The organism is Geodermatophilus sp. SYSU D00879, assembly GCF_054050375.1.
Genome location: NZ_JBJGZF010000001.1, coordinates 1 through 112,502, shown reverse-complemented (window position 1 = coordinate 112,502; position 112,502 = coordinate 1). Strand labels below are relative to the sequence as shown.

The window sequence follows — 112,502 nt, the reverse complement described above, 5'->3', positions numbered from 1 at the left end:
GCACCTGGCGGATCGTGACGTCCCCGGCCTCGTCGAGCTCGGGCAGCGAGCCCGAGGTCCAGCACGAGGACTGCAGCACGTTGGTGACCACGTTGCGGTGCGGCAGCTCCACGCCCTTGCTCACCCCGGTCGTGCCGCCGGTGTAGGCCAGGTGCGCGAGGTCGGCGGCGGGGTCGAGCCCGGCGTCGAGGTGCCGGTCGGTGGGGTCGGCGCCCAGCAGGTCGGCCAGGTCGACGTCGGAGGCCTGCAGGCCCTCGAGCCGGGCGGCGAAGTCGAGGGTGTGCGCCTCCCCGGTGACGACGACGGTCTGCACCGGCGTGGCCTCGAGCGCGCCGCGCACGAACGGCAGCACCTGGTCCCAGGTGACCAGGACCTTGGCGCCGGCGTCGGTGAGCTGGGCGGCGAGGTCGGCGGCGGGCAGCAGCGGGTTGGTGGGGGAGAAGACGGCGCCGGCCATCACCACGCCGTAGTAGACGGCCGGGTACTGGCGGCAGTTCGGGATGTGCACCGCGACGACGTCGCCGCGGCCCACGCCGTGGTCGGCCAGCCAGTTGGCGACCGCGGCGGCCCGCGCGCCGAGCTCCTCGAAGGTCAGCTCGACGTCGTGGTCGACGAACGCCGTCCGCGTGCCCCAGCGGCGCACCGCCGCGCGCAGGATCGACCCGACCGGCACCGGCGGGTACTCCAGCGAGCGGGGCAGGCCCGGCGGCCAGCTGGCGGCGGGCTCCTGCGCGGCGTCAGTGGGCGCAGGGTGCGTGGCGGTCATGCGTGTCCTTCCGTCCGGAACAGGGCCTCGTCAGCGTGGTACAGCTCACATCCGCTGTCACGCAGCGGTGTGCACATCCACGGATGTGCACACCGCACAGGTGACGTGCTGGAGCGGCCCCCGCGCGGGGGCCCGCCGCGAGCGTGCGAGCGGCAGGGGGCGCGGGGGTCCTCCATCAGACGGCGGGGTCGGAGACCAGCGAGCCGGCGCGGTGCTCCTCCCGCAGCGCGGTCTTGAGCACCTTGCCGCTGGGGTTGCGCGGCAGCGCGGACACCACCGAGTACTCCCGCGGGTGCTTGTAGCGGGCCAGCCGCTCGCCGCACCAGGCCGACAGCTCTGCGGGGGTGGGCGGGTTCTCCGGGTCCCGCGGCGCGATCACCGCCAGCGGCGCCTCGCCCCAGCGCGGGTCGGGCACCCCGATCAGCGCGACCTCGGCGATGCCGGGGTGGGCGGCGAGCGCGTCCTCCACCTCGGCGCAGTACACGTTCTCGCCGCCGCTGATGATCATGTCCTTCTTGCGGTCGACGACGTAGAAGTAGCCGTCCTCGTCCTCGCGCACCAGGTCGCCGGAGTGGAACCAGCCGCCGGCGAACGCCTCCGCCGTCGCCTCCGGCTTGCCCCAGTACTCCTTCATCACCATCGGGCTGCGGTAGACGATCTCGCCGACCTCGCCGCGCGGCACGTCCTGCATGGCGTCGTCGACGACGCGGACCTCGACGTTGAGCATCGGCGTCCCGACCGAGCCGATCTTGCGGATCGAGTCCTCGCCGCGCAGCAGGCAGGTGACCGGGCTGCACTCGGTCTGGCCGAAGGCGGTGACCACCTCGGCCTGCGGGAACGTGTCGATCATCGACCGCAGCAGGGTGGTCGACGCCGGCGCCGCGCCCCAGGAGATCCGCTTGAGGCAGGACAGGTCGCGCTCGGCGATCCCCGGCACCGCCACCACGGCCGCCCACATCGCCGGCACGAGGAACAGGTTGGAGATCCGCTCCCGCTCGATGAGGTCGAGCACGGCCACCGGGTCGAAGCCGCCGGAGGCGAGGACGACGTGGGTGCCGCCGAGCAGCAGCGGCGGCAGCCCGCCGGCCAGCCCGGCGATGTGGAACAGCGGCGCCCCCGGCGCGCCGACCCGGTCGTCCGGGCCCACCCCGAGGGTGGCCACCTGGCTGAACACGTGCATGAGCAGGTTGTGGTGGGTGAGGACGGCGCCCTTGGGTCGGCCGGTGGTGCCGGAGGTGTACATGATGAACGCCGGCGCCGCCTCGTCGACCTCGACGTCGAGCGGCTCGGCCGACGCCGCCGCGAGCGCGTCCTCGTAGTCCTGGCCGATGGTCAGGACGGTGTGCACGCCGGGCGCCTGCTCGCGCGCCTTGGCCGCCACGCCGGCCAGCGCGGGATCGACCACGAGGGCGGCCGCCCCGCTGTCGGTGAGCACGTAGGCCACCTCGTCGGCGACCAGCCGGAAGTTGACCGGGACGACGATCGCGCCCAGCCGCACGCCGGCGAGGTAGGACTCCCAGACCTCGATCCCGTTGAGCCCCAGCACCGCCACCCGGTCGCCCGCGGTCACGCCCCGGTCGGCCAGCGCCCGCGCCAGCCGGGTGACCCGCTCGTCGAGCTCGGCGTACGTGCGGCCGGTGCCCGAGAAGCGCACGGCCACCGCGTCGGGGGTACGCCGGGCCCAGCGGGCGAGCTGGTCGGCGATCGTCATGCCGCGCCCCTGCAGCCAGGGGGTCGGGTCGTCCACGGGTTCCTCCTGCACCGCCGCCGGGTGTGACCTGCGTCATGCTGGCGGGGTGGCAGGGGGCGGTCAACCCTGACCGTCAGGAGGACGGCGTGAGCATCCGCGCGGCGAGCCCCTTCCAGAGGGTGAGGTGCGGGTCGGTGGCGGCGGGCCGCTCCTCGAAGGCGTACACGCAGGCCACCCCGCGCATGCTGGTGAACAGCAGCTCGCACACCTCGGCGTAGCGCGGCGCCGAGGCGATCCGCGGGCCCCAGATCCCGTCGGCCACCCGGCGGATCGCCGCCCGCAGCCGGCGCTCCTCGACCCGCAGCGCCGCCCGCAGCTGCGGGTCGGTGCGGGCGGCCACCCACAGCTCCATCGCCGCCCAGAACGGCGGCTCCTGGAACGTCGCCCACATGAGGTCGATCGCCCGGTCGATCCGCTCGGGCCCGGCCGGCTCGTCGGCCATGACCGCCGCCGCGCGCTCCTCCACCCCGGCCAGCAGCGTGCTCGACAGGTGGCCGGCGGCGGCGACCAGCAGTTCGGCGCGGGAGGGGAAGTGGTGCAGCAGCCGGCCGCGGGACACCCCGGCCCGGGCCTGCACGGCCAGGGTGGAGGCGCCGGCGTACCCGGACTCGACCAGGCACGCGACGGCGGCGTCGAGGATCAGCGCCCGGCTGTCGGCCGTGCGGGTCGACCGGCTGCGCGGGCCGTCGTCCGGGAGGGGTTCGGCGCTCACGCGCCGCAGGCTAGGGCCCCGGCGCGCCGCTGAACAGTCACCGTTGACCGTCGAGGGTGACCGCTGTCACGCTGCGGCCCGTACTGCTCGACGACGAGGAGGTACCGGGTGGACTTCGACGACACCCCCGAGGAGGCGTCCTACCGGGCGCACGTCCGCACCGTGCTCGACGAGCACGCGTCCGAGCTGCTGCACGTCTCGCCGGGGGAGCCGGTCGACGCGCGCTCCCGCGAGGCGGAGCTGCGGGCCACCCAGCGGGTGCTGGCCGAGGCGGGGCTGGTCGGCGTCACGTGGCCGCGGGAGTACGGCGGCCAGGGCGGCACGCTGGTGCAGCAGGCGATCGTGGTCCAGGAGCTGGCCCGCGCCCGCGTCCCCACGCTGATCAACCACATCGGCATCGGCATGTGCGGGCCCACGGTGATCGCGCACGGCAGCGACGACCAGCGCTCCCGCTACCTGGCCCGGCTGCTGCGCGCCGACGACGTCTGGTGCCAGCTGTTCAGCGAGCCCGGCTCCGGCTCGGACCTCGCGGCGCTGCGCACCTCCGCCGTCCGCGACGGCGAGGACTGGGTGGTGAACGGCCAGAAGGTCTGGACGACGCTCGCGCACGTCGCCGACTTCGGCATCCTGCTCACCCGCACCGACCCGGCCCGGCCCAAGCACGCCGGGCTGACGATGTTCGTCGTCGACATGCACGCGCCGGGCGTGACCGTCCGGCCGCTGCGCCAGATGAGCGGCGGCGCGGACTTCAACGAGGTCTTCTTCGACGACGTCCGCATCCCCGATGCCGAGCGGCTCGGCGAGCCCGGCGAGGGCTGGCGGGTCGCGCTGACCACGCTGATGAACGAGCGGGTCGCGATCGGCGGCGCCGGCAGCGACATCGGCCCGGCGCCGGAGTCGCTGGCCGCGCACGCGCGCGACCGGCTGCCCGCGCTCGACCCGGAGCGGCGGGCGCTGGCCCGGCAGGCGGTCGGGCGGGCGCTGGTCGCCTCGCTGGCCGCCCGGTACACCGGCTACCGCCGGTTCACCACGCTGTCGCAGGGCGGCGTGCCCGGCCCGGAGGCCAGCGCCGGCAAGCTCGGCGGCACCGCCGCGGCCCGGCTGGTGACCGACGCCGGCGTCCGCCTGCTCGGCGACGACGCCGTGTACGGCGCCACCGCCGACGGCGACGACACCTGGCAGCGCGCGCAGGCCTACGTGCCGGGCATCGCGATCGCCGGCGGCACCGACCAGGTGCTGCGCAACATCCTCGGCGAGCGGGTGCTCGGCCTGCCGCCGGAACCCCGCACCGACAAGACCGCGCCGTTCTCCGGAGGTGCCCGGTGAACTTCGACCTGTCCGACGACCAGCGCGCGGCCGCCGCCGGCGCGCGCGAGTTCTTCACCGGCTCGGTCACCCCGGCCGCCGCCCGCGCGGCGCTCGAGGGCGCCGGCGTCCCGGGCCCCGGGCGCAAGGCGCTGGCCGACATCGGCTTCCTCGGCATCACGGTGCCGGAGTCCGCGGGCGGCGCCGGCGGGAGCGTGCTCGACCTCGCCGTCGTCGCCGAGCAGGCCGGCGCGGTGCTGGCCGGGCCCTCGCTGGTCACCGCCGCGCGCGCCGCGGTGCTGCTGGGGTCCGCGCCCGACCTGGCCGCGCAGCTGGCCGACGGGTCCGCCGCGCTCGCCGTCCTCGACGGGCCGGTCACCGGCTCCGCGCCCTCGCTGGACGCCGCCGACGCCACGCTGTTCCTCGGCCTCGACGACGGCGCGCTCGTCGTCGGCGAGGGCGAGGTGACCCCGGGCCGGCCGATGGACGCCACCCGCGGGCTGGCCTCGGTGCGGATGACCTCCCGCCGGGTGCTCGCCGAGGACGCCGGGCAGCTGTGGGCGCGGGCCCGCCGGGTGGGCGCGGTGGTCCTGGCCGCCGAGGACCTCGGCGCGGCCGACCGCGCGGTGCAGATGGCCGTGGACTACGCCCGCCAGCGGGAGGCGTTCGGCCGGGTCATCGGCTCCTACCAGGCGGTCAAGCACATGCTGGTCGACGCGTGGGTGGGCGTGGACCAGCTGCGCTCGCTGGTGTGGTGGGCGGCGTGGGCGGCCGACTCCTCGCCGGCCGAGCTCCCGCTGGCCGCGGCCGCCGCCAAGGCCTACGCCGCCGAGGTCGCCGAGCGGGCCACCGAGACGGCGATCCAGGTCCACGGCGGCACCGGGTTCACCTGGGAGCACGACGCGCACCTGTACTGGCGCCGCGCCAAGGTGGACCGGCTGCTGCTCGGGGACGCCGCCGAGCACCTCGACACCGTCGCCCGGCTCGCCGAGGCCGGCGCCCTGGGATGACGTTCGAGCAGCTCCGGTACGACGTCGCCGACCGGGTCGCCACGATCACCCTGTCCCGGCCCGACCGGCTCAACGCCTTCACCCCGGTGATGGCCGCCGAGCTCGGCCGGGCCGCGGCGGCCGCGGACGCCGACGAGGCGGTGCGGGTCGTCGTCGTCACCGGGGAGGGGCGGGCGTTCTGCGCCGGCGCCGACCTCGGCGCGGGCTCGGGGACCTTCGCCGACCGCGACCGCGGCGAGGGCCCGCCGGCGCAGGGCACCGTCGACGGCGTCGCACGGGACTGGGGCGGCGTCGCGTCGCTGCCGTTCGCCGCGCTGCGCAAGCCGGTGATCGCCGCGGTCAACGGCCCGGCGGTCGGCATCGGCGCGACGATGGTCCTGCCGATGGACGTGCGGATCGCCGCGGAGTCCGCCCGCTTCGGCTTCGTCTTTGCCCGCCGCGGCATCACCCCGGAGGCGGCGTCGACGTGGTTCCTGCCGCGGGTGGTCGGCATCAGCCAGGCGGTGGAGTGGGTGGCCACCGGCCGGGTGTTCGGCGCCGCCGAGGCGCTGCGCGGCGGGCTGGTCAGCCGGGTGGTCCCCGATGCCGACCTGCTGCCCGCCGCGCTCGACCTGGCCCGGGAGATCGCCGACAACACCTCCGGGGTGGCGGTCGCCGCGGCCCGGCAGATGCTGTGGTCGATGCTCGGGGCGCCCTCGCCGTGGGACGCGCACCGGCTCGAGTCGCGGGCGCTGGCCGAGCTCGGCCGCGGTCCCGACGCCGCCGAGGGCGTGGCCGCCTTCCTCGCCAAGCGCGCGCCGGCGTTCGCCACGCCGCTGGGGGAGGGCCCGGTGGCCGGCGTCCCGCCCTGGCCCGCCCCGCCCGACGACGTCCGCCCCTGACGTGCACTTCCGCGGACGTGCCCGGGGCACATCCGCGGAAGTGCACGCTCAGACCGCGGCGATGGCGGCGACGGGGGCGGTGCGGGCCGCGCGGCGGGCGGGCAGCACCGAGGACAGCAGCCCGGCCAGCGTCGCGACGACGACGATGCCGCCGACCTGCAGCCACGGCACCGCGACCACGACCTCGCCGGCCATGCCCAGCACCGACGCGGTGCCGCTCACCCCGTAGACCCCGCCGAGGACGACGCCGAGCACCGCGGCCACCCCCGAGACCAGCACCGCCTCCCACGCGAGCAGCCCGCGCAGCTGGCCGCGGGTCAGCCCCATCGCGCGCAGCAGGCCGTTCTCCTGCCGCCGCTCCACCACCGACAGCGCCAGCGTGTTGCCCACCCCGATGAGCGCGATGACCACCGCGACGCCGAGCAGGTCGGTGACCACGAGCAGCAGCACGTCGAGCACCCGGTCCATCTGCAGGCGCAGGCTCACGACGCCCGTCACCTGCGCCTCGGGCACCGCCGTCCCGACCGTGTCGGTGACCGTGTCGACGACGGCGGACTGCGCGTCGGCGTCGGCGTCGTCCAGCCGCAGCCACAGCTGGCCGACCGCGGCGTCCGGGGCGAGGGCGGCGAGGTCGGCGCCGTCGAGCAGCAGCGGCGCGTCCCCGTCGACGACCTCCGCGCGCAGCGTGAGCGCGCGGCCGTCGAGGGCCAGCCGCACCGGGTCGCCCGTGCCGACCGACCAGGAGTCGGCCAGCCACTCCGGGACGAGCGCCTCGCCCGGCCGGGGCAGCCGCAGGTCGGCCGTCGACCGCAGCGCCGGGACGGCGGTCGCGGCGTCCACGCCGTAGGACCGCCACGGCTGCCCGTCGGGGCCGACGGGCTCGGCGGTGGTGAGCGCGGTGCCGGTCGCGACGCCGTCCAGCTCCCCGAGCCGGTCCAGCAGGGACGCCGGCAACTCCCCGGCGAGCCCCTCGACGACGACGTCGGCGGGGTAGGCGGCGGCCAGCCCGGCGGTCGCCGTCGCCCGGGTGGACGCGGTGCCCACCACCATCGCGGTGGTCAGCGTGACGCCGATGAGCAGCGCGGTCGCCGTCGCGGCCGTGCGGCGGGGGTTGCGCGTGGCGTTCCCGGCCGCCAGCCGGGCCGGCACCCCGCCGACGCGGGACACCAGGCGGCCCGCCGCGCGGACCACCGGCGGCACCGCGCGCTGGGCGAGCAGGACCACGCCCAGGAAGCTCACCACGCCGCCGGGCAGCGCGACGAACACCGTGGACACCGCCACGCCGAGCGCGAGCAGCCCCGCCCCGGGCACGAGCAGGAGCAGCCCGAGCACCAGGCGGAGCACGCCCGGACGGGAGCGCAGGGGTGCGGGGTCGAGCGGGCGCAGCGCGGCCAGCGGCGCCACCCGGGTCGCCGCGCGGGCCGGGGCGAGGGCGGCCAGCAGGGTGGTCAGCGTGCCGACGGCCAGCCCCGCGAGGACCGCGGTGAGCGGCACGGCCAGCCCGGACAGCGGCACGGGGGAGTCCGTGCCGTCGGCGAGCGCGGACACCGCGGCGGCCAGCCCGACACCGGCCCCCACGCCGACCGCCGAGGCGGCCAGCCCGGTGACCGCGGCCTCGACCAGCACGCCCCGGCGCACCTGCCGGGCGGTGGCGCCGACGCAGCGCAGCAGCGCCAGCTCGCGGGTGCGCTGGGCGAGCAGCACGGCGAAGGTGTTGGCGATGACCAGCCCCGCGACGACGACCGCCACGGTGCCGAACACCAGCAGCACGGCGGCCAGCGCGGTGGCGTTGCCGAGCATCGACGCCGCGCGGTCCTCGGCCTGCTCGGTGCCCGTGCGCACGGTCAGCGCCTGCCCGGCGAGCGCGTCGCGCACCGCGGCGGCCAGAGCGTCGGCGTCGGTCCCCGGGACGCCGGCGACCCGCAGCTCGACCGGGTCGGCCGCGCCCCACTCGCGCACCTGGTCCGGGGTGGCCCACGCGCGGCCGTGGAGGCCGGCCTCGGGGTCGCCGCCGAGGTCGACCACCCCGGTGACGGTCACGGGGGTGGAGGTCTGCGTGCCGTCCGGGGCGGTGCCGGTCACCTGGAGCACGTCGCCGACGTCCGCGCCGACGCGCTCGCTGACGGCGACCTCGCCGGGCCGGTCGGGCAGCGCGCCGTCGGCCAGCCGCTGCCAGCGCAGCGCGGGGTCGTCGGCGACCGCGCCGACGAGCAGGTACTGCGCGCCGGTGCGGCCGGGCGCGACCGCCTGCACCGAGGTCTCCCACTCCGGCGCCACGGCCCGGACGCCGTCCAGGGCGGTGAGCGCGGGGACGTCGTCCAGCAGCGAGCCGCCGTCGTCGGAGGTGACCACGGCGTCCGCGCCGAGGTAGCGGGCGCCGGCGGCGGTGAGCACGGTGCTGCGGGTGGTCTCGTTGAGCACGAGCGTGGCGACCACGAAGGCCACCGCGAGGACCACGGCCAGGCAGGACGCGACCAGCCGCGGCAGGTGCGCGCGCAGCCCCGCGAGGGTGGTGGACAGCACCGGTCAGCCCCCGAGCCCGCGGAGCGCCTCGAGCACGGACGCGGCGGTGGGCCGCTCGATCTCCCCGGCGGGGCGGCCGTCGGCGAGCAGCACGACGCGGTCGGCGTAGGAGGCCGCGGTCGGGTCGTGGGTGACCATGACGACGGTCTGACCGGTCTCGCGGACGCTGCTGCGCAGCAGGTCGAGCACCTCGGCGCCGGCCCGGGAGTCGAGGTTGCCGGTGGGCTCGTCGGCGAAGACGACGTCGGGCCGGGGGAGCAGCGCCCGGGCGATGGCCACCCGCTGCTGCTGGCCGCCGGACAGCTCCGACGGGCGGTGCCGCAGCCGCTCGCGCAGGCCCAGCCGGGCGACCACGGCGTCGAACCAGGCCGGGTCGGGACGGCGGCCGGCCAACTGCATCGGCAGCACGACGTTCTCCCGGGCGTCGAGCACCGGCAGCAGGTTGAAGGCCTGGAACACGAAGCCGATCCGGTCGCGGCGCAGCCGGGTCAGCTCGTCGTCGCGCAGGCGGGTCAGCTCGGTGTCGCCGAGGAAAACCTGCCCGGAGGTGGCGGTGTCCAGGCCGGCGAGGCAGTGCATGAGCGTCGACTTGCCCGAGCCGGACGGGCCCATGATCGCGGTGAACCCGCCGCGGGCGAAGGTGACGTCGACGCCGTCCAGCGCGACGACCCGAGCCTCACCGGAGCCGTACACCTTGGTCAGGCCGGTGGCGCGGACGGCGGCGGACGACACCGACGCCGGCGGCTCGCCGGGGACGGTCATGACGGGGACGGACACGGGGACCTCCGCGGATCGCTTCTGGGGACGACGGACACCCTCGTGGTCCGTGCCGTCGTCCCGCGTCGTCGTCAGCGGTGATCCCGCGTCCGCCGTCCCTGCCCCCGCGGGCGGACCCCCGCGTCACGCCCCGGTCGTACGTCCTCGGGGACGGGCCTCAGGCGTCGCGGAGGAGGTCGGCGGGGGAGACCAGCCCGGTGCGGTAGGCGAGGACGACGGCCTGCACGCGGTCGCGCGAGCCGGTCTTCGCCAGCACCCGCCCGACGTGCGTCTTCACCGTCGCCTCGCTGACGAACAGCCGCTGCGCGATCTCGGTGTTGGTGGCGCCGAGCGCCATCTGCACGAGCACCTCGCGCTCGCGCGGCGTGAGCTCGGTCAGCTCGGTCGCCGGCGCGGGGGCCGACCCGGCCCCGCGCAGCATCGGCGCCACGTGCTGCAGCAGCCGCCGGGTGGAGCTGGCCGCGATCACCGAGTCGCCGGCGTGCACCGTGCGGACGGCGGCCAGCATCTCCTCCGGCGGCGCGTCCTTGAGCAGGAAGCCGCTGGCCCCGGCGCCGATCGCGGCGACGACGTACTCGTCGAGGTCGAAGGTGGTCAGCACGACCACCCGCGGCGGGGCGGGCAGCGCGGTCACCTGCCGGGTCGCCTCGATGCCGTCGGTGCCGGGCATGCGGACGTCCATCAGCACGACGTCGGCCGCCGTGGCGCGCAGCAGGTCCACCGCCGCGGCGCCGTCGCCGGCCTCCCCGACGACGGTCAGGTCGGGCTGGGAGTCGATGACCATGCGGAACCCGGCGCGGACCATCTGCTGGTCGTCGACGAGCACCACCCGGATCACCGCGTGCCCCCGAGCGGCAGGACCGCGTGCACCCGCCAGCCGCCGCCGGCGCGAGGGCCGGCCTCCAGCCGCCCGCGGTGCAGCTGCGCCCGCTCGTGCATGCCGCGCAGCCCCTGCCCGTGCCCGTCGCCCTCGGCCAGGGCCGCCGCCGCGCCGCGGCCGTCGTCGAGCACCGACAGCTCGAGGGAGTCCGGGCGCCAGTGCAGCCGCACCCACGCCCGCCCGGTCGGCCCGGCGTGCTTGAGCACGTTGGTCAGCGACTCCTGCACGATCCGGTAGGCGGCCAGCTGCGGACCGGCCGCCATCGGCCGCGGCTCGCCCTCCACCAGCAGGTCGACGTCGAGCCCGCTGGCCCGGACGTCGTCGACGAGGACGGGGACCGCGGCGACGTCGGGCTGCGGCGCGTACTCCCCGGCCCGGTCCTCCCGCAGCACGCCGAGCAGGGCGCGCATGTCGGTGAGCGCCTGGCGGCCGGTGGCGGCGATCGCCTCCAGCGCGCCGGTGGCCGCCGCGGGGTCGGTGCGCCCGGCGTAGCGGCCGCCGTCGGCCTGGGCGATGACCACCGACAGCGAGTGCGCCACGACGTCGTGCATCTCGCGGGCGATGCGGGCCCGCTCGGCGGTGGCGGCCAGCCGCATCTCCTGGTCCCGCTCGATCTCCAGCAGGCGTGCCCGCTCGGCCAGGCCGGCGATCTCGCCCAGCCGGGAGCGGCGCAGCCGGCCCAGGGCCCAGGCCGCGACGACGGAGACGGCGATGGCACCGGCGGGGACGACCAGCGAGTCGAGGGACGCGGCCGGGGTCCACCGCAGCGCCGCGAGGAGGGCACCGACCAGGCCGAGGACCAGTCCGGCGCGGCTGGCCCAGCGCGGGGCGTAGGCGGCCAGGGCGTGCACCATGACCAGCGCGGCGACGTTGGCCGGCAGGAACACCTCCACGGTGGCCAGCTCGACCAGCCCGGCGACGGCCACCGCGGCGGCGGCCGGGACCGGGGCCCGGCGGCGCCAGGCCAGCGGCGCCAGCAGCAGCAGGCTGACGACGAACGCCGGGCCCTCGCCGGAGGAGCCGCTGAAGGTCACGAGGGGCACCAGGGCCAGCGCGGCCGTGAGGGCGACGTCGACGGCGAACGGCCGGGAGCGCAGCGCCGTCGTCAGGTGCTCGAGCAGGGGGCCGTCCATGTCGGGCCCGACCCTAGGCAGCCCGTCGCGCCCCGTCGTCCACCCGGGGGAGGACCCGCCCGTCGGACCACGGGAGGAGGCGGCTACTCCTCGTTCAGGTGCCGCAGCAGCGTCTCGCCGATGTCCCGCATCGCCGCGACCTGCTCGGGGGTGAGCTGGTCGAACAGGTGGGTGCGCACGCCCTCGACGTGGATCGGCGCGGCGCCCTCCAGGGCGGCGAAGCCCTCGTCGGTGAGGACGGCGAGCAGCCCGCGCCCGTCCTCGGCGCAGACCTGCCGGCGCACCCAGCCGCGCTCCTCGAGCCGGGACACCGCGTGCGAGAGCCGGCTGCGCGAGGACAGGCAGCGGTCGGCCAGCTCGCTCATCCGCATCTGCCGGCCGGGTGTCTCCGACAGCTGGACGAGGATCTCGTAGTAGGTGTGCGGGATGCCGGTGGCCCGCATGAGCTCTCGGTCGAGCCGGTCGTTGAGCAGCTGCGTGCTGTAGAGCCAGGCACGCCAGGCCTTCTGCTCCTCGGCGTCGAGCCAGCGCGGCTCCCCGGCGGGCAGCCCGGCGGCAGCCCCCGCTCCGGGTGACACCTGTGTCGTCATGTCCGTCAGGGTACTGGCGGAATAGTCAAGCGCTCAACTACGCTACGGACCGCGGAAGCTCAAACGCTCAACCACCGAGAGGTCCCTCCCATGACCAGCACCACCGCCGTCCAGATCCCCGGCTACGTCGCCGGCACCTGGGACATCGACGCGACCCACTCCACCGTCGGCTTCTCCGTCCGCCACATGATGGTGAGCAAGGTCCGCGGCTACTTCACGAAGTTCTCGGGCGAGATCGTCACCGCCGAGGACCCGGCCGCCTCCTCGGTCAACGCCACGATCGACATGGACTCGATCGACACCCGCCAGGAGCAGCGCGACGCGCACATCCGCTCCGCCGACTTCTTCGACGTCGGCAACCACACGGTCATGACCTTCCGCTCGACCGGCGTCGTCGCCGACGGCGAGGACTGGACCGTCCAGGGCGACCTGACCATCAAGGGCATCACCAAGCCGGTCACGCTGGCCCTCGAGCTCAACGGCTTCGGCCCCGACGCCTACGGCGGCTACCGCGCCGGCTTCAGCGCCAAGACCTCCATCTCCCGCAAGGCCTTCGGCGTCGACATCGACATGCCGATGGACGGCGGCGGCGTCGTCGTCGGCGACAAGATCGACGTCGAGCTCGAGATCGAGGCCGTGCTCCGCACCGCCTGATCCGCTCCCGAGGGCCCCGGACGCGCAGCTGCGCGTCCGGGGCCCTCGCGCGTCCGGGCTCACCTCCGCGCGTCCGGGCTCACCTCCGCGCGTCCGGGCTCACCGTCCACGGTCGGCCAGGACGCCGCACGATCAGCCCACCTGATCGTGCGGTGCCCCTCCGGGGACACTGGGGGTCATGACGACGTCCGCGCTCACCCGCGCCCGCACCCGGCTGTCCTCCGCCGTCCTCGTCGCCGTGGGGCTCGCGGCCGGCTTCGGCGTCGCGCAGGGCACCGGCGTCCGGGCGCTGGGCGGGGCGGTGTTCCTCGCCGGCGGGCTCGGCGCGGCCTGGCTGTGGGTGCAGCGCCGCGGCGTGGCGGTCGCCCTCGGGCTCGGCGCGCTCTACGTCGGCGCGTTCGTCCTGGCGCACGTGCTGGCCCTCGGCGCCGGGGTGCCGGCCTGGCTGGCGGTGAGTCTGGTCACGATCGCCGCCGCAGGGGTGACGTACGCGGTGGCAGACCGGCCGCAGGCGGAGGTCACCGCGCGCTGACCACCTAAGGTGGGAAGGTCGCCGGGCCGGCGGCCGTTGTCCGTGGTACCGCGAGCGCCGCCGCCGCGGGATCCCCCCTGACTCTCCCTGAGGTGCCCTTCCGCATGCCCACCCGCGACGACCTGCGCAACGTGGCGATCATCGCCCACGTCGACCACGGCAAAACCACCCTGGTCGACGCCCTCCTCCGCCAGGCCGGCGCGCTCGGCCGCGCCAAGGGCGAGGGGACCGACGCCGACACGACGCAGGACCGCGTCATGGACTCGATGGACCTCGAGCGCGAGCGCGGGATCACCATCCTGGCCAAGAACACCGCCATCCGGCTGGCCGACGAGAACGGCAACCCGGTGACGGTGAACATCGTCGACACCCCCGGCCACGCCGACTTCGGCGGCGAGGTCGAGCGCGGCCTGTCCATGGTCGACGGCGTCGTGCTGCTCGTGGACTCCTCCGAGGGCCCGCTGCCGCAGACCCGCTTCGTGCTCCGCAAGGCGCTCGGCAAGGGGATGCCGGTCATCCTCGTGGTCAACAAGACCGACCGGTCCGACGCGCGCATCGCCGAGGTCGTCGACGAGACCTACGAGCTGTTCATGGAGCTGCTCGAGGACAACGGCCTGGACACCGACGCCCTCGAGTTCCCGATCGTCTACTGCAACGGCAAGGAAGGGCGGGCGTCGCTCACCCGGCCCGCCGACGGCACCTCGCCGGACAGCCCCGACCTCGCGCCGCTGGTCAAGACGCTGCTGGAGACCATCCCGGCGCCGACCTACGACGCCGAGGAGCCGCTGCGCGCGCAGGTCACCAACCTCGACGCCTCGCCCTACCTCGGCCGGCTGGCGCTGCTGCGCATCCACTCCGGCACGATGAAGAACGGCCAGACCGTCGCCTGGTGCCGCACCGACGGCAGCGTCAAGAACGTCAAGATCACCGAGCTGCTGGTCACCGAGGGCCTCACCCGCACCCCGGCCGACAGCGCGGGCCCCGGCGACCTCGTCGCGATCGCCGGCATCGAGGACGTCATGATCGGCGACACCCTCGCCGACCCGAACGACCCGCGGCCGCTGCCGCCACTGACCGTCGACGAGCCGTCGATCTCGATCACCATCGGCATCAACACCTCGCCGATCTCGGGCAAGTCGGGCAAGAAGCTCACCGCCCGGCTGATCAAGAACCGCCTCGACCAGGAGCTGGTCGGCAACGTCTCGGTGCGCATGCTGCCCACCGAGCGCCCCGACACCTGGGAGATGCAGGGCCGCGGCGAGCTGGCGCTGGCCATCCTCGTCGAGCAGCTGCGCCGCGAGGAGTTCGAGCTCACCGTCGGCCGCCCGCAGGTGGTCACCAAGGAGATCGACGGCAAGCTGCACGAGCCGGTCGAGCGGGTCACCATCGACACCCCGGGCGAGTACGTCGGCACGCTGACCCAGGCGCTGGCCTCCCGCCGCGGGCGCATGGAGAACCTGGTGCACCACGACACCGGCTGGGCGCGGATGGAGTACGTCGTCCCCTCGCGCGGCCTCATCGGGTTCCGCACCGAGTTCCTCACCGAGACCCGCGGCACCGGCGTCCTCAACCACAACCTCGAGGGCTACGAGCCGTGGATGGGCGACATGCGCGCCCGCCCGACCGGCTCCCTGGTGGCCGACCGGCAGGGCGTGGCGACGTCGTACGCGATGTTCTCGCTGCAGGAGCGCGGCCAGATGATGGTCGCCCCGGGCACCGAGGTGTACGAGGGCATGATCGTCGGGGAGAACTCCCGGCCCGACGACATGGACGTCAACATCACCAAGGAGAAGAAGCTCACCAACATGCGGTCCTCGACCGCGGAGGAGCTCGAGCGCCTGGTGCCGCCGAAGGTCCTCAACCTCGAGCAGGCGCTGGAGTTCTGTGCCGAGGACGAGTGCGTCGAGGTGACGCCGGCCGCCGTCCGCGTGCGCAAGGTCATCCTCGACCAGAACGAGCGCGGCAAGGCGAAGAACCGCAAGCCCAAGGCCTGAGGCCGACAGCACAGGAGCCCCCGTCCGGTCCGCCGGGCGGGGGCTCCTGCGCATCTCCGCGGAAGCGCCCGCGGGCTGCCGTGACCGGATCGTGACCGGTGGTGATGACCGGCCGTCGGGGCGCGACAGGCCCGGCCGCGGCGCGCCGGGACCCCGCGGCGCGCCGACCTACCGTCGCCCGGTGGGCCCGGACGCGAGCCCGCAGCACGCTGAGCGGGAGGCGGGACTGCTGATGACGCCCACGGAGGCGACGGGGACCACGGGGGTGTTCCGCGGGGGCATCGACGTGCGCGTGAGCCTGCGGGCCGACGCCGGGTCGGGGGAGAACGCCTTCGACGGGGCCTGGTTCCCGCGCGGTCGTGACCTCGCCGTCGAGGTGCCCGAGCTGATCGCCGCGCTCGACCGCCGCGGGGTGCGGATCGAGCGCTTCACCTACGCGCTGGACTCGTGGCTGCCGGCGCCGCGCAAGGTCGTCGTCGACGGCCGGGTGGTGCGCACCGGCGGGTTCCGCAGCATGGACCCCGGCGTCGTGTGCCTGAGCTGGGCCGGCGGCAACCGGCGCGCGGACCTGCTGGTCGTCCCGCCGGAGACCGACGTCATCACCGGCGTGCGCGCGCTGCGGCTGTGCACCCGGCGGGGCCTGCCCCGGTCGCCGCAGATGGTGCTCGCCGCGGCCCGCTCCCAGCCGCTGCCGCAGGTGCCCGACCTCCCGGTGGTCACCCGCGCGGTCTAGGACGCTTCCGCCGTCCGCGAACCGGGTGGACGGCGGGGGAGCGGCTCCGCTGGGGTGGGCGCGTGCGACTCCTCGTCCTCGGCGGCACCCACTTCCTCGGCCGGCACGTGGCGACGGCGGCCCTCGACCGCGGCCACGACGTCGCCACGTTCAGCCGCGGCCTCACCGGCGCGCCGCCCGACGGCGTCCGCCCGCTGCACGGCGACCGCGACGACCCCGCCGCCCTCCCGCGCGCCCTGGACGGCTGGACGCCGGAGGTCGTCGTCGACACCTCCTGCCAGACCCGCCCGGCCGCCGACTCCGCCGCGGCCGCCCTGGCCGGCGTGCGCGCCTACGCGTTCGTCAGCAGCCTCAACGCCTACTCGACCTGGCCGCCGGGCCCGATCCGCGGCGAGGACGACCCCACCTGGGACACCCCCGACGACGACTACGGCCCGAACAAGGCGTACGCGGAGCGGGTGCTGGGCGCGGCGCTGCCGGGGCGGTTCCTCACCGCCCGCGCCGGTCTCATCCTCGGCCCGCACGACAACGTCCGCCGGCTGCCGTGGTGGCTGCAGCGGATCGCCCGCGGCGGCCGCGTGATCGTCCCCGACGCGCTGGAGCAGCCGATCGCGCTGGTCGACGTCCGCGACCTGGCCGGCTGGCTGGTCGAGATGGCCGCGCGCGGGCAGGACGGCCCGGTCAACGCCACCGGCCCGGCCGGGATGACGACCCTGGGCGGGCTGCTGGAGACGTGCCGGGAGGTCACCGGCAGCGACGCGGAGCTCGTCCCGGTGCCGGAGGAGGACCTGCTGGCCGCCGGCGTGGAGCCCTGGCTGCACCTGCCGTTCTGGCTGCCCCGGGAGACGGCGGCGACGGCGTGGGACGTCGACACGACTCGCGCGCGGTCGCTGGGGCTGCCCAGCCGGCCGGTCCGCGAGACCGTCGCCGACACCTGGGCCTGGCTGCGGCAGGACCCCGAGCGGCTGCCCACGCCGCACGGCCTGCCCGAGCCCGGCCTCCCCGGGGAGCTCGAGGCGCGGCTGCTGGGCGGCCGCTGAGACGCCGGGAGGCCCCGCCCGGCGGCTGCCGGACGGGGCCTCCCGAGAGGTCCTTGCTCAGTCGCGCGGGTCCGCGGGGCGGCCGGCGCGGAGGCTGCGCTCGAGGTCCGCGGCGTCCGCCGCGTCCGGCGCGTGCAGGTGCTCGTCCTCGGCCAGGCGGGCGGCCTCGGCGGCGAGGGCGTCGGCCGACTCCTGCACGCGGTCCTTGCGGTACTGGCGGAAGGAGTGGGCGACGGCGGCGGCCCAGACCAGGTAGATGACCGCGTAGACCGCGTAGCGGACCGGGTCGGAGGCGTCGATCCACTCGCTGCGCAGCAGCGTGCGGGTGTTGGTCAGGATGATCATGCCGCCGACCAGGGAGCCGAGCAGCCGCGGCGGCACGTGCCGGACCAGCCAGGCGGCGATCGGCGCGGCCACCAGGCCGCCGGCGAGCAGGCCCAGCGCCCACACGAAGTCGATGCCCTGCGACCCGAGCGCGAGGAGGAAGCCCAGGCTGGCGGCCAGCGCGACGAGGAACTCGGAGGTGTCGATCGAGCCGATGACCTTGCGCGGCTCCATGCGGCCGCTGGCCAGCAGCGCCGGGGTGCCGACCGGGCCCCAGCCGCCACCGCCGGTGGCGTCGACGAAGCCGGCCACCAGACCGAGCGGGGCGAGGAAGCGCTTGCGCACCGGCCGGCCGATGTTGCGACGGTCGATGCCCCGCAGGGTGAAGCGGACGAGCAGGTAGACGCCCAGGGACAGCAGGATGAGCGACATCACCGGGGCGGCGACCTCGGTGGAGAGGCTGGAGAGGACGTTCGCGCCGACGAAGGCGCCGACGGCACCGGGGACGCCGACCTTGGCGACCACCTTCCAGTCGACGTTGCCGAACTTCCAGTGGGCGACGCCCGACATCAGGCTGGTGCCGATCTCGGCGAAGTGCACGGTCGCCGAGGCGGCGGCGGGGTTGGTGCCGAAGGCGAGCAGCAGCGTCGTCGAGGTGACGCCGTAGGCCATGCCCAGGCTCCCGTCGACGAGCTGGGCGCCCAGCCCGGCGAGGGCGAGCACGATCAAGGTCTTCACGAGGGTGGGGCTCCTGTCCGGCTGGGAGACGGGCCGCGGGCGCGCGTCAGGGCGCGACTCGACGCGGGTCGTGCGAGGGGAGAGGCGCCCGGGAGGGCGCGGGCGTCAGCGGCCCGGACAGGTGGCCGTGCAGACGCGCAGCAGGTCGACGTGGATCCGCCCCACCAGGAGCACCGTCGTCGCCGCCACGAGGACTATGTCTACCAGATCGATCGGGATATGCCAGCGGGGGGTCGGCGAGTCGGGGGTCACCCCGCGAGCGCGTCGCGGGGTGACCCCCCGGTCAGGGGAGCGGCGGCGTCAGCCGACGACGAGGCCGGTGAGGAGGTACGCCAGCGCGGCCACCGCCCCGGCGGCCGGCAGGGTGACGACCCACGCGACGACGATGTTGCCGGCCACGCCCCAGCGGACCGCCGAGAGCCGCCGCGTCGACCCGACGCCCATGATCGAGGTCGTCGTGATGTGGGTCGTCGAGACCGGCACGGCGAACACGGTCGCCGTCGTCACCATGACGCCGGAGGCGACCGTCTGCGCGGCGAAGCCGCCGGCGGGGGTGAGCTGGATGATCCGCCGGCCCAGGGTGCGCATGATCCGGAACCCGCCGGCATAGGTGCCCGCGCTGATCGCGAGGGCCGCGGCGAGCACGACCCACAGCGGCACCTCGAAGTCGTCGATCTCGCCGGCGGTGAACAGCGCCAGCGTGATGATCCCCATCGTCTTCTGGGCGTCCTGCAGGCCGTGGCCGAGCGCCATGGTCGCGGAGCTGACGATCTGCGCGTAGCGGAACCCGCGGTTGGCGCGGGTGACGTTGGCCCGCCGGAAGGTCCACAGGATGGCGAGCATGAACAGGTAGCCGAGGCCGAAGCCGACCAGCGGCGACACGACCATGGGGATGACGACCTTGTCGACGACGCCCAGCCACTGGACGTCGTGGGCCGCGGCCAGCGCGGCGCCCACCAGGCCGCCGATCAGCGCGTGCGAGGACGACGAGGGCAGCCCGAAGTACCAGGTGATGAGGTTCCACGCGATCGCGCCGACCAGCGCGGCGAAGACGATCTCCAGTCCGCCGGTCCCGGTCGGCGCCTCGATGATCCCGGCGCCGACGGTCTTGGCGACCTCGGTGGACAGCAGGGCGCCGACCAGGTTCATCACCGCCGCCAGCGCCAGGGCCACCCGCGGCGTCAGCGCCTTGGTGGAGACGGCGACGGCGATGGCGTTGGCGGCGTCGTGGAACCCGTTGGTGTAGTCGAAGGCCAGCGCGACGACGACGATGACGACCAGCGCGACGAAGGTCGCGTCCATCGACGCTCAGGACTCCTTGACCGCGATGGACTCGACGACGTTGGCCACCTTCTCGAACGCGTCGGCGGCCTCCTCGAGCTGGTCGGCGACCTCCTTGAGCCGGAGGACCTCCAGCGCCTCGAACTCGCCGCTGTAGAGCCGGGAGAGCAGCCGCCGGTAGAGCTTGTCGGCCTCGTTCTCGATGCGGTTGACCTCGATCCAGTAGTCGGGGAGGGCCTTCATCGTCTGCAGCCGCGGCATCGCCTCGGCGGTGGTCTCCGCGGCGCGCTGCAGCAGCGCCGTCTGCTGGCCCATCTCGGCCGGCAGGGTGCCCAGCCCGGTGAGGATCACGAGGTCGGCGGCGGCCTCCACGAAGTCCATGACGTCGTCGAGGTGGCTGGCCAGGCTGTAGATGTCCTCGCGGTCGAACGGCGTCACGAAGCTGGAGTTCAGCTGCCGGAAGATCGCGTGGGTCGACTGGTCGCCGGTGTGCTCGAGGTCGCGCAGCCGGTCGGCGAGCTCGGGCCGGCGGGCGTGGTCGTGGATGAACTCGCCCAGGACGTCGGTGGCCGACACCAGGTTCTGCGCCGAGTCGCTGAACAGGGTGTAGAAGCTCTGGTCCTTGGGGGTCAGGCTGAAGGGCACGAAGGGACTCCGGATCGGCGGGGTTCGGGGAGGCGCCCGCCGCGGATGAGCGGTCGCACGGCCGTCGGGCAGCATAGGTACCCGTTCACGCGCGGTTCAGCGCAGGTTCACCCGCGGGCTGCGTCCGGCCCCTCCTGCGCGCCGTCGCCGAGCGCCTCGACCAGGTCGGCCCGGGCGCGGGCGACCCGCGAGCGGATGGTGCCCACCGGGCAGCCGGCCACCTCGGCGGCCTCGGCGTAGGAGAGCCCGAGCAGCTGGGTCAGCGCGAACGCCTCCCGGCGGTCGGGGTCCAGCCGGGCCAGCAGGTCGGTGACGGCGGCGCCCTCGCCCACCCGGTCGGCGTCCTCGCCGCGGCCGAGGGCCTCCAGGTCGGCGTCGTCGCGGACCAGGGTGAGCCGCCGGCGGCGCCGCGAGCGGACGGCGTCGGCGCAGACCCGCCGGGCGATCGCCAGCAGCCACGTCCGCAGCGAGGAGCGGCCCTCGAAGCGGTGCAGCGTGGCGAAGGCGCGGGCGTAGGTCTCCTGGGTCAAGTCGTCGGCGGAGTCCCGGTCGCCGAGCGCGGCGCACAGCCGCCAGACGTCGGACTGGGTGGACCGCACGAGGGTGGCCGCGGCGAGGGGGTCGCCGTCGACGGCGGCCGCCGCGACCCGCGCGAGCTCGTCCACGTGTTCCCTCCGTCACAACCGGGCCTGTCCCGGGAACCGGACGGGCCCTCCGTGACGACTACGACGACATGCAGTGTGCCCCCTTCCGCGAGGCGGTCTCCGCGCGACTCGACGGCGAGCCGCTCGGCGTGCCCGCCGCCGACCTGGACCGCCACCTCGCCGCGTGCCCGGCGTGCGCCGGGTGGGCCGACGCCGCGGAGGCGGTGACCCGCCGGGCGCGGCTGGCCCCCGCCCCGCCGGTGCCCGACCTCACCGCCGCCGTCCTCGGCGCGCTGCCGCGGCAGCTGCCCGGCACCGCGGCGGCCGCGCGCGCCCGGCTGGTGCGGTCGGCGCTGCGGCTGGCGCTGCTCGCCGTGGGCGTGGCGCAGGCCGGCCTGGCGTGGCCGGCGCTGTCCGCCGGCACCGCGGCGATGAGCGCGCCCGTGCACGTGGCGCACGAGACCGGCGCGTGGAACCTCGCCGCCGCGGCCGCCTTCCTCGCCGTCGCCGCCGCGCCCCGGCTGGCCGCGGGGGCGCTGCCGTTCCTCGCCACCTTCGCCGTCCTGCTGACCGTCACCACGGTGCGCGACCTGCAGGCCGGGCACGTGCACGCCGACCGCGCCGCCGCGCACCTGCTGCTGCTCGCCGGCGTCGTGCTGATCGCCGTCGTCGCCTGGCGGCAGCGGCGGGCGGCCGCGCCCGCGGCGGCCCGGCGGGTGGTCGCGTGAGCACCGCCGTCGGAGCCCGCCGGTCGCCGCGGCCGGCCCTGCTGCTGCTCGTGCTGCTCGCCGGCTGGCTGGGCCTCGGCGTGGCCACCGCCGGCCCCGCCGCCGCGCACGCCGAACTGGTCTCCACCGACCCGGGGGAGGGCGCCCGCCTGGACGCGGTGCCCGGCCAGGTCACCCTGCGCTTCACCGAGGGCGTGTCCCTCGGCGCCGGCTACGCCCGCGTCCTCGGCGACGACGGCGCGCGCGTGGACACCGGCGCCGCCTCGGTGCAGGACGACACGGTCAGCATCCCGCTGCGCGGCGACCTGCCCGACGCCAGCTACGTCGTCACCTACCGGGTGGTCTCCGCCGACTCGCACCCGGTCAGCGGGGCCTACGCCTTCGTCGTCGGCGACGGCGAGCTCGCCGACGCCGGGGCGGTCGCCGCCGACCCCGCCACCGACCCGTTCGTCGCCGCCGCGCTGCCGGCCGCGCGCGCCCTCGGGTTCGCCGGCGAGGCCGTGGGCCTGGGCGTGCCCGCCTTCCTGCTGCTGTGCTGGCCGGCCGGCTGGGCCTCGCGGCGGATGCGGCGGCTGACCACGGCCGGGTTGGGGACGGTCGCCGGGGCCGCGGTGCTCACCTTCCTGCTGCAGGGCCCGTACACGGGCGGGGTGGGGCTCGGGTCGCTGCTCGACCCGGCGCTGCTGTCCACCACCGGCTCCTCCGCCTACGGTCTGACCACGCTCGGCCGCGGCGCCCTCGCGCTGCTGCTCGCCGCGCTGCTGGTGCCGCTGTGGCGCCGGGGGACCGCGCCGCAGCCGCCGGAGACGGCGGGGTCGGCCGTCCTCGGCGCCGGCGTCGTCCTCACCACCGCGGCGGTCGGGCACCCGGTGGCCGGCAGCGTCCCGGTGTTCGCCACCGCCGTCACCGCGGTGCACGTCGCGGCCATGGCGCTGTGGCTGGGCGGGCTGGCCGCGCTGCTGGCCGGGCTGCTGCGGCCCGGCGTCGAGGCGGGCGAGCTGGCCGCGGCGCTGCCGCGCTGGTCGCGGATCGCCTCCGGGTCGGTGGCCGCGCTGGTGGTCACCGGCGTCGTCCAGTCGGTGCGCGAGGTCGGCTCGCCGGCCGCGCTGGTCTCCACCACCTACGGCTGGATCCTGCTGGCCAAGCTCGCGCTGGTCCTGCTGCTGCTGGCCGCCGCCGGCGTCTCACGGGTGTGGGTGCAGCAGCACCTCGGCCTCACCCGGCCGCGGCCGGGCGGGCGCCGCCGGGTGACCGCGCACGCCCTCGCCGCCCCGGGCCTCGGCGCCGAGGAGCCGGCGGTCACCGAGGCCGCCCGGGCCCGCGCCGAGGCGCAGGCCCGCGGCGCCGTCGAGGACGTCGCGCCGCTGCGCCGCTCGATCCTGGTCGAGGCCGCCGTCGCCGCCGCCGTGCTGGTGCTGTCCGCGCTGCTGGTGGGCACCTTGCCGGCCCGCGCGACGGCCGCCCAGCCGGTCGACGTCACCCTGCCGCTGCAGTCGTCGGCGGGGGAGTCCGGCAGCGTCCAGCTGTCGATCGACCCGGCCCGCCCCGGCGCCAACACGCTGCACCTCTACCTGTTCGACGACGACGGCCGGCTGGCCCAGCCGGCCGACCTGCGCGTGACGCTCACCGAGCCCGAGCAGGAGATCGGCCCGCTCGACGTCGACCTCGAGCCCGCCGGCCCCGGCCACTGGGTGGCCGACGGGATGTCGATCCCGGGCGCCGGCACCTGGACCGTCGCCGTCAGCGTCCGGCTCGACGAATTCACCGCCACCACCGCCAGCACCGACTTCCCGGTGCGCTGAGAACCCCTCCGCGGGACGACAGAAGGAGAACCGTGTCCCTCATCCTGCGACCGCTGGCCCGTGCCGGCGTCGTCCTCGCCGCCGTGCTGACCGCCCTGGTCGCGTCCGTCGTGGTCGCGGCCGGCGCGTCGGCGCACGTGTCGGTCTCGTCGGCCGACGCCGCCGCCGGCGGCTACGGGAAGCTGACCTTCCGGGTGCCCAACGAGAGCGACACCGCGAGCACGGTCTCGGTGCGCATCTCGATCCCGGAGGACCAGGCGCTGGCCTCGCTGCGGACCCTGCCGGTGCCGGGGTGGACGGTCGTCACGACCGCCGCCGAGCTCTCCTCGCCGGCGGACGACCACGGGACGGAGATCACCAGCTACGTCTCGGTGGTCGAGTTCCGCGCCGACGCCGGCGGCGGGATCGCGCCCGGCCAGTTCCAGGAGTTCTCGCTGTCCGGCGGCCCGTTCCCGGACGCCGACACGCTGTCGTTCCCCACGGTGCAGACCTACAGCGACGGCACCGAGTCGGCGTGGATCGAGCCCACCGTCGAGGGCCAGGAGGAGCCGGAGAACCCGGCGCCGACCCTGACGCTGGCCGCCGCCTCCGGGGACGCTCCCGCCACCGACACCGCGGCCGCCGCCGACGGGCACGCCCACGACGGCGAGGTGAGCAACCAGCCGGCCGGGCTGGCGCTGTTCGTCGCCATCCTGGCGCTGGCCGTCGGCGTCGCGGGCGTCGTCCTCGGGTACCGCGCGGGCCGACGTACCGTGTCCTCGTGACCGCTCCCGGACGCGGCCGGAGCGCCGCGCTGCTCCTCGCCGCCGGCCTGGCGCTGTCCGCCTGCGGCTCCGACGACGGGGACGAGGCGGCGGCCGCCGAGGGCCACGACCACGCGGGCGGCCCGGTCGCCACGGTGGAGGGGCCCGACGACACCTACGCCGGGCTCGACCTGCCCGACCCCTACCAGCGGCCCTCGTTCACCCTGACCGACCAGACCGGCGCGTCCTACGACTTCGCGTCCGTCACGGCGGGGCGCCCGACGCTGCTGTTCTTCGGCTACACGGACTGCCCGGACATCTGCCCGACGACGATGGCCGACGTCGCCCTCGCGCTGCGCGACACCGACCCGGCGCTGGCCGAGCAGGTGCAGGTGGTGTTCGTGACCACCGACCCGGCCACCGACACCCCGCCGGTGCTCGGGGAGTACCTGGACCGGTTCGACGCCGACCTGCCCACGCAGTTCGTCGGGCTGACCGGCGACCAGGACGCGATCGACCAGGCCCAGCTGTCGGCCGGCGTGCCGCTGGCCGAGGAGGACGGCCGGCTGCACAGCTCGCTGCTGCTGCTCTACGGCGCCGACGACCAGGCGCACGTCGCCTTCGACGCCGGCAACACCGCGCGGGACATCGCCGGCGACCTGGCCGCGGTCGCCGACGCCGCGTGAGCGGCGCCGTGCAGCGGGCCCGGGCCGCCGGCGCACGGCTCCTGGTCGTCCTGCTCGGCGTGCTGGCGACCCTCGCCCTGGCCGGGCCGGCGCAGGCCCACGTCGGCGGCGAGGCCGCCGGCAGCGACTTCGCCGGCCGGGTCACCTCGGTGCAGCCGGCAGTGCCCGGGGTGAGCGTGCGCGTGCTGGACTTCGGGGACTCCCTGGAGCTGGTGAACTCCACCGGCACCGAGGTGACCGTGCCGGGCTACTCCGACGAGCCCTACCTGCGGATCGGCCCGGACGGCGTCTGGCGCAACGCGCACAGCCCGGCCACCTACATCAACCTCGACCGCTTCGGCCGGGTCACCCTGCCCGCGGACGCCGACCCGCGGGCCGAGCCGGAGTGGGTGCGCGTCTCCACCGAGCCGCAGTACACCTGGCACGACCACCGCACGCACTGGATGACCGAGGGGCAGCTGCCGCCGGCGGTCGCGGCCGACCCCGACCGCGCCCAGACGGTGTTCGCCTGGACCGTCCCCGTGCGGCACGGCGACACCGCGGTGACCGTGCGCGGCGTCCTCACCTGGAGCCCGCCGCCGTCGACGGCGCTCACCTGGGGGCTGCACCTCGCGCTGGCCGCCGCCGTCGCGGCCGCCGGCCTGCTGGCCCGGTCGCCGCGGCCGCTGGGCTGGGCGCTGGCCGCGGGCGGCGCCGCCGCGCTGTGGCACGCGGCGAGCACGCCCGAGCCGCCGGTCACGGTGTCCTCGCACGCGGCGGCGGTGGTGTCCGCGCTGCTGCCCGCGGTCACCGCGGCGCTGGTGGCGGTGCTCGGCTGGGTCGCCGCCCGCCGCGGGCGGGGCGTCATGGCCGGGTTGTTCGCGGTCGTGCTCGGCTGGCTGCTGCTGGTGCAGGGCCTGCCCGACGTCGACGTGCTGTGGAGCGCGCACGTGGCCAGCGGCGGCCCGGAGCCGCTCGCCCGGGTGGCGGTCGCCGTCCTCGTCGCGGGCGGGACGGGGCTCGTCGTCGGCGGGCTGGCCGCCGCCCGGCGCTTCCGCGACCCGGAGCGGTCCCGCCCGCAGGACCCCGCCCCGGAGCCCCAGCCGGTCGCCTGACCGGCCGGGGCCGCGGGGCCGTTCCGGCTAGGCGGTGCCGTCCGGGACCGGGTGCAGGTGCGGGCGGGCGCCGGAGAGCATCTCGTTGGCCCGGTCCAGGTCGGCCTCGAAGTCGACCTCGACGGCGGCCCACCGCGAGATGTCCACCGGACGGAAGCGCACGCCGGCCTCGACGATCGCCGTCTCCATGCCGCGCTCGAAGTAGTCCTGGTCACCGCACGCGTCGAGGTGCTCGACCAGCACGGCCTTGTCGGCGGAGGAGACGTAGTTGATGCCCACGGCCTCGCCCAGGCCGCCCGTGACCGTCTTGGACAGCTCGGCGATGTAGCCGTCGCCGTCGAGGGTGTACTTGACCTCCTCGTCGGCGACGGTGGAGGTGTCGACGCACACGAAGCTCTCGTCGGCCTCCAGCGCGGGCACCACGGCCTCCAGCACGGCGGCGTCGAAGACGACGTCGCCGTTGAGCCACAGCACGCCGCCCTCGCGGGTGGTCCGCAGGCCGCGCAGCAGGCTCTTGGAGGTGTTGGTCCGCGCGAAGTGCGGGTTGTAGGCGAAGCGGAGGTCGGGCGCGGCCTGCATGAGCAGCTCGCACTGGAACCCGACGACGGCGGTGACGTCGACGGCGGGGCCGAAGACCTGCGCGAGCGTGTCCAGCTGGCGGTGCAGGATGCTGCGGCCGTCCACCAGCGGCGTCAGCGGCTTGGGCAGCGGGCGCCCCAGCCGGGTGCCCATCCCGGCGGCCAGGATGACCACCTGTGGCGGGACGGGCTGCGTGCGGGCGGCCGGCCGGGCTGCTCCGGTCCTGCGGCCGGGTACCCGGGTCTGCACGAGGTCAGCGATGCGCACTGTCGTCCCCTCCTCGGGTCGGGTCAGCCGCGCCGGCGGGGCCGCCGGGCGGGAAGAACAGGTCGAGGACGCGCCCGGTGGCGTTGCCGTCCTCCAGGGCGGTGTAGGTCTCGCGGAAGGACCGGTAGCGGTCGGCGTGCTCCGCGGTGACGGCGTCCAGGTCGGCCAGCGCGTCGACCAGCTCCCCGCTGGTCGTCACGATCGGCCCGGGCGCGACCTCCTCGAGGTCCACGTAGAACCCGCGCAGGCGGTCGCGGTACTCGTCGAGGTCGTAGGGGAACAGCAGGATCGGCTTCCCGGTGACCGCGAAGTCGAACATCGTCGACGAGTAGTCGGTGACCAGCACGTCGGCGGCCAGGTACAGGTCGCGGATGTCCGGGTACGACGAGACGTCCTGCACCGGCATCCCGTCGATCGACTCGAGCCGGTCGGAGACCATGTTGTGCAGCCGCAGCAGCAGCACGTGGTCCTTGCCGAGCCGGTCGGTGAAGTCGGCGAGGTCGACCGGGAAGTGGAAGTCGCGCTCCCCGGTGCCCTCGAAGACCAGGTCGTCGCGCCAGGTGGGGGTGTAGAGGACGACCCGGGCGTCGTCGTCGATGCCGAGCCCGGCCCGCACCCGCGCGCGCACCGCGTCCCGCTCGGGGCTGGAGAGCAGGTCGTTGCGGGGGTAGCCGGTCTCGTGCACCGGCCCGCGGAAGCCGAAGGCCTGGCGGAACCGGCCGGTGCTGTAGGGGTTGGGGGAGAGCATCGCGTCCCAGCGGGCGATGTCGTGCTCCAGGTAGGCCAGCCGGCCCTCCGGCGCCCAGAGGACGTCGTTGTGGATCCGCTTGAGCGGGGTGCCGTGCCAGGTCTGCAGGTAGAAGGCGCCCGGGCGCTTCTCCCAGTCCAACGGCACGTGGTCGTTGGACACGACGACGTCGGCGGCCTCGAGCGCGGCGACGCTCTCGGGGCTGCCGAACGGGACGGTCTCGACGTCGGCCGGGAAGGCGGACTCGGCGACCGGCGCGGTCAGCCACGTGTGCGTGACGTCGTCGCCGCGGGCCACCAGCGCCTCGTAGACGGCGCGCGGGCTGTCGGAGAACAGGCCGCGGAAGCTGGTGTAGACGATCCTCATCGACCACCTCCGGTCAGGACGGGCAGCAGCAGGTCGGCGAGCTCCTGCCAGGACGAGACGACGGCGAGCACGCCGGCCTCCCACAGCGCGGCCTCGCGCTCGGCGCGCTCGGCGGGCTGGACGAACAGCAGGTTGCCCACCGTGGGACAACCCGCGCGGACCGCGGAGAGTGCCCCGGGGACGGAGTCCTCCACGGCGAGGCCCTGCTCCGGGGCGATCCCCAGGTGCTCGCAGGCGTACAGGTAGACCGCCGGGTCGGGCTTGCTCGTGGGCACCGGCAGCGAGTCCTCGGCGCTGAACCGGGCCGCCGGCGGGATGAGCCCGTCCAGGTCGGTGGCGGTGAAGCAGGCGGCCAGCCGGGCCAGCGCGCTGGAGCTGACCGCGGCCAGCCGCAGGTGCGGGGCGAGCGCGGTGAGGGCGGCGCTGGTCGGCGCGTGCGGGCGCAGGTGCTCGCCGAGGTGGGCGGTGACCGCGCGCTTCTCCTCGGCGACCCACGGCTCGACGTCGACCTCGGGGCGGCCGGCCTCGGCGGCCAGCCGGCGCGACGTCGTCCGGAAGTTCATCCCGGTGGTGGCCAGGCGCAGCTCCTCCGGGGTGAACCGGCGTGCGTCGCCGAGCTCGGCGAGGAAGCGGTTGGTGACCTCGGCGGAGGCGACGAAGGCCGGCTCCTCGGAGGGGAACAGGTTGCCGTCGGCGTCGCACAGCAGCGCGGTCAGGCCCGCGACGACGTCGCGGGGGAGGACCGCGGCCGCCCCGCCGGTGCGGGGCGCGCTCACCGGGCGCTCGCGGCGGTGGCGGCGGCGACGGTCTCGCGGACGCCGTCGCACCGGAGCCGGCGCACGGCGCCGGCCAGCTCGTCGGCGAACCCGGGGACCGAGCCGAGGTCGCCGAAGACCGGCTCGTCGGCCAGCAGGAGGCGCGGGTCGTCGCCGCCGGCGCGGGCCAGGGCCTGCAGGTGCGGCCCGCGGTCGTCCTCGATCGGCAGCGAGCGGCCGTGCTCGTCGACCCGCTGCAGGTACCGGATCCAGCCGGCCAGGGCGAGGGTGAGCAGCGCGTGCGGGCGGTCCTCGGCGAGGGCCTGGCGCAGCGAGGGCAGCAGGTGGTGCGGCAGCTTGGTCGACCCGCGGCGGCACAGCCGGGACAGCCGGTCGGCGATCGCCGGGTTGGCGAAGCGCTGCAGCAGCGTGGCCTTGTACTCGAACAGGTCGATGCCCTCCGGCACGGGGATCAGCGGGGTGACCTCGTCGTCCATGAGCCGGGCGGCGTAGGCGGCGAACACCGGGTCGCCCATGAGCACGTCGATCCGCTCGTGCCCGGCCAGCGTGCCGAGGTAGCCGAGCGCGGAGTGGCTGGCGTTGAGCAGCCGGGTCTTCATCAGCTCGTGGTCGGTGACGTCGTGGACGAACCGGACCCCGACGGCGTCCAGCGGCGGGCGGCCGTTGCAGAAGGAGTCCTCGATCACCCACTGGGAGAACGGCTCGGTGACGACCGGCCAGCGGTCGTCGACCCCGTACCGGCGGGCGAGCGCCTCGCGCTCGTCGGGCGTCGTCTGCGGGGTGATCCGGTCGACCATGCTGCTGGGGAAGGCGACGCGGTCGGTGATCCACCGGGCGAGGACCTCGTCGCGCAGCGCGGCGAACCCGGAGACGGCGGCCCGGGTGGCGTCGCCGTTGCGGTGCAGGTTGTCGCAGGAGACGACGGTGAACGGCGCCGCGCCGGCCCGGCGGCGGCGGTCGAGCGCCTCGACGAGGAACCCGAAGACGGTGCGCGGGGCGCCGGGGTGCGCGAGGTCGTGCCGGACGTCGTCGTCGGGGGTGAAGACGCCGGTCGTGGGGTCGAGCAGGTAGCCGGCGTCGGTGATGGTCATCGTGACCACGCGGGTGCGCGGGTCGCTGAGCCGGTCGAGGACCGCGGCCGGGGCGTCGGGGGCGAACAGGTAGTCGGTGAGGACGCCGACCACCCGGGCGCGCTCGCCGTCGGGGCTGCGCTCGACGACGGTGTAGAGGTTGTCCTGCGGCGCGAGGGCCTCCCGCAGCCGCCGGGCGCGCAGGCCGACGCCCACGACGCCCCACTCCGTGGAGATCCGCTGCTGGGCGACCTCGTCGAAGTAGATGAGCTGGTGGGCGCGGGAGAACCCGCCCACGCTCAGGTGCACGACCGACGGCGTCAGCGACGCCCGGTCGTAGGTGGGGACGGTGAGCCGGGCCCCGTGCTGCTCGAGCGTCGCCGCGGTCAGCGGCCGGACGCGGCCGACGGGCAGTGCCGTCGGCTGCGCGACCGTGCCGGCCCGCGGGAGGTGCCGCGGGGAGCGCTCGGGCTGTGCCATCGAGGCATCGGTCCTTCCTGTCCGTGCTCGGCCGGCGCACGGTCGGCCGCCCGCGCACGGCGGGGAACGATCATGGGACCACGCCGGGGTTCCCGGACGCACATCGAGGGGCGGACGGGCGTCGGCGGGGCGGTGCTGCGGTGGGTCGCGCCGGTGGGTCGCGACGTCGCCCGCGAAGCGTGGGCACGCGGGCGTCGGTCGGGGCCGGCGTCGGCCCGGCGGTTCCGTCGGACCGGCGCGGGCTGCTGCACACCGGAAGACCGGACATCCCCACGCGGGGGCCGCCCCAAACCCACGCGCCACACGTGATACAGCGCACACGGCGTGTCACCGACGGACACGCCGCACTCCGAGTCACGGTGAGGTCACGGTGTGTTTGGATCGATACCACTCGATCGGGCCCGGACGGGCCGCTTTCCACGAGCGAGCGGGGTACGCGCCTTGGCCAGTCACCGGAGTGATGCGGGTCTGCTGACCCGTCCCGTCAGCGGCTCTCCCGCGGCGGTGCCCGGTCCCCGGACCGGCGACCCCCGGGGTGCGGCGGACCACCCGGCGTCCCCGCTGCGCGGCTTTCCGCCGGTCCGCCCCGCGGTCGTCCCGGTCCCGCGGTCCGCCGCCGAGGTCACCACCGAGGCCGCCGACGACGTCCCCGCGACGGCCACCACCGCCCTGCCCGTCCTCGCCGCGGCCGCCGAGCCCGCCACCGCCGCGCTCGCCGTGCCGCGCGCCCGCCGTCGCGGCCTGCGCGACCGCCGCCCGCAGCTGCTGCTCGCCGCGCTCGTGGCCGGCGCGGTCGGCGCCGGCGTCCTCGGGGTGCCCGGCGGGTCCGGGGCGGAGGCCGGGTCCACGCCGGTGCTCGGCGCGCAGATGGAGCTGGCCACCGGCGAGGAGTCCCTCGAGGTCCTGCCGATGGCCTCGATCACCGAGGCGGAGGCGCAGGCGCGCCTGCAGGAGGTCGCGGCCAGCCGCGCCGAGCGGGCCGCGGCCGAGGCCGCCGCCGCGGAGGCCGCCCGGGAGGCGGCGAGGCCCAAGGCCGTGCTGCCGGTCGACGGCGCGCGCTTCACCAGCGGCTACGGCTCGCGGTGGGGCACCTTCCACTACGGCATCGACCTGGCTGCCCCCATCGGGACGCCGGAGTACGCGGCCATGGACGGCGTCGTCGTCCGGGCCGGTGCGGCCAGCGGCTTCGGCCTGGCCGTCTACGTGCTGCACGAGAACGGCGACGTCACCGTCTACGGCCACATGGAGGAGATCCTCGTCGAGCCCGGCCAGTACGTGGAGGCCGGCGAGACGATCGCGCTGCTGGGCAACCGCGGCCAGTCGACCGGGCCGCACCTGCACTTCGAGGTGCACCAGGGCGGGATGAACGGCCGCAGGATCGACCCGGTGCCGTGGCTGGCCGAGCGCGGGGTCGAGGTCTGACGCGCGACGCGCGGGACGACCCCCCGTCGCAGGGAGAGGTTCCTGGGGTCGTATAGTTCTCCGTGGCCCGAGCGAGACCGGGCGGGCCGAGGAACGGGGCTGTGGCGCAGCTGGTAGCGCACCACACTGGCAGTGTGGGGGTCAGGGGTTCGAGTCCCCTCAGCTCCACCCCGATGACCAGGCCGTTCTCCTCCGGGAGGACGGCCTGAGTCGTCTCTGGTCGCAGTTCTGGTCGCCGTTGACGCGGGCGTCAGGAGCGACACGGCACCGCAGGCGAACGACCGTGCCCGCGGCTCGCCCGCCGTCGAAGCAGCGCCCGGCGCACCTCCCGCCGAGACGATCTTCGCGCGATACTGGTCCCGCCCTCGAACCCGCGGGGCTCCGGTGGGTCCTCCGGAGGTGCGCAGGTGAGCCTCCCCAGGCGTTCGTTGCGTCAGGTGAGCACGGACCTGACCGCCGCAGCCGGTGAGGGGGCCGAGGAGCTGGCCCAGGCCCGGGCGCTGATCGAGCACGCACCCGACGCCGTCGTGGTCCTCGACTGCGACGCCGGCCGCTTCACGTCGGTGAACGCCGCCGCCGAGCATCTGTTCGGCATGGACCGGGCGCGACTGCTGCGCGTCGGACCGATCGACGTCAGCCCGCCGCGGCAGCCGGACGGCCGCGACTCGGCCGAGGCAGCGCATGCCTGGATCGAGCTGGCACTGGCCGGCGGTCGGCCGCGGTTCGAGTGGATCCACCAGCGCGCCGACGGTACCGGCGTGCCGTGCGAGATCACCCTGCTGCGGCTGCCGTCGACCGACCGGCGGCTGGTGCGCGGCAGCATCGTGGACGTCACCGAGCGGCGGGCCACAGAGGCAGCGCGCGCCACGGCGGTCGCCGAGCAGGCGGCGCGGCGGGCCGCCGAGACCGGCCGTGCGCGGCTGGAGGCGCTGGTCGCCGGGCTGAACGCGGTGGTGTGGGAGCGCGATCCGCACACGCTGCGGTTCTCCTACCTCAACGACCGGGTGGAGGAGCTGCTCGGCTACCCGGTCGCCCAGTGGCTGGCCGATCCGGGACTGTGGGAGCGCATCCTGCACCCTCACGACCGCGCCGAGGTGGTGCGGCGGGTGCGGCAGGCGGTCGCCGGCGACGAGACGGACTTCGCCCTGACCTACCGGGCCCGGACCCGCGGCGGGCGCTGGCTGTGGCTGCAGCACCTCGGGCACGTGGCCCGCGACGAGGACGGCCGGGCCCGCAGCCTGCACGTCGTGCTCGTCGACGTCACCGCCGCCCGGCGGCGGGAGCAGGCGGCGGCGCTGCTGGCCGCCGCCGGGCGAGCGCTGGCCGCCGACGGACCGGTCGAGCAACGGCTGGGCGCCGTCGCCGAGCTGGCGCTGGGAGTACTCGGCGAGACGGCGGTGGTGTGGCTGGCCGGCGACGACGACACCTACCGGATGGTGGCCGCCGCCCCGCCGGAGGTGGCCGTCCAGGTTCGCGGCATGCCTCCGGTACTGGCGCCGAGGCAGCTGCGGCCGCTGATCGCCGCCGGCCGGCCGTTCGCCGTCGATCCGTTGTCCGAGCCGATGCGCCGGGAAGCGCTGCACGGTGACCCCGCCCTCGAGCGGCTGGCCGCCGCCGATCCGACCCCGCGTCGGCAGCTGGTGGTGCCGCTGCTCGACGGCGACCAGCCGATCGGCCTGCTGAGCGTCTACACCACCGACCTGTCCCGTCGCTTCGACGACGACGACCTGGCCCTCGCCGAGGACCTCGGCCAGCGGATCGCGACGATGGTCGCCACCGAACGCGTCACCGCCCGCCAGCGGCAGCTGCACGAGCTCACCGCCGCGCTGTCGGCGGCCGGCACCGTGGCCGAGGCCGCCGCCGCGCTGGCCGACGGACTGCACCGGGCACTGGCCGCCTCGGTGGTCGCGGTGTGCACCCTGGCACCGGACGGGCTGCTGCACACCCTCCAGGCCCACGGCTATCCGACCGAGCGGCTGGCGCGGTTCGCCACGATGCGGCTGGCGGCTCCGTTCCCGCTCGCGACGGCGGCCCGCACCGGCCGGGCGGTGTGGCTGGCCGACCGCTCGGCAGTCGTCCGGCGCTTTCCGGGGGTCGCACCGCACCTGCAGGCCACCACCCAGGCCACCGCCGCCCTGCCGCTGCTGGCCGCCGACCGGGTGCTCGGGGCACTCGGCGTCACCTTCACCACACCCCGCCGTTTCGACGACGGCGAGCGCACCTTCCTGCGCACCGTCGCCGACCAGCTCGCCGTCGCCCTGGAGCGGGCCACGCTGGCCGACGTCCGCCGCGAGATGGCCGAGGTGCTGCAGCGCAGCCTGTTGCCGGCCCGCGTGCCCGACGTCGACGGGCTGGAGGTCGTGACCCGCTATCTACCGGCCGTGCGCGGCACCGCCGCCGGCGGCGACTGGTACGACCTGCACCACCTGCCCGACGGCCGGGTCGCGGTCGCCGTCGGCGACACCGTCGGCCACGGCAGCGCGGCGGCGGCGGTCATGGGGGTGCTGCGCAGCTCGCTGGCCGCGCTGCTGGTCGCCGGTCATCCGCCGGCCGAGGCGCTGACCCTGCTGGACCGCATCGCCGACGACGTCCCCGGCGCCGCGGTCAGCACCGTCGCCTGCCTCCGGCTGCACCCGGCCACCGGCGAGCTGTCCTACAGCCGCGCCGGGCACCCGCCGCCGCTGCTCACCGACGCCGACGGCGGCATCACCTGGCTCGACGGGGCGCCCGGCCGGGCGCTCGGCCTGCCCGACCACAGCGCACGCCCCGAGGCCCGCACCGTCCTGCCGGCCGGCGCCACGCTGCTGTCCTTCACCGACGGGCTGATCGAACGCCACGATGACGACCTCGACGCCGGCCTGGCCCGGCTGGCCGGCGCCGCCACCGCCCGCCGGGCCGCGCCGCTGGCCGCACTCGTCGACGGCGTGCTCGCCGACCTGGTCGACGTCGGAGGCGCCGGCGACGACATCGCCATCGTCGCCGTCCGACGAGCTGACGCCGCATCCGACGCGTGACCGCCGCCCGGGTCGGGCATCGCTCCTGCCCCCCCCCCCCGACGACGGGTGGGCCGGCACCTGGCCGGCTCAGTGCGGTGCGGGAGCCGACCGAGGTGGTGGCGCGACGGTGACGTCGGCCCCTGACCCGATGCCCTCGGTGTCCGGGGTGAGCGCTGCGAGGACGTCCTCCTCGTCGTCGTGGGCGCGCCGGACGGCGGCGGTCAGCAGCCGGAGCTGGCGGTCCAGCGGCTCCCGCCGGTCCGGCGGTGCCACGCTCGTGAGGTCGGCCAGCGCCGCGCACATCTTCCGGGTCACCTGCGGCTCCGACGCCCCGGCCAGGCGGATCTCGTCGAAGGCCAGCCGGACGTAGCCGTCCCAGCTGACGGTCCGCTCGAGCAGGCGCACCACGCCGTCCTCGTCGCGGTGTTCACCGCAGGGCAGGGGGCGGGCGGCGATCTGGCGCAGCAGGTCGTGCAGCCGGTGCAGCGCCTGGACCGTCGTCGTGGGGTCGTTGAACGGCTGTGCGATCGAGCGCACGGCGATGTCGACGAGCTTGCGGAAGCCGTAGGCGAGGTCCTCCGTGTGCACGCGCTCCGGGCCGAGCAGGACGTGGCGGGTGACGTCGGTGGCCCGGAGCCGGCCGGCCGGGGGGCCGTCGGCGCTCACCGGCGACCGGGTGCCCCGGTGCACCCGGACCAGGGGCGCGCCGCCGACGACGAAGTCCCCGACGACGGGGACCAGCTCCAGCACGCAGTCCGCCCGCCGGGCCGCGGCGACCAGCGCCGGGCGGTCGACGCGGATCACGTTGCCGGGCTGCGCGGCGACCATCTCGTCCGGGCCGCCGGTGACGACGGGCCGCTCCCCGTGCTCGCGGACGATGAACGCGCGGCTCCGGTCGCCGACGAGGTCGATCAGCCCGGCGACCCGCAGGCCCTGGCCGATGTGGTGCACGAACAGGACGAGCACGACGATGCTGGCGAGCATCAGGAGGTAGCACAGCAGCATCGACAGCCCGGGCACGGTGCCGGTGTCGGAGCCGCGGATCTCGCGGAGGGTGAGCACCGCGACGAGGAAGCTCGCGCCGAACAACCCGATCGCCAGCTGGCTCCACCGGTCGGTGAGCAGCGCCCCCACGATGCGGGGCGAGAACTGCCCCATCGCCAGCTGGACCGCGACCAGGGTGACCGTCAGGACGAGGCTGGTCAGCGACACCATGGCGGTGGCGAAGGAGGACAGGATCGTCTGGGCGTCGGACGGCGTCCCGGTCAGGCTCTGCGGGACGAGCCGGTAGCCCGTCGCCCGGTCCACGGCGAGCGTTCCGACGACGAGGAGGGCGCCCGCGGCCAGGCAGCCGATCGGCAGCAGCCACAGGCTGGTGCGGACGAAGCGCTGGAGCCGCAGCCGGCTCATGCGCTGGAGGCCTGCGGGCCCGCCGCCTGGGTGGACGACTCGTACGCGGTCATGGTCTCCCTCCGGGTGGACGGACGCGCTCGACCCGGCGACCTCGTGGACCGCCCGGTCCTCCCATGGAACCGAGGCAGACGGGGGAGCGCCATCGGCAGAACGCCCGATTCAGGCACGGCAGGGCGACGGGATCAGGGGCACGTAGAGGCCCTCGCGCTCGGCCCGCACCGCGGCGAGCGTCCTCGTGGGCGCATCGAGCTTGACGAGGACGTGCTCCAGGTGGGCAGCGACGGTGCGCGGGGCCACGACCAGCGCGCGGGCGATCTGCTGGTTGGAACACCCGTCGACCAGCAACCCGAGCACCTCCAGCTCGCGCGGCGTCAGCCCCCGCAGGTCGGTCACGGGGGAGAGGACGACCGTTCCGAGCAGGCGTGCCGATGCCTCCCCGGGAGCGGAGAGGACGGTCACGCGGACGTGCCCGTCCGGGGCGTGGCGTCCTCCGCGGGGCCACAGGAAGGACGCGAGCACCCGGCCGTCGTCGATGCACGAGCGCGCGATGCTGACCACGGGCGATCCCTCGGCGAGCAGTGCGTCGCCGTCGAGGCCGGGCAGTGGCCGGGTGGCGCTGCCGCGGCACAGCACCGCGCCGGCGGTCGCCCCCCGCACCACCCGCGCTGCCGCGGCCAGCGAGCGCAACGGGTCCGACCCGCGCGCCAGGACGGGCGTCAGTTGGTGCAGCCGGCGCCGCAGGGCCAGGGGCGGCGGCTGCGTGCTGCGGAAGAGCAGCGCCAGGTGCCCGACGTGGCGCCGGTCTCCGTCGAACAGGGCGACGCCCAGGGACTCGTGGAAGCCCGCGGGGAGGAGGCACTCGGCCCAGGTCGGCAGGTCGGCGACCGGGTAGGGCAGGTCGGACGAGCTCAGCGGCAGGTGCGCAGGGTCGGTGTGGGTCACCTCGATGTCGTGCGCCGCGGTGGGACCGCTCAGGTACTGCACGGTGACCTCGTCGAGGCCGGTACTGGCCACGCACGTGTAGCTGCTGCTCATCGGATCGGCAGTGGCCAGCCACGCGGCGTCGAACGGCACGAGGCGGTGGAGCAGCTCCAGCATCTGCTGCGAGCGTTCGCGGAAGGGACTGGCCGAGTCGGCGATCTCGGCCAGTTCGAGGCTCGCGGTCTCCTGCATCGATGCTCCCGGGACCGCGGCCGCGGCAGACACGCTGGCTGTTCAACGTTGCCGACGCCTGACCCCCGTGCGCGCCATTACCGCGAACAGGGACGGAGTAGTCCCGTTCCGGATGAGGAAAGGGCCGCAGTGGTCTGAGGTACCGGCTAAGGGCCCACCGCCGCGGGTGCACCCGGAGCGCCGGCGTGGGCCGTGGAGCGGCGCCGCGCAGGCGCCGACGTCACCCGGCACGACCTGCCGCCCGGGCCCTCCAGCTCTGCGCGGCCGGGCCGTGCAGGGCGCGCTGGGCGGCGGCGGCCAGGCCGATGCCCATCACGGCGGCGGCCGACGGTTTCGGCGACCACCGCAGCGCGGCGATGGCCCAGCCGACGGGCGCCTCGCGCTGCCGATCGGACTCACGACGTGGTGCGGTCGTCGTCGGCTCCGGTGACGTCGTCGCGAAGGCATCCAGCATCCCGGGGATGAAGGCGGCCATGTCCTGGGGCCCTCTGCTGGTGGTGAGGTTCCCGTCCCGGACGAGCTCCTGGTCGAGCCAGGTGGCACCCGCGTTCACCAGGTCGTCGCGGACCCCGGGCCAGGAGGTGAGGGTCCGTCCGTCCACCAGTCCCGCCGAGGCGAGCACCCAGGGTCCGTGACAGAGGGTGGCGATGGGCTTGTCGCTCGCGGCGAACGCGCGGACGAAGTCCCGTGCCGGGGCGGACTGCCGGAGGAGGTCGGGATTGATGAACCCACCCGGCACCAGCAGGCCGTCGTAGCCGCCGGGATCGGCTTCGCCGATCGTCTTGTCCACGCGGACCCGGCTGGCCGGCATGTGCAGGTTCACCCCGCGGATCCGTCCGCGCCGCAGGGACACGACGTCCACCTCGGCGCCGGCCGCCTTCAGGGCCCGCAGCGGCACGATCAGCTCGACCTTCTCGAAGCCGTCGGCCACCAGGGCAGCGATCGTGCGGCCCTCGAGCCTGCGTCTGGTGGGCATGTCGTCCCCTGTCTCCCGATGGCGCAGGGACGACGGACCTCCCCTGGCGGCGGGGGGCTCGATCGGGGCGCCACGGCGGTGTTCCTCACCTGGCCGGCTGCTCGGCGGTGAGCGGGTACCCGCACCTGACAGCCGGACACGTTCCCGGGCGAACCGACGCGTGACCGGCCCGTCGTCCTGTTCCTCCCGGCCGGAGCGCGCGGGCGACCGTGGTGGACGGCGTGTGGGCCTCACGGCGGGTCCGCCGCGGCCGGTGCGGCCCTCGGGGCGGGCTCGGGAAGCGCGTTCGGGACGACGTCCGGCTCGGGGTCGGCCTGCGCCGCGGGTACTGCGCAGGCTGCCGGTGCTCATCCGGTCGTGCCGCAGGGCGCCGCCGGGGTGGTCCGGGCGAGGAGTTCGGCGTAGAGCCGTTCATAGCCCCGGGCCATGACCCCGGGGCTGAAGCGGCTCAGCGCGGTCTCCCGGCAGGCCTCGGGGTCCAGCTCGGCCAGCCGGCCCAGCGCCGCGGTGAAGTCCGCCTCGTCCTCGGCCAGGTAGCCGGTGACCTTGGGCTCGACGAGCGAGGGGAGGCACCCGCGGGCCATGGCCACGACCGGTGTGCCGGCGGCCAGCGCCTCGCAGACCGCGGTGCCGCCGGGCTCCTCCCAGCGGATGGGGAAGAGGACCGCCCGGGACCGCCTGAGCAGGTCGGCCTTCTCGTTCCCGGCCACGCTGCCGATCCAGCGGACCCGGTCCCCGTCGAGATGGGGCGCGATCCGGTCGAGGAACCAGCGGACGTCGGGGTAGCCGCGGACCGGGCTCGTGGGGTCGGCGAGCGCGGTCTCCAGGGCGGTCCGGTCGGGCTGACCACCGACCGGTCCGGCCAGCACCAGCGGCACCCCGGCCGCCCGGCAGGCCCGCAGCGCGATGTCGATGCCCTTGGCCTCGCACAGCCGGGACAACACCAGCACCGAGTCGGTCCGCTCCTCCGGCGCCGCCGGCGTGGTGTCGGGGATGGGGACGGAGAGCGGCACGGAGCCGAGGGTCTGCCGGCGCAGCGTGGCCGGGCCCCGCTCGACCTGGGAGTCCGAGACACCGGCGAAGAGGACCCGCCCCCGTCCGTCGAAGGCCTCGTAGAAGTCGGCATTGCGTCGCAGGTCCCAGTGCAGCGTGTGCAGCACGGGCGGGACCGCATCGCCGAGGGCTCCCAGCACCGCGGGGCCGACCACCTCCAGGTGCGTGTGCACCAGGTCGAACGGCTCTCCCGCGGCGGCGTGCCGGCCGATCTCCTCCACCACGACCCGCGCGTGCGCGTGCGCGGCCCCGACCACCTCCGGGTACGGCGCCGCGAGACGGGCGAACTGCCCGCGGGGGAAGGCCCACACCCGGCCGTCGGCGTCCTGCTCGCTGTCACCCACGGTCGCCAGGACGACGCGGTGGCCGCGACGGCGGAGCTCCGTGGTCAACGTGGCGACGACGGTCTCGAGGCCGCCGTAGCCCCGGGGTGGCACCGCCAGCCACGGGCCGGCGTCCATGAGGATCTTCACGCCGACCGGCCCGGCACACCGGCTGCGCGGCGGGCGGCGTAGGCCGGCACCGTCCGCATCGGTGGCCGCTCGACCACGCCGACGTCCCAGGTCACCGCCTCGATGCCCCCACCGGTCCGGATGTACTGGACCAGCTGGTCGCTCGGCACCGCGATGCCGGGGCAGCGGGCCAGCGCGGTCTGGACGATCTGGCCGGCCATGCGTCCCAGCGCGGCGTCGGGCTGGTGCGAGTGCCGCCGCGTGCCGAGGTCGACCTGCGCGAGGGCGTCCACCCCGGCCAGCTCCGCGAGGTCGATGAGCAGACCGAACTCCACGCCGTAGTGCGAGACGAAGGGGACCTGCTCCAACAGGTCGCGCCGGCCCGCGTACTCACCCGACAGCGGCTGGACGAACCCGGACAGCTGCGGCCACAGCGCGCTCAGCAGGGGCCGGGCGGTCAGCTCGGTCACCCGTCCGCCGCCGCTCGGCACCAGTCCCTCGGTGGTGGACAGCGGCCGGTCGTAGAGCCCCTTGACGTAGCCGACGGTGGGATCGGTGAGGAGGGGGCCCAGCAACCCCACCACGAACTGCGGATCGAAGCAGATCAGGTCCGAGTCGATGAAGACCACCAGGTCGCCGTCGGTGACGTGCAGCGACTTCCACAGCGCCTCGCCCTTGCCGGCGACGCGGCCGCGCTCGGGCAGCACGTCGTCGACCCGCACCACCCGGGCGCCCGCACTCGCCGCAGTGGCCGCCGTCCGGTCCGTCGAGCCGCTGTCGGCCACGACCAGCTCGTCCACCAGTGCGTGCCGCTCCACGAGCTCGCGGCGGATCCCGGCGACGATCGCGCCGACCGTGCGTTCCTCGTTCAGCGCGGGGAGCACGACACTGACCGTTCGGCCCTGGGCCCGCTTGGCGGCCGTCAGCGCGGCCGCGTGGTAGTCCGTGGCGGTGTAGGTCCGGCGGCTGAGCCACCGGGAGACGTCCACGCGCATGCGGTGTCCTTCCCGTCCAGCGACGACCAGCACGCCACCGCGTCTCGGCGGCGGGGGGGGCATGGCGGTTCCCGACCGTCCGGGCGGGACGGCGTTCCCCCGCGGGGGCGGTCCGAGGGGCAGGATCGGCGCGGTGACCCTCGACGACGGCACCGCACCGACGTGACCGTCCGGGTGGGGCTCGTGGGAGCGGGCGCCGTCGGTGCCCGGCACGCGCGCACACTGGCCGGTTTCGACGACGTCGACCTCGTCGCCGTCTGCGACCCCGTGGCGGCCTCCGCCGAGGTGCTGGCCGAGGAGGTGGACGCCCGGCACGTCCCCGACCTCACCGGCCTGCTCGCCCTCGGGCTGGACGCCGTCTGGTTGTGCGTGCCGCCGTTCGCGCACGGGGACCTGGAACTGTCCGTCGTGCGCGCCGGGTTGCCGCTCTTCGTCGAGAAGCCCCTGGCGGCCGACCTCCGCGTGGCCGAGCACGTGGCCGCCGCGGTCTCTGCCGCCGCGCTGCCGACGGCGACGGGATACCACTGGCGGCACCTGGACACCGTCGAGCGGGCTCGCTCGGCGCTCGCCGGTACCACCGTCCGCCTCGTCGACGCGCGCTGGTGGAGCACCACGCCCCCGCCCGCCTGGTGGAGCCGGCGGGACCGGTCCGGCGGCCAGGTGGTCGAGCAGGCGACCCACCTGCTCGACCTCGTCCGGCTGCTGGCGGGGGAGGTCGTCGAGGTGGCCGGCGCGTCCGCGCCGTCCTCGGCCGGTGGACGGGACGTCCCCGACGCCGGAGCGGCCGTGCTGCGCCTGGAGTCCGGCGCCGTCGGGACGGTCAGCGTCTCCTGTGTCCTGCCGGCGCTGACGGCCGCGGGCCTGGAGGTGATCGGCGACGGCGTCGCACTGGAGCTGACCGAGACCGCACTGCACGTGCGCACCCGGGACGCCGAGGTGCGCGCCGAGCCGGAGGTCGACGCCAGGAGGGCCGTGGACCGGGCCTTCGTGGACCTGCTCTCCGGCGGGAGCGCGTCACCGGCGATCGTCGACGTGGCCGAGGCGCTGCGGACCCACCGGCTGGCCTGGGCGGTCTCCGAGGCCGCCCGCACCGGGGGCACCGTCCGCGTCGGCGACCGGTGAGGACCCCCGTCCCCGTCCGCGCCCTCGTGGTGCCACGGGCGGGAGAGCTGGAGATCGTCGAGACCGTCCTGCCACCGCTCCCGGACGGCCGGTTCCTGGGACGGACGCTGTTCACCGGCCTGTCGGCCGGCACCGAGCTCACCTGGTACCGCGGGACCAGCCCGTACTTCCGCGCCGGCTGGGACGCCGAGCTGGGCGTGTTCGACCGCGACCGGCCCACGACGCGCTTCCCGGTGCAGCGGCTGGGCTACATGGAGGTCGCCCGGGTGACCGACAGCCGGACCACCGCGGTGGCCGAGGGCGCCCTGGTCGCCATGGCCTACGGGCACGCGACGGCCGTGCACGGCGATCCGCTGACCCACCACGTCGTGCCGCTGCCGCCGGGACTCGACCCGCTGCTGGGCGTGTACGCGGCCCACCTCGGGCCCATCTGCGTCAACGGTCTGCTGCACGCGGCCGCGGACGTCGGTGGCAGCGAGCTCCGGGACGGGGTGGACGGCCGGCTCGTCCTGGTGACGGGCGGCGGGCCGATCGGCCTGCTGGTCGGGTTGCTGGCACAGGTGCACGGGGCCGCGGAGGTCGTCGTCGCGGATCCGACCCCGGAGCGTCGCGCGGCCGCGCGCGCGCTCGGCCTCGACGCCGCCGACGACACGCCGGACCTGGCGCGCGAACTCAAGGTCCGGTGGCGGCACGGACCGGCCGACCACGGAGCCGACGTGGCGTTCCAGTGCCGTGGTACGAGCGCGACGCTGGCCACCGCGCTGCGCTGTCTCCGGCCCCAGGGCACGGTGATCGACCTGGCCTTCTACACCGGGGGCGCCGAGCACGTCGCACTCGGCGACGAGTTCCACCACAACGGACTGTCGCTCCGCTGCGCCCAGATCGGCCGTGTCCCGCGCGGGCTGGCGCACCGCTGGGACCGCCGGCGCCTCTCGGCGGAGACGCTCGCGCTGCTCGACGTCCACGGCGCGAGGATCGGGAAGGAACTGGTGACCGACGTCGTCCCCTTCGACGAGGCACCCCGGCTGTTCGCCGACATCAGCGCGCGGCGTCGGCACGTGATCACGGCAGTACTGCGCGTGCCGGAACCGTGAGGGAGTCATCGAGGCCGGCCCTCCCGTCCACCGCACCGCGCACCGTCCCTGCAGCGCCGGCGCGCCCAGGCGTCCATGACAGCCGGGCCGGGGCCGCCGCGTCGATCGGCAGGAATACGGATGTGTCCACGAGCGGGCGCTGCGCAGCTGCCTCCGGGCACGGGGGAGTGTCGGCCGCCCAGGGCCGAAGATGGGCAGTTGTGCCGACGGCGCCCGGGCACCGGCCCGACCATCCTGGGGGGAGCGGCTGCCCGACGGGAACGGGCGTTCTCGTAGCACATCCGCGCCTGCACGCCGTGCCAGGTACGCCGGCGGTCGCGTCCACGCCACGGGGGGAGATGACCGCGTGCCCCATCTCGCGTCACGGGGCGGCCGCGCCCGCCGTCGGAGCCTCGCGGGCTGCGGCCGGTGACTCCTCCGGACGAGACGGTGCACCTGCGTCCACCTCGCAGTGGACCCGTGACCACGGCCGGCCGGGCACGACCCGTGCCCCCGGACGTGTTCGGGGAGGGGCCTGCCGTCATCGGGCACCGCGGGCTCGGCTGCGGCGTCGTCGACGGGCATCAGCAGAACACCCTCGGCTCCTTCGCCGCCGCCGTGCGCAGCGGGGCGAGATGGGTGGAGGCCGACGTCCGGCGTCTGGGCGACGACGTCCTGGTGGTGGCGCACGACGCCGAGTACCCGGACGGCACCCGGCTCGACGACGTCACGGGGGCGGAGGCCGACCGTCGCGGCACGCTGCGTCTCAGCACCCTGCTGGACGAGCTCCCCCGCCAGGTGGGGCTCAACCTGGACCTCAAGTCCTCGATGGACGACTGTCTGCGGTCACCCGGGCGCACCACCGCGGGCATCCTCGCGCCGGTCGTGGCGGCGGAGGCGACGCGGCGGCCGCTGATGGTCTCCTCGTTCGACCCGGCAGCCCTGGGGCTCCTGCGTGCGACGGCGCCGCGGGTGCCCCTCGGACTGCTGACCTGGCACGGCTTCCCCGTGGAGATGGCCGTGGCGGCCTGCGTCCACATGGACGTCGAGGTGCTCGCGCTCCACGTCGGCTCGCTCGGGGAGGGGACGGCCGCCGAACAGGTCGACCCGGGCGTCCTGACGAGGCTGCTGTCCCTGCTCCACCGCTGCGGCCGGCAACTGCTGGTCTGGTGCCCGCAGATCGCGCTGGCCCGGTTGCTGGTCTCCGCGGGTACCGACGCGGTGGTCGTGGACGACCTGCCGGAGGCGCTGGTCGCACTGAGCCCTTCCCCCTGACCGAGGGACCGCTGATGGTCGGGAACGCAGGTACCAGGGAGTGCCGACCGCCGGAATCGGTCGATCTGCCGAGTGTGCGCGGGGCTGCCGAGGGGATTCTGGAGACCACACCGTTCCGCTGAGGCAGCCGGCACCCGGCCGGCTCGACGACCACGGACCACGAGGCCCCGCCCTCGATCCTCCCGTCCCTCGGCCGCCTGTCCTGCATCGCGACTCCTGCTCGACGTTCCTCCTTCCCCGACTCACCGGCGACACATCGACAGGAGAACCTGGATGGCGACCATCGGACTGCTCGGTTCCTACGGCGGGCTCAACATCGGCGACGAGGCGATCCTGACCTCGATCCTCGCCACCTGGCGAGAGGCCGTGCCCTTCGCCGAGGTGGTGGTGTTCTCCCGCGACGCCGCGCACACCCGGGACGCTCATCTGGTCGATCGGGTCATCGACGCCCGCCGGGGCCGGTGTGACGCCGTCAACGAGGAGATCGCCGGGCTCGACGTCCTCGTCCTCGGTGGCGGCGGGCTGCTGTACGACAGCGAGGCCACGGAGTACCTCCGGCACGTACGGACGGCCCACCGGAACGGCGTGCCGACGGTCGGATACGCCCTCGGCGTCGGGCCACTCACGACGGCCGAGGACCGCGGCGCCGTACGCGAGGTCGTCTCGGTGATGAACCAGGTGACCGTGCGCGACGAGGAGAGCAGGCGGGTCCTGGAGGAGGTCGGCATCGAGCGGCCCATCGAGGTGGTGGCCGACCCGGCGCTGCTGCTGAGCCCCGCTCCCTTCCCGGCCGACCAACTGGCCCGCGACGGGGTGGACACCTCCGGGCGGCTGATCGCCGTGTCCGTCCGGGAACCGGGGCGAGCGGCACCGGATCTCGCCGTGGACGCCTACCACGCCACCCTGGCCGCGGTCGCCGACTTCGCGGTGCACCGCTACGGCGGCCAGGTGGTGTTCGTCCCCATGGAGCGCGGCGACGTCCGCGAGAGTCATGCGGTGCTGGCCCGCATGACGGCTCCCGACCGCGCGCGGGTCCTCCACGGCACGTACGGGCCCCGCGAGATCCTCGGCCTGATGCAGCACATGGACCTCGCGGTCGGCATGCGGCTGCACTTCCTGGTCTTCGCCGCTCTCTCCGGGGTGCCCTTCCTGCCGTTGCCCTACGCGGGCAAGGTCGCCGACTTCGCGCGGACACTGGGCATCGAGACGCCGGGCAGCCTCGACCGGGACGCCGTGGGGCCGCTGCTGGCGGCCGTCGACCGGCTCTGGGACGAGCGCGAGGCGGACGCCGGACGGGTACGGGCCCGGATCGAGAGGCTCAAGCGCCGGTCGGCCGCCCCGCTGCAGCACGTCCTCGACGTCCTGGCGGGGCCGTCGACGCCCGCGATCACGGGCCGGTCCATCGAGCAGGAGGGAGTCCCGCGTGCCGCCGTTGACCCGGCCGGTCGCAGGGGAGCGGTTGACGTTGCCCCCGCGCTCAGCGTTGCAGGCGGCTGAGGCCGACGTCCTCGTCGTCGGAGGGGGGCCGGCCGGCATCGGTGCTGCGCTGGCGGCTGCCGACGCCGGCGCCGACGTCGTCCTCGTCGAGCGGTACGGGTTCCTCGGCGGCAACGCGACGGCGGCGCTCGTGATGCCGTGGATGTCCTTCCACACCCGCCGTCCGCAGCCGCCGCGGCTGGGCGACGTGAGCCTGTTCCCCACCGACCACGGCGAGGGAGAGCCCGTCGTCGCGGGCAAGCACATCGAGGTCATCGACCGGCTGGTGCAGGCCGACGGCGCGGTGCTGCCGTCGCCGGACACCGGGTACACCGTCCCCTTCGACCCCGAGGTCTTCAAGCAGGTGGCCCTGGACCTGCTCGACGGCGCGGGTGTCCGGTACCTGCTGCACGCCTTCGCCAGCGGGGTCCGGACACCGGGCCGGGCCGGCGAGGTGGTGTTCGAGACCAAGTCCGGGCCGGTCGTCGTGAGCGCCCGCGTGACGGTCGACTGCACGGGGGACGGCGACGTCGCCGCGGCTGCGGGAGCGCCGTTCGAGATCGGCCGTGAGAGCGACGGACTGGTGCAGCCGATGACGCTGATGTTCCGTGTCGTGGGCTTCGACCCGGGACCCTTCGAGCGCTACGTCGCCGACCACCCCGACCAGTGGCGCAGCGTCCACGGGCTCTGGGACCTGGTGGAGGAAGCGACCGCAGCGGGCGACCTGGACCTGCCCCGCGAGGACGTCCTCTTCTTCAACTCGGCGCACCCGGGTGAGGTCGCCGTCAACTCGACACGGGTCACACAGGTCTTCGGCACCGACGTCTTCGACCTCACCCGCGCCGAGGCGGTCAGCCACCGGCAGATGTCCCAGATCGCGGCCTTCCTCCGGGACTACGTGCCCGGCTTCGCCGGCTCCTACGTCGCCCAGAGCGGCGTGCAGGTCGGCGTCCGGGAGACGCGGCGGATCCTGGGCGACTACGTGCTCACGGGCGAGGACATCCTGAGCGCACGGAAGTTCGACGACGTGATCGCGCGCGGCACCTACCCGGTCGACATCCACAACCCCAACGGCAGGGGAACCGTGCTGCGGTCGGTGCCTCCCGGGGACGCGTACGACGTCCCCCTGCGCTGCCTGCTGCCACGGGACGTCGACGACCTCCTGACGGCCGGGCGCTGCATCTCCGGCACCCACGAGGCCCACTCCTCCTACCGGGTCACGCCCACCGCCATGGCCACCGGCCAGGCCGCCGGGGTCTGCGCGGCGCTCGCGGCCGCCGCGGGCCGGGCGCCCCGGGAGGTGGAGATCGCCGCCGTGCAGGCGGAGCTGGTCCGGCAGGGCGCCGACCTGGGGGGCCGCGGGGAAGACGGGGCGTGCCCCTCGAGCGGGGTGTCGTGCGGTGATCCGGCGGGGCGACCGGGCCGGTGGCTCCGCGGTTCGTAGCCGGGCAGGGTCGTGACGGCGAAGTCAGGGACGTCGTGGCCTGTCCACCGCCCCTGGTCGGGGTCCCACCAGACCAGCTTCTCGCGCTCGCTCCACGGCCGTCCGTCGAGCTCGGCCGAGGCGCGGTCGTACAGCAGCCGGCGGTTGGCCGGCCAGGTCCGGCCCCGCTCCGGGTCGTGCGGGCCGGGAACGCCGCACACCCGCTCGACCATCTCCGGGCTGTACCGGGAGAAGTGCCGCTCGAGGACCTGGAAGCCGCAGCGGGGGTGCTCGAGCCTCGGGTCCTGGGCGATCCCGCCCGCTGCTCCCTCGATCGGCGGCCCGCCCGTGCCGGTCTCCACGGGGGCGGTCTGGCGCTGGCCGGCGCCCTCGTAGTCCCAGGTCGTGGTGTCGTAGCTGCCGGTGGCGGGGGCGTAGCCGCTGAACAGGCCGTCGAGGTCCTCGGTGTCGGCGAGCCCTCGTCCACGAGGAACGCGGCATTCGTGTACGCCGTGACGTACTCCCGGAAGTCCAACTCGTTGCTCAGCACGTGGTTGACGACGCCGCCCAGTAAGGCGGTGTCGGTACCCGCGGTTCCGGACGTACTGGTCGGCGTGCGCGCTGTTGCGGGCCCGTCGTGCGGCGTAGCGCGTCGCCCTGGTCGTCGGTGTCCTGCCAGCCGCGGCGCCGGGTGTCGAGCACGCGGTCGGCCACCGTGTCCATCGCGGTGTGCAGCGGCAGGTCGGTCCACTCGGTGGCGTACGGCGCCCGGTGGCGGACCTTCCGCTCGCGCCGCAGTCCGGTGACCGGCTGGAGGCGGGCCGACCCCTTGGGACACAGCCGCCCTCGGGGCACCGGGGAGTCGGGGTCGCCCTCGATCTGCACGACCCGCCCGGCGTCGGCGAGGACCGGCTGGGCGCAGCGGACGGCGCGGCAGCGGCAGACCGACCTCGCGGGCGCCCGGGGCGTGTCGGTGCGGGGGTGCAGGGCCCTCGACCGCGGGGACCGCCCCGCGGCACCACGGGCCAGGCGGTCGGGTCCGGTCAGCTCTCAGCGGTGCGAACGTCTGAGCCCATCGGAGCGGGACCGGGGGACGGCGGGCATTGGTAGATCTGCCGATCTTTCGGCGGAACCCCGCGGCGAGTCCGGATGTGCGGTGGCCGCGGTGGGACAGCCGACGCAGAGTCAGGGGGCCGGTGAGCAGAGCCGGCCACTGGGCGCCGCGCAGTGCTCTCAGGAGCCCCGGGGCCCGCGCGCCAGGAGGCGACCGGATGCGAGCAATGGTGTACCGAGGTCCCTACAAGGTCAGGGTGGAGGAGAAGCCCCGGCCGAAGATCGAGCATCCCAACGACGCGATCGTCCGGGTGCAGCTCGCCGCGATCTGCGGCTCCGACCTGCACCTCTACCACGGCATGATGCCGGACACCCGGATCGGCCACACCTTCGGCCACGAGTTCATCGGCGTCGTCGACGAGGTCGGGTCGTCAGTGCGGAACCTCTCCGTCGGCGACCGGGTGATGGTGCCGTTCAACATCTTCTGCGGCACCTGCTGGTACTGCGCGCGAGGTCTGTACTCCAACTGCCACAACGTCAACCCGAACGCCACGGCCGTCGGCGGCATCTACGGCTACTCCCACACGACCGGCGGGTACGACGGCGGCCAGTCCGAGTTCGTCCGGGTGCCGTTCGCCGATGTCGGCCCGTCCAAGATCCCGGACTGGATGGCCGACGAGGACGCGGTCCTGCTCACCGACGCCACGGCGACCGGCTACTTCGGGGCGCAGCTCGGCGACATCGTCGAGGGCGACGTCGTCATCGTGTTCGGCGCCGGACCGGTCGGACTCGTGGCGGCGAAGTCGGCCTGGCTGATGGGCGCCGGCCGGGTCATCGTCATCGACCACCTGGACCACCGGCTGGAGAAGGCCCGCACCTTCGCCCACGCCGAGACCTACAACTTCACCGAGTACGGCGACATCGTCCTGGAGATGAAGAAGACCACCGACTGGCTCGGGGCCGACGTCGCCATCGACGCCGTGGGCGCCGAGGCGGACGGCAACTTCCTCCAGCACGTCACCTCGTCGAAGCTCAAGCTGCAGGGCGGCTCCCCGGTGGCGCTGAACTGGGCGATCGACTCCGTCCGCAAGGGCGCGACGATCTCGGTGATGGGCGCCTACGGCCCACTGTTCAGCGCCGTCAAGTTCGGCGACGCGATGAACAAGGGCCTGACGATCCACACCAACCAGGCCCCGGTCAAGCGGCAGTGGCCGCGGCTGTTCGAGCACGTGCGCAACGGCTACCTCAAGCCCAGCGAGCTGGTCACCCACCGGGTGCCCCTCGAGGACATCGCCGAGGGCTACCACATCTTCTCGGCCAAGCTCGACGGAATCATCAAGCCCCTCGTCGTCCCGACCGCGGCGTGAGCGACAGGAGAACCCGATGACGTACACACCGCACAAGCCCCCGATCGCCGAGTCGCCCGACGAGCTGAGGAAGCGCATCCCCGGCTGGGGCGTGGACCTCGATCCCAAGGACCGGCCGTCGGTGCCGAAGCTCCAGTTCCAGGAGGACTTCACCGGCGCGCACTGGGAGTTCCCGGAGCGGCAGCCGGAGAAGTACCCGCGCGAGCGCTCGGTCGAGCACGGGATGCTCACCCCGGTCTTCGGGACCGCCCAGCCGCCGTCGGGCGTCGCGGGTGTCATCCGTCGCTACGCCTACCACTACAGCGAGGGCCGCACGGCGCACTGGCTGCTGCTCATCCTCGCCGACCGGGTGGATGCGTGGGAGCACCACCTGAAGTCGCTGCTGACGCTGCACCCGGACAACCCGATCACCGAGACCGGGGTGAAGGCCGAGTTCACCCACCACGGCCTGCGGTCGCGCGTCGGGCAGCACCGCACGGACCTCAAGCACCAGGTACTCGACCCGGTGATCGTCGGTGGCCCGTGGATCGCCGCGGCGGGGGCGGTCTACGCCGGTGCCCGGAGCGTGTCGAGGTCGCTGGCGCGCGTCGGGTCCGACGGGCAGCGGCCGGTGCACTGAGCCGGCGACGGCTCGCCCCGGGCCACGGACGGACCAGCGCGACCCGGGGAACGGCACGCCGTCGGACGGGTGCCGAACCGTTGGCCCACCCCGCGGTCCTCGAGGCCGCGCCCGCCCGGTCCCGCCCCGCGCGACGCGGGGCGGGGCGGGACCGGTGTGGGACGACGGCGCCCGTGAACTGCTCCGGGTGGACACCCCCGGGCAGGTCCGGTGGGGCCCGGGTCGACGCGCCCGACGGCGTGCGCGACGTGGCGGTGCGGCCGGGAGCGGTTTCCGCCTGCTCACCCCGGACGGCGCGGTGAGCGTCCTGCGGGACCTGGAGGGGGGCTGGCCGGATGTGCGGCGCCTGCGACCGCGCCGGCCGCTGCGTCGCCGCCTGCCGGGCGAGATCGGCAGGACTGCCCGCGGAGGAGCCCCCATGACCGCGTCCACGATCCGCGCCGTGACCCTGCCCGACGGCACCGCCGCCCCGGCCCTCGGCATGGGCACCTGGTACCTCGGTGAGGACCCAGGCAGGAACGACATCGAGCTGGACGCCCTCCGCACGGGCATCGACATCGGCCTGACGCTGGTCGACACCGCCGAGATGTACGGCGACGGCGCCGCCGAGGAACTCGTCGGCCGGGCGATCGCGGGCCGGCGGGACGACGTCTTCCTGGTCAGCGAGGTGCTGCCGCACCACGCCACGCGCCAGGGCACGGTGGACGCCTGCCAGCGGAGCCTGCGCCGACTGGGCACCGACCGCCTGGACCTGTACCTGCTGCCCTGGCGCGGCGGGTCCCGGTCGAGGAGACCGTCGCCGCGTTCGAGTCGCTGGTCTCCCGCGGGCTGATCCGTGCCTGGGGCGTGAGCAACGTCGACGTCCCCGGCCCCGACCAGCTGGTCGGGCTTCCCGGCGACGACCGGGTCGAGACCGACCAGGTGCTCTACGACCTCGCCCGGCGCGGCCCCGAGTACGACCCGATCCCCTGGTGCCGCGGCAGGCGCATGCCCCTGATGGCGTACTCGCCCGTCGACCACAGCAGGCTCCTCGAGCACCGGGCCGTCCGAGACCTGGCCGCGGAGAAGGGGGTCACCCCGGCCCAGCCGGCCATCGCGTGGGTGCTGCGGCTGCCCGACGTGTTCGCCGTCGCCAAGGCCTCGACCCGCGCGCACGTCGTCGAGAACCGCGCGGCGCTGGAGATCGGCTTCAGCCAGGCGGAGCCGGACCGGCTCGACCGGCTCTTCCCCCCGCCGTCCGGCGAGGTCCGCTCGACGTCCTGTAGGACCGGCCGACGAGCCGATCACGAGGGCCTGCCTCACGAGCCGCAGCCGGCGGGTTCCTCGTCGTGATCACGGGGCCGGTCCGGGGGGCGCCACGCCCACTCGACGCAGGAGTGGGGAGCAGGTCTTCCCGTCGCGTGGTGTCGACGAGCCCCTGCAGGAGGGCGGTGTGCCGGTGCTCGGTCGATGCTGGGCAGGACGGCGGCCCCGCAGCCAGTGACTGCTGCGGGGCCGCCGTGCTCAGACGAGTCCCTCGTTGTGGGGCTCGATGCTGGCCGAGGGGTCCACCCCCTCGTCGGCGTCCGGCTGGACAGGGCCCTCACCCGGCTCGGAACCGGAGCCGGCGGCGGTGTTCCGGGAGGACCGCTCCGGATCGGTCACGTCGGTGGTCGTCGGCGCCTGACCGATGCGCTTGGCGGCATCTCCGGTCCCGGTCTCCTCCAGCTCTGATTCGCTCACGACTCCTCCATCCAGGTCGTTCATCCAGGTCGTTCGACGTCGGTGATCACGCAGTGGGCTCCACGAGTTCCTCGGGCTCGTGGGACGGCTGGCCGGACGGTGACGTTCGGAGGGCCGGCCGGCGCGGTGACGTGGCCGGCGACCGGTCCTACCGGGGCTCGCGCATGTGCTCGGCGACCCCCGCGGGGGCACGGGTGCGGGCCTGCTCGGCCGCCCGGCTCGCCGATCGGCCGGCGCCGGGGTCGACGCGCACCGACCGCGCGACCTCCGCACGGCTGCGGTACTCGACCGGCGGGATGGCCCGGAGGCTGCGGACCACCGCCTCGGGTGCGCCCGCCCGCTCGGCGGCGGCGACCAGCGCCTCCTTGCCGGCCGGGTAGTCGACGTCCTGCAGGTAGTGCAGGACGTCCTCAGGGGTGAGCGGATCGGTCACGGTGGTTGCCTTCCGACTGGTGGTCGTGGGTGTCCGGCGCCCGAGGGCGGCTCAGCCGTGGGACCCGACCGCGGCGATGGCCGCGTCGATCCGCCGGGCGAGTTCGAGGTCCATGTCGGTCACGCGGTCGAGCGAGTGCGTCCAGACCTCGAAGGTGACCGTGTCCTGCAGTTGCTCGACGCGCGCGTGGTGGGTCATGTCCTGCTCGGCGCGGGCGACGGCGTCGCGCAGGGGTCGCTGCCGCTCGGGCGGGAGCACGACGGTGCGTCGCAGGCGGTGTTCGTCGCCCTCCCAGCCCTCCAGGGCGGTGAGCGCGCGGTCGATCTCGTCCTGCTCGAGCAGCCGCGGGGTCAGCCCGATCGGCACCCCGGAACCGCGGGGCGGAACGCCCTGGTCGATCGGTGCGAACAGCTCCTCACCGTCCGGCAGCCGCTCCGCGAGGACGCCGGCCACCTCTGGTTCGGAGGCGGCCAGCGTCGACAGGACCGCCTGGGTGTAGAAGCGGGCCCGCTCGGCCGGGCAGCCGGACCCCGCGCTCACCGCGGAGACCAGGGCGGTGCTGCTGTCGGGGTGCAGACCCGCGCCCCGGACCTCGGCGGCACCCCGGAGGGAGCCGGGCAGGACCGCGGCCAGCCGGTCGCGGTCGGGCTCGTCCAGCGAGGCGGCCACGGCGGCGACGACCGCTTCCACCGCCCGCCGGGCCTCCTCGGTGTCGGCTGCGCCGACCTGTGCTCCCGCGGCCTGGATCAACGTCGCGTACTGGATCACCGGGCTACTCCTGACCTGCTGCCGTCCTGGTCCTCCGGTCGTCGGCCGCTGCCTGGGCGGCGGGTCCAGGCCATCGGCCCGACCAGCTCCCGGGTACTCCTGCGGCAGCCGGGAGAGGACGTCGTCGAATTCTCCGGGTGCGACCGCCTCCCGCACCGTGGTCAGGACGGCGGCGGCCCCGTCGGGCGCCGGTCGTGGGGATTCCGTCGTCCGACCGCGGCTCCGACGTTAGGACCGGTCACGACTCGCGGACATCGGTCGATCGACCGATCCGGCCTCCGGTCCCGGGGTCCCACCACGGCTGCCCGCGCGGGGAGGCGACACGCAGCGGCGGCTCCGCGCCGCGACCGCACGCCGGCAGGCTGTTCACGACGGACGCGCCGGACGTGACCGCCCGACCCGCGTCTCCCGTGTCGGGGACCGTTGCGGAGACCGGGATGTCCGGTCAGCCGCTAGTCGTCTGCACCCGGCCGAGAGCCGTCCGTGCCCCGGGCCCCGGGTTCCTCTCGGGTGCGCCCAGGGCCGACGGCCGGAGCGGCGCCGCCCAGTTCCTTGCTCACCGTCGGATCGGCGTCGTCGGGCTGGGGCACCCGCGGGTCGTCCGGGGGCCGGATCTCCACCTCGTCGGCAGCCGCGGGTGCGTCGTCCTGCGGAGGGATGGTTCCGCCGTCCATGCCGTGGGGGTACCCCGAGCCGCCGCCGGGACCCGAGCCGCCGGCCGAGATCGGCAGACCTGCCGATGCCCGTCGGTCGCCCGGCGGACCGGGACCGGACCCCGCCGGTCGTCGGTCGTCCCTTCTCCCCGGCGCCCACGTGGCCGGGACCGTCCCGTGCTCCGGCCGTGAGTCCTCGGCCGAGTTCAGCGCCGGCCACCCGCGCCCGTTCCCGCCGGGACGTAGAGGCCCGCCCTCTCGGCGCGCACGGCGGCGAGCGTCCTCGAGGGAGCCCCCAGCTTGGCGAGGATGTGCTCCAGGTGCGCGGCGACCGTCCGCGGGGCCACCACGAGGGCCCGGGCGATCTCCTGGTTGGAGTCCCCCTCGACCAGCAGCCCGAGGACCTCCAGCTCCCGGGGCGTGAGCCCGCGCAGGTCGCCGCCCGGGGAGAGCAGCACCAGCCCGGACAGCACGTGGGACACGTCGTCCGTGCCCGTCAGGACCGTCACGCGGACATGGCCGTCCGGGGCGTGCCGGCCACCGCGCGGCCACAGGAAGGACGCGTACACCTGGCCGCTCCGGACGGCGGCGCGGGCGGCGTCCAGGGCGGGAGAGCCTCTCGCGAGCAGCGCGTCGTCGCCGAGACCCGGGAACGGGGCGGTGCCACCGTCCCTGCAGAGCACCACGCCGGCCGCGGCACCCTGGACCATGCGTGCGGCGGTGAGCAGCGAGTCCATCGGGTCGATGCCGCGGGCGAGGATGGGGGCGAACTGCGCCAGGCGGCGCCGGACGGCCTCCGGCGGCGGCCGGGTGTCGGCGGAGAGCAGCGCCAGGTACCCGACGTGGCGCTGCCCCGGTACGAACAGTCCCACGGTGAGGGCCTCGTGGTAGCCGGCGGGGGTGAGGCACTCGGCCCACGTCGGCAGGTCCTTGGCGGAACGGGGGAAGTCCGACGGGCTCAGCGGTGGGCGGGCGCGACAGGCTCCGGTCACCTCGATGTCGTGCGCCGTCGCCGGACCGCTGAGGTACCGGACGGTGCTCCGGTCCAGCGAGGTGCTGGCCAGGGAGGAGTAGCCGTTGCCCAGCGGGTCGGCCAGCGCCACCCACGAGGCGTCGAAGGGGATGTGGCAGCCCAGTTCGTGCAGCAGCGCCTGGGCGCGTGCAGGGAGCAGTCCCGGAGTGGCGGCGATCTCCGCGAGGCGGAGAGCCGGGGCCTCGGTCATGTCGCTTCACCAGTCCAGGGCCTGCGCGGTCGGACGGAGCCGTCGAGGACGGCCGCGGCCCTGGACGAGGCTGACCGGGCTACAGCTGTACATACCGACCCGACCAGGGGAGCAACCCGTGACCCCGTGACCGGAAACCTCGGTGGTCGGAGTCGTCGCCACCGCCACCACGGCCCGTGGACGGCACGGTTTCCGCAGTAAGATCCACCATGGAGTTGCGCCAACTGCGCTACTTCCTGGCGGTGGCTGAGGAGGGGCGCTTCAGTCGGGCCGCGAAACGGCTCCACATGGCTGCTCCGTCGCTCTCGCAGCAGATCCGCGCGCTGGAGCGGGAGCTCCGGGTCCCGTTGTTCGAGCGGACCCCGGAAGCGGCCCGGCTGACCTTCGCCGGCGTCGTCCTGGTCGAGCGGGCCCGGATCATCCTGGCGGAGGTGGACCGGGCGCTGGCTGACGCGCGCGCCGCCGGAGCGGACTCCCGCGAGCGACTGACCCTGCGGGTGGCCACCATGGCCGACCTCGTCCTCGCCGGCCCGCTGCGGCACGCCGCGCTGGCGATCGACGGGATCGAGGTGTCGGTGAGCTCCGCCCGGGGGGACGACGCCGTCGAGGCCGTCCGCCAGGGCAGGGCGGACGCGGCGATCGTCTGGAGCCGGTCCTACCCGCAGCGGGACCTCGCCGGCGTGGTGCTGGGTTCGGTCGTCCTCGGCGTCGTGCTCCCGCTCGGGCACGCGTTGAGCGGCGCGGTCACGGTGCCGGTGGCCGCGCTCGCCGACGAGGTGTTGGTGATGTTCCCTCGGGAGCCGTTCGCCGGGACGTGGGACCGGTCCGTGGACCACGTGTTCCCCGCCGGGGCCGCGCGCGACCACGTCGTCATCGAACCCGACCTGCTGAACGCGCCGGAGGCGGTGCTGCGCGCGGTCGGAGCCGGCACCGGCGTCGCCCTGAGCATCCTCGGGCTCGTCGATCACCTGGGGATCGAGGGGATCACGGTGCGGCCTCTCGTTCCGGCGTTGACGTGGGACCTGGAGGTGGTCTGGCGGGCACCGGCCACCCCTGCCGTCCGCAGGCTCGTCGACTTCCTCGTCGAGTCGTCCCGGGACCCGCAGACGCTCATCGAGGCGACGCGTCGTGCCGGCGACGGCCGGCGGCAGTGACGGTCAGGGCCTGAGGACCACCTTCCTCGCACCCGTCCTGCTTGTGCTTGGAGACGTCGTAGCCGTGCGGCGCCTGGCCGGCGGCAGCCGGTGGGTGGTCACCCGGGTGGGGTCGATCTCGCCGCGCTCGATGCGCTCGAGCAGCGGGCGCACGTACCGCTGGACGTGGCACTGACCGGTCTTCAGGGTCAGGGAGCGGTTCATCCAGGAGCCGGCCGGGAACTCGTCGACGAAGCCGCCGTACACGCCGACGACCGAGACGATGCCCCCGCTGCGGCAGGAGGTGATGGCCTGGCGCAGGACGTGCGGCCGGTCCGTCTCGGACCGGACGGCCTGCTCGGCCCGGTCGTAGAGCTGCACGTGGGCGGCGCCGTGGTGACCACGTGGCGGATCCAGGGCGGGGCGATGAGGCCGATGCGCATGGGACGTCCTGGAGACGGGGCGGCGCAGGGGCGTCGCCGGTGGAACGGGACTGTCCGCGATGACAGCCGGTCGCTCGGCCGGCAACCATCGGCAGAGCGACCGATTCCGGGCCGGCGCCGGACCCGCTCAGGTCGCTCCCGTCACCCCGGGCGGGATGCGCAACCCGCCGCGCAGGGCGCGCACCGCGGCGGCCGTGAGGTCGCTGGTCCCCAGGGCGACCAGGCTCCGCCCCAGGGAGTCCGCCACCGCCTCCGCGGCCACGTGGAGCGACTGCGCGAGGGCCAGGATGCCGGTGACGCCCTCGATCACGAGGCCCAGGACACGGAGGTCCAGGACGGTGAGGCCGTGCAGGTCGCCCGGTGCACCCAGGAGCACCGCGGCGGAGAGGTGGTCGAGGTCCGGGCGGGCGAAGTCGAGCGCGGTGACCCGGATCAGCTGCTCGCCACCGGTCCCCGGTGCCGGGGCGAGGAACGAGGTGTACGCGCCGCTGACGGCCAGCTCGTCAGCGGCGACCCCGAGGATCGGTGAATCCGGCGTCAACAGACGGTGGTCGGGCAGACCCGGCAGCGGCAGGACGTCGCCTCCGCGGGTGAGCACGACGCCGGCGCCGGCGTTCACGACGATGCGGGCGCTCTCGGCGATGTCCCGGGTCCGGTCCAGGTCGTCGGCGATCACCGTGGTGACGGCCGCGACGACCCGGCGATCGGCCTCTCTCGGTCGCGAGGGATCGGCGGAGAGCAGGCTGAGGAAGCCGACGTGCCGCCCGTCCGTCGTGAACAGCCCGGCCGCCAGACCCTGGCGGAAGCCGGCCGGGAGCAGGTGGTCGGCCCACGCGCGGACCTCGGACAGGGGACTCGGGATGTCGCTGGCCAGCATCGGCGGACGGCGCCGGTGCAGGCCGAGCCGCTCCACCTCCTCGTCGGCCTCCGGACGGCCGAAGTAGGCGACGAGCGCCTCGGCCGGACCGGTGGTCGCCAGCGGGACGTGGGTCTGCCGCTCGGGGTCGCGTACGGCGAGCCAGCCGGCGTCGAAGGCCAGGATCCGCCCGAGCTGCTGCAGGTGCTCCACAGCCCGTTCCTGCACGGTGGCGGACGACGCGACGACGCCCACGACCTCCGACCACACACGCTGGAGCCGCGGTTCGCTCCCGCTCATCACAGCTCACCCTCCCTCACTCACGGGTGGACGTACAGCCCGAGGCGTTCGGCACGGTCAGCGGCACGGGTTCGCGTCGGTGCCGCCGGCCCGGCCGGGGGCGTGCCCCACACGTGCGCCCTCCGGCGACTCGAGCGCAGGAGCGTCGGCGGCCGCCGTCCTGACGGGCACGTGTCACAGACTCCCCGTGTAGATCACCGTCTCGGCCAGCACTCGCACCTTGACGTTGCTGTTCTGGCTGTGCGTCGCGAGCATCGCGAAGGCCTGATCGGCCGTGAGCTGGCGCTGGCACATCAGGATGCCGATCGCGATGCCGATCTGCCGGTTTGTGGCCAGCGCCTGCTCCAGGCTGGCCGCCCTGTCCTCCGCCGATCGGACCCGCGCGTGCAGCTGGTCGAGTTCGGCGAGGACGGCGAGGCGGTGCACGGGCGCGGCCGGCGCCTCCCCTGACGGGTCGACGGTCATCGTCTCCTGGTCCTCCTGCTGTGCGACCGGTGTGCGGATGGGCCGGCGCGTCGTCGCCTGCACGCGGTGGACCTCTCCTGCGACGGACGCCAGGGTGCGGGCGCGTTCCGGCGTCCGGCATCGGCAGAGCGACCGATCCGCGCGTCCGGGGTGGGCGGGACGGGGTCCGGCCCGTCGACGTCCGGCGCCCCACGAGCGACCTGGACCTCGACGGGTCCACCGTCGTGCCCGCCGACCGGCCCCCGGCACTGCGAGCGGTAGGCGGCGAGGACGGCGCGGCCGGCCGCGCCGCGGAGCACCTCGTCCCGGCTGACGATGCCGAGCCCCCACAGGGGCGCGCCGGCCGACGTGGCGACGGCGACGTCGCCGAAGACGGCCTCGTCGAGGCACGCCTGCGGGCCGTAGGTGATGCCCAGGCCCCGCTGCACCATGGTCAGGACGCCGAACCACTCGTCGACCTCCAACCGGACCTGCCGGGGGATGCCCCGGTCGGCGCGGGGCAGGGCGACGAACCACGCCCTCTCGCCGGCCGGCATCGACGGCTCCGATGGCACGTGGGAGGGACAGCGGCGGGGGAGGGGCCAGGAGCACCGGAGCGTCCGGTGCCTGGCGGTGCGCGTCCCTGGACGGGCCCTTCGGCAGGATGACCGATGGAGATGCCGCCCCGGGGCGAGTAGGTCATGAGGGGACCACGCCACTCCCGGGACGGACGAGCGATGACCAGCGGATACTTCCCAGGCCCGTACGGCAGCCCCTTCGACGACTTCTTCGCCCGGTACACGGGCGGCGCCCGCCAGCCCCGCCAGCGCGTCGACATCACCCAGTTCCTGAGCGAGCAGGCCAGGGAGCTGGTGAACGCGGCGGCGCGCCGGGCCGCCGAGGTGGGCAGCCCGGACCTCGACACCGACCACCTGCTGTGGGCGATGACCGAGGAGGAGCCGACGCGGCAGCTGATCGGCCGCGCGGGCGCCGACCCGGCGCAGCTGCGCGCCGAGCTCGACGGCCTGCCCCGTCGCGGCGAGCCGCGCGCCGAGCCGCCGGCCCTGACCCCCGCGGCCAAGCGCGCCCTCCTCGACGCCCACCAGGTCTCCCGAGCGCTGGGCTCCACCTACATCGGTGCCGAGCACCTGCTGTTCGCGCTGGCGGTCAACCCGGACTCGCCGGGCGGGCGGCTCCTGCGCCAGCGGGGCGTCACGCCGGAGGCCCTGCAGCAGGCCGCCAGCGGCGCGGGCGGCGGGCAGGGCGGGGCCGGCCGGCCCCCGTCGAGCACCCCGACGCTGGACGAGTACGGGCGCGACCTGACCGCGATGGCCCGCAACGGGGAGATCGACCCGGTGATCGGCCGGGAGCAGGAGATCGAGCAGACCGTCGAGGTGCTGTCCCGGCGCCGCAAGAACAACCCGGTGCTCATCGGGGAGGCCGGCGTCGGGAAGACCGCGATCGTCGAGGGGATCGCCGCCCAGATCGTCGACGGCGACGTCCCGGAGACCCTGCGCGGCCGCCGGGTGGTGGAGATCGACCTGACCGGCCTGGTGGCCGGCACCCGCTACCGCGGCGATTTCGAGGAGCGGCTGAAGAAGGTCATCGACGAGATCCGCGAGCACCGCGACGAGGTCATCGCGTTCATCGACGAGCTGCACACCGTCGTGGGCGCGGGGGCGAGCGAGGGCTCCGCCGGTGCCGGCAACATGCTCAAGCCGGCCCTGGCTCGCGGGGAGCTGCACGTCATCGGCGCCACGACGCTGGACGAGTACCGGCGCAACATCGAGAAGGACGCGGCCCTGGAGCGCCGGTTCCAGCCGATCCTGGTGGCCGAGCCGAGCGTCGAGGACACCGTGCAGATCCTCTGCGGCCTGCGCGACCGCTACGAGGCCCACCACCAGGTGCGCTTCACCGACGAGGCCGTCGTCGCGGCCGTGGAGCTCTCCGACCGCTACATCACCGACCGGCACCTGCCCGACAAGGCGATCGACCTCATCGACCAGGCGGGGGCCCGCGTGCGCCGCCGGGTGAAGACGCCCCCGACGGACCTGCGCGGGCTGGAGCAGGAGGTCGAGCGGCTGCAGCGGGAGAAGGACCAGGCGGTGGCGGGCGAGCAGTACGAGCGGGCCTCGGACCTGCGCGACCAGGTCGCCGAGGCCCAGCAGCGGCTCGAGCGGGCCCGGGACGGCGGCGGTGAGGGTCCGGGCGTCCCCGAGGTCGGGGTCGAGGACGTCGCCGAGGTGGTGTCCCGGGCCACCGGCATCCCGGTCAGCCAGCTCACGGAGGAGGAGATGGCGCGGCTGCTCGGCCTGGAGCAGCGGCTGCACGAGCGGGTGGTCGGGCAGGACGAGGCGGTCGAGGTCGTCGCCGAGGCGGTCCGGCGCAGCCGGGTGGGGCTGGGGGACCCCGACCGGCCGATCGGCAGTTTCCTCTTCCTCGGGCCCACCGGCGTCGGGAAGACGGAACTGGCCCGCGCCCTGGCCGAGGCGCTCTTCGGCGACGAGGACCGGATGATCCGGCTGGACATGAGCGAGTTCCAGGAGCGGCACACGGTCAGCCGGCTGGTCGGCTCCCCGCCCGGCTACGTCGGCTACGAGGACGCCGGACAGCTGACCGAGGCGGTCCGCCGCCGGCCGTACTCGGTGGTGCTGCTCGACGAGATCGAGAAGGCGCACCCCGACGTCTTCAACACGCTGCTGCAGCTGCTGGACGACGGCCGGCTCACCGACTCGCAGGGCCGCACGGTCGACTTCACGAACACCGTGGTGATCATGACCAGCAACCTCGGGTCGGAGGCGATCGTGAACGCCGGCCGCGGTCCGCTCGGCTTCACCGGCAACGGCAACGCCGGGGACGACCTGCGCAGCCAGGTCATGCGCCGGCTGCGGGAGTCATTCCGGCCGGAGTTCCTCAACCGGATCGACGAGATCGTGGTGTTCCAGCAGCTCGACGACACCCAGCTGGAGCGGATCACCGACCTGCTGCTCGACGAGACCCGCCGGCGGCTCAGGGCCCAGGGCATCGAGGTCGAGTTCACCCCGGAGGCGGTCAGCTGGCTCGCCGAGCGGGGGTTCGAGCCGCAGTTCGGCGCTCGCCCGCTGCGCCGGGCCATCCAGCGCGAGGTGGACAGCCGGCTCTCCCGGCTGATGCTCGACGGCCGGCTGCGCAGCGGCCAGCGAGTGCGCGTCATGGTCCGGGACGGCGACCTCGACCTCGAGGTGGAGGACGCGCGGGAGGCCGCGACGGCGCAGGCGTGAGCGGTCGCTCCGGTGCTCGGCCTGCGCCGGGCGAGGCGACGGCCCCGCAGTCCAGCGGCTGCGGGGCCGTCGTGGTCGGAGGAGCCGTCGTCGTGGGCTCGATGCCGGCCGAGGGGTCCACCCCCTCGTCGGCGTCCGGCTGGACGGGGCCCTCGCCCGGCTCGGAACCGGAGCCGGCGGTGTTCCGGGAGGATCGCTCCGGACCGGTCACGGCTGTGGTCGTCGGCCCCTGACCGATGCGCTTGACCGATGCGCTCGTGACCGATGCGCTCGGCGGCCTCCCCGGTCCCGGTCTCCTCCAGCTCGGAGGAGGAGCGCCCGCGCGAGGCCACTGCGTGCGCGCGTCGCCGGCCGTGGGGCCGGGCCGCTGGTGCCCGGGAGCGCGGGGGCGACGCTGCGTACAGCGGGGTCCTGGCGCCGCTGCGTCGACGGTGTGGCGGCTCGTCTCACGACCGGGCGGACGCCAGCCAGGGAGCGGCCTGCTCGCGGAGGCGCTCGTAGTCGGCTTCCAGCGTCAGCGACTCCTTCGCGGTGTCGAGGACGAGGCGCGCCTCCCGGACGAGGGGGGCGGTGCGGTCCGGTAGCCCCGCGTCCTCGAGCTGACCCACCAGCATCTCGATGGTGCTGAGCAGACAGCGGCCGATGGCCGGGGACTCCGCGCCCGCGAGGCGGACGCGCTCGAAGGCGGTGGAGACGTAGTCGCCGAACGACTGCCGGCGGGGGAGGAGGACCGCACGCCCGGCGCTCGCCGTTCGCCAGGCCGGTGGCAGGTCCCGCAGCAGCAGCGCGCGCAGGACGAGGCCGAGGTGCAGGACGACCTCGCGGACGGTGGTCGAGTCGCTGCTGCTCTGCGAGCCGGCGCGCTCGGCGACGTCGACGAGCAGGGTGATCCCGTAGCCGAGGTCCTGCTCCAGCGTCGGGTCCGCGCCGATCACGACGGCCGAGCGGACGGCCGCGGTCACGCGCTCGTCCGGCTCACCGGTCGGTCCCGTCCGGACCGTCGCCAGCAGGATCCCCTCGGACGCGAAGTCCCCGGCGCGCACCGCCAGCTCCACGGTCGTCTGCGGTGGCAGGGCGTCGAGCACGGTCTCGAGGTCGATCCGCTGGATCCAGCCGCTGTCGTGCGCCAGCACCGGGTGCCCCGGATCGTCGGCGCCCCGGGGGCTCGCGGCCGGGGGGACGGGCGGGTGGCCGCGGTCGAGCGGCGGGTGGGTGAGCTCGATGAGCCGGAGGCAGTTGTCGGTCATCCAGCGGATCACGCGGCCGACCTCGCCCCAGTGGGTGGCGTTGCGGAGGGCAAAGAGGACCAGAACCGCTGCCATGATCGGAACGGCGCACGTGACGGCCACGGACACCTGGGGCACCGGACCGCCGGCGTTCGGATCGGGGATCGCCCGGGCGACGAGGATCACGAAGGTCATCGCGCCGACGAGGGCCCCCAGCGCATGACGTTGCACGGGATCGGTGAGGAAGCGACGCCGGACCCGGGCGGACAGCGGTTCCGCGCTCATGTCGAGGGCGTACATCCGGACCATGAAGACGACCGAGATCACGAAGAGCAGGCTCGTGGCGAAGCCGGTGGTCAGGGCCTGCGCCACCGAGGTGCTGACGTGCAACCAGGACGGCGTCCGGTCCGGGCCGAGCCATCGGTCGAGCGCCAGCGTCCCGGCCGCCAGGGCCGCCCCGCCCGCGGCGTACAGGAGGGCCACGACGACGGGGTGGTCGGTCGGTGGCCTGAGGCCGAAGGCGGCAGAGGGACGCCGGCCGGCCGGCGTGCGCTGCGGGTCCGGTCGTGTCGGGGACACCACCGTCGGGCCTACGTCGATCCGGGCACGAGCCGGGCGAACTCCCCGCCCAGCTGGGACAGCACGTCGTCGAACTCGCCCGGTTCGACCGCGTCGCGGGTCGTGGCCAGCACGGCGACCATCCCCTCCCGCGCTTCCTGCTCGGGCAGCCGTGCCATCCGGGCGACCCGCCGGGCGAACTCGTCGGGTCCGAAGGGCTGCGCCTCCGGTTCCGGCGGGATGAGGTCGGCCTGCAGGGCCCCGGGCAGCTGGGCACGCAGGTCGTCGGCTTCGCCGGCGGTGAGCCGCTCGGCCAGCACGCGCAACGTCGCGTGGACGAGCGTCTCCGTCTCGTCGCGGGGGCGCGTGCCGCGGGCCTGCACGGACGAGACGAAGTCGTCGTACTGCACTGGTCCTCCTCCTCGCCGGAGACCGGACGCGTCGGACGCCCGCCGGTGCTCCCAACCTGGGGGATGCCGCCGGGGAACGCATCGGCAGACCTGCCGATGTGCGCGCGCCGTCCGGGTGCCGGTGCGGGAGCCGGGTAGCCCTCCTGCGACGCCGACCGCGGTGTCGAACTGCCGTCCCGGGGAGGACCACCATGCGAGTCGAGGACCTGTCGGGGGACGACGCCGCGGTGTACCGGGCCGTGACCGAGGCGGAGGTCGGTGCCGGCGCTCCGCACCTGCAGGACATCGCTCGTCGCGCCGGTCTGGACCTCGAGCGGGCGCGGGCCGCCGTCCACCGTCTGCTGCACAGCGAGCCGAAGATCCTGCACGAGGTCCCCGACACCAGCCGCACCGATCTGGGACCGGTGTACGAGCTGGCGCCCCGCACCTGACCCTGCGGACCCGTTCCTGCGCACGCCGGGGCCCGGTCCCCCGCCCCGCCTCCCGTCGTGACCGGGACGCGGGGGCCACCCGCCGTGGGCGCGCACTCCCCGACCCGGTCGGACCCCCAGGGGGACGTCGGCCGGCCCGGGATCGGCATGTCTGCCGATACCGGGCGGCCCGCCGCGCCGGGTGCAATCGAGGTCCCGACCCGAGCCGGGAGCGGGGACCACCCCTGACGAGGAGGCAGCGTGAAGGCAGTCGTCTACGAAGGGCCGCGGCAGGTCAGCGTCAAGGACGTACCGGACGCGCGGATCGAGCGGCCGACCGACGTCCTGGTGCGGATCACCTCGGCGAACATCTGCGGCTCGGACCTGCACATGTACGAGGGCCGGACCGACTTCGAGACCGGCCGCTGGTTCGGGCACGAGAACATGGGCCAGGTGGTCGAGGTCGGCGACGGGGTCGACAAGGTGCAGGTGGGCGACTGGGTCGTCCTGCCGTTCAACATCGCCTGTGGGCACTGCAAGAACTGCGAGCGGCAGCTCACTAACTACTGCCTGACCGCGCAGCCGGAGCCGAAGATGGCCGGCGCCGCCTACGGCTTCGCCGACATGGGCCCCTGGGCCGGTGGGCAGGCGGAGCTGCTGCGCGTGCCCTGGGGTGACTTCAACTGCCTGCGGCTGGGTGAGGACGCCGAGCAGCGCCAGACCGACTACGTGATGCTCGCCGACATCTTCCCGACCGGCTACCACGCCACCGAGATGGCCGGCGTGAAGCCCGGCGACCAGACGGTCATCTACGGCGCCGGCCCGGTCGGGCTGATGGCCGCCCTCTCGGCCACCATCCGGGGGGCCGGCAAGGTGATGGTCGTCGACCGGCACCCCGACCGGCTCAAGCTGGCCGAGTCGATCGGCGCGATCGCCATCGACGACTCGAAGGTCGATCCGGTGCAGGCCGTTCTCGAGCAGACCATGGGGCTGGGCGCGGACAACGGCTGCGAGTGCGTCGGCTACCAGGCGCACGAGCCCGACGGCCAGGAGCAGGCCAACCTGACGATGAACCGGCTGGTCGCCTCGGTGCGCTTCACCGGGACGATCGGCACCGTCGGCGTCTACGTGCCGCAGGACCCCGGCGCCAGCGACGAGCTGGCGAAGCAGGGCAAGCTCGCCTTCGACTTCGGCATGTTCTGGTTCAAGGGCCAGCACATCGGCAGCGGCCAGGCGCCGGTCAAGAAGTACAACCGGCAGCTGCGCGACCTCATCGCCGCGGGCAAGGCCGAGCCGTCGTTCATCGTGAGCCACGAGCTGCCGCTGGACCAGGCGCCGGAGGCCTACGAGCACTTCGATGCCCGGGACGAGGGCTGGACCAAGGTCGTCCTGCACCCGGCGATGGCGGGGAGCTGACGTGGCCGGGGAGCTGAACGGACGGCGGGTCGCGATCCTGGCGGCCGACGGGGTGGAGCGGGTCGAGCTGGAGCAGCCGCGCCGGGCTCTGGACGACGCGGGTGCGCGGACCGACGTGCTGTCGATCCACGACGGCGAGATCCAGGCGCGCAACAACGACCTCGAGGACGCCGGCACCTTCGGCGTCGACCGGCTGGTCGGCGCGGCGTCGGTGGACGAGTACGACGCGCTGCTGCTGCCGGGCGGCACGGTGAACCCGGACCAGCTGCGCATGCAGCCGGCGGCGGTCGAGTTCGTGCGGAACTTCGTCGAGTCGGGCAAGCCGGTGGCCAGCATCTGCCACGGGCCGTGGAACTTCGTCGAGGCCGACGTCGCGCGAGGACGGCGGCTGACGTCGTTCCCGAGCATCCGCACGGACCTGCGCAACGCCGGCGCCGAGGTGGTCGACGAGCAGGTGGTCACCGACGGCAACATCACCACCAGCCGGTCGCCCGACGACCTGCCGGCCTTCTGCGAGCGCATCGTGCAGGAGTTCGCGCGGGCACCGCAGACCGCCGCCGCGGGAGGTCGGGCATGACCACGTCCATCGGGAACGTGGCGTCCCTCGCCGCCCGCGCCGGCGGGAGCGTCGTCCGCCAGGTGCGGTCGGCCATCGACCCGTCCACCGCCCGGCCGGCCGGCGCGGGCCAGCCGGCGTCCGGATGGCTCGTGGTGACCGTGTTCCGCGAGCCGTCCGACGTCGACACCGCGCGGCTGCCCGCCCCCCTCGCGGGGTTCGGGGAGCGGATCGAGGTCCGCGTCCGCCCGGCCGCGGGCGGCAAGGGCACCGAGCTCGCGGCCCGGTTGCGCGACCGGCCGTCGCCGGGCACCGCCCTCGGCCGGCTGAGCGGCAGCGACCCGCAGGCCGACCTGCGGTCCGCGCTGCGCCAGGCCAAGCAGCTCATCGAGGTGGGCGAGGTGCTGGCGGTGGACCCGGCGCCGCACGGCAGGCGGACGGCGACCCCCGGTGGCGTGCTCCTGGAGGCGTGGACCCGGATGGCCCCCAGGGGAGGTGTGCGATGAAGGCGGTGACCTGGCGCGGGGTCAACGAGATCGGCGTCGAGGACGTCCCCGAGCCGAAGCTCCTCAACGACCACGACATCATCCTCGAGGTCGGCCTGTCGGTGACCTGCGGCTCCGACCTGCACCTGCTCGGCGGGTACATCCCCGCGATGCGCGCCGGTGACGTGCTCGGGCACGAGTTCATGGGCACGGTCGCCGAGGTCGGGGCCGGGGTGACCAAGCACCGGGTCGGCGACCGGGTGGTGGTGGTCTCCTTCATCGGCTGCGGGCAGTGCTGGTACTGCAAGCAGGGGCTGTGGTCGCTGTGCGACAACGGCAATCCCAACCCCGGGATCACCGAGGCGCTGTGGGGCCAGTCCATCGGCGGCTGCTTCGGCTACTCGCACGCGATGGGCGGCTGGGCGGGCAGCCACGCCCCCTACATCCGGGTGCCCTACGCCGACCAGGGCGCCTTCGCCATCCCCGACGGCGTCTCCGACGAGCGGGCGCTGTTCGCCTCCGACGCCGCACCCACCGGCTGGACCGGGGCGCACCAGGCCGAGGTCCGGCCGGGCGACGTCGTCGCGGTGTGGGGAGCCGGTGGCGTGGGCCAGATGGCCGCCCGCGCGGCCATGCTCATGGGCGCCGAGCGGGTCGTCGTCATCGACCGGTACGACAACCGGCTCGACCAGGTCCGCACGCACATCGGGGCGGAGACCCTCGACTACGAGGAGGTCGACGTCCCCGCGGAACTGCGGGAGATGTCCGGCGGGCGCGGTCCGGACGTCTGCATCGAGGCGGTGGGCATGGAGGCGCACAGCCCGGGCCCGCAGTACCTCTACGACCAGGTCAAGCAGCAGTTGCGGCTGCAGTCGGACCGGCCGACCGCCCTCCGGGAGGCCATCTACGCCTGCCGCAAGGGCGGGACGGTGTTCGCGCTGGGCGTGTTCGGCGGCCTGGTGGACAAGTTCCCGATGGGCGCGGTGATGAACAAGGCGCTGACCCTGCGCGGCGCCCAGCAGCACGGGCACCGCTACGTCCCGGAGATCCTCGAGCGGATGAGCCGGGACGAGGTGCGGACCGAGCACCTCGCCACCCACGTGATGCCGCTCGACGACGGGCCGAAGGGCTACCGGATGTTCAAGGAGAAGGAGGACGGGTGCGTCCGTGCGGTGTTCCGTCCGGGTGGCTGAGGCGACACCGGGCGGCCCACCGTACGGCCCGGCGCCGGGCCGTACGGTGGGCCGGCGCCGGGCCCCCGCCGGTCCGGTGCGGGGCGACCCGGTGAGCGCCGCACCCCGCACGACGGCGGTGGAGGCAGGCCCACGGCCGACGATCCTGTCGTGGCGCCGCCTGCTGATCTGCCTCGGCGGCGGCCTCGTCGCGGTCGGACTGACCACGGTCGCCGGTGTCCCCGAGCTCGCGATCCTCGTCGGCTGGGCCGTCGCCGCCGGCGGCCTGCTGTTCTGGGTGTGGCGGATCAGCTGGCCGCGCGACGCGGAGGGGACCAAACGCCTGGCCGAGGAGGAGGGGCAGACCCGGGTCACGGACACGGCCGTGCTGGGTGCGGCCGTGGCCAGCCTCGCCGCCGTCGTGGAGGCCCTCGTCCGGTCCAGCTCGGGGGACACCGTGGGGGTCGCCACCGTGGTGCTCGGCGTCCTGGTGGTGATCCTGTCGTGGGCGCTGGTCAACACGGTCTTCGCCCTCAAGTTCGCGCGCCACTACTACGCCGGTGGCGACGGCGGCATCGACTTCGGCCAGCGGGAGCCGCCCGCCTACAGCGACTTCGCCTACGTCGCGTTCACCGTCGGGATGAGCTTCGCGATGCCGGACACCCAGGTCGAGGACACGTCGATCCGCAAGGTCGCCCTCGGGCACGCTCTGCTGTCCTACCTGTTCGGCACCGTCGTGATCGCCGTGGCGGTGAACCTGGTGACCAACCTGGGGCAGCAGGGATAGCGCCGGGGTGACGGCCGACGCGGTGTCCACGGTGCTGCGCCCTCGACCAGCCGGCCACGGTGGGCGCACCTCCCGTGGCCGTGGAGGTGGACCCGTCGCCCGGCACGGACGTGCTCGGCGTGGTCGCAGTCGTGGTTGCAGTCCGAGTCCCCTCAGCTCCACCCGTGCGACCAGGGCGTCCCCCCGCGGGGAGGGCGCCCTGAGTCGTCTCCGGCTCCGGCGTGGCGCCGCACGGGTCCCTCGCCCGTCAGGCGGCGGTCGGGGACGGGGTGTGCTCCGGGAGCGAGGGGCAGGTGTGGATCGCCGCGGCCCGGAGCTCGGGGAGGTCGTGCACCAGCCGGTGCTCGGCGTCGTGGGCGAGGCGGTGGACGTCGGTCACGCTGAGCCGCCCGTCGATGTCGAGGTCGGCCTCGGCGTGCAGGCGGTGGCCGTCGCCGCCGGCGTGGTCCTCCGCCGGAGATCCCGTCCGTGACCGGAGGACCGAGGACCCGGCGGGGTGCATGCTGTGGGCGTCCGCAGCGGTCCAGCGCCGTCGTCCGCCCGGAGGACCGATGACCGAGTTCGTCGCCCTCGTCGCCGCAGGGGTCGTGGTCGTCGGCCTCGGCGTCCTGGCGGCCGGTTCCGTGCTGACCGCGGTCGGCTGGACGGCGGTGCGCCTCGTCCGGAACGGCGGGGACGGGGGTCCGGGTCCACTCGGCTCCACCCCTCGACCGGGGCCGGGTCCGCGGTGACACCGGTCAGGGCCTCGTCGTGCGGGGCCGGCGTCCCGCCGTCGTCGGCCGCACCGCGGCCGGTGCCCCCTCCCTAGGGTCGGGTCATGGCGATGCCACCGGTCTCCGGCCTGGACGTCGGTGTCCTGCTCGACCGGGTCGAGGGGACGGCGCCGATCGAGGCCCTGCGGGCCGCGGCGGAGGCGCTCGCGGAGATGCTCAGGGCCCGGGACCTGACCTTCCTGATCGCCGACTTCAGCGGCCGCGCCGTCGTCCGGCTCACCACGGGGATCGCCCGGGCCGAGGGCGGGCGCTCGCAGGCGGGCGCGCACGCGGAGACGCTGCCGCTGACGGGCACCGTGTACGAGCGGGTGCTGTGGACCCAGGAGGTCGACGTGCGCCCGCTCGACGACGGGGCCCGGGTGATCGCCCCGGTCAGCGACCGGGGGGACGCGATCGGGCTGCTGGAGCTCGTCCTGCCGGCGCTCCCGGACCCGGCGCTGGTCGCCGACGTCGCCGCCGCCGCGCACGCCCTGGCCTACGTCGTCGTCGCCGCCCGCCGGTACACCGACGTGTTCGAGTGGGGGCAGCGCACCACCCCGTTCTCCCTGGCCGCGGAGATCCAGCGCCGGCTGCTCCCGGCGTCCTACACCTGCGAGGCCGGGCAGTTCACCCTCGCCGGCTGGCTCGAGCCGGCCGCCTCGGTGGGCGGGGACACCTTCGACTACACGCTCAACCAGGACTCGCTGCACGTGTCGATCACCGATGCCGTCGGTCACGAGGTGCAGGCCGCCCTGCTGGCCACGCTGCTGGTGGGGGCCCTGCGCAACGCCCGCCGGAAGGGCCTGGACCTCGCGGGGCAGGCCCGCTACGCCAACGACGCCCTCGCCGACGGCGCCGCGCCCGGGCAGTTCGTCACCGGACAGCTCCTGCGCGTGCACCTGTCGTCCGGGACGGCCATGGTCGTGAACGCCGGTCACCCGCTGCCGCTGCGGCTGCGGGACCGCCGGGTCCAGGAGATCGGCCTGGACGTCGAGCCGCCGTTCGGTGTCGTGCCCCGCGCGTCGTTCCGGCCCCAGGAGTTCCGGTTGACCCCGGGGGACCGGGTCGTCCTCCTCACCGACGGGATGCAGGAGCGCAACGCCGCCGTCCTCGACGTCGCGGCGGCCCTCCGCGACACCGCGGACCTCCACCCCCGGCAGGTCGTCCAGGAGCTGGGGGCCGCGGTCCTGCGCGCGACCGGCGGCGACCTCCGTGACGACGCCACGGTGGTCTGCCTGGACTGGTACGGAGGTCCCCCGCGCCGCCGGGACAGCGCGCACGGCGCCGACGCCGGCCGCGCCTCGTCCGCACGGTCCCCCCACCGCCCGGACGCCTGACCGCGGGCACCCACCCCGCCGGGGGTCAGGACGGCCGGTCCGCCGCGCGCCCGGCGGCCCGGTCGCGCTCCCGCGACGCGAACTCGCGGGCGTCGCGGGCCTCGCGGCGGAGGCGCTCGCCGTGCTCCGGGCGGGTCCCGGCGAGCTGGTCGAGCGTGTCGGCGAGCCGCGTCTCGGTGTCGACGATGCTGCGGGCGGTCGAGGCGAGCGCGTCGGCCAGCTCCTCCCGCCGGAGCAGGAGGTCCGCGGCGCGGCGCCGCCCGGCCTCCGCCCGCCGGGCGAGGTGCCGGGTCCGGTCCGCCGCGCCGGCCGGCGGTGCCCCACCGTCCGCCCGGGACGCCATGGCCGACAGCGTGACGCACCGGCGAGCGCCGCGGCACCCCCGCGCCCCGGGACGACGGCGGGGACCGGGCCGCCCACCCCGACGGGGGACGGCGCGGCGCGGCTGCTTGCGCAGGTCGGCACACTGCCGGGGTGATCGAGAGCGCCGACTCCGCCGGGACGACCGCCCGCATCCCCTCCCTCCCGGCCCCCCGGACCGCTCCGGTCCCCACCCCGTCCGACGACACGCTGCTCGTCCCCGGGGAGACCTGCTGGCGAATCGAGCGCGCCGACCGGCACGCCGTGTTCGTCGACGCCGCCGACTACTTCGCCACCCTCAAGCGCGCGGTGCTGCGCGCCGAGCGGCGGGTGCTGTTCATCGGCTGGGACTTCGACCCGCGCATCCGGATGGACCCGCGCACGCCCGGCCGCGCCCGCGACGACCGCCTGGGCCGCGTGCTCGAGCACGCCGTCCGCACCAACCCGCGGCTGGAGATCGGCGTCCTGCAGTGGGACCTCGGCATGGTGGTGGCGCTGACCCGCCGCATGGCCCCGATCGTGCTGCTCGACCGGCGCACCCCCGACCGGCTGCGGTTCACCGTCGACACCCACCACCCGCTCGGCGGCGCGCACCACCAGAAGATCGTGGTCATCGACGACTGCCTGGCCTTCGCCGGCGGCATCGACGTCACCGCCGACCGCTGGGACACCTCCGAGCACCGCGACCGCCACCCGCTGCGGCACCGGCCGCACACGACCCGGCTGCGCGGCCCCTGGCACGACGTCACCAGCCTGGTGTCCGGCCCGGCCGCCCGGGCGATCGGCGACCTCGCCCGCGAGCGCTGGGAGAGCGGCACCGGGGAGCACCTGGAGCCGGTGACCGGCGTCGAGCCCTGCTGGCCCGAGGGGGTCGAGACCTTCCTCACCGACGTCGACGTGGCGGTCTCGCGCACCCGCCCCGAGTACGGCGGCGCCGAGCTGGTGCACGAGATCGAGCTGCTGTGGCTGGCCGTGGTCGCGGCCGCCCGGCGCACCGTCTACGTCGAGACGCAGTACTTCGCCAACCGCCGGGTCGCCGAGGCGATCGCCGAGCGGCTGCAGGAGCCCGACGGGCCGGAGTTCGTCGTCGTCCTGCCGCGGTCGGCCGACGGCTGGCTGGAGAGCAAGGCCATGGACACCGCCCGGGTCAAGCTGTTCGACGTGGTGTCCCGGGCCGACCGGTACGACCGGTTCCGGCTGCTCGTGCCGGTCACCGAGGAGCGCCGGCCGATCTACGTGCACGCCAAGGTGACCTGCCTCGACGACCGGCTGCTGCGGATCGGCTCGGCCAACCTCAACAACCGCTCGATGGGCCTGGACACCGAGTGCGACCTGTCGATCGAGGCCCGCACCGGCGACCCGCGCCGCGACGAGCTGGCCGCGGCGGTCCTGGGCATGCGCCACCGCCTGCTCGGCGAGCACCTCGGGGTCGGGCCGGAGGAGGTCGCGGCCGCGGTGGAGGAGCACGGCGGGTCGCTGGTGCGCGCCGTCGACGCGCTGATGCGCCCGACCGGGCGCTCGCTGGTGGCCTTCGAGGCGCCGGAGCTCGACCCGGTGAAGCGGCTGCTCGCCGAGACCGAGCTGCTCGACGCCGAGCAGACCCCGAACCGCTGGCGCCGCGTGAAGCGGGCCTTCGCCGGCCGCCGGCGCCGCCAGCGGGGCTGAGCGTGAGCGGGTCAGAAGCCGAAGAGCAGGCCGAGGCCCGCGACGGTGAACAGCACCATCACCAGGACCAGCGGCAGCTGGTCCGACGCCGGGGCCCGCGGCGCCACCCGCAGCGCCTTCTCGTGGGCCAGCAGCACGCCGACGACGTGGCCGAGGACGACCGCACCGACCTGCACCCAGGCGATGAGGTCCGGGCTCACCGCGCGCAGGTCCACCACGTTCGCCGCCGTCCCGAACAGGTCGGCGCCGGTGCCGAACGGGTCGCTGGCGAGGATCCACGTCGTCTGCCCGTCGAGGGCGAGCAGCGAGAAGTAGTGCGCCACCGTGTAGCCGACCGCGATCGGCACCACCGACGCCGCGTACAGCCGGGGCTGCGGGCCCAGCGGAAGGCGGCCGAGGCGGCCCGAGAGCCGGGTGCCGAGCAGGTACAGGACCGCGACCAGCGCGGTGCACGCGGCCAGCCCGACGGTGCCCGACAGCGTGTCGTCCGCCGCCCCCGGCCCGGTCTGCCACCACGCGGTGCGCGACAGCCCGTCGAAGCCGGTGGAGCCGAGCAGCACCACCACGACGGCGGCCAGCCCCCGGCTGTCCGGCCCGGCCATCGCATTGGTCAGCGGTGAGCGGACGACGACCACGCCGTCGTCGCGCCGGCCGACCACCGACAGCCGGGCGAGGACCGTGGAGTACACCTCGAAGCCGTCGCCGCGGGCGAACCACCCCTCGCCGAACCAGGCCGCCGCGGCCAGGTGCACGACCGCGTACGCACCGAGGAAGACCGCGACCGTGACCGGCGCCGACCGGCCCGGGTACACCAGCTCCAGCCAGACGAAGGCCAGCAGCGAACCGGCCGCCGGCCACAGGCCCAGGGCCGGCAGCCGGTCGGCGCCGCGCGGCGGACCGGCGAGCGTCCCCAGGCCGCGGGCGAGCAGCCGCAGCGGGTTGAGCACCCGCCACACCGGCCCGAGCAGCAGGCTCGCCGGCACCAGCCCGACCCAGAAGGTCACGTAGAGGACCCAGGGCGCGAGGTTGTCCGCCGTGTCGTCCGGGCCGCCCAGTGCCACCGCCAGCACCAGGACGGCGACGGCGAGGGCGACCGCCTGCAGGCCCCGGCGCAGCGGCGCGCTGTCCGCGGCGCGCTGCACCCAGGGCGGCAGCGGGTGCCCGGAGGCGGCGTCGCCGAGCCTCGGCCGGCGCCAGAACAGCAGCAGGACGGTGAAGCTGACCAGGATCGCCGCGCCCGCGCCGTAGAGCGCGAGGCCCAGGGGGAGCGGCAGGTCGGTGCGCGACCCGACGCCGTGGGCGAGGACGGTCACCCGACCTGCAGCGACAGCAGCACCGTGCCCGTCCCGTGCAGCTCCACCTCGAACACGCCGGGGACGTCGGCGGTGAACTCCACCGTCGCAGGCGCGCCGGGGGCCATCTCGGCCGTCCGGTCGTAGCCGTGCACGTGCACCTCGTCGGCGACGTCGCCGGTCACGGTGAGGGCCACCCGCTCCCCGAGGGGGACGGGGACCCGGCCGGTGTCGCCGGTGACCCGCCCGCCGGCGACCGCCACCGCGAGCACGCGGCCGGCCGGGGTGGTGGGGGCGGACGTCGACGCCTCCGGGGAGGGGGCGGGGGTCCCCGACGGCACGCCCGCGTCGGACGGCGCGGTCCCGGCACACCCGCTCAGGGCCACCACCGCGAGAGCGGCCAGGGCCAGGCGGCGGGTCACCGGCCGGCCCCGCTCGGCGCCGGGGCCGGGCTGTCCACCGGCCGGTCGGGGAAACGCTCGCCGGCGCTGCCGCGGCGCGAGTAGCGGCCCACGCCCCAGGAGATGGCCGCGACGATCGCGACCGTGCAGGCCAGGACGACGAGGTTGGCCGCCGTCCACAGCCCGCCGCCGGAGTCCTTGAGCTCCCGCTGCAGCAGGTCGACCTCCGGGATCGCCGCGCGGGTCACCCCGTCGGTGGCGGCGATCTCCTCGGCCGGGATGGCCGGGTCCTCGGGCAGGTAGACCGGCACCGCGGTGAGCACGCGGCCGTCGTGGATGCGCAGCATCGTCTTCCAGTCGTCGTGCACCGGCACCGGCTCGGTGGTCCGGTACTCGCCCGGCCCGGTGCGCTCGAGGTCGGTGACGACCAGCCCCTGGCCCTGCCACGCGGTGATCTGCACCCACGCCGGGTCGTCGAGGGCGTCGGCGGGGTCCAGCCGCACGGTGACGTCCGCCGTCCGCGGGTCGGCGGTGACGTCCTCGATCGCGAGGGTGGCCTCGAGGTCGTCGGGCACGGTCGCGACCAGGCCGTTGGCCACGCCGCCGGCGAGGGCCAGCAGGCTGAGGACGAGCACGCCGCGGGCCACGGCGGGGCGGGGCAGCCGGCGGCGCAGGCCGAGCGCGAGCAGCGCGCCGAGCAGCCCGCCCGCGACGCCGCCGACGACGGCCATGAGGGTGCCCTCGACCAGGACGTCGCCGTTCCACTCGAGCACCTGGGTGACCCGGGTCCAGAGCCCCTCGACCGCGGTGCCGACCGTGCCGACCAGCACGCCGGCGACCGCGCCGAAGGCCAGCGGGCGGCGGGCCAGCGGCCAGGCCAGCGCCAGCAGCTCGACCAGCAGCGCGGAGCCGAGGTAGAGCGGGAACTGCGGCGTGATCTCGCCGAGGACCGGCCCGACGACGACGGCGATCGTGCCGCGGACGACGAGGAAGAACCCGGCGGCGGCCAGTGCCCCGCCGCGGCCCATCCAGAGCCGGGCGGCGACCAGCGCGGCCCCCGCGGCGCCGGCGATCATGAACGGCTCGAGGACCAGGCGGAACTGGGGGACGTCGAAGTCGAACTCGCCCTGGAACACCGACAGGCCCAGCAGCAGGCCGCCCATGGCCGAGGCCTGGCGCAGGAACCGGGCGCGGTTGCCCACCCTCCGGCCGCCGTCGTCGGTGGACAGCCCGCCGTGGCCCTCCATCTCCAGCACCAGCAGGCCGACGATCGACAGGCCGGCGCCGCCGATGAGCATGAGGTGGGTGGGGCCCCACAGCGTGACGTCCTGGCCGAACAGGCGGTGCCAGACGTCGTCGAGGGGGAAGCCGAGCAGGGCGTAGAAGCCCGCCGCGGTCAGCAGCACGCCGCCGACGGGCACGTCCCAGCCGCGGACGAACCGGACGGCGGCCGGGCCGGGGCGCTCGTCCAGCGGCATGGAGCAGGCCAGCACGCCGCCGGCGAAGACCCCGAACAGGCCGAACAGGATCAGGTAGTGCGCCGGGTTGGCCAGCGGGCCCTCGTCGCGGCCGACGCCGATGTGCAGCGCGATGTCCCACATCATCCCGAGCAGCGCGACCAGCAGCGACGCCGTCGTCAGCACGGTCGGGAGGGCGACCCAGCCGGGGACGTGGGTGGCCCGGCCGAGGGCGTCCCCTGCGCGGGCGAGCACCGTGGTCCGGCGGGTGCGGTGCGCCCACACCAGGCCGAGCAGGGCGGCGGTGAGGGCGAACCCGATGGCGGAGGCGAGCACGATCTCGCCGAGGGCGGCACCGCCGGCGGGACGGTCCTCCACGGCGAGCAGCACGGGTCCCAGGGACGTCACGCCGCCATAGAACACCGATCTACGTAACATCGCAAAGTGACACATGTCCATACCGTTACGATCGGGTCCTGATGGAGGCTGAGGAACGGGCTGCCGAGGGCGACCGGGAGCGGGAGCTGACGGTCGACGAGCTCGCCGCGCGGGTGGGCATCACCGTGCGCAACGTGCGGGCGTACGCGGCCCGCGGATTGCTCCCCCCGCCCCGGCTGGTGGGGCGCACCGGCTACTACGGCCCCGAGCACGTCGCCCGGCTGCTGCTGGTGCGCGAGATGCTCGCCGAGGGCTACTCGCTCGCCGTCATCGAACGGACGCTGGCCACCGCCCCCGCGGTCGGCGGCTCGGCCGCCCTCGCGCTGCACCGCGCCCTGCTCGCGCCCTGGCTGCCGCCGGAGCCGGAGGAGACCACCGCCGAGGAGCTCGCCGCCCGGGCGGGCGTGCCGGTGGACCCGGCCACCGTCGACGAGATGGTCCGGCTCGGCCTGGTCGAGCGGCTCGACGACGGCCGGCTGCGGGTCAACGACCCGCCGCTGCTGACCGCGGGCCTGCAGGTCGTCCAGCTCGGCGTGCCGCCGTCGGCGCTCATCGCCGCCCAGGCCCGGGTCATCGAGTTGGTGCGGGAGATCGCGGCCACCTACGTCGGCATGTTCGTCGAGACCGGGTGGCGCGCGCTGTTCGCGGAGGGCTCGCCGCCGGACCAGCTCGACCGGGTGCGGGCCGTGGTCGACCGGCTGCAGCCGGCCGCCGCGCAGGCGCTGCTGGCGAGCTTCCGCACGGAGATGGCCGCCGCGGTCGGCGCTGCGGTCGAGGCCGAGCTGGGCGCGCTCGCCGAGGACTGAGCCGGGGCGCCCGTCAGCCGGCCCGGCGCCGGGGCTCCGGCAGGATGCCCAGCTCGCGCGCCCGGTCGACGGCCAGCAGGCGGTCGTGGCGGTCCAGCTTCCGGTAGGCGTTCTCCAGGTGCTTGCGCACCGTGCGGTCGCTGATCCCCAGCAACCGCGCGACGGCGTCGGAGGTCAGTCCGGCGCCGACGTGGCCCAGCACCTCGACCTCGCGGGCGGTGAGCCCCGGCCGCCCGTCCGCCGCGGCGCCCTCCGGTGCCGCCGTCGCCGCGCCGACGGTCCGGTCCAGCAGCGCCAGGACCGGCTGCACGGCGCGGGCCGACGCCAGCTCCGCGTCGGTGAAGTCGGCCCCGCGGCGGTTGACCGTCCAGACCCGGCTGCCGCCGGCAGTCCGGCGCGCGGTCACGATCGTCATCTGGTGCTCGGCGCCGCCCGGCCGGAGCATCTCCACGTAGGCCGGGGACCGCAGCAGCTCCGCCCGCGTCGCCACGTCGCTCAGCCGCCGCGGGGCGGGGAGGCCGCGGGACCGGTCGGCGCGGTAGCTGCGCACCACCGGGTGCCCGTCGGCGAGGTCCAGCAGCTGCCGCGCCAGGTCGCCGGCGGGCCGCCCGCCCCGCGGGTGACGCTCCACCTCGGCCGACCGGCTGCCCAGGTCGAGCGCGACGCGGCCGACGAAGTCGGCGCCCAGGAGGTCCGCCAGGCTCTCCGCGACCACGCGCAGGTACTCGTCCCGGTCCACGACCCCGTCGAGCCGGTCGGTGAGTCCCGCCGCCGGCATCCGTGTCCTCGACAAGGCGACTCCCGCCACTCGCCGCCGGAGGTGTGCGGAGGTCAGCCTGGCACCGGCCCGCCCGGCCCGCGAGGGGGCCGGCCGGCCGACGGCTCGTCGATGCGCTCGTGGGAACCGTCGAGCCCGTCGCGCTCGCGGGCGGCCAGCCGCCGGTCGCGCACCACGGCGGCGACGACGACCGCGACGAGGACCGCCGCCGGCACGAAGAACCCGGCGGTGGCGATCAGGCTCAACCCGTCGGTCGCCAGGACGCTCGTGCCGGACACGTCCCCCATGTGACACCGATCGATGTCACGGTGTCAAACCGGCGCCCCTGTCGGCACCCGGCGGTAGGACACCGGCATGAGCCCGCGCCGCCCGCTCGACCTGCTGGCCGCCCCGTCCAGCGCCGCGGCGCACTGGCCCGGGCAGGAGCGCGCCTGGGCGGCCCTGGCCGCGGCGGGCCTGGCGGAGGAGCTCGGGCGGGCGCGGGAGGTCGCCGTCCGGGAGCTGTTCCCGCCGGTCCGGTGGGCCGCCGGCCCGGCCCCGGCGGGGCGGGTGCGCGACGCCGCCCGCGTGGCCGGCGGCCTGGCCGCGGTGCGGGACGCGGTGGCCGCGACGCTGCGGGCCGGCCGGCTGCCGGTCGTGGTCGGCGGCGAGTGCACGACGACGGTCGGGCTGGTCGCCGGCGCCCGCGCGGCCGGCCGCTCCCCGGGGCTGGTGTACGTCGACGGCGGCGTCGACCTGCGCACGCCGGCCGACGACCCGACCGGCGTCGCGGACTCGATGGCGCTGGCCCACGTGCTGGCCCTGCCCGGGTGCGACCCCGACCTGCTCGCGGTCGGCCCGGTCCGGCCGCTGCTCGCGGTGGACGACGTCGTGGCGGTGGGCGTTCGGGACGCCGAGCCGGACGCGACGACGGTGCGCCGGATCGGCCTCGCCGCCGTCCCGGCCGGCGTGGTGGCGGCCGACCCCGACGGCGCCGCCGCGGAGGCCGCCGCGGCGGTCGACGGGCCCGACGGCTTCCTCGTGCACCTCGACGTCGACGTCGTCGAGTTCCTCGACCTGCCGCTGGCCGACGTGCCGGACCACGGGCGGGGGCTGCCGCTCGACGCCGTCGCCGCGGTGCTGCGCCGGCTGTGCGCCGAGGACGGCTTCGCCGGCCTGTGCCTCACCGAGGTCAACCCCGACCACGCGCCGGACCCGGGCGAGGTCGCCCGGCTGGTGGCGGCCCTCACCGCCGCGCTGGCCTGAGCGGCGGTTCCGGCCGGGCGCGGCGGGGGAGGAGCAGGGCATGGCCACCACGACCTTCGACTTCACCGGTTCCGTCGTCCTCGTCACCGGCGGTGGGACCGGCATCGGCCTGGCGATCACCCGGGCCTTCCTCGACGCCGGCGCCACCGTCGCGATCACCGGCCGCCGGCGGGAGCGGCTGGAGTCCGCCCTCGAGGGCGTGCCCGCCGGGCGCGGGGCGGCGCTGCCCGCGGACGTCTCCGACCCGGCCCAGGTGCGGCGGCTGGTCGCCGACGTCGTCGACCGGTTCGGCCGGCTCGACGTGGTGGTCAGCAACGCCGCCGGCTACGAGAGCGGGGAGGTCACCGACCTCGCCGACGACGCGTGGGAGCGGATGCGCGCCACCAACGTCGACGCGTTCTTCCACCTCGCCAAGGCCGCGCTGCCGCGCCTGGCGGAGTCGGGCGGCAACCTGGTCGCCGTCTCCTCGGTGTCCGGGCTGCGCGGGGACTGGGGGCAGGCCGGCTACAACGCCACCAAGGCCGCGGTGACCAACTTCGTGCGGTCGCTGGCGCTGGACTGGGGCCCGCGCGGCGTGCGGCTCAACGCCGTCGCACCGGCCTTCACGTTCACCGAGCTGAACGCCGACGCCCCCCGCGACGAGGAGTCGCTGGCGCCCTTCCGCAACCGCATCGCGCTGGGCCGCCCGGGGGAGCCCGAGGACATCGCGCCGTCGGTGCTGTTCCTCGCCTCCGAGGGCGCGCGGTACGTCACCGGCGCGGTGCTGGCCGTCGACGGCGGCACCAGCGCCTCCACCGGCCAGGCCCACGTCTGAGGTGCACGGGTGACCGCCCGCGCCGCCTCCGACCGGCTGGCGTTCGTCGCCGGCGTGGTCGCGGCCGCGCCGGGGGAGCGGGTGCTGGAGGTCGGCTGCGGCGCAGGCGTGCTGGTCACGGAGCTCGCGGCAGCGGTCGGCGGCGGGCGGGTGGTCGCGGTGGACCGGTCGGCGCGGATGGCCGCCGCGGCCGCCCGCCGCAACCGGGCGGCGGTCGACGCCGGCCGGGTGCGGGTGGTCGCGGCGCCGCTGCTCGACGCCGACCTCGCCGGCGAGCGCTTCGACGCCGTCGTCGCCGTCGACGTCCGGGCGTTCTGGACGGCCCCGGCGCCGGAGTGGGACGTCGTCGCGCGGGTGCTGGACCCGGGCGGGCACGTGGTCCTCGGGTTCTCGGTGATGCGCCCGGACGACCGAGACCGGGTGCGGGCGGCCGCGGCGGGGCCGGCGGGGGAGCGCGGGCTCGCGGTGACCGCGACGGCGGAGGCGGCCACGGTCCCGTTCCCGACGGCCGTGATCGAGCTGCGCCGTGCCGGGTAGGGGAGGGGCACCCACCGACCGGAGGACCCTGCGATGACCGACGAGCTGCCCGGCGACCTCTACGGCTACGAGACGCTGCTGGACGACGACGAGCGCAAGGAGCTGGCGGGCATCCGGCGCTTCCTGGCCGAGGAGGTCAAGCCGCGGGTCAACGACGCCTGGGCGGCGTCGGAGTTCCCGATGGACCTGGTGCCGCGGTTCGCCGAGGAGGGCATGGTCGGGCGCAGCTACGACCTGGAGCACCGGCCGCGCGCCTCGCGGCTGTTCACCGGGTTCATCGCGCTGGAGGCCGCGCGGGTCGACCCGTCGATGGCCACGTTCCTCGGCGTGCACAACGGCCTGTCGATGGGCTCGATCGTGCTGCTGGGCTCCGACGAGCAGCGCGCGCGGTGGGTGCCGGACATGGTCGCGCTGGAGAAGATCGGCGCGTTCGCGCTCACCGAGCCGCACGGCGGCTCCGACGTCGCTCGCGGGCTGGAGACCACCGCCCGCCGCGACGGCGACGGGTGGGTCATCGACGGCGCCAAGCGGTGGATCGGCAACGGCACCATCGCCGACGTCGTCGTGGTCTTCGCCCGCGACGTCGCCGACGACGCGGTGAAGACCTTCGTCGTCGAGAAGGGCACGCCCGGGTTCACGCCCACGAAGATGGAGGGCAAGTACGCCCTGCGCACCGTGCAGAACGCCGACATCGTCTTCGACGGCTGCCGCGTGCCCGCCGAGAACAAGCTCGAGCACGGCAACTCCTTCAAGGACGTCAACCGGGTGCTCAAGCTGACCCGCGGCGGCGTCGCGTGGTCGGCGGTCGGCTGCCAGATGGGCGCCTTCGAGGCGGCGGTCGCCTACGCCAGGGAGCGGGAGCAGTTCGGCCGCCCGATCGGCGGCTTCCAGCTCATCCAGGACCTGCTCGCCCGGATGGCCGGCAACGTGACCGCGAGCCTGGGCATGGCGGTGCGGGTGTCGCAGCTGCAGGAGGAGGGCGTGTTCAAGGACGAGCAGGCGGCGCTGGCCAAGGCGTTCGTCACCGGCCGCGCCCGCGAGACGGTGGCCCTGGCCCGCGAGCTGTTCGGCGGCAACGGGATCCTGCTGGAGAACGACGTCGTGCGGTACTTCGCCGACGCCGAGGCCCTCTACTCCTACGAGGGCACGCGGGAGATCAACAGCCTGATCGTCGGGCGGGCGCTGACCGGGCTGAGCGCCTTCGTCTGAGCGCCTTCGTCCGAGCGCCTTCGTCCCAGACGGGCCCCTCGCGAGGGGGAGGCCGACCCTCGCCCGGCTGCACGCCGCGGCGCCGGGCGCCGATGCCCTCCAGGAGACGGGCGGGACCGCCGCCCGCGGGCCGGGGAGGTGCGGTGGGCGCGCAGTCGGTGCTCGTCGTCGAGGACACCGAGGAGATCCGCGAGCTGGTGGTCACGGTGCTGCAGCGGGCCGGGCTCGACGTCCGCGCCGTCGGCTCGGGCGCGGAGTGCCTGGCGGAGGTGCGCCGGTCGGCGCCCGACCTCGTCGTCCTCGACCTCGGGCTGCCCGACGGCGACGGCACCGAGGTGTGCCGGCAGCTGCGCGCGGAGAGCGGCTGCTACGTCCTCATGCTCACCGCCCGCGCCGAGGAGGTCGACCTGCTCGTCGGCCTCGCCGTCGGTGCCGACGGCTACATGGCCAAGCCGTTCTCCCCGCGGGAGCTGGTCGCGCGGGTGCAGGCGATGCTGCGCCGCCCGCGCAGCGTCGTCGCCGTGCCGGAGCCCGACGACGCCGTCGTCCGGCTGGCCGACCTGGAGGTCGACGAGGACACCCGCGAGGTGCGGGTCGACGGCGTCGTGGTCGACCTGACCCGCACCGAGTTCGACCTGCTGGCCGCGCTCGCGTCGCGGCCGGGCCGGGTGCTCCAGCGCGAGACGCTGCTGCGCGAGGTGTGGCGCACCGACTGGGCCGGCAGCCTGCGCCTGGTGGAGGCGCACATGTCCAACCTGCGCCGCAAGCTGACCGCTGCCGGGCTGCGGGCGGCGCAGATCCGCACCGTCCGCGGGGTGGGCTACCGGCTGGTGGCCTGACCCCGCCGGGGCTCCTGCACCCGGGTGCCGGCGCAGCAGGTGGCCCGCGCGCGCAGCCGCCGCACCAGGACCGGGTCGGCCGCGGGGAGCTCCGGGGCGGAGGGCGCCGCGGCGGAGTCGGCGAGGAAGGCCAGCAGCCGGGCCGGCAGCTCGCTGCCGCGGCCCGGGGTCGTCCGCTCCGTGTCGCCGTCCTGCGTGCTCACGGCGGGGAGCCTGCCAGCGGCCCCGCGGCCGGTCCGCGGGACCCCCGAGCGATCCCCGCGGGACCGGTGTGCTCAGCGCGGCAGGACCAGCGTCGCGGTGGTGCCGCGGCCCTCGGTGCTCGCGAGCTCCAGCCGCCCGCCGTGCGCCGCCGCGATGGCGTGCGTGATCGACAGGCCGAGCCCCACGCCCGGGACACCGGCCCGCACGGCGCTGGTGGCGCGGGTGAAGCGGGTGCCCAGGCCCGCCCGCTCCGCGCCGGGGATGCCGACGCCGGTGTCGCGGACCTCGATGCACACCTCGCCGTCCGCCGTGCCCAGCCCCAGCTCCACCCGCCCGCCGCGGGGGGTGAACTTCACGGCGTTGGACAGCAGGTTGTCGACCGCCTGGCCCAGCCGCAGCGCGTCGCCGGGCACGACCGGCCCGGCCGCGGGCGCGGTCACCGCCAGCGTCACCCCGGCGGTGTCCGCGGTGACCTGCGCCGACTCGCCGGCGGCGCGCACGAGCGCGGCCAGGTCGACCTCGCCCGGGGTGAGCGCGAATCGGCCGGCCTCCACCTGCGCGGTGAACAGCAGGTCGCCGACCAGCCGCTCGAGGCGGGAGGCGTTGCGCTGCACGGTGGCCAGGTGGCGGCGGGGGCCGGCGCCCAGCGTCGGGTCGTCGAGCACCAGCTCCAGGTAGCCGAGCACCGACGACAGCGGGGTGCGCAGCTCGTGGCTGACCAGGGCGACGAACTGGTCCTTGAGCCGCTCCGCCGCGCGCACCTCGGTCATGTCGGTGCCGACGAAGGTCCAGCCGGCGGCGCCGCCGTCGTCGTCGGCGCGTGGCGTGACGGCCACCGAGACGGTGCGCCGGGTGCCGTCGGCGGCCACGCAGGTCCAGTCGCGGACGTCGCTGCCGCGGGCGGCGGCGACGGACACCAGCGCGTCCAGGCCGCGGCCGGCCAGCTCCGCGGGGTCGTGGAAGTCGGTGATCCGGCGCCGGCGGACGACGTCGGCGCGGGGGAGCCCGAGCAACCGCTCGGCGCCGGGGTTCCACACGCGGACGACGCCGTCGCGGTCGGTGCCCACGACCGACTGCTCGGTGATCGCGTCGATCACGCTGGTCATCGTGGCGGCGCGGGCGCGCAGCATGCGGGCGGCGACGGCGAGCTCCTCGCCGCGGGCGTCGACCAGCGCGGTCAGCGTGGCCCGCTCGGCCCGCAGCGCGGCGACCTGCGCGCGCAGCTCCGCGACCTCGACGTCCGTCACACCGGCAGCGTCGACCGCCGCCGGGCGCGGCTGCAGCCGGGGCCGGCCCGGGTCACCCGCCGAGGGGAGACGCGACAGCGCCCCGCCGGGTGGGACCCGGCGGGGCGCTGCTGAGCTGCGAGGATCAGCTCGACGAGGCCTGGCTCTGCACGGACTCGCGGGACTGCTGGGCCTGGCCCTGCACGTCCTGCGCGGCCGACTGGCCCTCCTGCTTGACGTTCTGCGCCGCGTCCTGCGCGGTCGACTTGACCTCCTCGACGGCCTGCTGGGCGGCCGGCTTGAGCTGCTCGCCGACCTCCTGCGCCGCCTGCTTGGCCGGGGCGAGCAGCTCGTCCTTGTGCTCGCGGACCGCGTTCTCGGCCTGCTCGGCCAGCTGCCGCTCCTTCTCGGTGGCGGGCAGCAGGCTCGACACCAGCCAGCCGACGCCGAAGGCGATCAGCCCGGCCGCGAGGGGGTTGCCCTGCGTCTGGCGGACCACCGCGTCGGGGGCCTGCTGGACGGCGTGCGCCGCCTGGGAGGCGGCGTCCTGGACGGTGCCGGCCGCGCTCGACGCCGCGCCCTGCACGGTGCCGGCCGCGTTGGACGCCGCGCCCTGCACCGAGCCGACGGCGTGCTGCGCCATGCCGCGGGCGTCCTGCGCGGTGCCGCGCGCCGAGGACCGGGTGTCGTGGGCCGAGCCCATGACCTTGTCCTTGACGTTGGCGAAGCGGCCCTTCGCCGAGGACATCCGCCGGTCGATGACGCGGGCGGGGTTGACCTTCTCGTTGAGGGCGTCGACGTCGTAGCTCAGCTCGCGACGCGTCTCCTCGATCTGCCGCCGGATGACGTCCGGGTCACTGCTGCTGGTCATGTCTGCTCCAGGGGGTGTGGTGGCCTGACCGCTCGGGTCGCGGGCCGAGGGTCAGTGGGGCTTGAGGGCGCCGGGGACCTGCTGGAGGGTGTCCACGGTCCGTTCGGGCTTCGGGTTCACCTGCCGGAACTTCTTGCGTCCCATGGCGTAGGCGACGGCCCCGATGACGCCCCAGATGACCGCCACGATCAGTGCGGCCAGGCCGGCGTCCATCACGTTCTCCAGCGCCCACCACAGGGCGAAGGAGAGGAACAGCACCGTCATGTAGCCGGCGAAGCCCGCGGCGCCGAACATGCCCGCGCCCTGCCCGGCCTTCTTGGCCTCGACCTTGAGCTCGGCCTTGGCCAGCTCGAGCTCCTGGCGCATGAGCACCGAGAGGTCCGTGGTGACCTCGCTGATGAGCTCACCGACGGAGGTGCCGGAGACCTCGGGCCGGCCGGCCTCGGTCATCGGGGTGCCGCGCTCGCCGGCGTGCGCCCCGTAGGACTCGGTCGGGTACTCCTGCTGGCCCGCGTAGCCCTGCTGGCCGGTGTAGCCCTGCTCGTAGCCGGGGGTCACGGCGTAGTTCGACTGCGGCGGCTCCGGGGGGTAGCCCTGCTGGCCGCCCACCGGCGTGGCGCCGGAGTAGGGGGAGCTCATGGTCAGACCCCCTGGCCCGGGCGGCGGGTCGGGTCGTCCCACCCGGCGGGCGCCGACGGCGGCACCACGCTGCCGGCCGGCGGGACCGTGCCGTACGGCGGGGGCGGCACCGGGGTGCCGGGGGTGGCGGCGTGCTCGCCGTAGGTGCCCGTCGTCGTCTCGTAGCCGCCGGTCGTCCCGTAGCCGGTGGTCGACTCGTAGCCCGAGTAGGTCGGGGCCGGGTCGACGTAGTTGCCGGCGGTGTAGGACGGCGGCGTCGAGGCGAACTGCTGCGAGCCGGACGAGGAGCCGTTGCTGTGCGCGGCCTTGACGCCGCTGGTCAGCCGCCCGGCGAGGACGCCGGCGACGGCGGCGCCGAGCAGGAAGGTGCCGGGCCGACGGCGGGCGAAGGAACGGACCTCCTCGAGCAGGTCGGCCGGCTCGCGGTTCTGCAGCATCTCCGCGAACTCCTGGACCTTGCCGGCGCCCTGCTGGATCAGGTCGCGGGCGGGGCCGGGGGCCGGGGCGTTGCCGTCGACCATGCCGCGCAGCTGCTCGGCCAGGCTCGACAGGCTCTGGCCGGCCTTCTGCTGCTGCGACACGACCTGCTGGCGGGCCTGGGTGCGGCCCTGCTCGACCAGGCTCTGCGCCTGCTGCTTGGTCTCGGCGACGACGTTGCGGGCCTCGTCCGCGGCGGTCGAGGCGACCTGGGAGCCGGCCTGCTTCGCGGTCTGGCCGACGTTGCGGGCCTCGTCCTTCGCGACGTCGGTGGTCGACGGCGAGCCCGAGGTGGTGGTCGAGGTCGTACTCGTCTCCCCGTAGCCGCTGGCGCCCGAGGAGGGCGGCGGCGGGAGGGGGGCGTCGATGGAGTGGGTCATCGTTCCTCCTGAGTGGATCTCGGTCGAGGCTGGCGCTACCCAGAAATGGATCACTCACACACATCCCGGCGACGGCCGTCGCCGGGGCGGATGCGGGTGGAGCGGGGCCGGCGACCAGTGGCGCCGGCCCGGTGGACCGTGGGGAAGACGCGGTCGGGAGCCGGCCGGACCGGACGTCCGTGCCCGGCGGCGTCGCCGTTCCCGCAGGCCACGGGCTACCCGGACGCACGGGTCCGAAACGGCGGCGGGGCTCCCGGGGGACGCAGGTAAGGTGAGCCTTCCCTGATCCGAGGAGGGCTCATGGCCGACCAGTCCCCGCGCCGCAGGCGGACGCCCCGTACGGGCACCGTCGTGCGCACCAGCCGCGTGACGCCGCACGTCGTCCGCGTCGTCCTCGGCGGGGAGGGGCTGGCCGGCTTCGCGCCCGAGCACACCGACTCCTACGTCAAGCTGCTCTTCCCGCCGGCCGGTGCGCCCTACGCGGCCCCGTTCGACCTCGACGACGTGCAGGCCCGCCTGCCGCGCGAGCAGTGGCCCGCCACGCGCACCTACACGGTCCGCTCCTGGGACGCCGCGGCCGGCGAGCTGACCGTCGACTTCGTCGTCCACGGCGACCAGGGCGTGGCCGGCCCCTGGGCGCGGGCCGCCCGCCCCGGCGACACGCTGCAGCTGTTCGGCCCCGGCGGCGCCTACAGCCCGGCCGCCGACGCCGGCTGGCACCTCATGGCCGGCGACGAGACCGCGCTGCCGGCGATCGCCGCCGCGCTGGAGGCGCTGCCGGCGGGGGCGCGGGCGGAGGTGTTCGTCGAGGTGGCCGGGCCCGAGGAGGAGCAGGACCTCGCCGTCGGCCCGGGCGTGCGGGTGACCTGGGTGCACCGCGGCGCGGCCCCCGGGGTCGCGCTGGTCGCGGCCGTCGTCGCGGCGGACCTGCCCGAGGGGGACGTGCACGTGTTCGTGCACGGCGAGGCCGGCGCCGTCCGCGAGCTGCGCCGGTTCGTGCGCACCGGACTCGGCGCCCCGCGCGAGCGGCTGTCGGTGTCCGGCTACTGGCGGGCGGGCAGCACCGAGGACCGCTGGCAGGCCGAGAAGCGCGAGTGGAACGCCGCCGTCGAGGCGGAGGAGCAGGGCCTCGGCGTCGCCTAGCCGGGGGTCCAGGGGAAGCGCGGGGTGCGCCGCTCGGTGAAGGCGGCCACGCCCTCGGCGAGCTCGCCGGCGGCGATGGTCTCCCGGTACCAGCGGCGGGCCACCTCCTCGCCGTCGCCGCCCGCGGCCAGCGCGGCGGTGACCTCCTTGGCGGCGCGCTGGGTGAGCGCCGACCGGCTCGCCAGCACCTCGGCGAACCGGCGCACCTCACCGGCCAGGTCGCCGGCGGGCAGCAGCCGGTCGACCAGGCCGGTGCGCAGCGCGGACTCGGCGTCGATGAGCTCCCCGGAGTACAGGAGGTAGCGGGTCGTCGCCGGGCCCACGAGCTCCACCAGCTGCCGGGTCGACGTCGGCGTGTAGACGATCCCGACCTTCGCCGGGGTGACCCCGAAGACGCCGGTCGGGTCGGTGAACCGCAGGTCGCAGCAGGTGGCGAGCTCGACGCCACCGCCGATGCAGTGGCCGCGGATCATCGCGATCGTCGGCCGCGGGAAGTCCCGCAGCGCCGCCTGCGCGGCGAGGTTGTCGCGGCGCAGGTGCGCCATGGGGTCGTCGGTGTCCGGCCCGCCGAGCAGGTCGGAGATGTCGGCGCCGGCGCAGAAGCTCGTCCCGGCGCCGGTGAGCACGAGCACCCGCACGGACGGGTCCTCGGCCAGCCCGGCCAGCACGCGGGGGAGCGCGGCCCACATGCCGGCGGTGAGCGCGTTGCGCTTGTCCGCGCGGTCGATGGTCAGGACGGCGACGGCGCCGTCGCGGCCGACCCGCAGGTGGTCGGCGGGGTCGTTCGAGGTCACGCGCTCAGCCCAGGTCGTCCGTCGCGAAGGTGTCGCACTGCCGCGGGTCGCCGGTCTCGTACCCGGTGAGGAACCAGCGCCGGCGCTGCTCGGAGGAGCCGTGGGTGAAGGTGTCCTGGTCCACGGTGCCCCCGCCGAGGTTCTCCTGGATGAAGTCGTCGCCGATGCGGCCGGCGGTGTCCAGCGCCCGGTCGACGTCGTCCTGGGTGATCTCGGCGATGAGCGGGGCGCCGGACTCGTCGGGCACCGTCTCGGCGTGGTTGGCCCACACGCCGGCGTAGCAGTCGGCCTGCAGCTCCAGCCGCACGGTGCCGCTGGCCGGGCCGGTCTCGCCCGGGGTCACCTGCCGGTTGGCGCCGAGCAGGTTCTGCACGTGGTGGCCGTACTCGTGGGCGAGCACGTAGGCGTTGGGGAAGGCGCCGCCCTCGGCGCCGAACTGGCTGCGCAGGGTGTCGAAGAAGGTCAGGTCGATGTACACGAGCTGGTCGGCCGGGCAGTAGAACGGCCCCGACCCGCTGGTGGCGCCGCCGCACTGCGTCTGCACCTGACCGGAGAAGAACACCGTGTCGGTGGGGACGTAGTCCGCGCCGAGCGCCTGCGACCAGTAGTCCTGGATGGAGTCGACGTCGGCGACGACGGCGCACTCGACGGAGGTGTTGGCGTCGCCGCTGTCGTCGCAGGACTGCTCGAGGGCGCTGTTGTCGGCCGTCTCGCCCGCGCCGAGGCCGCCGGACAGCGCGCCGAGCCCGGCCCCGGCGCTGCCGCCGCCGCCGAGGACCTGGAACAGCACGATCACCAGGAGCCCGACGAGGCCGATCCCGCCGCCGCCGACCGCGAGCCCCCGGCCCCCGCCCAGGCCCCCGCCGCGTCCGCGCCGGTCCTGGATCGACGACGTGTCGAGGTCGCCGCCCTCCCTGTACCTCATCCTGTGCAGTCCTCCCGGTGGCTGGCCGTCGTCCGACCGTGCCACCGGCCCCCGCACTCCGCGACCGGAGCCTCACCCGGCCGGGCGGCGCGGGGTTAGGCGCGCTCGGCGGGCTCCGCGCCGGTGCGCGGGGCGGCGTCGCGGTCCTCGCGCAGGAACAGGTACCAGTACGACGTCCCGACGAAGAGCACCGCGCCGACCAGGTTGCCCGCGCCGGCCAGCAGCCAGTTGGTCACGGTGTCGCCCCAGTTCGCGCCCTCGACGCCGGCGAACACCGCCGCCGGCAGGAAGAACATGTTGGCGACGACGTGGTCGAAGCCCATCGCCACGAACGCCATGACGGGGAAGAAGACCGCCAGGATCTTGCCCGAGACGCTCGACGACGCCAGCGACATCCACACCGCCAGGCAGACCAGCCAGTTGCACCCGACGCCCCGCAGGAACGTCTCCCACGCGGTGTGGTGGGTCTTGCCGTCGGCGATCTCCGCGAGCCGGGTGAAGGTCAGCTGCGCGCTGCCGGTGCTGTCCGGGTCGCCGATCACCCCGGTGGAGACGGCGAGGAAGTAGGCGACGAACAGCGCGCCCAGCAGGTTGCCGAGGAGCACCAGCGTCAGGTTCCGGAGGACGTCGGCGCCGGTGATCTTGCCGTTCATCGCGCTCAGCGGGACCAGCATCATGTTGCCGGTGGCGAGGTCGGAGCCCGCGATCAGCACGAGCACCAGGCCGAGGGTGAACGCCGCGCCCATGAACAGCGTCGGCAGCGTGCCCCACGTCTCGGTGGACAGGCCCGAGGAGACGGTGATCGCCACGAGCGCGCCGAAGGAGATGTAGGCGCCGGCGAGGAAAGCGCTCACCAGCACCCGGTCCCAGCTGCGGTGCACCTTCTTGGCGCCGGTCGCGGCGGCGACCTTCGCGACCTCGGCGGGTTCCTTCGCGGTCATCGCGCCTCCCGGGACGGCGGGTCGTCCCGGGACGCTAGTGGAACAGCACCGTCCGCGCCGCCCGGGGACGCCGACGCCGCAGGTCGGGCCTAGGGTCGGGCCGACGATCACACGGGGAGGAGCCCATGGCGTTCGGCAACCGGGTGCGCAGCGCCCTGACCACCACGGTGCTGGCCACCGCGGCCACCGGCTTCCTCGCCGGCTGCGGGTCCGACGACGAGCAGGAGCAGGTCGCCTACTGCACGAACGAGGACGGCGAGATCGTCGACGAGGACTACTGCGACGACGACTACCGCGGGGGCGGTGGCCTGTTCTTCCTGTACCTGGGCGCCTTCCGCCCGGGCCTGCCGGTCGGCACGGTGCTGCCGGCCGGCGGCACCCGCGTCAACCCCACCGACACCGCGGCCCGCCAGCGCTACGGGCTGCCCGCCACCGGCAAGGTGTCCGCCGGCCAGCGGGTGACCGGCGGCATCGGCTCGGGCGTCGGCGGCGGCGCGGGCTCCTGAGTGCGGCGCGTCGAGGCAGGCGTCGTCCGGCCCGGCTGGGAGGCCGAGGTCGAGGCGCAGGGGCTGGTCTACAACCGCACGACGACGCCGGGCGGCGAGGTCCGCAGCTACTGGCGGGAGGGCCCGTACTACGACTTCACCGCCGCGGAGGTCGAGCGGCTCGAGGGCGCCGTCGCCCAGCTGTTCGAGATGTGCGTCGCCGCCGGCGACCACGTCATCGAGCACGACCTGTTCGACCGGATGGGCATCCCGCTGATCGCCCGCTCCGGCATCCGCGCCTCGTGGGAGGCCGAGCCGCCCAGCGTCTACGGCCGCTTCGACCTGCGCTACGACGGCGAGGGACCGCCCAAGCTGCTGGAGTTCAACGCCGACACCCCCACCGGCCTGGTCGAGGCGGCGGTGACCCAGTGGAACTGGCACCTGTTCACCGGGCAGGGCCGCGACCAGTGGAACGCGCTGCACGAGCGGCTGGTCGCCGCCTGGCAGCGCAACCTGACCCGCTGGGAGCGGCGCACCGGGGTGCGGCCGCGGGTGCACCTGGCGTGGACCAGCGCGGAGACCTCCGGCGAGGACCGGATGACCGTCGCCTACCTCATGGACACCGTCGTCCAGGCCGGCTACGAGGCGGTCGAGGTCCTGGTGGAGGACATCGCGCTGGACTCCGGTGACGGCCGCTTCTACGACCCCGCCGGCCGCCACCTCGACGTCGTCTTCAAGCTCTACCCCTGGGAGTGGCTGGTCGACGACGAGTTCGGCGCGGCCGTCCTCGCCGACGCCGCCCGCCCGGGCGGCACCACGTGGGTCGAGCCGGTCTACAAGATGCTGTGGAGCACCAAGGCGCTGCTGCCGGTGCTGTGGCAGCTGTTCGGCAGCGACCCGGTGCTCGGGCAGTACCTGCTGCCGGCCTACTTCGCCGACGAGATGCCCTCGTCGTGGCGGGACTACGTGCGCAAGCCGCTGTGGGGCCGCGAGGGGGCCAACGTGCAGGTCGTCCGCGGCGGGCAGGTGGTCACCGCGATGCCCGGCCGCTACGGCACCGAGGGGTTCGTCGTCCAGGAGTTCGCGCCGCTGCCGGACTTCGCCGGCGTCGACGGGCCGCACCACCCCGTCCTCGGCGCCTGGGTGGTCGACGGCGAGCCCGCGGGCCTGGGCATCCGCGAGAGCGACGGGCTGATCACCGACAACCTGAGCTTCTTCGTCCCGCACACCGTCGACGCCCGCTGAGCGGCAGGACCCGCCGGGTCGACCTACGGTCGGGGCATGCCGCTGGAGGGTGAGTACGAGCCGAGTCCGCAGCAGTGGGTCCGCGACCAGGTGGAGCGCTACGAGGCGACCGGCGGGCGCGAGGCCAACACGCTGCTCGACACCGGCCTGCCCGTCGCGATCTTCACGACCCGCGGGGCGTCGACCGGGAAGGTCCGCAAGCAGCCGCTCATGCGGGTCGAGAAGGACGGTGTCTACGCGATGGTCGGCTCCCAGGGCGGGGCGCCGAAGGACCCGGCGTGGGTGGCCAACCTGCGCAAGCACCCCGACCAGGTGACCGTGCAGGACGGCCCGGAGCCCTGGGACGGCGTCGCCCGCGAGATCGCCGGCGAGGAGCGGGCCGAGTGGTGGGAGCGCGCGGTGGCCGCCTACCCGCCGTACGCCGAGTACCAGCAGAAGACCGACCGGGTCATCCCCGTCTTCCTGGTCGAGCGGACAGGCTGACCCGCCCGCTCGACTGAGGGAAGGCTGTCCTAAGTTGACTTCCGGCGCCGGGTGGTCCGGTGCCGGGAGGAGGGCGACGGTGCTCTGGGGACGGACGGGCCGGCGGGTCGCCGGGACGACGGCGGGCGGGCTGCTCGCGGCGGCGCTGCTGACCGGGTGCGGGGACACCGACCCCGTGGCCGAGGCGGCGCCCGCGGAGGAGACGCGCACGGTCGAGCACGCGATGGGGGAGACGGAGGTCGCCGGCACCCCGGAGCGGGTCGTCGTCCTCGACACCGGGGAGCTCGACGCCACCCTCGCCCTCGGCGTCACCCCGGTGGGCGCGGTCCGCACCGACGTCAGCGACGAGCTGCCCGGGTTCGTGACGGAGGCCGGCGTCGACCCCGCCGACATCGCCGCCGTCGGCACGATCGCCGAGCCAGACCTGGAGGCGATCGCGGCGCTGCAGCCGGACCTGATCCTGTCCAACTCCGTGCGGCACGCCGACGTCTACGACCAGCTCGCGCAGATCGCCCCCACCGTGTTCGCCGAGGCGATCGGGGAGAGCTGGCAGGAGAACCTGCTGCTCGCCGGCGAGGCGCTCGGCCGCGAGGAGCAGGCGCAGGACCTGCTCGACGGGTTCGCCGCGCGGGCCGAGGAGGTCGGCGGCCTCTACGGCGACCCGGCGCAGACCGAGGTCAGCGTCGCCCGCTTCCTCGACGGCACGACGGTGCGGCTCTACGGCGAGGGCTCGTTCATCGGGGCGGTGCTGGCCGACGTCGGCTTCGCCCGGCCGGAGCTGCAGCGGACGGCGGAGACCTTCGTCGAGGTCTCGCCCGAGCAGGTGACCCAGGCCGACGGCGACCTGCTGTTCTACGGCGCGTACGGGGCCGACGGCGCGACGGCGGCCGGCCAGGTCACCGCCGGGCCGCTGTGGCAGTCGATCCCCGCGGTCGCGGAGGGCCGGACGGTCGCGGTGGACGACGACCGCTGGTTCCTCGGCCTCGGCCCGCTCGGTGCCGGGCTGGTGCTCGACGACCTCGAGGAGCTCGCGCCCCGGCTGGCGGGCTAGGACGCGGCGAGCCGGCGGCCGAGGTCGGCGGCCACGGCGTCGTCGCCGCGGGCGCGGGCGCCGAGCAGGCCCCAGCCGAGGTCGGCCACGACCCGCGCGGCGTGCACCCGGGCGGTGAGCGCCGGCGTGGGCAGCAGCTCGGCCCGGGCGGCGGCCGACACCTCGGCCAGGTGATCGAGCGCGGCGTGCAGCCGGCGGTCGTCGCCCGCGGCCGCCGCGGCGGTCACCTCCCGCACCGCCGCGGGCAGCCGCCGGCTCGACGCCCGGGGGAGCAGCGACAGCCCGACCGCCAGGGCGAGGGCGACGCCGACGCCGGTCTCGGCCAGCCGCTCGACGACCAGGTGCCCGGCGGACGGCGCCGGGTTGCCCAGGTGCACCAGCAGCAGCGCCAGGGGGGTGATGCAGGAGACCGCGAGCACGTACTGCGCGGCGATCAGCAGCTCGACGGCCAGCTGCAGCACCCCGGCCAGCGCGATCGCGACGCCGACCGGCGGGTCCAGCGCGACCAGCAGCCCCGCGACGAGCACGCCGAGGGCGGTGCCGACCGCGCGCTGCAGCCCGCGGGTGCGGGTGGCGCGGGCGTCGGTGCCCAGCTGCACCGCGACCGCCGTCGTCACCGCCCAGTAGGGGCTGGACAGCCCCAGCGCGACCGCGGCCAGGCCCGCGGCGGCCGACCCGACGCCCAGGCGCAGCGCGGTCGCCGCCGCGGGGGCGTGCCACCACCGCGACGGCGCCGGGCCGAGGGGCGGGGCGGCGGCCGGCGGGGGCCCGGCGGGCAGCGCGGCGAGGAACCGCCGCTCGACCTCGTCGAGGCGGGCGCGCAGCCGGCCCTCCCCCCGGGCGCTGCCACCGCGGACCGCGACGTCGGCCAGCCGCACCGCCCGGGCCGCGCCCGCCGGGGGACCGCCCACCGCCGCCTCGGCCGCCTCCAGCGCGCGCCGCTCGGGGCCGGCCGGGTCCCACAGCCAGGGCAGCATGCAGCCGGCCCAGGCCAGCGCCGCGCCGGCCGCGGCGGCGAGGACGTGCGCGCCGAGCCCGCCCGGCGCGGTGCCGAGCGCGCTGGAGCCGCCGGCCACCAGGACGACGCCCAGCGGTCCGGGCGGGCCGACCCGCCGGACGACGCCCGCCGCGGCGGCCGCGGCGGCCAGCCCCGCGCAGGCGAGCACCAGGGCGACCGGGTGCCCGCCGGCCAGCGCGCCGACGGCGCTGCTCGCCACCAGCACCACCCCGACGACGGCGACCACGCCCGCGCGCCGGCGGTAGGGCAGCGCGTGCCCGTAGACCGCGGTGAACGACGCCAGGCCCGCCGCCGAGCCGAGGTCCGGGCGGCCCAGCGCCACCCCGGCGGCCAGCGTCAGCACCAGGCAGGCCGCGGCGGTCACCCCGCGGCGCCCGCCGGCCCGCCACAGCGCCCGGAGCGGGGGGACCGGCGGGCCGAGGAGCGGGCGGACGGCGGTCACCCTCCCATCGTCGCCGCGCTCCCCGGGCCCGGCCGGGTGCCCCGGGCGTGATCCCGGTCCCTGGACGCGCCGCGCCCGGCGCCGGGACACGCCCGGCACGACCACCGACCGGCTGCTGCGCGCCGCGCTGTTCGTGGAGGGACTCGACGGCGCGCGCTCGTGCCGCGCGAGTACCGGCGGGTCAGAAGCCGGCGACGGCGTGCGGGCGGTACGGCTCCTCCAGGCGGGCGACCTCCTCGTCGGTGAGCCGCAGGTCGACGGCGGCGACGGCGTCGTCGAGGTGCGCGGCCCTCGTGACGCCGACGATCGGCGCGGTGACCACCGGTCTGGACAGCAGCCAGGCCAGCGCTACCTGCGCCCGCGGGACGCCGCGCTCGCGGGCCACCTCGGCCACCCGCTCGACGATCGCGCGGTCGCCGGCCTCGTCGTAGAGGCGGCCGCCGAACGCGTCGTTCTCCGAGCGGTGCGTCGTCTCGTCCCAGTCGCGGGTCAGCCGGCCGCGGGCCAGCGGGCTCCACGGGATGACGCCGATGCCCTGGTCGGCGCACAGCGGGAGCATCTCCCGCTCCTCCTCTCGGTTGAGCAGGTTGTAGTGGTCCTGCATCGACACGAACCGGTGCCAGCCGCGCTCGCCGGCCAGGTGCAGCGCCTTGCCGAACTGCCAGGCCCACATGCTGCTCGCGCCCAGGTAGCGGACCTTGCCGCTGCGCACGCACGCGTCGAGCGCCTCGAGCGTCTCCTCGACCGGCGTGGCCGGGTCCCAGCGGTGGATCTGGTACAGGTCGACGTGGTCCACCTGCAGCCGGCGCAGGCTCGCCTCGAGCTCGCGCAGGATCGCGAGCCGGGACAGCCCGCCGCCGTTGGGGCCCGGGCGCATCCGGCCGTGCACCTTGGTGGCCAGGACGACGTCGTCGCGGGTGGTGAACTCGCGGATCGCCTTCCCGGTGATCTCCTCGCTGGAGCCGGCCGAGTAGACGTTGGCGGTGTCGAGGAAGGTGACGCCGGCCTCGAGCGCCTTCCGGATCAGCGGCATCGCCTCGTCCTCGGGCAGGCTCCACGGCGTCATCCCGCGGTCGGGCTCGCCGAAGCTCATCATCCCGAGGCAGATCCGCGAGACCTCCAGTCCGGTGGCGCCCAGGCGCACGTACCTCATGCCGTCGTCTCCATGCGCCCAGCCTTCCCCGGCGGCCCCGCCGTCGCCTCCCGGCCGCGCACTGCCGGGGTTCCTCGTGCTCTGCCGGTGCCGCCGCGCGGGCAACGGACGGGGAGAGCCCGCACTGCGGTCGAGTCCCGGCCGCACGGCGTCAGGGGAGTGCGGCGGCGAGCTCCGGCACGCGCTCGGCGACGCCGTCGGGGAAGGCGGTGAACGGCTCGGCGGTGGCGACCCGCCTCGCGCCCTTCCCGGTCCACCGCCAGGTGCCCACCACCTGCCCGCCGCAGACCACGGTGGACCGGAACACCCCGTTGCCGCCGGGCGCGATGCGGTCGGCGAACTCCGGGGGCACCGTGCAGGTGCGGTCGGCGTAGCCGAGGACGACCTCGTCGAAGCCGGGCAGCAGGTGCAGCCCCTCGGCGTCGGCACGGCAGGCGGCCAGCCGCTCCGGGGTCTCCGGGTCGAGGTACATCTCGGTGCCGCCGACGTCGACCGCGGCCAGCCGGTCCCGCACCGGCGCCAGGCCCGCGCGGGCGTCGCGGACCGTCGTGCCCGCCCAGCGCACCAGGTCCGCGACCGTGGCCGGCCCGTGCCCGGTGAAGAACCGCAGCGCGAGCTCGGCCAGCGCCTCCTCGCGGTCCAGCCGGCGCGGCGCGGGCACCCACTCGTCGAGCAGCACGAACGCCTGGTCGCCGTCGTCGGCGGGGCCGAGGACCAGCGTCCCGGTCTGGGAGAGGTACCAGAGCGTGTGGTAGCCCTTCTGGCCCGCGACGTCGCACCCGGCGTCGGCGAGGGCGGCCAGCAGCGCGGCCCGGCCCAGCCGCCGCCCACCGGTCAGCGCGGCGACGGCGACCTCCCGCGACCGCTCGAGGTCGTCCTCGGTGAGCCCGACGACGGCCCGCCGCCTCGCCGCGCCGGCCAGCACCCGCCCGCCGAGCAGCTCGAGCATCCAGGGCAGGTCGTCGGCGGCGACCAGGTGCAGCGTCCCGCGCATCGGCCAGGACCGGACGACGTCACCGGCGTCGAGGGCCGCGGTGACCCCCGCGCGGGAGCGGCCGGCGGTGCGCAGCGCCACCGACGTCAGCGCGCCCGGCAGGTCCTGGCCCTGCACCGCGCCGAGCGCCCGCACCGCCGCCGCGGCGTCGGGGAACGGCGGCCCGGCCACCCGCTGGGCCACCAGGCGCAGCAGCGCGACCTCGCGGGGCGTCACCGTCGTCATGCCGGGAGGGTGCCAGCCGGGGGTGACGTCAGGCGTCCTGCCCGCGCTCGATCCCCAGCGTGGCGAGCAGGTCCTCGTGCAGCTGGATCCACACCGTGTGGCAGGAGTCGACCTCGGGGGAGTCCACCCAGCGGCGCTCGCCGTGGTCGACCCGGGCGAGCGCGGCGGCGTAGCGGTCGGAGTAGCCGTCCAGGCGCTGCAGGCAGCGGGCCAGCGGGTCGGTCACCGCGGCCAGGTCGCGGCCGAGCGTCCCCAGCGCCCGCAGCACCCGCTCGTCCCACCTCCAGTCGGTGTGGTCGTTGGCGGCCATCGGCTCGGTGCGGGTCGGCCGCAGCTGCCAGTCGGTGCACACCTTCCCGAACCTGCGGTTCAGCGGGACGAACCGGCCGTGGGCCTCGGCGACCACGTCCCGCGCGCCGGTCCGCTCCAGCTCCGCGCCCATCCGCCGCTCGTCCTCGGCGCGGCCGGCCTCGGTCAGCGACCACCCGGCGCTGTCGGCGAAGCGGGTGTGGGTGACCCAGCCCCGGGTGGCGTGCTCGATCAGCCGGTCCTCGACCTCGTCGCGGTCGAGCCCGTAGCGGGCGGCGATCCGTCCCGGGGAGGCGAAGCCGAGCACCCGGGGGCCGTGCAGCGCGAGGTCGTCGAGGTCGGAGACGTGTGCGGGCACGGGGCCATCCTCGATCACCGCACCCGCCCCGGTCAGCGCTCCCGGTGCAGGTAGACCATGTCCTCCGCATCGGGCTCCGTGGTCAGCGGCGTGAACCCGGCCGCGGCGGCGACCCGCAGGCTCGCGGTGTTGTCCGGCTCGATGCCCAGCACGAACTGCTCGACGTCGGCGGTCTCGGGCGCGGCCACCAGCGCCCGCAGCGCGGCGCTGCCGTGGCCGCGTCCCCGGCACGCCGGGTCGACGACGTAGGCCACGCCCATCGTGCGGCGCCCGTCGGTGGCGAGGACCCGCTCGGCCACCGGGTCCCACGTCGTCCACCGGTCGTAGACGTCGCCGCCGATCTGGGCGAGCGGGCGCCCCGCGTCGTCGAGCGCGACGAAGGAGTGGCTGCGCAGCACCCGGCGCCCGCGGAACTCGTCGGTCCACCGCGTGCTGCGCAGCGCCATCTCCCGGACCGGCCACTCGCGGCCGCCCAGCCGCCGCCGCGTCGCCTCGTCGTCGAACCAGGGCGTGACGGCTGGCAGGTGCTCCGGCTCGAAGCGGACCAGCCGGAGGGTGCTCACCCGCCCACCCTCGCCCCGGCCCGGGCGGCGCGCACGTCGTCGCTGCCAGACTGCGGCCCGTGCAGGCCGAGGACTGGGACGCGCGCTACGCCGAGCGGCAGCAGTGGTCGGGGGGACCCAACCCGCTGGTCGCGGCACTCCTGGAGGACCTGCCGCCGGGCGACGCCGTCGACCTGGCCGCGGGGGAGGGCCGGCACGCGCTGTGGCTCGCCCGGCGGGGCTGGCGCGCGACCGCCGTCGACTTCTCCGCCACCGGCCTGGCCCGCGGGCAGGCGCAGCCGGACGCCGACCGGGTCGCCTGGGTGACCGCCGACGTGACCACCTGGACGGCGCCCCCCGCCTCCGTGGACCTGGTGCTCGTCGCCTACCTGCACCTGCCGGACCCGCCGATGACCGACACCCTCCGCCGGGCCGTCGGCTGGCTCCGCCCCGGCGGGCGGTTCCTGCTGCTGGGGCACGACGCCGAGAACGTGACCGCGGGCGTCGGCGGGCCGCGGGACCCGGGGATCCTGCACAGCACCCGGCGGCTGGCCCCGGTCGCCGGCCTGCTCGACGTCGACCGGCTCGAGCAGGTCCGCCGTGAGACGCCCGACGGCACCGCGCTGGACACCCTGCTCTGGGGACGGCGACCCGCCTGAACCGTCGTCCGGCGGCGCTACCGTCCGGTCCGTGACCGACACCGTCGAGGAGTGGTTCGCCGCCGCCGGGCCGCGCGAGGCGGAGCTGCGGCGGGTCGACGCCCTGGTCCGCGAGGCCGCGCCCGGGCTGGACCGCGAGCTCGTGCCGGCCGGGGCGGGGCGGATGCTCGGCTACGGCCTGCTGCCCTACCGGCCGCGCTCGGCCAGGGCGACCACCCGCTGGCCGCTGGTCGCCCTCGCCGCGCAGAAGCGGCACCTGTCGCTGTACGTGTGCGCCGTCGTCGACGGCCAGTACCTGCCCGAGGCGCGCGCCGCGCGGCTGGGGCGGGTGTCCTGCGGCAAGAGCTGCGTCCGGTTCACCTCGCTGGACCGGGTGGACCGGGCCGAGCTCGCCGCGCTGGTGCGCGACGCCGCCGCGGTCACGTCGTCGGGCGGCAACGCGTTCTTCGTGTCCTGACCGACACGCCGGACCGGTCCTCGGCGGGGGACGAAGGTCCCTGTTTAACACCCGCCCCACCCGCCACCGTGGAGGCCGTACCCCGCACGGACCGAACGAGGAGTCCCGCGCGCCCATGATCACGACCGAGCAGCCGACCGCCGACCCCGCCGTCGAGCAGGCCGTCACCCGGCTGGTGGACGAGTTCGGCACCCGGCTGCGGCCCCAGGTCGTCGGCAACGTCGTCCGCATGTGCCGGCAGGACCTCAGCGGCGTCCCGGCGACCGCGCTGCCGGAGATGGTGGAGCGGCTGGCCCGGACCCGCCTGCAGTCCGTCGGCTGAGGAGGCCCCGCCGAATCCGGTTGCCCGGCCCCGGACGATGTCGGGGTGGGCTACGTCGACGTGAGCGGGGTCCGGCACACGCTGCCGGGCGGCCGGGTGCTGCTGGACGACGTCTCGTTCCGGATCGGCGAGGGCGCCCGCGCGGCGCTGGTCGGCGAGAACGGCGCGGGCAAGACGACGCTGCTGCGGATCGTCGCCGGTGACCTCGTGCCCGAGGCCGGCACGGTCGCGCGCAGCGGCGGGCTCGGCGTCATGCGGCAGTTCATCGGCTCGGTGCGCGACGACACCACCGTGCAGCGCTTCCTCGTCGACCTCTCCGCGCCCGCGGTGCGCGCCGCCTGGGACGCCGTCGAGGCCGCCGAGCTGACCCTCATGGAGACCGACGACGAGCCCGCGCAGCTCGCCTACGCCGACGCGCTCGCGCAGTGGGGCGACGCCGGCGGCTACGACGCCGAGGTCACCTGGGACACGGTCACCGTCGCGGCGCTCGGGGTCCCGTACGACCGGTGCAAGTACCGCGAGCTGTCCACGCTGTCCGGCGGCGAGCAGAAGCGGCTCGCGCTCGAGGCGCTGCTGCGCGGGCCGGAGCAGGTGCTGCTGCTCGACGAGCCGGACAACTACCTCGACGTCCCCGGCAAGCGCTGGCTGGAGCAGCGGCTGCTGGAGACCCGCAAGACGGTGCTGTTCGTCAGCCACGACCGCGAGCTGCTCGCCACCGTCGCCGACCGGGTGGTCACCGTCGAGGGCGGGACGGCGTGGGTGCACGGCGGCGGGTGGTCCTCCTACCCCGAGGCCCGCGAGGCGCGGCACGAGCGGATGGCCGAGCTGCGCCGCCGCTGGGAGGAGGAGCACGAGCGCCTCGTCGAGCTGGTCCGCACGCTGCAGCAGCAGGCGGCCAACTCCCCGGACATGGCCTCGCGGTACCGGGCGATGCAGACCCGGCTGGCGAAGTTCGAGGCGGCCGGGCCGCCGCCGGACCGGCCGCCGCAGCAGCAGGTGACGATGCGGCTGCGCGGCGGGCGCACCGGCGTGCGGGCGGTCACGGCCGAGCAGCTGGAGCTGACCGGCCTCATGCAGCCGTTCGACCTGGAGGTCTGGTACGGCGACCGGGTCGGCGTCCTCGGGGCCAACGGCGCGGGCAAGTCCCACTTCCTGCGGCTGCTGGCCGGCCAGGACGTCGCCCACACCGGGTCGTGGCGGCTCGGGGCGCGCGTCGTCCCCGGCTCCTTCGCCCAGACCCACGCGCACCCGGAGTGGCAGGACCGGACGCCGGTGGACCTGCTGTGGCACGGCGAGCCCGGGCGGCCGGGCGTCGACCGCGGGCGGGCGATGGCGGTGCTGCGCCGCTACGGGCTCACCGACTCCGCCGACCAGCCGTTCCGGACCATGTCCGGCGGGCAGCAGGCGCGCTTCCAGGTGCTGGTGCTCGAGCTGTCCGGCGCCACGCTGCTGCTCCTCGACGAGCCCACCGACAACCTCGACGTCCTGTCCGCCGAGGCGCTGGAGGAGGCGCTGGCCGCGTTCGACGGCACGGTGCTCGCGGTGACCCACGACCGCTGGTTCGCCCGCTCCTTCGACCGGTTCCTCGTCTTCGGCGCCGACGGCCGGGTGTACGAGTCCGCCGAGCCGGTGTTCGACGAGACGCGGGTCGTCCGGGCACGGTGAGGCGCCGTCAGGCCGTCCTGACGGACGATGGGTCATGGACGTCGACGACCTCGAACGGCAGCACACCCTCGCCAGCGCCGTCCGCCGCTACGACGAGCTGCGCACGCGGGACTCGCTGGCCGACCCCGACGACCCGGCCGGCCCGCGGCCGCTGACCCGCGAGGAGGCGCTGGAGCTGCTGGCGCTGGGCGAGGTGATCGCCCGGCGGTCGGCCCAGGGGCGCCAGCTCACCGTCCGGACGGCGCGGGCGACCGGCGCGTCCTGGGCGCAGATCGGCCGCGCGCTGGGTGCCACCCGGCAGTCGGCGTGGGAGGCGCACCGGCGCTGGATCGACGCGCAGGTCGACCACCCGGAGGGCTCGGGCGGGCTCACCGCGGACGAGGCCGCCGAGGCCCGGGCCCTGCTCGCCAACGACGCCGACTGACGCGGCAGTGATGGCCGTTCCCGCCGCCGCTCCGACTCCCTCGTGAGTCGCCAGGCTCAGCCGAACGCGCGGCCCTCGCCGCGGTAGGTGGCGACGGCGCCGGTGAGCCGGTCCCCGGCCAGCGTGTGCAGGACGTCGACGTGCTCGCAGACCTCGCCGGCCTTGGCGTGCCGGAACCAGACGCGGTCGCCGACCGCGAGCCCGTCGGCGTCCGGACCGCGCAGCGGCGTCTGCACCTCCCCGGCGCCCTCGGTGCCGAGCAGCCGCAGCCGGGCCGGGTGCACCGGGCGCGGCTGCCGGTCGGCGCCGGGCGGCCCGGAGGCGATCCACCCGCCGCCCGCGACGGTCACCGTCCCGGGGGCGGGGCGGCGGGTGACCGGCAGCGCGAACAGCAGCGCCGGGCGGCCGCGGAAGGCGCGGTACCCGTCGAACAGCGTCGGCTGGTACAGCCCCGAGCCCGCGGCGACCTCGGTGACCGACGGGTCGGCCGCGGTCCGCTCCAGGCTCCCGGTGCCACCGCCGTTGACGAACGCCAGCGGCGCGACGGCGGAGACGGCGGCCACCGCGGCGGCCCGCCGGGCGGTCAGCTCCCGCACCGACAGCGCCTGCACCCCGCGCACCGCCAGGCCGCGCAGCGGGCGCCCGGGCGGCGCGTCCGGCACGCCCGCGACCTGCGCCTCGTAGGCCATGAGCCCGACCAGCGTGAAGCCGGGCCGGGCGCACACCGCCCGGGCCAGGGCCGCGGCGGCCGCCGGGTCGTGCACCGGCGAGCGGCGCACCCCGACGTGCAGCCGCCCGGCCCGCAGCGACGCGTCGAGGTCCAGGCAGATCCGCACCGGCGGCCGCGAGCCGGGGGGCGCCACCGCGTCGACGGCGTCGAGGTGGTCCGGGGCGTCGGCCATCAGCGTCACCCGCGCGGCGAGCGCGGGGTCGGCCACCAGCGCGCGCAGCGCCGCGCGGTCCACCGAGGGGTAGGCGACGACGACGTCCTCGGACACCGGGTCGTCCCCGCCGGCCAGCCACAGCGCCTCGGCCGGCGTGTAGGCCAGCACGCCGGCGAAGCCGGGCCGGGCCAGCACCCGCCGCAGCACCGCGCGGCTGCGCACCGACTTGCTCGCCACCCGGACCGGGCGCCCGCCGGCGCGGCGGACCAGGTCGGCGGCGTTCGCGTCGAGCGCGTCGAGGTCGAGGACGGCCAGTGGCGGGTCGAGGTCCGCGGTCGCCCGGTCCAGCCGGGCCCGTGCTGCGGCCGGGGAGGTCATGGCGCGGCAGCATCCTCGCGGACCGCTGAGTGGGTCAAGCGTCCCAGTCGCTTGACCCGGTCCGGCGGGCACGGGACGCTGCCGCGCACGACGGAGGAGGCGGGCGTGGGCACCTGGCGCAACTGGGCCGGAAACCAGCGGGCGGACGGCGTGACCGTGGTGCACCCGGCGGGCACCGGGGAGATCGCCGCCGCGGTGCGGGACGCCGCCGCGGCGGGCCGCCGGGTCACCGCGCTGGGCAGCGGCCACTCGTTCACCGGCATCGGCCGCCCGGAGGACGTCGCGCTGGCGCTGGACCGGCACGCCTCGCTGGTCGGCGTCGACGACGCCGGGCTGGTCACCGTGCAGGCCGGGATGCCGCTGCACCGGCTGAACGCGGAGCTGGCCGCCCGCGGCTGGGCGCTGACCAACCTCGGCGACGTCGACCGGCAGACCGTCGCCGGCGCGATCTCCACCGGCACCCACGGCACCGGCGCCCGGTTCGGCGGGCTGGCGACGCAGGTGCGCGGGCTCGAACTCGTCACCGCCGACGGGTCGGTCCTGCGCTGCTCGTCCGACGAGCACCCCGACGTGTTCTCCGCCGCGCGGGTCGGCCTGGGCGCCCTCGGCGTGCTGAGCACCGTGACCCTGCAGACGGTGCCGGCGTTCGCGCTGCGCGCCGAGGAGGGCGCCGCCGCGCTGCCGGACCTGCTGGCCGACTTCGCCGGCTTCACGTCCTCGACCGACCACGTCGAGTTCTACTGGTTCCCGCACACCGACCGCTGCCGGACCCTGCGCAACACCCGGGTGCCGCTGGCCGAGGTCGCGCCGCTGGGCCGGGCCCGGGCGTTCTGGGACGACGAGGTGCTGGCCAACGCCGGCTTCGCCGCCGTCGTCGCCGCCGGCCGCCGGGTGCCCGCACTGGTGCCGCCGCTGGCCCGGGTCTGTGCCGGCGGGTGGGGTGGGCGCACGTACACCGACGTCGCGCACCGGGTGTTCGTGTCCCGCCGGCGGGTGCGGTTCCGGGAGACGGAGTACGCGGTGCCGCGGGAGGCGGCCCCGGCCGTGCTGGAGGAGCTGCGGCGGGTGGTCGACACCGGCCCGCACCGGGTGCCGTTCCCGGTCGAGGTGCGCGTCGCCGCCGCCGACGACGTCCCGCTGTCGACGGCGTACGGCCGCGACACCGCCTACGTCGCCGTCCACGTGCCCGCCCGCGACCGTTCCGGCGGGTGGTTCGCCGCCTTCGAGGCGATCGCCCTGGCCGCCGGCGGGCGCCCGCACTGGGGCAAGGAGCACGGTCTCGACGCCGCGGCGCTGGCGCAGCGGTACCCGCGGTTCGGCGAGTTCGCCGCGCTGCGCGACCGGCTGGACCCCGCCGGGGTGTTCACCAACGCCCACCTCGCCCGGGTCCTCGGCCCGGCCGGGCAGCCCGCCGGGCAGGCCTGAGGTGCCGCGGCTGCCGGCCGCGCAGCGCCGGGCGGCCCTGGTGGAGGCGGCGCTGCGGGTGATGGCCCGGGACGGCCTGGCCGCCGGCACCACCCGCGCGGTCGTCGCCGAGGCGGGGATGCCGCTGGCCGCCTTCCACTACGCCTTCGCCTCGCGTGACGAGCTGTTGCGCGAGCTGGTCGCCCGCGTGGTCGGCCGCGAGCTGGCCGCCGCCACCGCCGGGCTGGACCCGGCGGCGGGCCTGGCCGGCTGCCTGCGCGCGGCCGCCGCCGGCTACCTCGACCACCTCGAGCGCGAGCCCGGCGCCGAGGCGCTGATGCTCGAGCTGACGCTGCACGCGGTGCGCGACCCGGCGCTGCGGCCGGTGGCCGCCGAGCAGTACCGCGCCTACACCGCGGCGGCGACCCGCCTGCTGGAGGAGGCCGCCGCCGCGACCGGCGCCACCTGGCGGCGGCCGGTGCCGGAGCTGGCCCGGCTGCTGGTCACCGTCGTGGACGGCGCGACGACGACCTGGCTGGTCGACCGCGACACCGCCGCCACCCGCGCGGTGCTCGACGCCGCGGTCGACCAGCTGGTCACCTCCGCCGCCGGGCCCTAGGCGGCAGGAGTGGCCGTCTCTGCCGCCCGGGCCGGGTCAGAGGTCGACGTCGGACTCGCCGGTGCCGCCGATGCGGTCGAGCTCCTCCATCTCCAGCGGCCCCAGGACCCGCGCGCCGGCCTGCAGGTTCTCCTCCAGGTGCGCCACCGACGAGGTCCCCGGGATCAGCAGCACGTTGGGGGAGCGGGCCAGCAGCCAGGTCAGCGCCACCTGCATCGGCGTGGTCTCCAGCCGCCGCGCGACCGTCTCCAGCGCCGCGGACTGCAGGGGGGTGAACCCGCCGAGCGGGAAGAAGGGCACGTAGGCGACGCCCTCGCGGGCCAGCGCGTCGAGCATCGGGTCGTCGGCGCGGTGCACGAGGTTGTAGTGGTTCTGCACGCACACCACCGGCGCGATCGACCGCGCCTCGGCGTACTGCTGCGTCGTCACGTTGGACACGCCCAGGTGCCGGATCAGCCCCTGCTGCTGCAGGTCGGCCAGCGCCTCGAACGGCTCGGCCAGCGAGCGCTCCACCGGTGCGGCGAAGCCGGGCATGCGCAGGTTGACCACGTCGAGCACGTCGACGCCGAGGTGGTCGAGGTTGTCGTGCACGGCCTGCTCGAGCTCGTCGGGGGACAGCGCCTCGGGCCACGCGCCGTCGGGCGTCCGCCGGGCGCCGACCTTGGTGACGACGGTCAGCTGCTCGGGATAGGGGTGCAGGGCCTCGCGGATGACCTCGTTGGTCACGTGCGGCCCGTAGTAGTCGCTGGTGTCGAGGTGGTCCACGCCGAGCTCGACCGCGCGGCGCAGCACGGCGACGGCGGCCTCCCGGTCGGCCGGCGGGCCCATGACGTGCGGGCCGGCCAGCTGCATCGCGCCGTAGCCGATGCGGTTGACCGCGCGGTCCCCGAGCGCGAACTGTCCCGACCTCTCGGCCGTCGGAGTCGTCATGCCCGCCTCCTACCCGGGGAGCCCGGGGGAACCCTCAGGCGGCCAGCCGGCTGCCGACCTCGGCGTGCCACCGGCCGACGTCGGCGGTCACCCGGGCGGTCTCGCGCCGGTCGGCCCGCCGGGCGACCAGTGCGAGGCCGCTGCCCAGGAGGGCGAGGCCCGCGCCCACCCACATCGGCGCGGTGTAGCCCAGGCCGAGGGAGATGACCAGCGCGCCCAGTGCGGCGCCGACCGCGTTGGCCACGTTGAACGCGGCCTGGTTGGCCGCCGACACCAGGCTGCCGCCGGAGACCCGCGCGGCCACGATCACCCCGTTCTGCACGACCGGGCCCATCGCGAAGGCGACCGTGCCGAACAGCACCAGCAGGACGACGGCCGCCGCGGGGGTGCGGGCGAGGAAGGCGAAGGCGGCCAGCAGCAGCGCGGTGGCGAGCAGCCCGACGACGACGAACGTCCAGCCGAACCGGTCGCCGAGGCGGCCGCCGGCCAGCGTGCCGACGGTGGTCCCGACGCCGAACAGCGCCAGCACCGGCGTCACCCAGCCCTCGGGCAGGCCGGCCAGGTCGGTGAGGATCGGGCTGACGTAGCTGTAGACGGCGAACAGCGCGGCGAAGCCGACCATGGTCAGGCCGAGCACCAGCCACACCTGGGGGCGGCGGAAGGCGGCCAGCTCGGCGCGCAGGTCCCCGCGCTCCCCGGTGCCGGCGGGCAGCCAGGCCAGCAGCCCGGCGATGGTGACCAGCCCGATGCCGGCGATCGCGCCGAGCACCAGCCGCCAGCTCAGCTGCTGGGCGACGAACGTGCCGAGCGGGACGCCGACCACGTTGGCCAGCGTGAGCCCGACCATCATCAGCGAGATCGCCTGGGTGGCCCGCTCCGGCGGGACCAGCCGCCGCGCGGCCACCGCGCCCACGCCGAAGAACGACCCGTGCGCCAGCGCGGTCAGCACCCGCGCCGCGGCCAGGGTCTCGTAGGTGGGCGCCACCGCCGACAGCGCGTTGCCGACGACGAACACGACCATCAGCGCGACCAGCGTCTGGCGCGGGGAGAACCGCACGCCGAGCGCGGTGAGCGTCGGCGCGCCGAGGACGACGCCGGCCGCGTAGGCGGAGATGAGCAGGCCGACGGCGGACACCGAGACCCCGAGGCCGCCGGCGATCTCGGGCAGCATGCCCATGACGACGAACTCGGTGGTGCCGATACCGAAAGCGCCGATGGCGAGCGCGAGCAGACCGCGGGGCACGAGGGGACTCCAGGAGGGACGACGGCGGACGGAGAGCGTGCGGACGTCGTCGTCCGTGCTGGGTCCTGCGGGGGTGGGACTTCCTACGGATGGGCAAGGCACCGGCCGCGCGGGACATGCCCCGCGCGGCCGGTGGGTGTGCTCACACCCGGGTCAGGGCTGCAGCAGCACCTTGACCGCGCCGTCCTTCTTCTCGCGGAAGTCGGCGTAGGCCTGCGGCGCCTGCTCCAGCGGCACCCGGTGGGTGGCGAAGTCGTCGACGCCCAGCGGGTCGCCGTCGACCAGCAGCGGCAGGATGTCGGGCACCCAGCGCCACACGTTGGCCTGGCCCATCCGCACCTGGATCTGCTTGTCGAACATCCGCATCAGCGGCAGCGGGTCGGTGGCGCCGCCGTAGACGCCGGACAGCGAGATGGTGCCGCCGCGGCGGACCGCGTCGATGGCGGTGTTCAGCGCGGCCAGCCGGTCGATGCCGGCGACCTGCATGACCTTCTCCATGATCGCGTCCGGGACGACCGCGGTCGCCTTCTGCGCGATCTGCGCCAGCGGCGAGCCGTGCGCCTCCATGCCCACGGCGTCGATCACCGCGTCGGCGCCGCGGCCGGCGGTCGCGTCCTGGATCTGCCGGACGACGTCGTCCTTCTTCGTGGAGCGGATGACGTGCGTGCCGCGGGCGGTGGCCCGCTCGAGCCGCTCCGGCACGACGTCGGAGGCGTACACGTTCTCGATGCCGAGGTGGTGGGCGATCCGGGTGCACATGTCTCCGATCGGCCCCAGGCCCAGCACGAGCAGCGTGCCGCCGGGCGGCGTCGCGGCGTACTGCACCGCCTGCCAGGCGGTGGGCAGGACGTCGGAGAGGTAGACGAAGCGGTCGTCCGGCGGGCCGTCCGGGACCTTGATCGGCAGCGTGTTGCCGAAGGGCACCCGCAGGTACTCGGCCTGGCCCCCGGGCACCTGCCCGTAGAGCTTGGTGTAGCCGAACAGCGAGGCGCCGAAGCCCTGGTCGCGGTTCTGGGTGGTCTCGCACTGCGACTGCAGGCCCTGCGAGCACATCCAGCAGGTCCCGCAGGAGATGTTGAACGGGACGACGACGCGGTCGCCGGGCTTCACCGCCGTCACCGCGGAGCCGACCTCGCGGACGATCCCCATCGGCTCGTGGCCCATGACGTCGCCCTTGCTCATGAACGGCGCCATCACCTCGATCAGGTGCAGGTCCGACCCGCAGATGCCGCTCGAGGTGATCTCGACGACGACGTCGGTGTCCTCCTGCAGCGTGGGGTCGGGGACGGTGTCCACCTGTACGTCGGCACGTCCGTGCCAGGTCACTGCGCGCACGAGATCCTCTCCTCGGGTCGTCGGCCGGGACCGCCGTCGATCGGGCTGTCCAGGGGCCTCGTGCCCGGTGTGGGCCTCCTCGCCCCTCGTTCAACGCTCAACCGGCGTGTTGATCACCGACCGTCACATCGGTTCGACGCAACGTCGAATGACAACCGTGCAGCTCAGTGACCCGTGCCACACATCCGGCCCTCCATACCCCGGTTCGCAGATCACGTAACGGTCACGGCGTGTTTACATGGGCCCCGCCCGCTCCCCCGGGCACAGCACGACGTCCCTGTCCCCGACGGAAGTCAGGTGCATGACCGAGCTCCACCCGGACCGCCTCCTCGACGGAGGGACGGCCGCGCAGTCCGCGGCCGGCACCCCCCTCCGGAAGGCAGCGGCAGCGTCGCCCGACCGGCGACCCGCCGACGCCGCGACGACGGCCCCGCGGCCCACCCCGTACCGACGTCAGGGGGAGACGTCGCCGAGCGGGGACCGCACCGAGTCCCGATCCGCGTCCCGCCCCGCCCGCCGTCCGAGCCCCCGGCCGCGGCCCACGCCGTCGCCGCGGACCTCGCCCGAGGCGACCGCCGCCGAGACGCCCGCTCCCGCGACCCCGGTGGCCGGCCTCGAGGTCCGCACCGTCGTCACCGGGACCGGGCCCGCCGAGGCTCCCGCGGACGCCGAGCCCGCCGAGGTCCTCGCCGTCGCCGACGCCGCCGAGCTGGTCGAGGCCGCCGACGCGCAGGCGCGGGCCGCCGTCGCGGCCGCGGGCGCCGACGACACCGCCGCCGGTGAGCCCGGGGGGACCGACGCCGCCGAGGAGCGGGTCCCGGTCACCGTCGTCGCCGGCCACGGCCGGCACCGCGCGCTGGCCCGGCTGCGGCAGCTGCCGCGCCGCCGGCCCGCCTTCTACCTCGCCGCCGCGCTCGTCGGCGCCGTCGGGATCGGCTCCTTCTCCGTGGGCGACCGCGTCGCCCAGGCCGACGGCCCGGAGGCGGTCAGCCACTCGGTGAGCGTGGCCGAGGAGCTCGGCATCGCCGACCAGGACCTCCCCGCGGCCGCCGAGGTCGCGACCCTGCGCTCGGAGGCGACCCTGCTCGGCGCGGTCACCGCCAGCCGCAACGCCCGCGAGGCCGAGGAGGCCGCCGCGGCGCAGGTCCAGGCCGACGCCGACCGCGCCGCCCAGGAGGCCGCCGCGGCCGCGGCCGCCGAGGCCGCCCGGCCCAGGACCGTGCTGCCGGTCAGCGGGGCGCGGCTCACCAGCGGCTTCGGCGCGCGCTGGGGCACGCTGCACGCCGGCATCGACCTCGCCGCGCCCATCGGCACGCCGGAGTACGCGGCCGCCGACGGCGTCGTGCTCGAGGCGGGCCCCGCCAGCGGCTTCGGCCTGGCGGTCTACGTCCAGCACGAGAACGGCGACGTCACCGTCTACGGGCACATGGAGGAGATCCTCGTGCAGCCCGGCCAGGTGGTCCGCGCCGGCGACACCATCGCGCTGCTGGGGAACCGCGGGCAGTCGACCGGCCCGCACCTGCACTTCGAGGTGCACGTCGGCGGCATCGACGGCGAGCGGATCGACCCGATCCCGTGGCTGCGGGACCGCGGCGTCGCCATCTGAGGAAGGACCACCCTTCCCCCCGTGCCTCGCAAGCCCGGCACGGGGCCCTGGAGGGTGGCCGTTCCAGCACGTCACGAGACACGCGCCCCCTCCCGGCAGTTCCGGCCAGGGGGCGCGTGCCGTCGGAGGACACTGGAGGGGGAGGTGGGCCGATGGGAGCGGGGCACGCACACGGCCGTGCACACGGACACGCGCACGGGCACGCCACCGCCGCGGCGGCCTCGCGCGGGCGGCTGGCCGTCGTCCTCGGGCTCACCCTCGCCGTCCTCGTCGCCGAGGTCGTCGGGTCGCTGGTCTCCGGCTCGCTGGCCCTGCTCGCCGACGCCGGCCACATGGCCACCGACGCACTCGGCGTGGGCCTCGCCCTCGGGGCGGTGACGCTGGCGCAGCGCCCCGCCCGCGGGCGGCGCACCTTCGGCTGGCAGCGGGTGGAGATCCTCGCCGCGGTGGCCAACGGGCTGCTGCTGGCCGGTGTCGCGGTGTTCGTCCTCGTCGAGGCGGTGCGGCGGATCGGCGACCCGCCCGAGATCACCTCCGGCGTCGTCCTCGCCGTCGCCGCCGGGGGCCTGGCCGCCAACCTCGCCGGGCTGGCGCTGCTGCACCGCGGCCGGCGGGGGTCGCTCGCCGTCCGCGGCGCGCACCTGGAGGTGCTCGGCGACGCGCTGGGCTCGGTGGCCGTCCTCGTCGCGGCGGGCGTCGTCGCGCTCACCGGGTGGACGCCGGCCGACACGATCGCCGCGCTGCTCATCGGCTGCCTGGTGCTGCCGCGGGCGTGGGCGCTGCTGCGCGAGTCCCTCGACGTCCTGCTGGAGGCCGCGCCCCGCGACGTCGACCTCGACCAGGTGCGCGCGCACGTCCTCGGGGTGCCCGGCGTCATCGGCGTCCACGACCTGCACGCCTGGACGATCACCTCGGGCCTGCCGGTGCTGTCCGCGCACGTCGTCGTCACCGACGAGGCGCTGGCCGCCGGGCACGGCGGCCGGGTCCTCGACGCGCTGTGCGCCTGCCTCGGCGACCACTTCGACGTCCCGCACTGCACCTTCCAGATCGAGGCCGAGGCGCACGCCGGTCACGAGGCCCCCGTCCACGACTGAGGAAGGACCCTCTCGCCCCCCTGGAAGGACCTCCCTGCCCCCCACCGCTCGCAGGCTCGCGGCGGGCCCCTGCAGGGAGGCCGACCCCCGCTCGCGGCGGGCCCCTGCGACGGGGCCGCCCGGTACGTCACCAGGTGGGACAGTGGACGAGTACGTCGGACGGTCTGGAGGCGCAGGTGGAGCACGGGCACCACTCGGGCATGTGGGTGCCCGACGAGCCACCCACGTGGGGGCGGGTCTTCCTGCCCCACCTGGACGCGTGGTCGGTGCTGCCGGTCCTCGCCCTGCTCGGCGTGCTGGCCTACCTGGTCGGCCTGGTCCGGCTGCGCCGCTCGGGCGTGGCCTGGCCGTGGTGGCGGGCGGCGTCGTGGGTGGCCGGCTGCCTGTCGCTGTTCGCCGTCACCGGGACCTGGCTGAACGGCTACGGCATGGTGCTGTTCAGCGTGCACATGGCGCAGCACATGGTGCTGTCCATGGTCGCGCCGCTGCTCCTGCTGCTCGGCCGGCCGGTGACGCTGGCGCTGCGGTCACTGCCGCGGGGCAGGGGAGTGGCCGGCGTCCCGCGGGCGCTGCTGCTCGACGCCCTGCACAGCCGGGTCGCGCGCTTCCTCTCGCACCCGCTGTTCACGCTGCCGCTGTTCCTGGTCAGCCTCTACGGCGTCTACTTCACGCCCGTCTTCGACGCGCTGATGGGCGACCCGGTCGGCCACCAGTTCATGCTCGCCCACTTCACCGTGACCGGGCTGCTGTTCTTCGGCCCGATCCTCGCCCAGGACCCGTGGCCCCGGCAGGTGGGGCACGCCGGCCGCATGCTCGAGCTGCTGATCCCCATGCCGCTGCACGCCTTCTTCGGCGTCGCGATCATGATGTCGACGTCGCTGGTGGTGCGGACCTTCGCCGACCCACCCGCCGGCTGGGGCGTCGACCCGCTCGCCGACCAGAACGCCGCCGGCAGCATCGCGTGGTCCTTCGGCGAGCTGCCCACCGTCCTCGTCCTCGTCGTCGTCCTGTTCAGCTGGATGGGCTCCGAGGAGCGCCGCGGCCGCCGGATCGACCGCGTCGCCCAGCGCACCGACGACGCCGAGCTCGAGGCCTACAACGCCCGCCTCCGGCAGCTCGCCTCCCACCCCGGCTCCTGAACGCGGCACCGGGCCGGGGCCCCGGGGGGGGGGGGGGGGGGGGGGGGGGGGGGGGGGGGTGGGGGCGCGGGGGGGGGGGGGGGGGGGGCGCCCGCGGGGGGGGGGGGGGGGGGT

General features: G+C 75.7%; 107 protein-coding genes, 1 tRNA gene and 2 pseudogenes (1 of these 110 running past the window's edge). 55 read left to right on the top strand and 55 right to left on the bottom strand.

The genetic code is table 11. The features are described 5' to 3' along the window. The 3 genes from ACI79B_RS00550 to ACI79B_RS00540 form a co-directional block, all read right to left on the bottom strand. Positions 1 to 766, bottom strand: partial view of a class I adenylate-forming enzyme family protein gene (locus ACI79B_RS00550; protein ID WP_456926150.1) — the 5' portion only. The gene continues 992 nt to the left of window position 1, outside the view; 766 of the gene's 1,758 nt are visible here — the first part of the coding sequence; the start codon lies at positions 764 to 766; its stop codon lies off the left edge, out of view. A gap of 175 nt (positions 767 to 941) precedes the next feature. Beyond that, the gene (locus ACI79B_RS00545) at positions 942 to 2,513 is read right to left on the bottom strand and encodes a long-chain-fatty-acid--CoA ligase (protein WP_456926149.1); all 1,572 of its coding nucleotides are present in this window, start codon (positions 2,511 to 2,513) and stop codon (positions 942 to 944) included. 76 nt (positions 2,514 to 2,589) lie between these two features. Further along, complete coding sequence (locus ACI79B_RS00540) at positions 2,590 to 3,228, bottom strand: TetR/AcrR family transcriptional regulator (protein ID WP_456926148.1); 639 nt, start codon at positions 3,226 to 3,228, stop codon at positions 2,590 to 2,592. 108 nt (positions 3,229 to 3,336) lie between these two features. Between ACI79B_RS00540 and ACI79B_RS00535 the strand changes: the two genes are divergently transcribed. From ACI79B_RS00535 to ACI79B_RS00525, 3 genes are read left to right on the top strand one after another with little or no spacing between them, the layout of a single operon-like run. Further along, a complete protein-coding gene (locus ACI79B_RS00535) occupies positions 3,337 to 4,554 on the top strand; it encodes an acyl-CoA dehydrogenase family protein (RefSeq protein WP_456926147.1) in 1,218 nt (405 codons plus the stop codon). Continuing rightward, positions 4,551 to 5,543 carry an acyl-CoA dehydrogenase family protein gene (locus ACI79B_RS00530; RefSeq protein ID WP_456926146.1) on the top strand — a complete coding sequence of 331 codons (993 nt, stop codon included), beginning with the start codon at positions 4,551 to 4,553 and terminating at the stop codon, positions 5,541 to 5,543. Before ACI79B_RS00535 ends, ACI79B_RS00530 begins: the two co-directional genes overlap by 4 nt. Further along, a complete protein-coding gene (locus ACI79B_RS00525) occupies positions 5,540 to 6,424 on the top strand; it encodes an enoyl-CoA hydratase-related protein (RefSeq protein ID WP_456926145.1) in 885 nt (294 codons plus the stop codon). Before ACI79B_RS00530 ends, ACI79B_RS00525 begins: the two co-directional genes overlap by 4 nt. Positions 6,425 to 6,472: 48 nt before the next feature. Here ACI79B_RS00525 and ACI79B_RS00520 read toward each other — a convergent pair whose 3' ends face one another. From ACI79B_RS00520 to ACI79B_RS00500, 5 genes are all read right to left on the bottom strand, one after another. Next, positions 6,473 to 8,947: an FtsX-like permease family protein gene (locus tag ACI79B_RS00520; RefSeq protein WP_456926144.1), complete on the bottom strand. Its 2,475-nt coding sequence runs from the start codon at positions 8,945 to 8,947 to the stop codon at positions 6,473 to 6,475. Between the two features lie 3 nt (positions 8,948 to 8,950). Beyond that, a complete protein-coding gene (locus tag ACI79B_RS00515) occupies positions 8,951 to 9,724 on the bottom strand; it encodes an ABC transporter ATP-binding protein (RefSeq protein ID WP_456926143.1) in 774 nt (257 codons plus the stop codon). Positions 9,725 to 9,881: 157 nt separating this feature from the next. Continuing rightward, positions 9,882 to 10,553 carry a response regulator gene (locus ACI79B_RS00510; protein ID WP_456926142.1) on the bottom strand — a complete coding sequence of 224 codons (672 nt, stop codon included), beginning with the start codon at positions 10,551 to 10,553 and terminating at the stop codon, positions 9,882 to 9,884. A 5-nt stretch (positions 10,554 to 10,558) separates the two neighbouring features. After that, positions 10,559 to 11,737 carry a sensor histidine kinase gene (locus ACI79B_RS00505; protein ID WP_456926141.1) on the bottom strand — a complete coding sequence of 393 codons (1,179 nt, stop codon included), beginning with the start codon at positions 11,735 to 11,737 and terminating at the stop codon, positions 10,559 to 10,561. Between the two features lie 83 nt (positions 11,738 to 11,820). After that, positions 11,821 to 12,327: a MarR family winged helix-turn-helix transcriptional regulator gene (locus tag ACI79B_RS00500; protein ID WP_456926139.1), complete on the bottom strand. Its 507-nt coding sequence runs from the start codon at positions 12,325 to 12,327 to the stop codon at positions 11,821 to 11,823. 90 nt (positions 12,328 to 12,417) lie between these two features. Here ACI79B_RS00500 and ACI79B_RS00495 point away from each other — a divergent pair, with 90 nt between their 5' ends. From ACI79B_RS00495 to ACI79B_RS00475, 5 genes are all read left to right on the top strand, one after another. Continuing rightward, positions 12,418 to 12,981, top strand: coding sequence for a YceI family protein (locus ACI79B_RS00495; RefSeq protein ID WP_456926138.1), 564 nt, complete (start codon positions 12,418 to 12,420; stop codon positions 12,979 to 12,981). Between the two features lie 178 nt (positions 12,982 to 13,159). After that, positions 13,160 to 13,513, top strand: a complete 354-nt coding sequence (locus ACI79B_RS00490; RefSeq protein WP_456926136.1) for a hypothetical protein — start codon at positions 13,160 to 13,162, stop codon at positions 13,511 to 13,513. A gap of 104 nt (positions 13,514 to 13,617) precedes the next feature. After that, entirely contained in the window at positions 13,618 to 15,507 is a 1,890-nt protein-coding gene (gene typA, locus ACI79B_RS00485) for a translational GTPase TypA (protein ID WP_456926135.1), read from the top strand. 232 nt (positions 15,508 to 15,739) lie between these two features. Then, entirely contained in the window at positions 15,740 to 16,240 is a 501-nt protein-coding gene (locus tag ACI79B_RS00480; RefSeq protein WP_456926134.1) for a DUF5994 family protein, read from the top strand. A gap of 62 nt (positions 16,241 to 16,302) precedes the next feature. Beyond that, a complete protein-coding gene (locus tag ACI79B_RS00475; protein WP_456926133.1) occupies positions 16,303 to 17,280 on the top strand; it encodes an NAD-dependent epimerase/dehydratase family protein in 978 nt (325 codons plus the stop codon). Positions 17,281 to 17,337: 57 nt separating this feature from the next. Here the strand turns inward: ACI79B_RS00475 and ACI79B_RS00470 are convergent, their stop codons facing one another. The 4 genes from ACI79B_RS00470 to ACI79B_RS00455 all read right to left on the bottom strand — a co-directional run bounded on the left by ACI79B_RS00470 (position 17,338) and on the right by ACI79B_RS00455 (position 20,933). Beyond that, positions 17,338 to 18,342: a sulfite exporter TauE/SafE family protein gene (locus ACI79B_RS00470; RefSeq protein WP_456926132.1), complete on the bottom strand. Its 1,005-nt coding sequence runs from the start codon at positions 18,340 to 18,342 to the stop codon at positions 17,338 to 17,340. 300 nt (positions 18,343 to 18,642) lie between these two features. Continuing rightward, the gene (locus tag ACI79B_RS00465) at positions 18,643 to 19,644 is read right to left on the bottom strand and encodes an anion permease (protein WP_456926131.1); all 1,002 of its coding nucleotides are present in this window, start codon (positions 19,642 to 19,644) and stop codon (positions 18,643 to 18,645) included. Between the two features lie 6 nt (positions 19,645 to 19,650). Continuing rightward, the gene (locus ACI79B_RS00460; protein WP_456926130.1) at positions 19,651 to 20,268 is read right to left on the bottom strand and encodes a DUF47 domain-containing protein; all 618 of its coding nucleotides are present in this window, start codon (positions 20,266 to 20,268) and stop codon (positions 19,651 to 19,653) included. Between the two features lie 107 nt (positions 20,269 to 20,375). Next, positions 20,376 to 20,933: a sigma-70 family RNA polymerase sigma factor gene (locus ACI79B_RS00455; RefSeq protein ID WP_456926129.1), complete on the bottom strand. Its 558-nt coding sequence runs from the start codon at positions 20,931 to 20,933 to the stop codon at positions 20,376 to 20,378. A gap of 68 nt (positions 20,934 to 21,001) precedes the next feature. On the opposite strand from ACI79B_RS00455, the gene ACI79B_RS00450 reads away from it, so the two are divergent. From ACI79B_RS00450 to ACI79B_RS00430, 5 genes are read left to right on the top strand one after another with little or no spacing between them, the layout of a single operon-like run. Further along, the gene (locus tag ACI79B_RS00450) at positions 21,002 to 21,640 is read left to right on the top strand and encodes a zf-HC2 domain-containing protein (protein ID WP_456926128.1); all 639 of its coding nucleotides are present in this window, start codon (positions 21,002 to 21,004) and stop codon (positions 21,638 to 21,640) included. Continuing rightward, positions 21,637 to 23,442, top strand: a complete 1,806-nt coding sequence (locus ACI79B_RS00445) for a copper resistance CopC/CopD family protein (protein WP_456926127.1) — start codon at positions 21,637 to 21,639, stop codon at positions 23,440 to 23,442. Before ACI79B_RS00450 ends, ACI79B_RS00445 begins: the two co-directional genes overlap by 4 nt. 32 nt (positions 23,443 to 23,474) lie before the next feature. After that, positions 23,475 to 24,206, top strand: coding sequence for a YcnI family protein (locus ACI79B_RS00440; RefSeq protein ID WP_456926125.1), 732 nt, complete (start codon positions 23,475 to 23,477; stop codon positions 24,204 to 24,206). Beyond that, positions 24,203 to 24,871 (top strand): SCO family protein, encoded by a 669-nt coding sequence (locus ACI79B_RS00435; protein WP_456926124.1) that lies wholly within the window; start codon positions 24,203 to 24,205, stop codon positions 24,869 to 24,871. Before ACI79B_RS00440 ends, ACI79B_RS00435 begins: the two co-directional genes overlap by 4 nt. Next, a complete protein-coding gene (locus ACI79B_RS00430; protein WP_456926122.1) occupies positions 24,868 to 25,965 on the top strand; it encodes a hypothetical protein in 1,098 nt (365 codons plus the stop codon). Before ACI79B_RS00435 ends, ACI79B_RS00430 begins: the two co-directional genes overlap by 4 nt. A 27-nt stretch (positions 25,966 to 25,992) precedes the next feature. Here ACI79B_RS00430 and ACI79B_RS00425 read toward each other — a convergent pair whose 3' ends face one another. From ACI79B_RS00425 to ACI79B_RS00410, 4 genes are read right to left on the bottom strand one after another with little or no spacing between them, the layout of a single operon-like run. Then, the gene (locus ACI79B_RS00425) at positions 25,993 to 26,811 is read right to left on the bottom strand and encodes a phosphocholine cytidylyltransferase family protein (protein WP_456926120.1); all 819 of its coding nucleotides are present in this window, start codon (positions 26,809 to 26,811) and stop codon (positions 25,993 to 25,995) included. Then, positions 26,798 to 27,925: a CDP-glycerol glycerophosphotransferase family protein gene (locus ACI79B_RS00420; protein ID WP_456926119.1), complete on the bottom strand. Its 1,128-nt coding sequence runs from the start codon at positions 27,923 to 27,925 to the stop codon at positions 26,798 to 26,800. The genes ACI79B_RS00425 and ACI79B_RS00420 overlap by 14 nt, the downstream gene beginning before the upstream one ends. Beyond that, a complete protein-coding gene (locus ACI79B_RS00415) occupies positions 27,922 to 28,701 on the bottom strand; it encodes an HAD family hydrolase (protein ID WP_456926118.1) in 780 nt (259 codons plus the stop codon). The genes ACI79B_RS00420 and ACI79B_RS00415 overlap by 4 nt, the downstream gene beginning before the upstream one ends. After that, the gene (locus tag ACI79B_RS00410) at positions 28,698 to 30,251 is read right to left on the bottom strand and encodes a mannitol dehydrogenase family protein (protein ID WP_456926117.1); all 1,554 of its coding nucleotides are present in this window, start codon (positions 30,249 to 30,251) and stop codon (positions 28,698 to 28,700) included. Before ACI79B_RS00410 ends, ACI79B_RS00415 begins: the two co-directional genes overlap by 4 nt. Positions 30,252 to 30,755: 504 nt before the next feature. Here ACI79B_RS00410 and ACI79B_RS00405 point away from each other — a divergent pair. The 3 genes from ACI79B_RS00405 (at position 30,756) to ACI79B_RS00395 (ending at position 34,687) form a co-directional block, all read left to right on the top strand. Further along, positions 30,756 to 31,673 (top strand): M23 family metallopeptidase, encoded by a 918-nt coding sequence (locus ACI79B_RS00405; protein WP_456926115.1) that lies wholly within the window; start codon positions 30,756 to 30,758, stop codon positions 31,671 to 31,673. A gap of 95 nt (positions 31,674 to 31,768) precedes the next feature. Further along, positions 31,769 to 31,841: transfer RNA gene (locus ACI79B_RS00400), tRNA-Ala, on the top strand. Between the two features lie 269 nt (positions 31,842 to 32,110). After that, the gene (locus tag ACI79B_RS00395; RefSeq protein WP_456926114.1) at positions 32,111 to 34,687 is read left to right on the top strand and encodes a SpoIIE family protein phosphatase; all 2,577 of its coding nucleotides are present in this window, start codon (positions 32,111 to 32,113) and stop codon (positions 34,685 to 34,687) included. A gap of 69 nt (positions 34,688 to 34,756) precedes the next feature. On the opposite strand, the gene ACI79B_RS00390 is transcribed toward ACI79B_RS00395, so the two are convergent. From ACI79B_RS00390 to ACI79B_RS00370, 5 genes are all read right to left on the bottom strand, one after another. Next, entirely contained in the window at positions 34,757 to 36,079 is a 1,323-nt protein-coding gene (locus ACI79B_RS00390; protein WP_456926113.1) for a DUF2254 domain-containing protein, read from the bottom strand. Between the two features lie 162 nt (positions 36,080 to 36,241). After that, complete coding sequence (locus tag ACI79B_RS00385; RefSeq protein ID WP_456926112.1) at positions 36,242 to 37,255, bottom strand: response regulator transcription factor; 1,014 nt, start codon at positions 37,253 to 37,255, stop codon at positions 36,242 to 36,244. 220 nt (positions 37,256 to 37,475) lie between these two features. Then, positions 37,476 to 38,231, bottom strand: a complete 756-nt coding sequence (locus tag ACI79B_RS00380; protein WP_456926111.1) for a type 1 glutamine amidotransferase domain-containing protein — start codon at positions 38,229 to 38,231, stop codon at positions 37,476 to 37,478. 347 nt (positions 38,232 to 38,578) lie between these two features. Next, positions 38,579 to 39,757, bottom strand: a complete 1,179-nt coding sequence (locus ACI79B_RS00375; RefSeq protein ID WP_456926110.1) for a glycosyltransferase — start codon at positions 39,755 to 39,757, stop codon at positions 38,579 to 38,581. Beyond that, the gene (locus ACI79B_RS00370; protein ID WP_456926109.1) at positions 39,754 to 40,731 is read right to left on the bottom strand and encodes a glucosyl-3-phosphoglycerate synthase; all 978 of its coding nucleotides are present in this window, start codon (positions 40,729 to 40,731) and stop codon (positions 39,754 to 39,756) included. Before ACI79B_RS00370 ends, ACI79B_RS00375 begins: the two co-directional genes overlap by 4 nt. 162 nt (positions 40,732 to 40,893) lie before the next feature. Here ACI79B_RS00370 and ACI79B_RS00365 point away from each other — a divergent pair, with 162 nt between their 5' ends. The 5 genes from ACI79B_RS00365 (at position 40,894) to ACI79B_RS00345 (ending at position 47,121) form a co-directional block, all read left to right on the top strand. Further along, positions 40,894 to 41,853 carry a Gfo/Idh/MocA family protein gene (locus ACI79B_RS00365; RefSeq protein ID WP_456926108.1) on the top strand — a complete coding sequence of 320 codons (960 nt, stop codon included), beginning with the start codon at positions 40,894 to 40,896 and terminating at the stop codon, positions 41,851 to 41,853. Further along, a complete protein-coding gene (locus tag ACI79B_RS00360) occupies positions 41,850 to 42,947 on the top strand; it encodes a zinc-dependent alcohol dehydrogenase (RefSeq protein ID WP_456926107.1) in 1,098 nt (365 codons plus the stop codon). Before ACI79B_RS00365 ends, ACI79B_RS00360 begins: the two co-directional genes overlap by 4 nt. Positions 42,948 to 43,433: 486 nt before the next feature. Further along, positions 43,434 to 44,201, top strand: coding sequence for a glycerophosphodiester phosphodiesterase (locus tag ACI79B_RS00355; protein WP_456926106.1), 768 nt, complete (start codon positions 43,434 to 43,436; stop codon positions 44,199 to 44,201). A gap of 273 nt (positions 44,202 to 44,474) precedes the next feature. Then, positions 44,475 to 45,698, top strand: coding sequence for a polysaccharide pyruvyl transferase family protein (locus ACI79B_RS00350; protein WP_456926105.1), 1,224 nt, complete (start codon positions 44,475 to 44,477; stop codon positions 45,696 to 45,698). Further along, positions 45,685 to 47,121, top strand: a complete 1,437-nt coding sequence (locus ACI79B_RS00345) for an FAD-dependent oxidoreductase (RefSeq protein ID WP_456926482.1) — start codon at positions 45,685 to 45,687, stop codon at positions 47,119 to 47,121. Before ACI79B_RS00350 ends, ACI79B_RS00345 begins: the two co-directional genes overlap by 14 nt. 143 nt (positions 47,122 to 47,264) lie before the next feature. Here ACI79B_RS00345 and ACI79B_RS00340 read toward each other — a convergent pair. Further along, a pseudogene (locus ACI79B_RS00340) lies at positions 47,265 to 48,147 on the bottom strand (formate dehydrogenase); the annotation flags it as partial. 224 nt (positions 48,148 to 48,371) lie between these two features. Here ACI79B_RS00340 and ACI79B_RS00335 point away from each other — a divergent pair. From ACI79B_RS00335 to ACI79B_RS00325, 3 genes and pseudogenes are all read left to right on the top strand, one after another. Further along, a complete protein-coding gene (locus ACI79B_RS00335; protein WP_456926103.1) occupies positions 48,372 to 49,520 on the top strand; it encodes a zinc-dependent alcohol dehydrogenase in 1,149 nt (382 codons plus the stop codon). Positions 49,521 to 49,536: 16 nt separating this feature from the next. Beyond that, positions 49,537 to 50,139: a hypothetical protein gene (locus ACI79B_RS00330; RefSeq protein WP_456926102.1), complete on the top strand. Its 603-nt coding sequence runs from the start codon at positions 49,537 to 49,539 to the stop codon at positions 50,137 to 50,139. 418 nt (positions 50,140 to 50,557) lie between these two features. Beyond that, positions 50,558 to 51,471 (top strand): annotated as a pseudogene (locus tag ACI79B_RS00325) (aldo/keto reductase). A 171-nt stretch (positions 51,472 to 51,642) separates the two neighbouring features. Here the strand turns inward: ACI79B_RS00325 and ACI79B_RS00320 are convergent. The 4 genes from ACI79B_RS00320 to ACI79B_RS00305 form a co-directional block, all read right to left on the bottom strand. Next, on the bottom strand, positions 51,643 to 51,885 hold the full coding sequence (locus tag ACI79B_RS00320) for a hypothetical protein (RefSeq protein WP_456926101.1): 243 nt from the start codon (positions 51,883 to 51,885) through the stop codon (positions 51,643 to 51,645). A gap of 124 nt (positions 51,886 to 52,009) precedes the next feature. Then, positions 52,010 to 52,294 (bottom strand): DUF2795 domain-containing protein, encoded by a 285-nt coding sequence (locus ACI79B_RS00315; RefSeq protein ID WP_456926099.1) that lies wholly within the window; start codon positions 52,292 to 52,294, stop codon positions 52,010 to 52,012. A 51-nt stretch (positions 52,295 to 52,345) separates the two neighbouring features. Further along, positions 52,346 to 53,062 (bottom strand): 4a-hydroxytetrahydrobiopterin dehydratase, encoded by a 717-nt coding sequence (locus ACI79B_RS00310; RefSeq protein WP_456926098.1) that lies wholly within the window; start codon positions 53,060 to 53,062, stop codon positions 52,346 to 52,348. A gap of 859 nt (positions 53,063 to 53,921) precedes the next feature. Further along, positions 53,922 to 54,938, bottom strand: coding sequence for a response regulator transcription factor (locus ACI79B_RS00305; protein WP_456926097.1), 1,017 nt, complete (start codon positions 54,936 to 54,938; stop codon positions 53,922 to 53,924). 209 nt (positions 54,939 to 55,147) lie between these two features. Here ACI79B_RS00305 and ACI79B_RS00300 point away from each other — a divergent pair, with 209 nt between their 5' ends. Further along, positions 55,148 to 56,092, top strand: coding sequence for a LysR family transcriptional regulator (locus ACI79B_RS00300; RefSeq protein ID WP_456926096.1), 945 nt, complete (start codon positions 55,148 to 55,150; stop codon positions 56,090 to 56,092). A gap of 3 nt (positions 56,093 to 56,095) precedes the next feature. Here ACI79B_RS00300 and ACI79B_RS00295 read toward each other — a convergent pair whose 3' ends face one another. The 3 genes from ACI79B_RS00295 to ACI79B_RS00285 form a co-directional block, all read right to left on the bottom strand. Continuing rightward, positions 56,096 to 56,452 carry a hypothetical protein gene (locus tag ACI79B_RS00295; RefSeq protein ID WP_456926095.1) on the bottom strand — a complete coding sequence of 119 codons (357 nt, stop codon included), beginning with the start codon at positions 56,450 to 56,452 and terminating at the stop codon, positions 56,096 to 56,098. 189 nt (positions 56,453 to 56,641) lie between these two features. Continuing rightward, on the bottom strand, positions 56,642 to 57,583 hold the full coding sequence (locus ACI79B_RS00290) for a hypothetical protein (protein WP_456926094.1): 942 nt from the start codon (positions 57,581 to 57,583) through the stop codon (positions 56,642 to 56,644). A 261-nt stretch (positions 57,584 to 57,844) separates the two neighbouring features. Then, positions 57,845 to 58,198, bottom strand: a complete 354-nt coding sequence (locus ACI79B_RS00285; RefSeq protein ID WP_456926093.1) for an ANTAR domain-containing protein — start codon at positions 58,196 to 58,198, stop codon at positions 57,845 to 57,847. Positions 58,199 to 58,851: 653 nt separating this feature from the next. Between ACI79B_RS00285 and ACI79B_RS00280 the strand changes: the two genes are divergently transcribed. Further along, positions 58,852 to 61,374, top strand: coding sequence for an ATP-dependent Clp protease ATP-binding subunit (locus ACI79B_RS00280; RefSeq protein WP_456926092.1), 2,523 nt, complete (start codon positions 58,852 to 58,854; stop codon positions 61,372 to 61,374). A 446-nt stretch (positions 61,375 to 61,820) separates the two neighbouring features. Here the strand turns inward: ACI79B_RS00280 and ACI79B_RS00275 are convergent, their stop codons facing one another. Together ACI79B_RS00275 and ACI79B_RS00270 are read right to left on the bottom strand one after the other, a co-directional pair. Next, a complete protein-coding gene (locus tag ACI79B_RS00275; protein ID WP_456926090.1) occupies positions 61,821 to 63,083 on the bottom strand; it encodes a DUF2254 family protein in 1,263 nt (420 codons plus the stop codon). 107 nt (positions 63,084 to 63,190) lie between these two features. Further along, positions 63,191 to 63,568: a DUF2267 domain-containing protein gene (locus ACI79B_RS00270; RefSeq protein ID WP_456926089.1), complete on the bottom strand. Its 378-nt coding sequence runs from the start codon at positions 63,566 to 63,568 to the stop codon at positions 63,191 to 63,193. A gap of 191 nt (positions 63,569 to 63,759) precedes the next feature. On the opposite strand from ACI79B_RS00270, the gene ACI79B_RS00265 reads away from it, so the two are divergent. From ACI79B_RS00265 to ACI79B_RS00240, 6 genes are all read left to right on the top strand, one after another. Beyond that, entirely contained in the window at positions 63,760 to 63,999 is a 240-nt protein-coding gene (locus tag ACI79B_RS00265) for a hypothetical protein (protein WP_456926088.1), read from the top strand. A 240-nt stretch (positions 64,000 to 64,239) separates the two neighbouring features. Further along, positions 64,240 to 65,394 (top strand): glutathione-independent formaldehyde dehydrogenase, encoded by a 1,155-nt coding sequence (locus ACI79B_RS00260; protein ID WP_456926087.1) that lies wholly within the window; start codon positions 64,240 to 64,242, stop codon positions 65,392 to 65,394. 1 nt (position 65,395) lies between these two features. Further along, on the top strand, positions 65,396 to 65,971 hold the full coding sequence (locus ACI79B_RS00255; protein WP_456926086.1) for a type 1 glutamine amidotransferase domain-containing protein: 576 nt from the start codon (positions 65,396 to 65,398) through the stop codon (positions 65,969 to 65,971). Beyond that, complete coding sequence (locus tag ACI79B_RS00250) at positions 65,968 to 66,456, top strand: hypothetical protein (RefSeq protein ID WP_456926085.1); 489 nt, start codon at positions 65,968 to 65,970, stop codon at positions 66,454 to 66,456. Before ACI79B_RS00255 ends, ACI79B_RS00250 begins: the two co-directional genes overlap by 4 nt. After that, positions 66,453 to 67,628 (top strand): zinc-dependent alcohol dehydrogenase, encoded by a 1,176-nt coding sequence (locus ACI79B_RS00245; protein WP_456926084.1) that lies wholly within the window; start codon positions 66,453 to 66,455, stop codon positions 67,626 to 67,628. Before ACI79B_RS00250 ends, ACI79B_RS00245 begins: the two co-directional genes overlap by 4 nt. A 91-nt stretch (positions 67,629 to 67,719) precedes the next feature. Next, positions 67,720 to 68,394: a DUF1345 domain-containing protein gene (locus ACI79B_RS00240; protein ID WP_457000015.1), complete on the top strand. Its 675-nt coding sequence runs from the start codon at positions 67,720 to 67,722 to the stop codon at positions 68,392 to 68,394. 247 nt (positions 68,395 to 68,641) lie between these two features. On the opposite strand, the gene ACI79B_RS00235 is transcribed toward ACI79B_RS00240, so the two are convergent. Further along, entirely contained in the window at positions 68,642 to 68,896 is a 255-nt protein-coding gene (locus tag ACI79B_RS00235) for a cation transporter dimerization domain-containing protein (protein WP_456926082.1), read from the bottom strand. 315 nt (positions 68,897 to 69,211) lie between these two features. Here ACI79B_RS00235 and ACI79B_RS00230 point away from each other — a divergent pair, with 315 nt between their 5' ends. Further along, positions 69,212 to 70,483: a PP2C family protein-serine/threonine phosphatase gene (locus tag ACI79B_RS00230; protein WP_456926081.1), complete on the top strand. Its 1,272-nt coding sequence runs from the start codon at positions 69,212 to 69,214 to the stop codon at positions 70,481 to 70,483. A 25-nt stretch (positions 70,484 to 70,508) separates the two neighbouring features. On the opposite strand, the gene ACI79B_RS00225 is transcribed toward ACI79B_RS00230, so the two are convergent. Continuing rightward, the gene (locus ACI79B_RS00225) at positions 70,509 to 70,826 is read right to left on the bottom strand and encodes a hypothetical protein (protein WP_456926080.1); all 318 of its coding nucleotides are present in this window, start codon (positions 70,824 to 70,826) and stop codon (positions 70,509 to 70,511) included. A gap of 131 nt (positions 70,827 to 70,957) precedes the next feature. Here ACI79B_RS00225 and ACI79B_RS00220 point away from each other — a divergent pair, with 131 nt between their 5' ends. Further along, positions 70,958 to 72,508, top strand: a complete 1,551-nt coding sequence (locus ACI79B_RS00220; RefSeq protein ID WP_456926079.1) for a phospholipase D-like domain-containing protein — start codon at positions 70,958 to 70,960, stop codon at positions 72,506 to 72,508. Positions 72,509 to 72,519: 11 nt separating this feature from the next. Here the strand turns inward: ACI79B_RS00220 and ACI79B_RS00215 are convergent, their stop codons facing one another. From ACI79B_RS00215 to ACI79B_RS00205, 3 genes are read right to left on the bottom strand one after another with little or no spacing between them, the layout of a single operon-like run. After that, entirely contained in the window at positions 72,520 to 73,821 is a 1,302-nt protein-coding gene (locus tag ACI79B_RS00215) for a hypothetical protein (RefSeq protein ID WP_456926078.1), read from the bottom strand. Beyond that, entirely contained in the window at positions 73,818 to 74,222 is a 405-nt protein-coding gene (locus ACI79B_RS00210; RefSeq protein ID WP_456926077.1) for a hypothetical protein, read from the bottom strand. Before ACI79B_RS00210 ends, ACI79B_RS00215 begins: the two co-directional genes overlap by 4 nt. Beyond that, positions 74,219 to 76,066 carry a hypothetical protein gene (locus tag ACI79B_RS00205; protein WP_456926076.1) on the bottom strand — a complete coding sequence of 616 codons (1,848 nt, stop codon included), beginning with the start codon at positions 76,064 to 76,066 and terminating at the stop codon, positions 74,219 to 74,221. The genes ACI79B_RS00210 and ACI79B_RS00205 overlap by 4 nt, the downstream gene beginning before the upstream one ends. A gap of 71 nt (positions 76,067 to 76,137) precedes the next feature. On the opposite strand from ACI79B_RS00205, the gene ACI79B_RS00200 reads away from it, so the two are divergent. Further along, the gene (locus tag ACI79B_RS00200; RefSeq protein WP_456926075.1) at positions 76,138 to 76,902 is read left to right on the top strand and encodes a MerR family transcriptional regulator; all 765 of its coding nucleotides are present in this window, start codon (positions 76,138 to 76,140) and stop codon (positions 76,900 to 76,902) included. A gap of 13 nt (positions 76,903 to 76,915) precedes the next feature. Here the strand turns inward: ACI79B_RS00200 and ACI79B_RS00195 are convergent, their stop codons facing one another. Both ACI79B_RS00195 and ACI79B_RS00190 read right to left on the bottom strand, forming a co-directional pair. Next, positions 76,916 to 77,680 (bottom strand): response regulator transcription factor, encoded by a 765-nt coding sequence (locus tag ACI79B_RS00195; RefSeq protein WP_456926074.1) that lies wholly within the window; start codon positions 77,678 to 77,680, stop codon positions 76,916 to 76,918. A gap of 53 nt (positions 77,681 to 77,733) precedes the next feature. After that, positions 77,734 to 77,958 carry a hypothetical protein gene (locus ACI79B_RS00190; RefSeq protein WP_456926073.1) on the bottom strand — a complete coding sequence of 75 codons (225 nt, stop codon included), beginning with the start codon at positions 77,956 to 77,958 and terminating at the stop codon, positions 77,734 to 77,736. 76 nt (positions 77,959 to 78,034) lie between these two features. Between ACI79B_RS00190 and ACI79B_RS00185 the strand changes: the two genes are divergently transcribed. From ACI79B_RS00185 to ACI79B_RS00165, 5 genes are all read left to right on the top strand, one after another. Then, a complete protein-coding gene (locus tag ACI79B_RS00185) occupies positions 78,035 to 78,925 on the top strand; it encodes an arginase family protein (protein WP_456926072.1) in 891 nt (296 codons plus the stop codon). A 40-nt stretch (positions 78,926 to 78,965) separates the two neighbouring features. Beyond that, the gene (locus ACI79B_RS00180) at positions 78,966 to 79,739 is read left to right on the top strand and encodes an SDR family NAD(P)-dependent oxidoreductase (RefSeq protein WP_456926071.1); all 774 of its coding nucleotides are present in this window, start codon (positions 78,966 to 78,968) and stop codon (positions 79,737 to 79,739) included. A 9-nt stretch (positions 79,740 to 79,748) separates the two neighbouring features. Then, on the top strand, positions 79,749 to 80,276 hold the full coding sequence (locus ACI79B_RS00175; RefSeq protein WP_456926070.1) for a methyltransferase domain-containing protein: 528 nt from the start codon (positions 79,749 to 79,751) through the stop codon (positions 80,274 to 80,276). A gap of 33 nt (positions 80,277 to 80,309) precedes the next feature. Continuing rightward, positions 80,310 to 81,485, top strand: a complete 1,176-nt coding sequence (locus ACI79B_RS00170; protein WP_456926069.1) for an acyl-CoA dehydrogenase family protein — start codon at positions 80,310 to 80,312, stop codon at positions 81,483 to 81,485. A gap of 143 nt (positions 81,486 to 81,628) precedes the next feature. Then, the gene (locus ACI79B_RS00165; protein WP_456926068.1) at positions 81,629 to 82,324 is read left to right on the top strand and encodes a response regulator; all 696 of its coding nucleotides are present in this window, start codon (positions 81,629 to 81,631) and stop codon (positions 82,322 to 82,324) included. Here the strand turns inward: ACI79B_RS00165 and ACI79B_RS00160 are convergent. The 5 genes from ACI79B_RS00160 to ACI79B_RS00140 all read right to left on the bottom strand — a co-directional run bounded on the left by ACI79B_RS00160 (position 82,306) and on the right by ACI79B_RS00140 (position 86,121). After that, positions 82,306 to 82,527, bottom strand: coding sequence for a hypothetical protein (locus tag ACI79B_RS00160; RefSeq protein ID WP_456926067.1), 222 nt, complete (start codon positions 82,525 to 82,527; stop codon positions 82,306 to 82,308). The two genes, ACI79B_RS00165 and ACI79B_RS00160, sit on opposite strands and share 19 nt — an antisense overlap. Positions 82,528 to 82,599: 72 nt before the next feature. Beyond that, positions 82,600 to 83,775: a sensor histidine kinase gene (locus ACI79B_RS00155; RefSeq protein WP_456926066.1), complete on the bottom strand. Its 1,176-nt coding sequence runs from the start codon at positions 83,773 to 83,775 to the stop codon at positions 82,600 to 82,602. Between the two features lie 124 nt (positions 83,776 to 83,899). After that, positions 83,900 to 84,625 (bottom strand): DUF3618 domain-containing protein, encoded by a 726-nt coding sequence (locus ACI79B_RS00150; RefSeq protein WP_456926065.1) that lies wholly within the window; start codon positions 84,623 to 84,625, stop codon positions 83,900 to 83,902. Positions 84,626 to 84,676: 51 nt separating this feature from the next. Beyond that, on the bottom strand, positions 84,677 to 85,264 hold the full coding sequence (locus ACI79B_RS00145) for a phage holin family protein (protein WP_456926064.1): 588 nt from the start codon (positions 85,262 to 85,264) through the stop codon (positions 84,677 to 84,679). Positions 85,265 to 85,266: 2 nt separating this feature from the next. Then, positions 85,267 to 86,121: a hypothetical protein gene (locus ACI79B_RS00140; RefSeq protein ID WP_456926063.1), complete on the bottom strand. Its 855-nt coding sequence runs from the start codon at positions 86,119 to 86,121 to the stop codon at positions 85,267 to 85,269. A gap of 300 nt (positions 86,122 to 86,421) precedes the next feature. On the opposite strand from ACI79B_RS00140, the gene ACI79B_RS00135 reads away from it, so the two are divergent. Further along, positions 86,422 to 87,264 (top strand): siderophore-interacting protein, encoded by an 843-nt coding sequence (locus ACI79B_RS00135; RefSeq protein ID WP_456926062.1) that lies wholly within the window; start codon positions 86,422 to 86,424, stop codon positions 87,262 to 87,264. On the opposite strand, the gene ACI79B_RS00130 is transcribed toward ACI79B_RS00135, so the two are convergent. The 3 genes from ACI79B_RS00130 to ACI79B_RS00120 form a co-directional block, all read right to left on the bottom strand. Next, positions 87,261 to 88,058 (bottom strand): enoyl-CoA hydratase/isomerase family protein, encoded by a 798-nt coding sequence (locus tag ACI79B_RS00130; protein ID WP_456926061.1) that lies wholly within the window; start codon positions 88,056 to 88,058, stop codon positions 87,261 to 87,263. The genes ACI79B_RS00135 and ACI79B_RS00130 overlap by 4 nt on opposite strands. A 4-nt stretch (positions 88,059 to 88,062) precedes the next feature. After that, entirely contained in the window at positions 88,063 to 88,983 is a 921-nt protein-coding gene (ypfJ, locus tag ACI79B_RS00125; RefSeq protein WP_456926060.1) for a KPN_02809 family neutral zinc metallopeptidase, read from the bottom strand. Between the two features lie 95 nt (positions 88,984 to 89,078). Beyond that, on the bottom strand, positions 89,079 to 89,924 hold the full coding sequence (locus ACI79B_RS00120; protein WP_456926059.1) for a formate/nitrite transporter family protein: 846 nt from the start codon (positions 89,922 to 89,924) through the stop codon (positions 89,079 to 89,081). Positions 89,925 to 90,049: 125 nt separating this feature from the next. Between ACI79B_RS00120 and ACI79B_RS00115 the strand changes: the two genes are divergently transcribed. The 4 genes from ACI79B_RS00115 to ACI79B_RS00100 all read left to right on the top strand — a co-directional run bounded on the left by ACI79B_RS00115 (position 90,050) and on the right by ACI79B_RS00100 (position 93,188). Further along, positions 90,050 to 90,430 carry a hypothetical protein gene (locus ACI79B_RS00115; protein WP_456926058.1) on the top strand — a complete coding sequence of 127 codons (381 nt, stop codon included), beginning with the start codon at positions 90,050 to 90,052 and terminating at the stop codon, positions 90,428 to 90,430. After that, positions 90,431 to 91,654 (top strand): glutathionylspermidine synthase family protein, encoded by a 1,224-nt coding sequence (locus ACI79B_RS00110; RefSeq protein ID WP_456926057.1) that lies wholly within the window; start codon positions 90,431 to 90,433, stop codon positions 91,652 to 91,654. It abuts the gene before it with no gap. Between the two features lie 36 nt (positions 91,655 to 91,690). Beyond that, positions 91,691 to 92,137: a nitroreductase family deazaflavin-dependent oxidoreductase gene (locus ACI79B_RS00105; protein WP_456926056.1), complete on the top strand. Its 447-nt coding sequence runs from the start codon at positions 91,691 to 91,693 to the stop codon at positions 92,135 to 92,137. A gap of 79 nt (positions 92,138 to 92,216) precedes the next feature. Then, positions 92,217 to 93,188 carry an ABC transporter substrate-binding protein gene (locus tag ACI79B_RS00100; protein WP_456926055.1) on the top strand — a complete coding sequence of 324 codons (972 nt, stop codon included), beginning with the start codon at positions 92,217 to 92,219 and terminating at the stop codon, positions 93,186 to 93,188. Here the strand turns inward: ACI79B_RS00100 and ACI79B_RS00095 are convergent. From ACI79B_RS00095 to ACI79B_RS00075, 5 genes are all read right to left on the bottom strand, one after another. Then, positions 93,185 to 94,648 carry an FUSC family protein gene (locus ACI79B_RS00095; protein ID WP_456926054.1) on the bottom strand — a complete coding sequence of 488 codons (1,464 nt, stop codon included), beginning with the start codon at positions 94,646 to 94,648 and terminating at the stop codon, positions 93,185 to 93,187. The genes ACI79B_RS00100 and ACI79B_RS00095 overlap by 4 nt on opposite strands. A gap of 181 nt (positions 94,649 to 94,829) precedes the next feature. Next, positions 94,830 to 95,801, bottom strand: a complete 972-nt coding sequence (locus ACI79B_RS00090; RefSeq protein ID WP_456926053.1) for an aldo/keto reductase — start codon at positions 95,799 to 95,801, stop codon at positions 94,830 to 94,832. Positions 95,802 to 95,952: 151 nt separating this feature from the next. Further along, a complete protein-coding gene (locus ACI79B_RS00085) occupies positions 95,953 to 97,020 on the bottom strand; it encodes a winged helix DNA-binding domain-containing protein (RefSeq protein WP_456926052.1) in 1,068 nt (355 codons plus the stop codon). 28 nt (positions 97,021 to 97,048) lie between these two features. Next, a complete protein-coding gene (locus ACI79B_RS00080) occupies positions 97,049 to 97,687 on the bottom strand; it encodes a hypothetical protein (protein WP_456926051.1) in 639 nt (212 codons plus the stop codon). 32 nt (positions 97,688 to 97,719) lie between these two features. Then, positions 97,720 to 98,250 carry a GNAT family N-acetyltransferase gene (locus ACI79B_RS00075; RefSeq protein WP_456926050.1) on the bottom strand — a complete coding sequence of 177 codons (531 nt, stop codon included), beginning with the start codon at positions 98,248 to 98,250 and terminating at the stop codon, positions 97,720 to 97,722. Between the two features lie 59 nt (positions 98,251 to 98,309). Between ACI79B_RS00075 and ACI79B_RS00070 the strand changes: the two genes are divergently transcribed. From ACI79B_RS00070 to ACI79B_RS00050, 5 genes are all read left to right on the top strand, one after another. Further along, on the top strand, positions 98,310 to 98,888 hold the full coding sequence (locus ACI79B_RS00070; RefSeq protein ID WP_456926049.1) for a class I SAM-dependent methyltransferase: 579 nt from the start codon (positions 98,310 to 98,312) through the stop codon (positions 98,886 to 98,888). Positions 98,889 to 98,919: 31 nt separating this feature from the next. After that, positions 98,920 to 99,345, top strand: a complete 426-nt coding sequence (locus ACI79B_RS00065) for a DUF1801 domain-containing protein (protein WP_456926048.1) — start codon at positions 98,920 to 98,922, stop codon at positions 99,343 to 99,345. A 115-nt stretch (positions 99,346 to 99,460) separates the two neighbouring features. Then, the gene (locus tag ACI79B_RS00060) at positions 99,461 to 99,667 is read left to right on the top strand and encodes a three-helix bundle dimerization domain-containing protein (RefSeq protein ID WP_456926046.1); all 207 of its coding nucleotides are present in this window, start codon (positions 99,461 to 99,463) and stop codon (positions 99,665 to 99,667) included. 45 nt (positions 99,668 to 99,712) lie between these two features. Beyond that, a complete protein-coding gene (locus ACI79B_RS00055) occupies positions 99,713 to 101,332 on the top strand; it encodes an ABC-F family ATP-binding cassette domain-containing protein (protein ID WP_456926045.1) in 1,620 nt (539 codons plus the stop codon). A gap of 34 nt (positions 101,333 to 101,366) precedes the next feature. Beyond that, a complete protein-coding gene (locus tag ACI79B_RS00050; RefSeq protein WP_456926044.1) occupies positions 101,367 to 101,756 on the top strand; it encodes a hypothetical protein in 390 nt (129 codons plus the stop codon). Between the two features lie 56 nt (positions 101,757 to 101,812). Here the strand turns inward: ACI79B_RS00050 and ACI79B_RS00045 are convergent, their stop codons facing one another. Then, a complete protein-coding gene (locus ACI79B_RS00045) occupies positions 101,813 to 103,018 on the bottom strand; it encodes an amino acid deaminase/aldolase (RefSeq protein ID WP_456926043.1) in 1,206 nt (401 codons plus the stop codon). A 105-nt stretch (positions 103,019 to 103,123) separates the two neighbouring features. On the opposite strand from ACI79B_RS00045, the gene ACI79B_RS00040 reads away from it, so the two are divergent. Both ACI79B_RS00040 and ACI79B_RS00035 read left to right on the top strand, forming a co-directional pair. Further along, positions 103,124 to 104,443: a D-arabinono-1,4-lactone oxidase gene (locus ACI79B_RS00040; RefSeq protein WP_456926042.1), complete on the top strand. Its 1,320-nt coding sequence runs from the start codon at positions 103,124 to 103,126 to the stop codon at positions 104,441 to 104,443. A gap of 1 nt (position 104,444) precedes the next feature. Beyond that, complete coding sequence (locus ACI79B_RS00035; protein ID WP_456926041.1) at positions 104,445 to 105,041, top strand: TetR/AcrR family transcriptional regulator; 597 nt, start codon at positions 104,445 to 104,447, stop codon at positions 105,039 to 105,041. A gap of 36 nt (positions 105,042 to 105,077) precedes the next feature. On the opposite strand, the gene ACI79B_RS00030 is transcribed toward ACI79B_RS00035, so the two are convergent. From ACI79B_RS00030 to ACI79B_RS00020, 3 genes are all read right to left on the bottom strand, one after another. Then, positions 105,078 to 105,971: an oxidoreductase gene (locus tag ACI79B_RS00030; RefSeq protein WP_456926040.1), complete on the bottom strand. Its 894-nt coding sequence runs from the start codon at positions 105,969 to 105,971 to the stop codon at positions 105,078 to 105,080. Between the two features lie 34 nt (positions 105,972 to 106,005). Further along, the gene (locus tag ACI79B_RS00025) at positions 106,006 to 107,214 is read right to left on the bottom strand and encodes an MFS transporter (protein WP_456926038.1); all 1,209 of its coding nucleotides are present in this window, start codon (positions 107,212 to 107,214) and stop codon (positions 106,006 to 106,008) included. A 153-nt stretch (positions 107,215 to 107,367) separates the two neighbouring features. Further along, the gene (locus ACI79B_RS00020; protein WP_456926037.1) at positions 107,368 to 108,549 is read right to left on the bottom strand and encodes an alcohol dehydrogenase catalytic domain-containing protein; all 1,182 of its coding nucleotides are present in this window, start codon (positions 108,547 to 108,549) and stop codon (positions 107,368 to 107,370) included. A 604-nt stretch (positions 108,550 to 109,153) separates the two neighbouring features. Between ACI79B_RS00020 and ACI79B_RS00015 the strand changes: the two genes are divergently transcribed. From ACI79B_RS00015 to ACI79B_RS00005, 3 genes are all read left to right on the top strand, one after another. Beyond that, positions 109,154 to 110,155, top strand: coding sequence for a M23 family metallopeptidase (locus tag ACI79B_RS00015; protein ID WP_456926036.1), 1,002 nt, complete (start codon positions 109,154 to 109,156; stop codon positions 110,153 to 110,155). Between the two features lie 152 nt (positions 110,156 to 110,307). Continuing rightward, on the top strand, positions 110,308 to 111,249 hold the full coding sequence (locus tag ACI79B_RS00010) for a cation diffusion facilitator family transporter (protein WP_456926034.1): 942 nt from the start codon (positions 110,308 to 110,310) through the stop codon (positions 111,247 to 111,249). A gap of 176 nt (positions 111,250 to 111,425) precedes the next feature. Continuing rightward, positions 111,426 to 112,388, top strand: a complete 963-nt coding sequence (locus tag ACI79B_RS00005) for a cytochrome c oxidase assembly protein (protein WP_456926032.1) — start codon at positions 111,426 to 111,428, stop codon at positions 112,386 to 112,388. Positions 112,389 to 112,502: the final 114 nt, after the last annotated feature.

Coding starts and splice junctions, on each gene's coding strand:
- ACI79B_RS00525 (WP_456926145.1), top strand. CDS start 5,540: ATGACGTTCGAGCAGCTCCGGTACGACGTCGCCGACCGGGTCGCCACG.
- ACI79B_RS00505 (WP_456926141.1), bottom strand. CDS start 11,737: ATGGACGGCCCCCTGCTCGAGCACCTGACGACGGCGCTGCGCTCCCGG.
- ACI79B_RS00500 (WP_456926139.1), bottom strand. CDS start 12,327: ATGACGACACAGGTGTCACCCGGAGCGGGGGCTGCCGCCGGGCTGCCC.
- ACI79B_RS00495 (WP_456926138.1), top strand. CDS start 12,418: ATGACCAGCACCACCGCCGTCCAGATCCCCGGCTACGTCGCCGGCACC.
- ACI79B_RS00490 (WP_456926136.1), top strand. CDS start 13,160: ATGACGACGTCCGCGCTCACCCGCGCCCGCACCCGGCTGTCCTCCGCC.
- typA (WP_456926135.1), top strand. CDS start 13,618: ATGCCCACCCGCGACGACCTGCGCAACGTGGCGATCATCGCCCACGTC.
- ACI79B_RS00480 (WP_456926134.1), top strand. CDS start 15,740: ATGACGCCCACGGAGGCGACGGGGACCACGGGGGTGTTCCGCGGGGGC.
- ACI79B_RS00465 (WP_456926131.1), bottom strand. CDS start 19,644: ATGGACGCGACCTTCGTCGCGCTGGTCGTCATCGTCGTCGTCGCGCTG.
- ACI79B_RS00450 (WP_456926128.1), top strand. CDS start 21,002: ATGCAGTGTGCCCCCTTCCGCGAGGCGGTCTCCGCGCGACTCGACGGC.
- ACI79B_RS00420 (WP_456926119.1), bottom strand. CDS start 27,925: ATGAGGATCGTCTACACCAGCTTCCGCGGCCTGTTCTCCGACAGCCCG.
- ACI79B_RS00410 (WP_456926117.1), bottom strand. CDS start 30,251: ATGGCACAGCCCGAGCGCTCCCCGCGGCACCTCCCGCGGGCCGGCACG.
- ACI79B_RS00390 (WP_456926113.1), bottom strand. CDS start 36,079: ATGAGCCGGCTGCGGCTCCAGCGCTTCGTCCGCACCAGCCTGTGGCTG.
- ACI79B_RS00385 (WP_456926112.1), bottom strand. CDS start 37,255: ATGCAGGAGACCGCGAGCCTCGAACTGGCCGAGATCGCCGACTCGGCC.
- ACI79B_RS00380 (WP_456926111.1), bottom strand. CDS start 38,231: ATGCCCACCAGACGCAGGCTCGAGGGCCGCACGATCGCTGCCCTGGTG.
- ACI79B_RS00370 (WP_456926109.1), bottom strand. CDS start 40,731: ATGCGCGTGGACGTCTCCCGGTGGCTCAGCCGCCGGACCTACACCGCC.
- ACI79B_RS00350 (WP_456926105.1), top strand. CDS start 44,475: ATGGCGACCATCGGACTGCTCGGTTCCTACGGCGGGCTCAACATCGGC.
- ACI79B_RS00335 (WP_456926103.1), top strand. CDS start 48,372: ATGCGAGCAATGGTGTACCGAGGTCCCTACAAGGTCAGGGTGGAGGAG.
- ACI79B_RS00330 (WP_456926102.1), top strand. CDS start 49,537: ATGACGTACACACCGCACAAGCCCCCGATCGCCGAGTCGCCCGACGAG.
- ACI79B_RS00320 (WP_456926101.1), bottom strand. CDS start 51,885: ATGAACGACCTGGATGGAGGAGTCGTGAGCGAATCAGAGCTGGAGGAG.
- ACI79B_RS00305 (WP_456926097.1), bottom strand. CDS start 54,938: ATGACCGAGGCCCCGGCTCTCCGCCTCGCGGAGATCGCCGCCACTCCG.
- ACI79B_RS00300 (WP_456926096.1), top strand. CDS start 55,148: ATGGAGTTGCGCCAACTGCGCTACTTCCTGGCGGTGGCTGAGGAGGGG.
- ACI79B_RS00280 (WP_456926092.1), top strand. CDS start 58,852: ATGACCAGCGGATACTTCCCAGGCCCGTACGGCAGCCCCTTCGACGAC.
- ACI79B_RS00265 (WP_456926088.1), top strand. CDS start 63,760: ATGCGAGTCGAGGACCTGTCGGGGGACGACGCCGCGGTGTACCGGGCC.
- ACI79B_RS00250 (WP_456926085.1), top strand. CDS start 65,968: ATGACCACGTCCATCGGGAACGTGGCGTCCCTCGCCGCCCGCGCCGGC.
- ACI79B_RS00245 (WP_456926084.1), top strand. CDS start 66,453: ATGAAGGCGGTGACCTGGCGCGGGGTCAACGAGATCGGCGTCGAGGAC.
- ACI79B_RS00235 (WP_456926082.1), bottom strand. CDS start 68,896: ATGCACCCCGCCGGGTCCTCGGTCCTCCGGTCACGGACGGGATCTCCG.
- ACI79B_RS00230 (WP_456926081.1), top strand. CDS start 69,212: ATGGCGATGCCACCGGTCTCCGGCCTGGACGTCGGTGTCCTGCTCGAC.
- ACI79B_RS00225 (WP_456926080.1), bottom strand. CDS start 70,826: ATGGCGTCCCGGGCGGACGGTGGGGCACCGCCGGCCGGCGCGGCGGAC.
- ACI79B_RS00200 (WP_456926075.1), top strand. CDS start 76,138: ATGGAGGCTGAGGAACGGGCTGCCGAGGGCGACCGGGAGCGGGAGCTG.
- ACI79B_RS00195 (WP_456926074.1), bottom strand. CDS start 77,680: ATGCCGGCGGCGGGACTCACCGACCGGCTCGACGGGGTCGTGGACCGG.
- ACI79B_RS00185 (WP_456926072.1), top strand. CDS start 78,035: ATGAGCCCGCGCCGCCCGCTCGACCTGCTGGCCGCCCCGTCCAGCGCC.
- ACI79B_RS00180 (WP_456926071.1), top strand. CDS start 78,966: ATGGCCACCACGACCTTCGACTTCACCGGTTCCGTCGTCCTCGTCACC.
- ACI79B_RS00170 (WP_456926069.1), top strand. CDS start 80,310: ATGACCGACGAGCTGCCCGGCGACCTCTACGGCTACGAGACGCTGCTG.
- ACI79B_RS00150 (WP_456926065.1), bottom strand. CDS start 84,625: ATGACCAGCAGCAGTGACCCGGACGTCATCCGGCGGCAGATCGAGGAG.
- ACI79B_RS00145 (WP_456926064.1), bottom strand. CDS start 85,264: ATGAGCTCCCCCTACTCCGGCGCCACGCCGGTGGGCGGCCAGCAGGGC.
- ACI79B_RS00140 (WP_456926063.1), bottom strand. CDS start 86,121: ATGACCCACTCCATCGACGCCCCCCTCCCGCCGCCGCCCTCCTCGGGC.
- ACI79B_RS00135 (WP_456926062.1), top strand. CDS start 86,422: ATGGCCGACCAGTCCCCGCGCCGCAGGCGGACGCCCCGTACGGGCACC.
- ypfJ (WP_456926060.1), bottom strand. CDS start 88,983: ATGAGGTACAGGGAGGGCGGCGACCTCGACACGTCGTCGATCCAGGAC.
- ACI79B_RS00120 (WP_456926059.1), bottom strand. CDS start 89,924: ATGACCGCGAAGGAACCCGCCGAGGTCGCGAAGGTCGCCGCCGCGACC.
- ACI79B_RS00115 (WP_456926058.1), top strand. CDS start 90,050: ATGGCGTTCGGCAACCGGGTGCGCAGCGCCCTGACCACCACGGTGCTG.
- ACI79B_RS00105 (WP_456926056.1), top strand. CDS start 91,691: ATGCCGCTGGAGGGTGAGTACGAGCCGAGTCCGCAGCAGTGGGTCCGC.
- ACI79B_RS00090 (WP_456926053.1), bottom strand. CDS start 95,801: ATGAGGTACGTGCGCCTGGGCGCCACCGGACTGGAGGTCTCGCGGATC.
- ACI79B_RS00085 (WP_456926052.1), bottom strand. CDS start 97,020: ATGACGACGGTGACGCCCCGCGAGGTCGCGCTGCTGCGCCTGGTGGCC.
- ACI79B_RS00060 (WP_456926046.1), top strand. CDS start 99,461: ATGATCACGACCGAGCAGCCGACCGCCGACCCCGCCGTCGAGCAGGCC.
- ACI79B_RS00050 (WP_456926044.1), top strand. CDS start 101,367: ATGGACGTCGACGACCTCGAACGGCAGCACACCCTCGCCAGCGCCGTC.
- ACI79B_RS00045 (WP_456926043.1), bottom strand. CDS start 103,018: ATGACCTCCCCGGCCGCAGCACGGGCCCGGCTGGACCGGGCGACCGCG.
- ACI79B_RS00030 (WP_456926040.1), bottom strand. CDS start 105,971: ATGACGACTCCGACGGCCGAGAGGTCGGGACAGTTCGCGCTCGGGGAC.
- ACI79B_RS00010 (WP_456926034.1), top strand. CDS start 110,308: ATGGGAGCGGGGCACGCACACGGCCGTGCACACGGACACGCGCACGGG.